The sequence below is a fragment of the Pseudomonas sp. MD330_10 genome, from assembly GCF_042610415.1.
Taxonomy (GTDB): Bacteria; Pseudomonadota; Gammaproteobacteria; order Pseudomonadales; family Pseudomonadaceae; genus Aquipseudomonas; species Aquipseudomonas rhodesiae.
Window position 1 is genome coordinate 1 of sequence record NZ_JBHGZU010000009.1, and the last position, 115343, is coordinate 115343.

Here is a 115343-nt window from a genome sequence, read left to right on the forward strand (position 1 = left end):
CTGACCCCCAACGGCAAGCTCGACCGCAAGGGCCTGCCGGCGCCGGACGCGAGCCTGATGCAGCAGACCTACGTGGCGCCCGAAACCGAGCTGGAACAACAGATCGCCGCGATCTGGGCCGAGGTGTTGCGCTTGCCCCAGGTGGGGGTGAACGACAACTTCTTTGAGCTGGGGGGCGACTCGATCATTTCGATCCAGGTGGTCAGCCGCGCGCGGCAGGCTGGTATTCGCTTCACGCCCAAGGATTTGTTCCAGCACCAGACCGTGCAAAGCCTCGCGGCGGTAGCTCGTCAAGGCGAGGGCGCGGTGGTGCTCGATCAGTCCGCCTTGACCGGCGAGCTGGCGCTGCTACCGATCCAACAGGCCTTTTTTGCCGATCAGATCCCTCAGCGTCATCACTGGAACCAGTCTGTGGTCCTGCGCCCGCACCAGCCGTTGCAGCCGACCATACTGGGGGCCGCCTTGCAGGCGTTGATCGTGCACCATGACGCCTTGCGCAGTGCGTTCGTCCACGGGGCGAGCGGTTGGAGCGCTGCCTATCGCGATGCCGCGCAGCATCAGGCCGAGCAAGTACTGTGGCACGTCCAGGTGAACGATACCGAGGCGTTGGCAGCGCTGGGCGAACAGGCCCATAGCAGTCTCGACCTGGGTACAGGCCCGCTGTTACGTGTGGTGCTGGCGGACCTGGCCGACGGCTCGCAACGCTTGCTGCTGGTGATTCATCACTTGGTGGTGGACGGTGTTTCGTGGCGCATCCTGCTGGAAGATTTGCAAACGGCTTACCGCCAGATTGCCCAGGACGGCCGCGCGGTACTGCCGACCAAAACCAGTTCGATTCGCGCCTGGGCTGAGCGGCTGCGCCGGTATGCCGGCAGTGCTGCGTTGCAACAGGAACTGGCCTGGTGGCAACAGCAGTTGCACGCCAGCCCGGACGGCCTGCCTGGAGCGAACCCACAGGCCAGCCTCAGTAACCGCCATGCCTTGAATGTAACGACCCACCTCGACCAACGCTGGACCCGACAGTTACTGCAGGAAGCCCCAAGCGCCTACCGCACCCAGATCAACGATCTGTTGCTGACGGCCCTGGCCCGGGTGATGGTGCGCTGGACGGGAACCCCGTCGATGCTGATCAGGCTGGAAGGCCATGGCCGCGAAGACGTGTTCGATGACATTGACCTGACGCGCACGGTCGGCTGGTTCACCAGCCTCTACCCGCTGCAACTGGTGCCGGCGCCGAGCCTGGCGGATTCGCTCAAAGGCATCAAGGAGCAACTGCGCGCAATTCCTGACAAGGGCCTGGGCTTCGGCGCGCTGCGCTACCTGGGCGATCATGCTGCGCAGCAAGCATTGAGCCAACTGCCACGTCCGCGCATCACCTTCAACTACCTGGGCCAGTTCGACGGCAGTTTCGACGACGCCGGCCAAGGCAGTCTGTTTGCACCGTCGGGCGATGCTGCCGGTGCCGATCAAAGCCTCGACGCGCCACTGGGCAACTGGTTGGAAATCAACGGCCAGGTGTACGGCGGCGAGCTGAGCTTGAGCTGGAGTTTCAGCCGCGAGATGTTCGACGAGGCCACCGTGCAACGCTTGGCGGATGATTATGCCGAGGAGCTCAAGGCGCTTATTGAGCACTGTTGCCTGCCGATCAATCGCGGCGTGACGCCGTCGGACTTTCCATTGGCCGGGCTGACTCAGGCGCAATTGGACACGTTGCCGCTGGTGTTGGCAGAGGTCGAGGACCTGTATCCGTTGTCACCGATGCAGCAGGGTCTGTTGTTCCAGTCCTTGTACAGTGAGGGCTCGGGGGACTACATCAATCAGATGCGCGTGGATGTGCGCGGTCTGGATGTGCCGCGTTTTGAGCGCGCCTGGCAAGCGGCGGTGGACCGCCACGAGGTGCTGCGCAGTGGCTTCCTCTGGCAGGCTGAGTTGAACCAGCCATTGCAGGTGGTCTACAAGCATTTGCACGTGACAGTGTTGGAGCACGATTGGCAGGGGCGTGAGGATCGCGCCGCCGCGCTTGATGGTCTGGCCGCTACGCAACGCGCCCAGGGCTTTGCCCTGGAACAGGCGCCATTGCTGAATCTGGTGCTGGTGCGTACCGGGCCGTCCAATCATCATTTGATCTACACCCATCATCACATCCTGATGGATGGCTGGAGCGGTTCGCAGCTGTTTGGCGAGGTGCTGCAACACTATGCCGGGGAGCCTTTGCGTCCGGCGCTCGGACGTTACCGTGATTACATCGGTTGGTTGCAGGGCCAGGACAAAGTCGCCAGCGAAGGATTCTGGAAAACCCAGCTGGCCGCGTTGCAAGAACCCACACGCCTGGCCCGTGGCGCGTCGACTGGCCTTGATGGGCTGCCGATGGCCAACGGTGAACACACACTTAACTTCGAACCGGCGCAGACCCAGCGCTTGAAAGCTTTTGCCCAGGGCCACAAAGTCACGCTCAACACGCTGGTGCAAAGCGCGTGGCTGCTGCTGTTGGCGCGCCAGACTGGCCAGGCGACTGTGGCCTTTGGCGCCACGGTGGCGGGGCGTCCGGCGCAATTGCAGGGAATCGAGCAGTTGGTCGGGTTGTTCATCAACACCCTGCCGGTGGTGGCTACCCCGGACCCGCAAATGTCGATCGGCCAATGGCTGCAGCAGATCCAGGCGCAAAATCTCAGGTTGCGCGAGCAGGAACATACCCCGTTGTTCGACGTACAACGCTGGGCTGGTTTAGGCGGCGAGGCGCTGTTCGACAGCATCCTGGTGTTCGAGAACTACCCGGTGTCCGAAGCCTTGGAGCAGGGCTCGCCTACGGGGCTGCAGTTTGGCCCAGTGCAGAACCTGGAACAGACCCACTATCCGCTGACGGTGCTGCTGGGCGTCGGGCAGACTCTGGGGCTGGAGTTCAATTACAGCCGGCAAGCCTTCAGCGACGCGGATATCCAACGCCTGGCTACGCACTTCAGCCATTTGCTGCTGGCATTGGCAAACCCGGTACATACACGTTTGGCCGACTTGCCGTCGGTGACTGCCGCTGAGCGTCACACCACGGTGTATGCCTGGAACGCCACCGCCCGCGACTACCCGCAAAATCAGTGGGTACATCACCTGATCGAAGCCCAGGCCGAGCGCCAGCCGCAGGCCACGGCCCTGGTGTTTGCCGAGCAACGTATCGACTACGCCGAGCTCAACCGCCGCGCCAACCGCCTGGCCCATCGCTTGATCGAGGCCGGTGTCGGCCCGGATGTGCGGGTGGGCCTGGCCGTGGAGCGCTCCTTCGACATGGTTATCGGCCTGCTTGCGGTGCTCAAAGCCGGCGGCGCCTATGTGCCGCTGGACCCCGACTACCCACGCGAACGCCTGGCCTACATGCTCGACGACAGCGGCGTGCAATTGTTGCTGACCCAGGCGCCGTTGCTCGGCCAGTTGCCGATTCCGCAAGGCTTGGAAACCCTGGTGCTGGGCGAGTCGAGTTACGAGCAATACAGCGAGCAAAACCCGGCTGTCGCGCTGGACGGCGAAAACCTTGCGTACGTGATCTACACCTCGGGCTCCACTGGCCAACCCAAAGGCGCGGGCAACCGTCATTCGGCCTTGCTCAACCGCCTGCAATGGATGCAGGAAGCCTATGGGTTAAGCGCGGCCGACAGCGTATTGCAAAAGACTCCGTTCAGTTTCGACGTGTCGGTGTGGGAGTTTTTCTGGCCGCTGATGACCGGCTCGCGCCTGGTGATTGCCGCCCCTGGCGATCACCGCGACCCAGCCAGATTGATCCAGGTGATCAACGCCGAACAGGTCACCACGCTGCACTTTGTACCGTCGATGTTGCAGGCGTTCTTGCAGGATGCGGCGGTGTCCAGTTGCCGGAGCCTGCAACGCATCGTGTGCAGCGGTGAGGCGTTGCCGGTGGATGCGCAGCAGCAGGTGTTCGCCAAGCTGCCGCACGCTGGGCTGTACAACCTGTATGGCCCGACCGAGGCCGCCATCGACGTGACCCACTGGACTTGCGTCGACGAAGGCCGCGACACCGTGCCGATTGGCCGTCCGATTGCCAATTTGGGCTGCTACCTGCTTGACGATAATTTCGAACCGGTGCCGGTCGGCGTGCTGGGCGAGCTGTACCTGGGCGGCGCGGGCCTGGCACGTGGTTATCACCGCCGTCCTGCATTGACCGCCGAACGCTTTATCGCCCACCCGTTCGTGCACGGCGAGCGCCTGTACCGCACCGGCGACCTGGCGCGCTACCGCGAAGACGGAGTGATCGAATACGCCGGGCGTATCGACCATCAGGTCAAGCTGCGCGGCCTGCGCATCGAGCTGGGCGAGATCGAAGCGCGGTTGCTGGAACACGAGCAGGTCCGCGAAGCGGCGGTGCTGGCGGTGGACGGCAAGTACTTGGTGGGTTACCTGGTGCTGCACCATGTCCACGGCGACTGGCGCGAGGTGCTCGGTGCGCACCTGGCCGAACACCTGCCGGATTACATGGTGCCGGCGCAGTGGGTACTGCTGGAGCAGATGCCGTTGAGTCCCAACGGCAAGTTGGATCGCAAGGCGCTGCCCAAGGCCGATGCGGGCCAGCCGTCCAGTGTTTATGAAGCGCCGCAAAGCGAGCTGGAGCAGCAGATTGCGGCGATCTGGGCGCAGGTGCTGGAAGTCGAGCGCGTGGGCCTTAATGACAACTTCTTTGAACTGGGCGGGCATTCCTTGCTGGTGATCAACATTATTTCGCGTATGCAGCTTGAACTGGGCCTGCGACCCTCACCGCAGGATATTTTCCAGCACCCGGATGTACGGCGCCTGGCGGCGCACCTTGAAGGGCGGGGCGGTGCGGTGACGCAAGACAAACTCAGCCGTCTCGATGCGCTGTTTGATGATATGGGGCCGTTTTGATGGACACTCAGGTTGCACAACGCATCGTCAAACGGTTTATCGGCTTGCCGCTGGAACAGCGCCGGGTCTACCTGCAAAAGATGCTCGCCGAGGATGTCTCGCCCGCCAACTTACCGATTCCAGTGACCCGCGATGAGGCGCCGCAGTTGCTGCTGTCCTACGCTCAGGAGCGGCAGTGGTTTATCTGGCAGTTGGAGCCCGACAGCGCCGCTTATCACCTGCCCACGGCGTTGCGTTTGCGCGGGCCATTGGACGTCGCGGCATTGCAGCGCAGCTTCGATAGCCTGGTTGCCCGCCACGAAACCCTGCGTACCTGCCTGCGTCAGGACGGCGAGCGTCGGGTGCAGGTGGTCGACTCACAGGCCACAGTGCGGATCCAATCCATGGAGATTGACCAGGCCCAGGTGACCGACCGGTTGGACGCGCTGATCGCCCAGCCCTTCGATTTGCAGAACGGTCCGTTGCTGCGCGTCGCCTTGATGCGTCTTGACGCGCAAGAGCATGTGCTGGTGTTGGTTCAGCACCATGTCGTGTCGGATGGGCACTCGATGCAGATCATGGTCGAGGAACTGGTGCAGTTATATGCCGCGTACGCCCAGGGGGATGAGGCGCAATTACCCGCCTTACCGATCCAGTATGCCGATTACGCCTTGTGGCAGCGGGCGTGGATGGAGGCCGGCGAACAGGATCGCCAACTGGATTACTGGCGCGGTCGCCTGGGGGGCGAGCAGCCGGTATTGGCGCTGCCTTTCGATCGTGCCCGCCCGCTGCTGCAAAGTCACCGTGGCGCGAGCCTGGACATTGCGTTGCCGGCGGGCCTTGTGGCTGCGCTGCGCGACCTGGCGCAGCGTGAAGGCGTGACGATGTTCATGCTGTTGCTGGCCTCGTTCCAAGTGCTGATGTATCGCTACAGCGGCCAGCCGGATATCCGCATCGGGGTGCCGACGGCCAACCGCAATCGTGTCGAAACCGAACGCTTGATCGGCTTTTTTGTGAACACCCAAGTGATTAGGGCGGATATCGACGGGCAGATGTCAGTGTCCACGTTATTGCAGCAAGTGCGGGCCCGTGCGCTGGAGGCTCAGGCGCATCAGGACCTGCCTTTCGAACAATTGGTGCTGGCCTTGCAGCCGGAGCGCAACCTCAGCCATAACCCCTTGTTCCAAGTGATGTTCAATCACCAGGCCGATACTCGCAAAGCCGGCAGCGCCCAGTCGCCGGGGCTGCTGCAGGTCGAAAGCCTGGAGTGGCAGAGCCGCACCGCGCAGTTCGACCTGAGTCTGGACACCCGCGAGTCCGCCGACGGTATCTGGGCCGCGCTGACCTACGCCACGGACCTGTTCGACGGGCCAACCGTGCAGCGCATGGCCATGCACTGGCAGCATCTATTGCAGGGCATGGCCCAAGATGCACGGCAACCGATTGGTGAATTGGAGATGCTCGACCGCGATGAGCGACACCGCATCGTCCACGGTTGGAACGCCACCGCCCAGGCTTACCCTCTGCACCGCTGCGTGCATCACCTGATCGAAACGCAGGTCGAGCGCACCCCCGAAGCGCCGGCGCTGTATTTTGCCGAGCAATCCTTGAGTTACGCCGAGCTTAATCGGCGTGCCAACCGTTTGGCACATCGCTTGATAGCGTTGGGAGTTGGCCCGGATGTGCTGGTGGGGCTGGCGGTAGAGCGCTGCGTCGAGATGGTGGTGGGACTGCTGGCCGTGCTCAAGGCCGGGGGCGCCTATGTGCCGCTGGACCCGGAGTACCCGCGCGAACGCCTGGCCTACATGCTGCACGACAGTGCGGTGAAGTTGCTGTTGACCCAGACGCAGGTGCTGCAAGCACTGCCGATACCCGCAGGTCTTGAGGTGCTGCTGCTGGATGAGGAAAGGCTCGATGGGCTCAGTGATGCCAATCCTAATGTCGCTTTGGACGGCGAGCACCTGGCCTATGTGATCTATACGTCCGGCTCTACCGGCAAACCCAAGGGGGCCGGCAACCGTCATGGCGCGCTGACCAATCGCTTGTGCTGGATGCAGGATACCTACTGCCTGGACGCCCGCGATGCGGTGTTGCAGAAGACGCCGTTCAGCTTCGACGTATCGGTGTGGGAGTTCTTCTGGCCATTGATGACCGGCGCACAGCTGGTGGTTGCCGCGCCAGGCGATCACCGCGATCCCGAGCGCTTGATCGGCCTGATCGATCGCCATCAGGTCACCACATTGCATTTTGTGCCGTCGATGCTGCAGGCGTTTGTACAAGACCCAGGCGTCATCCGCTGCCAGAGTCTGCGCCGCATCGTGTGCAGTGGCGAGGCGTTACCGGTGGATGTGCAGCAGCAGGTCTTCGCTAAACTGCCCTGGGCCGGGCTGTATAACCTGTATGGCCCGACCGAAGCGGCCATCGACGTGACCCACTGGACCTGTGTCGCCGAAGACTGCGACAGCGTGCCCATCGGCCGGCCGATAGCCAACCTGGCCACGTATGTGCTCGATGCGCAATTGATGCCGGTGCCGGCGGGCGTGTCGGGTGAGTTGTACCTGGGCGGCGTCGGACTGGCGCGCAGCTACCATCAACGACCGGCACTGACTGCCGAACGGTTTGTGCCGTGCCCGTTTCATGCCGGTGCGCGGCTGTACCGCAGTGGTGATCGGGTACGCCAGCGCTCTGACGGGGTGATTGAATACCTGGGGCGCCTGGATCACCAGGTCAAGCTGCGTGGCTTGCGCATCGAACTGGGCGAAATCGAGGCGCGTGTGCTGGAGCACCAATGGGTGCGTGCGGCGAGTGTGCAAGTCTTGGAAGGTAAGCACCTGGTGGCCTACGTGGTGCTGCACGACGCGGTCGAGGGCTGGCGCGATGCGCTCAGTGCGCATCTGGCGCGGCATCTGCCGGACTTCATGGTGCCTGGGCAATGGGTGGTGCTCGACCGCATGCCGTTAAGCCCCAATGGCAAGTTGGACCGCAAGGCCCTGCCCACGCCCGATGCCCCACAACAGGCCGCCTACTTGGCGCCGCAGAGCGTGCACGAGCAACAACTGGCGGCTATCTGGTCCGATCTCTTGGGCGTGCCACGGGTGGGCCTGCGCGATAATTTCTTCGAACTGGGCGGTCACTCCCTGCTGGTGTTGTTGCTCAAGGAGCGCATCCGTGCCGCAACCGGGGTCAGCGTATCGGTGGCCCAGTTGATGCTCAACCCCACGGTGCAGGGGCAAGTCGACAGCCTGCACGGCAGCACCCGCAGCGATTTGCTCGTGCCACTTAACAGCGGCGCGCCGGGCACGCCATTGTTTGTGTTCCACCCCAGTTACGGTTCGGTGCATTGCTACAAAGCGATTGCCCTGGCACTGCGTGACCAGCGACCGGTGATCGGGGTGATCTGCCGCGCGCTGGCGCAAGAGGGCGGCGAAGTCCCGTCCTGGACAAGCATGGTTGAGGATTACACCGCTCAACTGTTGGGGGCACAACCTCAGGGCGCTTTCCGTCTGGCAGGTTGGTCGCTGGGGGGGAATCTGGCGATGGAGGTGGCTTATCGTCTGGAACAGGCCGGTCGTGAAGTGGCTTGCGTGGGTTGGATCGATGCGCCGCCGCCGTACCGCGTCGCCGGGTTCTGGGATGCACAAACCGCCGCCGAAGAGCGCGTGGTGTCCGTCAGCGAGCAACGCGCCGAGATGCTCGGTGTGCTATTTCCGCACCATGCCGAACAGATCCACGCCGTGTGGCTGGGCAGCAGAGACGAGGGTGACGATACGCAGCGGTGGGCGAGGGTGGATAGCTGGGCGCAACGCACCTTGGGCACTGCCTACGAAAGCTTGCGGCATGAGTTGCTGGAGGGCAGTGAAGCGCAGGTGTCCTGGGAGGTGAAACGCTTGCTGGACCTCAGGTTGCAGGACGCCGACTATGCGCCGATCAAAGCCCCCATCGCTTGCTGGTGGGCATCGCGCAGCAAGGGCGGGCAGCATCGTGAGCTGATTGAGTCCAGTATGCGGGCCGTCATCGGCGCGGCGGGGATCACCCAGTCGACGCTGATCGACACGACTCACGACCGGATTGTCGATAACCCTCAGTTTGTCGGCAGTTTTGCATCAGTCATGGGCTAATGCCCCAGGCAAACAAAAGCCCCTGGCCACATAAATGGCCAGGGGCTTTTTTATTACGGCCGAGTTAGAAGCTCCAGCGCGTGGTCAGCATGACGTTGCGTGGGTCACCGTAGTACGAGGAGTTATAGAAGCCGATGTTGGTGTAGTACTTCTTATCGAACAGGTTGTTGACGTTGAGGGTGGCGGACACATTGTCGGTCACTTGGTAGCGTGCCATTACGTCCACCAGCCAGTACGGGTCCTGCGAGAATTTGTCGGTGGTCCTTTTCGGGCGGTTGTTCAGGTACTGCCAACCCTCACCCTGCCAGCGCGCGCCACCGCCCAGGGTGAGTTTGTCCCAGGGGCCGGTAAGCTTGTAGGTGGTGTAGAAGTTAACCTGATCTTCCGGTTCCCACGTGGACACCTTCGTACCGCTCTGGTCGCGAATGATCTTATGGGTGTATCCGGCCTGCAATTGCCAGCCAGGTGCAAGTTCGCCGGAGATTTCCGCTTCATAGCCTTTGGTCTTGGCGGTGATGCCCTTGTAGGGGTTGTCGACCAGGGACTTATCGGCGGTGCTGTCGAATTCCGCGCGGTTTTCCTCATGCACTTCGAAGTAAGCCAGGCTGGCGTTCAGGCGGCCCTCGTAGAACTCGCCCTTGAGACCGATCTCGTAGTTGGTGCCTTCATCCGGCTCCAGCATTTTGTTGCTCGCGTCCCGATACGCCGTTTGCGGCAGGTAGATCTCGGTGTAGCTGGCGTAGAGGGAGTAGTTGTCGTCCAGATCATAGGTCAGGCCGGCATAGGGAATGACTTTGCCGGTGTCCTTGGTATCGCTGGTACCCGTGACCTGATAGTTGGCGATACGCGTGCCGAGCAACAGGTGCAAGTCATCGGTCAGGCTGAAACGGCCGGTCATGTACACGCCGGATTGGCGGGTGGTTTCGTCGTTTTTGAAACCGACATCGCCCCAGTTCGGCTCAATGCTGTCGCCATTCCAGTTGTAGAAGTCAATGACGTTATTGGTGAATGTCGGACTGTAGTAGTCCTTGCCTACCCAATGGGACGACGAGATGGACGAGCCGATCACCAACTCGTGTTCGCGCCCGAGCATGCTGAATGGGCCGGTCAGGTACATATCACCGCTGTCGCTGATGGTTTCACCGGTGTACTTTTGGCCATAGACCGAAGACAGCCCGGTGGTCGGATTCGGTGAGGCCAGGGAGCCCAGTGGAGCGTTGTAGCCGTTGATCTGGTGGTTGTACTGCCCTTTGGCGACCCAGCCGTTGCTGAAGGTGTGCTCCAGCGTCGCGAACGCGGTGCGCGAGTATTGCTCCCACTTGCTCCATTTCGCGCCATTGTTGAAGGAGCGCGGCAAGGTGATCGGGTTGCCTGCCGAGTCATACACAGGACTGCTGCCGGACCAGCTGGAGCCTTTGGGGTCGTTGTCCTGGTAATCGGCGCCTACCGTGAGCAGGGTGTCTTCATCCAGGTCGACTTCAAGAATGCCGTAGAACACGCTGGTTTTACGCTGATAGTGATCCATGAACGAGTGCTCGTCCTGGTACGCAGCCACGGCGCGACCTCGCACGTTACCGGTCTCGGTCAAGGGGCCGCTGACGTCGATTTCCGAGCGGTATTTGTCCCACGATCCCGCGCCCAGCTCCACATGCCCCTGGAACTGCGCAGTAGGTTTTTTGCGCACCAGGTTGATGGTGCCGCCGGGGCCGCCAGCGCCGGTGAGCAGGCCGGTTGCGCCTTTGAGCACTTCGACCCGGTCGTAGATGGCCATGTCGGTCAGGGTCTGCCCGGCCGAGTAGGGCGCGTTGCGGGTCATTGGAATGCCATCGTACTGGAAGTTCTGGATGGCAAAACCGCGCGAATAATAGTTGGTGCGTTCACTGTCGTAAGTCGAGACGGTGATGCCCGGTGTATGGCGCATCACGTTGTCGATGCCGGTCAGCCCGAAGTCATCCATGGCTTGGCGGGTAACCACCGAGATCGATTGCGGCGTCTGTCGGGGGGTGAGGACCATGCGCGTGGCGGTTGCAATGGTGCCTGGGGTGTAGGAACCGGTGCCTTCGGTGACCGTACCCAACTGGTTCGCGTTGACCTGGGTCGCACCCAGCTCCAGGGTACTGGAGCTGCTGTTGGCGCTGATGGTTATGGCGTTGCCCTGCAAGCTGTAGTTTATCCCCGAACCTTTGAGCAGCGCGGCGATGGCCTGTTCCGGTGCGAGCTTACCCTTGACTGTGGCGCTGCTTTTGTTCTGGACGTCCGTCGGGCTGTACAACACTTGCATATTGGTCTGGCGACCAAATTCCTGCAGCGCCGTCCCCAACGGTTGTGCAGGAATATTGATCTCAAGCGCCTGGGCTTGAACATAACCGGCAAGAGGCAGCGACACCGCAAGCGCGAGCGCGCTGGGCTTGAGGTTGACATGCAGGGCCCTTCGCATGGATAGCGCTTTACTCAAGGGGCTCAGACCGAGTCGTGCAGACATGGGGCGTTCTCTTCTATGTTTTAGGTGGGCAGTTTGATTTTATTGAGGTTAGTTCTCATTAACAGTAGTGAGACGTTCCTACCTGCAGAAACCGGAAAAAAAATTCACGCCAGCTCCCGTTCATGCACCACCTGGCCCGCGCGCAGTCGCACCAACTGGTCGGCGATGTCGAAATAGCGGTCGTCATGGCTGATCACGACGATGGTTTTGCCCAGGCGTTTGAGGTCCGGCAGCAGCTCGGTATAGAAGATGCGACGGAAGGCCGGGTCCTGGTCGGCGGCCCATTCGTCGAACACCAGCACTGGGCGTTCTTCCAGCCATGCGTTGACCAGTGCCAGGCGCTTGCGTTGGCCGGTGGAGAGGTCGGTGGTACTGAACGCACCGTCTTTGATCGTGACCTTATGCGCGATTTCCAGGCGCTCCAGGTATTGGGCTGCGCTATCCAGCGAGGTTTTCCCTCCGCCCTGAACGAGATCATCGAACAGGTAATAGTCCGCGAACACCGTGGTGAACAGTTGGCGGTAATCGTCACGGCTCGTGGCGCTAACGGGTTGGCCATTGAGGTGGATTTCGCCGGATTGCGGGGTGTAAAGCCCCAGCAGCAATTTGATCAGCGTGGTCTTGCCGCAGCCGTTTTCGCCGACAATAAATACGATATCGCCTTGCTTGATGCTCAGGTCGATCGGGCCCAGATGGAACGGTTCGCTGCCGTCCACCGGCGGCGGGCTGTAGCTCACCCCACGCAGTTCCAGGCTGTGCACCACCGGTTTTGGCGCCTCGCTGTCTTCGAGCAGCAGATGGGGCTCAGGGGATGAGAACCGCTCGGACAGTTCAGCGATACGCGAGAACGCGATCTGCGCACGGCTGACGATCGGTAGTGCGGTCACTACGTGTTCCAGCGGGCCTTTCATGTACAGCAAAACCAGGACGAAACCGGTGATCACGGCCGGGTCAGGGCTGGGGTAATAGGCTTGGAACGCCAGCGCCAGACCGATGACCACGAAGAACAGCATCGAGCCGAACGTTTTGGCGACGATGAAGATGTTCACCGAGCGGATCTGGATATCACCGATGCGGTCGGCGGTCGCCTGGATGCGATGGGTATTCATCCGGTAGCGACGGGGGCGGTGGATGCGCAACTCCTTGGCGCCCGAAGCGATGGCGGTGTAATAACGCTGCAACTCGTCTTCCTGGTCACGGGCCGCTTCAAAACCCTGGATGCCCGCAGAACGCGCCGCGTACTGCACGGCGGTGCCGATCACAATCGCCACGACCATGATCAGGAACATGGGCACCGACAGGTACGCCAGGTAGCCCAGGCATCCGAGGGTCACCGTAGTAGCGATGGCCAGGGGCGTGAAAGAAAAGGAAAAATCGCTGATGGTATCGACGTCGTGAGTCAGCACTGGGATCAGCTTATGGGTGCGGTAGCGCTCGATTTGTTCGATAGGCGCCGACAGCACTTTCTCGCCCAACTCCTTGCGCAGCGCCGCAATAATGCGTTGACCGACAAAGTTGGTGCCGATATCCGACACGATCGAACTGACCAACGCCAGCACGCATAACGCAGCAAAAGTCAGGATCACCCCCTGGGTCATGCCTTGGGGCGAGTGCAGGGCGTTATTGATCGTCGCCAGCAGCAACGTGATGGCCAGGCCGCCGGCCATGCCCAGGGCCACGGAGACCGTGACGATGGTGCGAAAGGGCCTGAGCAATGCGAGCAGACCGTTGAAGGCGCCGCGCTTGGGGTCGGTCATAAGTACTTCCCGGAAAGTGAAAAGAGGGGGCTGGGCACACAGACCCTTACCCATGACAAACGAAGCATTGCCGTGACGATTTAGCCTGGTGCGCCTGGCGGTGAAGGCGGCGGATAAATTGCCCGGGAGCTGGTTCGTTCTTGTTGTGTAGGCGCACGCGTAGCCGCGCGGTGCGTGATCCCTTCAGCGAGAGCGAAACAATGACGAAGAAGAATCTGGTGTACGTGTGGTCCCTGAGAAACGCCGCCGCCGATAAGGCCGGGCAGCCGGTGGCCTACAAGGATCACCAGCGCTATATGAAGTCGGTGCTGGAGTTTCTGGTGGGGTCGCTCAACGACACGCCATTGGGCGAGGCTTATCACCTGGTAGGCGTGGTGTATGACGACGATGAGCAGAACCCTCGGGATCAGCAACTGGTGGCCGATTATGGCTTTGCCTACCAGCCGGGTCGCCAGTGGCTGTACCCGGCTGACCTGCGGGTGCAGGGCACGCTGGTCAACGATTTGCTGCTGAGCGTGCCGTCCACCTACCGCCGCCTGCCACGGGGCAGTGCCGAACACATCGCCGGCAAGCAGGACTTCGAGCGTCGTTTGCATGACACGCTGGTGGAATTGAAGGCGGATATCGTGGTGCTCGACGGCCTGTTGGTGATCCTCGATGAACTGGTACGGCCGGGTGCGCCGTTTGCCCGTCGGATCATGAACATTCACCCTGGGATCACTCGCATCGACTCGCCCTACGAGCGCCGTGGCGCCTACGCCACCTGGAACGCGCTGTACGGCGCCCGTGGCCAAGCGGTGGTGGATTGGACGACCAAGGCAACCCAGCCATGCGAGCCGCTGTACCGCACCGGCGCTTCGTTCCACTACGTGGACAATGGCATCGACTCCGGCGAAGTGTTCCATGACGTGCTCAACACCGACATCGCAGCGGACGACACCATCCTCGAACTGCGCTGGAACAACTTCAACAACAGCCTGTTCCCGGCCTTGCATGAAGGGCTGGAGCGCCTGGCCAAACAAAGCCAACCCTAAAAATCAGGCTTCTGTAGTGAGCGGGCTTGCCCCGCGCTGGGGCGCGAAGCGTCCCCAAACCCAGGCGCCTCGGTTTACCAGATAAATCACATTGGCTGGAGCGGGGCCGCTTCGCAGCCCAGCGCAGGACAAGCCTGCTCACCACAACGGGTCGGGGGATGCGCCGTTGTGGCTAAGCTTGCGAGTGTGTGGTTGTAGTGAGCGGGCTTGCCCCGCGCCGGGGCGCGAAGCGGCCCCAAAACCAGGCGCCTCGATTTACCAGATAAATCACATTGTCTGGAGCGGGGCCGCTTCGCAGCCCAGCGCAGGACAACCCTGCTCACTACAACGGATCGGGGGCATGTACCGTCGTGGCTAAGCTTGCGAGTGTGTGGTTGTGGTGAGCGGGCTTGCCCCGCGCCGGGGCGCAAAGCGGCCCCAAAACCAGGCGCCTCGGTTTACCAGATAAATCACATTGTCTGGAGCGGGGCCGCTTCGCAGCCCAGCGCAGGACAAGCCTGCTCACTACAACGGATCGGGGGCATGCGCCGTCGTGGCTAAGCTTGCGAGAGTGCGGTTGTGGTGAGCGGGCTTGCCCCGCGCTGGGGCGCGAAGCGGCCCCAAACCCAGGCACCTCGGTTTACCAGATAAACCATATTGTCTGGAGCGGGACCGCTTCGCAGCCCCGCGCGGGGCAAGCCCGCTCACCACCGCAAGTCCTTTCACCACAACCCAATCAGAGGTCGCGCACGACCCTGAACCCAATCCAATCCCCGCGTGTCTGCGGGTAGATATTGTTGCGGTTGCCCGAGCGTGAGAACACCGGTGCTTCGCCCCAGTCATTGCCACGGATCTGGTAAGACTCGCAGTTCGGTTCAACCCAGGCGCTGCCGTCGGTAGGTGCGCCGATGTAGTTGGGGTGTTCGCAATCGGCCACGCGTTCGTAGACATTGCCGTGCATGTCGTACAGGCCAAACGCATTCGGTGGGTAGCTGCCCACAGGCGAGGAATAGCTGTAGCCGTCCGCCGGGCCGTAGGTATTGGCGTGTTCGGCGATGCTGTAGTCCTTGCCCGCATCGAACGGGAAGGGGAATGGCCCGGTGGAGCCGGCGCGGGCGGCGTACTCGCGCTGGGCCTCGCTGACCATGTGGTACTGCTGGCCGGTCTTCTTCGACAGCCAGGCCACGTAGTTTTTTATATCGTCCATGTCCATGCACACCGCCGGCTGGCGTGGGCCCTGGGGATAGCGCGGCTTGCTGGCGATACATTCGCGGCCGGGGCGAGTGTCGCCGTCGGCGATCTTTACGCCGGTCTGGCGCACGTAGCTGTCCCATTCGCCGGCAGTGATCTGGAAGCGGCTCATGGCGAACGGCTTGGCAAAGGTCACTTCGTGCATCGGGCCTTCGTCCGGCTCGCGGCCGACTTCATCTGCCGGCGTGCCCATGGTGAAGGTGCCGGCGGGCAGCACCACCATTTCCGGGCAGTCCTTGCAGTCCTTGAACACTTTGCCGGCGGCTGGCGCGGCGGCGTGGGCCAGGCTCGGCAGGCTGGCACCGCACACGGCCGTCAGGGCCAGGGCGGTCAAAGGTTTGAATCGGGATGCGCGCATAGGGGGCCTCGGGTTCAAAAGGTGAAAATAGGCATCACGCCCGTGCGCTGAGCAGGGTCATGAAGCGTTGGATCTCTTCGCTGGAATTGAGCAGGCCAGGGGCGGTGCGGATCACTGGGCCGACGTCGCGGTCCACCGCATCGATCACCACGCGCTGGCGCACCATGTGCGCCGCCACGGCCTCGCAGTCCTGGCCCTTGACCCGGAAAAACGTAAAGCCGGCCGACAGCTCGCTACTCTGAGGCGTAACCAGTTCGATGCGCGGATGGGCCTGCAACTGTTCCTTGAGTTCACGGTTGAGCGCGTGGATGCGTGCCTGCACCGGCGCCTTGCCCAGTTGCAAGTGCAGCTTGAATGCCTCGTCCGCCGCCCAGCGATGTTCGAAGGCATGGAAGCCACCCGGGGTCATGATGGTGGCGAAGTCCTTGTCTTCGGAAAACGTCGGCACCATGGGCGTGACGTATTTGTTTTCGGGGTCGCGGGCGCAGACCAGACCGGTGCCGCGCGGGCCGAACATCCACTTATGGGTGCCGGCGATGAAAAAGTCGCAGTGCATGTCCGGGAAATCGAGGTTCTCTACGCCCAAACCGTGCACACCATCCACCACATACAGAATGCGATCACGTTCGTCGCGCTGGCGGTTGTGGTCGGCCACCAGCGTGCCGATTTCGCCAATGGGCAGCTTCACACCGCTGCCGGACTGCACCCAGGTCATGCCCAGCACCCGGGTGTTGGGGCGGATGGCGCGCTGGATATTGCCCAGCACTTCATCGACCGATACTCGGCTGGGGCTTTCGAACAGGCTGATCCGCCGCACCTGGGTGCCTTGTTGTCGCGCCCGAAAATCCAGCACGTTCTGGGTCGCGTAATGCTCGTGAACGGTGGTGAGAATCTCCTGGTCGGCGCGCACATGGAGGCCGCCGTAAATCATGGCCAAGCCTTCGGAGGTGCTGCCGGTGAGGGCAATCTGCGGCGGCGTGGCCTTGAGGTAACGCCCGGCCCATTCGCGCACCTGGCCTTCGCGCTTCCAGGTTTCCTGCAGGTCCCAGTCCATGGCCAGGCCGGGGTTGCGATCAATCTGCACGCGGTAGCGTTCAATGGCCTCGCGCACGGGCCTGGGGTGCGACGCCACCAGGAAGTTGGAAAAGTGCAGGTAGTCCGGGTCTTGGTTGAATAATTGCTTGAAACCCGCCCATGGGTTGTTCGTTGGTTCGGCGGCTGCGACCTGGGGTAGAAGGGCGGCGCCCAGAGGCAGGCTGGCGGCCAACACCCCAGCGTGCTTGAGAAATGTACGACGGTCGGTCATGGACTTACTTCATGGTTGATTAGCGTTGCGCCACAGGTTTGGCGGCGTGTTGAACCTGCTCCCACACGCGCAGGAAATTGCCGCCCCACAGCTTGGCGATATCCGCCTCGGAGTAGCCGCGCTGGATCAGTTCGGCGGTGACGTTGCGAATCTCGCCAACGTTGTTCCAGCCGTCGATACCGCCGCCGTCGTTGAAGTCCGACGACAGGCCCACATGGTCGATGCCGATCTTGCGCACGGTGTAATCGATGGCATCCCCCAGGTCCTTGAGGCTGGCCTTGGGTTCTTCGTCGAGGATGGCGTACAGCGCGCTGGCGTACTCGCCGAACTTCTGCTCCGGCCAGGCGGCGATGATCGCGTCGCCCGGCATCAGCGCCATGGCCAGGTTGGGCAGCGGCGGCAGGTCGAAGCGCGCGCGCAGTTGGTTGAGCTTGTCCTGGGTCGGTTGGCTGAGTGGGCGCAGGTAGGCCGAGAAGCCGACAATCTGCACCACGCCGCCACTCTGCTTGATCAGTTGCAGCTCTTTGTCGCTGAGGTTGCGCGGAATATCCACCGCCGCCCGCGGCGCCGAGTGCGACGCCACCATCGGCGTACGGCTCAGTTGCGCCACTTGCTCCAAGGCCTTGGTCGACATCTGCGAAACATCGATGATCACCCCCAGGTCATTGAGGCGCTGCACGGCTTGCTTGCCGATGTCCGAAAGCCCATCCAGCGCATCCACCGAATCATTGAAAAACGGCAGTGGGCGCGACGAGTCGGACCAGGCGTTATTGCCCACGTAGCTGAAACCGAACATGCGCATGCCGCGCGCGGCCCACAGGTCAAGCTGGTTCAGGTCGTTGCCCAAGGGGTAGGCGTTGAGCATGCTGATGAAAATCGCAAACTTGCCTTCCCCGTGCAGGCGCCGAAAGTCATCCGGGGTGTAGGCGATGGCGACCTGGTTGGGGAAGTCGCGCACCATGGCGCTGATGATCTTGTAGCGCACCTCCTGCTCGTGGCGCGCCGCTTCGATGAAGCCTTCGGTCGGCTTGTGCGGCGCATTGGGGCCGTTCCAGATTTCCGGCCAGCCGAAGATCGTCAGCGCCGCGCCGGACAAGCGTCCGCGCGCGGCCTTGACCAGGTCGAACTGGCCTTCACCGTCCTTGTCGGCCTCGTTGCCGGCGGTGCCGAAATCGATGGGCACGGTGATATGGCTGTCGAACGACAGCACGCGATCCTGCAGCTCATTGGCCTGCTTGATCACCGCCAGCGGGTAACCGGCATTGCCTTTGAACCAGTGATCCCAGACCAGCCAGCCAGCCCCGGCACCGATGGCCAGCGCCAGTGGCAAGCCGATAAACAGCGCCTTGTTCGAACGTGGTTTTGTCATTGCCATCTCAGTCAGTTGAGGCCATCGCTATCAGGGAAGAACGAGCCATGGGCGGCGAAATTTAGGCGCCGGCGGCGCACGGTAAATTTCCCCGGGCTGCGTACGTTCTAGCTCTGATAAAGGCGTTTCCTAAGGTAGACAATGACCCTCTCTCGACGTGGCTTCATCGCCGGCCTGGCGCTCACAGGTGCCGCGGTGCCGGCGGCTTTCTATGCCCATCGCGAGTTGACGCGCGAAGAAGCGTTGCCCATCACTCCCGGCGAAGCCACGGTGGACCTGGCCGACAGCGCCGGGCAGCACCTGGCCAACACCTTGCGTGGGGTGTGGAGCCTGCGCCTGGAAGGTCGCGATGCCGGCCTCAAGGGCCTGCCGTTGGAGGGCCTGCAATTGCTGCTGGACATCGCCCCCCGTGGCCGTGGCCTGCGCGGCTACCTGGACACCGCCGCCAATCTGCGTGCCGAGGGCGAGCCGCGCTACCGCGTGCTCGGCGATCTGGTAACGGGCGAGGGCGCTTTGCTCTACTGGCGCCTGATCGACCGCAACGCCACCGACGGCGTGCCGGCCTACGAATTCACAATGACCCTCGACGAAGTCTGGGCCGATTTCGCCAACGCCGGCAGCAGCACCCTCAGCGGGCAGATCCTCGACCTCGATCGCCCCCTGGCCATGACCGAGCGCGATAACCGTTTTATTGCCCACAAGCACAGTTTCCCCGAAGCCCGCCAACGCATTGGCCTGGACCCGACCCTGCTGGCCTGGTTGATCGCCCCCGAACATCGCCTGTTCCATCAGTTGTGGCACGCCACCCGCGATCAGTGGCACAAGCTCCCCGACGACAAGCGCGATGCCTTGCGCGGTATCGGTTGGCAGCCTGGCCCGCGCGGCCAGGAGCGCGACGCGCGCGGTGACCACAAGGACCGCAACGGCTCGGGTATCGACTTCTTTTTTATGCACCGACATATGCTCGGCAAGGCCCGCGCTATGCAGGACTTGCCTTCCTGGCCGCAATTCCCCGCACCGCAACCGCCCCTGGAACGCGATCGCCTGGGCTTTCTGCGCTATTTCGATAACCATGACGGCTTCGCTCTGCCGCCCACTTGGTCGGCCCCGGACGACAGCGATTACACCCAATGGGTCAGCGATATCAAGGCCGCCGAGACCTACCACAGCAACTTCCAAGTGTGGGAATCCCAGTACCGCGACCCGCGCTACCTGGCCAAACTGACCCTGGGGCAACTGGGTTCTGAAATGGAATTGGGCCTGCACGACTGGCTGCACATGCGCTGGGCCTCGGTGCCGCGCGACCCTTCCAACGGCGCCCCGGTGCCATTTGCCCGCGACCCGGCGGACTTCGCGCCACGCTGGTATACGGCCGAGAACGACTTCCTCGGCGACCCGTTTTCCTCCCACGTCAACCCGGTGTTCTGGCACTTCCACGGCTGGATCGACGACCGCGTCGAAGACTGGTTTCGCGCCCACGAGCGCTTCCACCCCGGCGAGGTCAGCCGCCTGGAGGTCAACGGCGTGCCTTGGTTCGCCCAGGGGCGCTGGGTCGAAGTGGGCGACCCGTGGCTCGGTCCGGACACCCATGGGTGCAGCACCACCCCAGGGCTGCAGATGGGCAAGTCGATGGAAATGGACCCGGAGACCATGAAACTCGCGCTGCGGATCACCTTTGGCGCCGATGAGCAGGCATTGCAGGGCTTGTTCAAACGCGTGCCGCAACGGCCCTGGTATGCGCGGCATTTGAAGGTCAAGACGCGGGAGCAGTAAGGGGATAACAGGGCAACATTGGTCACCCATTCTTCGCCGTAATTGGCTATTTCTCCCGCACGGGCCGGTGGCTAACCTAGCCACCACTTCCCACCGTTCTGGAGTTCCCCATGCAAAGCCGTATCGATTTCTACAACGCTTCCCCGGACGCCATGAAAGCCATGCTCGCCCTCGAAGCCGCCGTGGGTAAATTGTCCATCGAACTGCCGCTGCTCGAACTGATCCGCCTGCGCGTGTCGCAGATCAACGGCTGTGCATTCTGCCTCGATATGCACACCGCCGACGCCCGCAAGGGCGGTGAGACCGAACGGCGGCTGTACACGCTGTCGGCGTGGCGCGAGACGCCGTTTTTCACCCCACGCGAACGTGCCGCGCTGGCCTGGGCCGAAAGCCTGACCCTGATCAGCCAGACCCACGCGCCGGACGCTGACTACACGGCATTGGCTGCCGAATTCAGCGCCCAGGAACAGGTCGATCTGAGCCTGGCCATCGCCACCATCAACAGCTGGAACCGCCTCGCCGTGGGCTTTCGCAAGATGCCCAAGTAACGTCTTAGAAATTCACCGTGGCACTCAGGCGCGCCGTCAGCGGTGCGCCCTGGAACAGGTAGTCGTCGCCCAGGTATTCGCCCGCGTCGCGCCAATAGCGCTTGTCGAACAGGTTGTCGACGCTCAGGCGCAACACGGTTTCGTAACCGTCGACGTGGGTGGTGTAGCGGCTGCCGACGTTGACCACCGCGTAATCGCCCACCTCCACATTACCGCTGCGGTTGGCGTACTTCTTGGCGCTGTATTGCACGCCACCCAGCAGCGCCAGGCCATTGACCCACGGCAGCGCATAGTCGGCGTAGAGGCTGGCGCGCAGCTTGGGCACGTTGATCGCCTGGTGCCCTTCATAGGCTGCTGTACCGCTGCCGCTCACCCGTGCACGAATCGCCGCCACGCTGGTGGCGATCTGCAAACGCTCGGTGGCCCAGCCATTGGCCGACACTTCCAACCCGGTGTTTTTCTGCTCGCCCTGTTGCACATAGGTAAAGCTGCCGGCGCCGTCGGGCCTGGCGTACTGGTAGGCCTGGCGGGTCTGGAACAGCGCCGCCGCGAAGCTGATGCGGCGCCAATCGTATTTGATCCCGGCTTCGATCTGCCGCGAGGTGGTCGGTGCCAGGGTCTCACTGGCATTGGTCGCGAACCACGGCGCGGTGCCTCCCAGAGACAAGCCTTTGCTGTAGCTGGTGTAGAGCGACACGCTGTCCACCGGCTTATAGATCAACGCCGTCTGGGGCAGGAACACATACTGCTGCGTGTGGCGGGACGGGCTGCCGTTGCTGTCGAATGCCTGTTCATCGAGACGCACTTGACGCCCACCGAGCACCGTTTGCCACTGCTCGTTAAAACGGATGCGGTCGGTGACGAACAGGCCGTACTGGCGGCTGTCGAGGCTGCGGTGGCTGTCGTGGAGGGGCACGTCGGTGGGGGCGAAGGTCGCGGCGTCCTGGTGGATATTGCCGCTGCCGATCCGTTCGTTGACCGCTGTGCGCTGGTCGATTACCCGGCGGAACGCGCTGGTGCCGAGGGTCAATTCGTGGCCCAGGCCTGCGGTGTCGAACAGGCCGGTCATGGCGGCCTGCATTTCGTCGTCGCGCCGGGTGTCGTCGGGGCTGCGGTAGTCGTAGATGTCGTAGTCGCCTTCGGGGCTGAAGGTGTTGGCATTGCAGCTGCCGATGTAATAACAACCCCAGGCGAACGAGCTGTAGTCATCGATCACCACTTTGCTGCGCGCGGCGCTGAGCTGGCCGGTCCAATGATCGCTGAAGCGGTATTCGAACTTGCCGTTGAGGTTCAGCGAGTCGATGTCCACCGGTTTGGCGCCGCTCTGGTGCCCCAGCAGTTTTTTCGGTGAGGCGCCGTGGGGCACTTCGCTGCCGCCCAGCAGTTGGTAGCCCGGCACCGAGCGCTGTTGTTTGTTCTGGTATTCGGCGTCCAGTTGCAGCACGGCGTCGGGGCTGATGTTCCAGTCAAAAGCCAGGGACACAAAATCGCGCTGGCCATTGGCGTGTTCCACGTAGGAATGCAGGTCTTCGTGGGCGACGTTGGCGCGCAGGCCGAATTGCTGCTCGCTGCCGAACCAGCCGCCGACGTCGGTGGCCAGGTAGCCGCTGCCGCGATCGTCGGTGGAGACGGTCACCGAGCGCACGTCTTCCGGGCGCTTGGTCACATAGTTGATCACGCCGCTGGGCTCGGCAATGCCGCTCTGCACGCCCGACAGGCCCTTGAGCACTTCCACTTGCTGCTTGTTTTCCAGGGCGACGTTCTGCTCGCCGGTGATGGTGCGCCCGTTGATCTTGTAGCTGCTGGCCGCGTTCAGCGAAAAACCGCGCACTACGAAGTTTTCGTAGTAGCCGATGGGCGCATAGCTCTCGCCCACCGACGCATCGTTGCGCAGCACCTCGCTGAGCAGGCGCGCCTGCTGGTCCTTGAGCAGCGCGGCGTTGAACACGCTGACCGACGCGGGAGTGTCCAGCAGCGGCGCTTCATTGAAGCCGCCGACCGAGGCCGTCTCGGCGCGATAGCCGGACGTGTCCTGGCCCTGGACCTGCACCGCCGGCAGTTCGAGCTCGGCCGCCAGGCTATGGCCGATGCCGCCGCTGAGCAGCAGACCGAGGGCGACACGAGAAGAGGCGACAGGGCGGAAACGCAAAACCATGGGCAGGGCCTTAGAGCACGGGGCAGGGGGCGCATAAGCTAGGCATTACGGCTCGGTTTTACAAGTGAGACGTCCCGTCTCAGCTCACTCGCCGCAGCCTTATGGCCTCGACAGCCGCTTGGTGTAGCTGCGATAGACAAGGCTTCTCTCATTCGTGCAGGAGATCGTCATGGGTATCGCTGGAAAAGTTGCGCTGGTCACCGGCGCCGGGCAGGGCATCGGCCGGGCCATTGCCTTGCGCCTGGCTCAGGAGGGCGCCGATATCGCCCTGGTGGACATCAATGGCGCCAAACTCGCCGCCGTGGCCACCGAAATCACGGCCATCGGGCGCAAGGCGTCGGTGTTTATCGCCGATGTGTCCAAGCGCGAACAGGTGGTGGCGGCGGTGGAGCATGCGCACCAGACCCTGGGCGGCTTCGACATCATCGTCAATAACGCCGGGGTGGCGCAGATCGATGCACTGCTGGAGGTGACCCCGGAACAGGTCGAACGCACCTTGGGCATCAACGTGCAGGGCGTGTTGTGGGGCATCCAGGCCGCCGGCAAGAAATTCAAGGCGCTGGGGTGCAAGGGCAAGATCATCAACGCCTGCTCCATCGCCGGTCACGAAGGGTTTGCGCTGCTGGGCGTGTACTCGGCCACCAAGTTCGCCGTGCGTGCGCTGACCCAGGCGGCGGCCAAGGAACTGGCCAGCGCGGGGATCACCGTCAATGCCTACTGCCCGGGCGTCGTGGGCACCGATATGTGGGTGGAGATCGACAAGCGTATGGCCGAGATCACCGGGGCCGAGGTGGGCGCGACCTACAAGCAATACGTGGACGGCATCGCCCTGGGCCGCGCCGAAACCCCGGAGGATGTGGCGGGGCTGGTGGCGTTCCTGGCGGGGCCGGATGCGGACTACATGACGGGGCAGTCGCCCTTGATCGACGGTGGGCTGGTCTACCGCTGATCGCTCAACGCCTGCGCTGATGGTGGTTCAATTAGTATTTTTTTCGCTGACCCACCGCCATCGGGGGCAAGCCCCCTCCCACATTGACCTGCGACAGCGAGATCCCACTGTGGGAGGGGGCTTGCCCCCGATAGCTTTCGCTCAGGCAACAGGTGTGTCACTGACACGCCGCTATGAGCGTCCTCACTGTGTCAGGGAAGCCTTGCCGGGCATGTCGATACCCAGTTGGTTGACTCGGCGGTACAGGGTGGCTCGGGAAATGCCCAGCGCCTGGGCGGTCGGTGTTGGTTTCCAGCGATGCCGGATCAGTGCATCCAGTACCACTTGCCGTTCCGGGCTGGCGCTTTGTTCTGCCGGCGCCGCGACCTGTTCGCCGCGCACTTCCACCGGCAGGTCCGCCAATTGCAGGGTATCGCCGTCGCACACCGCGCAGGCGTACGCCAATACATGCCGCAGCTGGCGCACATTGCCCGGCCAGCCATAGCTCAACAGCACCTCAAGCGCCGCCTGGCTGATGCCCAGCGAGATCGCGCCGCCATGGGATTCCTGGGCCAGCAGACGGTGGATCAGGGCCAGTTTGTCGGTGCGATCGCGCAAGGGCGGCAGGCTCACACGGGCACAGCCGAGACGAAAGTACAGGTCTTCGCGAAAACGCCCCTCGCTCACCAGTGCCGCCAGGTCGCGGTGACTGGCGCAGATCACCTGGATATCCACCGTACGGGTTTTGGCCGCCCCCAGGGGCGCCACTTCCCCCTCGGCCATCACCCGCAGCAAGCGGGTCTGCAAGGCCAGCGGCATATCGCCGATCTCATCGAGAAACAACGTGCCGCCATCGGCCTGCACCAAAAGGCCTGGCATGCCCTTGCTGGAGGCGCCGGTAAACGCCCCGGCCACATAGCCGAACAGCTCGCTTTCAATCAGGTTTTCCGGAATCGCCGCGCAGTTCACCGCCACGAACGGGCCTTGGCGTCGCGCGCTGCGCTCATGCAGCTGGCGGGCGAAGACTTCCTTGCCGGCGCCGGTCTCGCCTTGCACCAGCACCGGCAGGTTGCGGTCCTTGACCCGCACGGCCAGGCGCAGATGCTCCTCCACCCGTGGGTCGAGCTGGGTGCTGGGGGCCGTGCGTGGGCGAGGGCGCTGGGGGGTGTTGACCCGCACATGCAGCGCGCCGGGTTCGCCTAGCCAGTTCAACTGCTGGGTGCGCTGGTCGGTCACCGCCCGCAAGGCATCCAGGTCGAACACCTCGCCGATATGCGCCGGCACCTGGCCGAAGCGCCGCCGCAACGCTTGGCGTGCCTTGCTGTTGAGGGCCAGCAGGCGCCCGTCCTGGTCCCAGGCCAGCAACAGGTCGGGCTGGCTGTCCACATAACCGGGGGTGCTGTGGGCTTGCAGCACCCAGTGCTGACGGGCGCTGTGCATGAAGAATGCATTCTCGATGGCCTGGGCGCTCTGGGCCACCATCTGGCGCACCAAGTGCTGACTGCGGCGGTCGTCCGGCGACTGGAGCGCCGAAGCATCCATCACCCCCAGCAGGTTGCCCTGGGGGTCGAAGATCGGCGCGGCGGAGCAGGTCAGGTCGATAAAGGCCGCGCGGAAGTGATCGCGTTTGTGCACGGTCACCGCTGCCTTGCTGGTCAATACCGTGGCTACGCCGCAGGTGCCTTCTTCGGCTTCCGACCAGCAGGTGCCCAGGTACAGGCCGGCTTTGCGGCAATCGTTGCGAATGCGGCTGTCGACGCGGTGGTCGAGGGTTTGGCCTTGGGCGTCGGTGAGCATCACGCAGTAGTCGGCATGGCGCACGCGGTGGTGCAGTTGCCCGACCTCCTCACTGGCGATGCGCATAAACAGCTCGGCGCGCTCGCGACATTCCTTGAGCAAGGGTTCGCTGAGGATGCGTGGCCCTTGCAGTGAGCCGGGGTCGAGGTGGTGTTGTTCCATGGAGCGGCGCCAGGAATCGAAAATCAGCGACGGCACCGGTGCCTGGGGCAGGCGATCGGCATTGCGGACCACGCGACTGACGCAGTCGACGTGCTCTCTGGAGTTCGCGGCGAGCATAAGGCCTCCGGTTCTCACGCGTTGTTGTTATGCCTGCCATTAAGCGCCTGCGCGCGCGGGCGGACAAGGCCGACCTGACCGACTGCCGGCGCTGAGACGCAGCGTCTCATTTGCCCTGAGACAGCGGCGGCGGGCTGCGCGGCAGCGTCTCATTCTGAGTGGGCAGACTACGCACGTTCAAGGTCACGGCAATGCTCTGGATCAAGGCTTTGCCAGGTTTTTGCCGGTTCTGGCACAGGCTGTGCTGAGTGGCCTGTAGCTGGCCGACGCCAGCCTTTCGTGTGTCGAGACAACCTGGAGAACAACAAGATGTCCACCCACCTGTCCACCGATCAATTGCTGCATGCCTACACCGTGATGCGCACCATCCGTGATTTCGAAGAGCGCCTGCATGTGGAATTCGCCACCGGCGAGATCCCCGGCTTCGTGCATTTGTATGCCGGCCAGGAAGCCAGCGCGGCCGGGGTCATGGCCCATCTCAACGATGACGACTGCATTGCTTCCAACCACCGTGGCCACGGCCATTGCATCGCCAAGGGCGTGGATGTGTTCGGCATGATGGCCGAGATCTACGGCAAAAAAACCGGCGTGTGCGGCGGCAAGGGCGGCTCCATGCACATCGCCGATCAGGAGAAAGGCATGCTCGGCGCCAATGGCATCGTCGGCGCCGGCGCACCGTTGGCTGCGGGGGCCGCGCTGGCCTCCAAGCTCAAGGGCAGCCAGGGCGTGGCCGTGGCGTTTTTTGGTGATGGCGGCTCCAACGAGGGCGCGGTGTTCGAAGCGATGAACCTTGCCTCGATCATGAAACTGCCCTGCCTGTTCGTTGCTGAAAACAACGGCTACGCCGAAGCCACCGGTTCCGGCTGGTCGGTAGCGTGCAAAGACATCGCCGAGCGCGCCGTGGGGTTCGGCATGCCGGGGGTGATCGTCGATGGCAATGATTTCTTCGCCGTTCATGCCGCACTGGGCGTTGCCGTCGAGCGCGCGCGCCGGGGCGAGGGACCGACCCTGGTGGAGGTCAAGTTGAGCCGTTTCTACGGCCACTTCGAAGGCGATGCCCAGACCTATCGCGGCCCGGATGAAGTGAAAAACCTGCGCGAGACCCAGGATTGCCTGGCGCTGTTCCGCCAGCGCTGCCAGGCCGAGGGCTGGCTGGACGCGGCGCAGTTCGAGCGCATCGATGGCGAAGTCGCGCAGTTGATCGAAGACGCCGTGCGCCTGGCCAAGTCCGATCCCAAGCCCCAGGCGGCCGATCTGCTCAGCGATGTCTACGTCGCCTACCGCTAATAACAACAAGACCCGGAGAGAATTTCATGGCTCGCAAAATCAGCTATCAGCAGGCAATCAACGAAGCCCTGGCCCAGGAAATGCGCCGCGACCAGAGCGTGTTTATCATCGGCCAGGACGTGTCCGGCGGCACCGGTTCGCCCGGCGAGCAGGACGCCTGGGGCGGCGTGCTCGGCGTCACGAAGGGCCTGTACCCAGAGTTTCCCGAGCGCGTGCTGGATGCGCCACTGTCCGAGGTCGGCTACGTGGGCATGGCCGTAGGCGCCGCCACCAGGGGCATGCGCCCGGTGTGCGAATTGATGTTCGTCGACTTTATCGGCTGCTGCCTCGATCAATTGCTCAACCAGGCGGCCAAGTTCCGCTATATGTTCGGCGGCAAGACCACCACGCCCCTGGTGATCCGCGCCATGTACGGCGCCGGCCTGCGCGCCGCCGCCCAGCATTCGCAGATGCTCACCTCGATGTGGACCCACATTCCCGGCCTGAAAGTGGTGTGCCCGGCCACCCCCTATGACGCCAAGGGCATGCTGATCCAGGCGATCCGCGATAACGACCCGGTGATCTTCCTCGAACACAAAATGCTCTACAGCCTGCAAGGCGAAGTACCCGAAGAGCTATATACCGTGCCATTCGGCGAGGCCAACTTTGTACGCGAAGGCCGCGACGTGACCCTGGTGACCTACGGGCGCATGGTGCATATCGCCCTGGAAGCCGCCGCCAACCTGGCGCGCCAAGGTATCGATTGCGAAGTGCTGGACCTGCGCACCACCAGCCCCCTGGACGAAGACAGCATCCTGGAAAGCGTGGAGAAAACCGGGCGCCTGGTGGTGATCGACGAGTCCAACCCGCGTTGCTCGATTGCCACCGACATCAGTGCCCTGGTGGCGCAGCGAGCCTTCGCTGCGCTGCGCGCGCCCATCGAAATGGTCACCGCGCCGCACACGCCGGTGCCGTTTTCCGATGCGCTGGAAGACCTGTACATCCCCGACGCCGCCAAGATCGAAGCCGCCGTGCTGAAAATCGCCGACAAGAGGAACGCCGCATGATTCATACCTTGACCATGCCCAAGTGGGGGCTGTCGATGACCGAAGGGCGTATCGATATCTGGCTCAAGCAACCCGGCGACCGAGTGGAGAAGGGCGAGGCCGTGTTGGATGTGGAGACCGACAAGATTTCCAGCAGTGTGGAAGCGCCGTTCAGCGGTGTGTTGCGTCGGGTCTTGGCGCTGAGCGATGAGACCTTGCCGGTGGGTGCCTTGCTCGGTGTGGTGGTGGAAGGCGAGGCCAGCGACGCCGAGATCGATGCGGTGATCGAAGGCTTCCAGGCCGGGTTCGTGTCCAATGCCGCCGAGGCCGAAACGGCCGGGCCGAGCGCGCAGAAAGTCGAGGTGGGCGGGCGCTTGCTGCGTTACCTGGACCTCGGCGAAGGCGGCACGCCGCTGGTGCTGGTGCATGGCTTTGGCGGCGACCTGAACAACTGGCTGTTCAACCAACCGGCCCTGGCCGCCGAGCGCCGGGTGATCGCTCTGGACCTGCCGGGGCATGGCGAGTCGGGCAAGAGCCTGCGCAGCGGCGAGGCGGCTGAATTAAGCGAGGCGGTGCTGGGCTTGCTCGACCATCTACAGCTGGACCGCGTGCATCTGGCCGGCCATTCCATGGGCGGGCTGGTGGCCCTGACCGTTGCCGAGCAGGCACCCGCGCGCGTGGTCTCGCTGACCCTGATCGCCAGCGCCGGCCTGGGTGCCGATATCAATGGCGATTATCTGCAAGGGTTTGCCGACGCTAACAATCGCAACGCCCTCAAGCCGCAACTGGTGCAACTCTTCAGCGACCCGGCGCTGGTGACGCGGCAGATGCTGGAGGACATGCTCAAGTTCAAACGATTGGAGGGCGTGGATCAGGCGCTGCGCCAGCTCAATGGGGCGCTGTTCGACGGCGGGCGGCAGAAGGTGGATGTGCGCCATGTTGTCGGTCGACAGCCGAGCCTGGTGATCTGGGGCAGCGACGACGCCATTATCCCGGCCAACCATGCCCAAGGCTTGGAGGCCCAGGTGGAAATCCTGCCGGGGCAGGGGCATATGGTGCAGTTGGAGGCGGCGGAGCAGGTTAACCAGTTGATGCTGGCGTTCCTCAAGCGCCATTGAACTGAAACCTGTGGGCCCTGACCCACTGCAATCGGGGGCAAGCCCCCTCCCACACAGTCAATGCTGTGGGAGGGGGCTTGCCCCCGATTGCGATGCGTCAGCCACACCCTTATCCGAGCATTCAGAATGGATGCAATGACGCGCCAGGCGTGGCAGTCTGGGCGACGTTTTCCATGACTTCTGGAGATTGACCGTGCCAACCGCATCCGCAGTAATTGAAATCCCTGTATCGGCCGATCAGGTCTGGCAATTGGTGGGCGGCTTCAACAGCCTGCCGGATTGGTTGCCGCTGATCGCCAAGAGCGAACCTGGCGAAGGTGGCCGCTTGCGCCATCTGACAACTGCCGACGGTGGCGTCATCGTCGAGCGTTTGCAGACCTTCGACAATGTGGCGCGCACTTACAGCTACACCATCGAGCAGTCGCCGTTTCCGGTGAGTGCGTACCTGGCGACTTTGCAGATCGAAGCCTTGACTGACACGTCGTCGAAGGTGACCTGGTCAGGGGTGTTCACCCCGTCGGCGGGCACCACGGACGAGGCGGTGGAGGAGCTGTTCGCCGGTGTCTACAAGGGTGGCGTTGAAGCGCTGCGCGCCAACTTCAAGGCCTGATTCGACTGGCAGGGTGGGGGAGGACGGCTCGCCCCCACCTCGGAGCTTACTGACTTATTCGGGCATCAGTTGCTGGCGACATTCCAGGATCAGCCGCGCGCCGCCACGGGCGCTGCTGCCCACTTCCAGCTTGAAGCCATGCAGGTTGATGATCGCCGCGACAATCGACAACCCCAGCCCGAACCCACCGGGCTGGTCGCTTTCCTCCACGCGATAAAAGCGCTGGAACACCGCCGCGCGTTCCGCCGCCGGGATGCCCGGCCCCGAATCGTGCACTTCGATGCGGGTGCTGCCCGCGTCGTTGAGCCCGCGCAAAATCACTTCGCCGCCCGGGGGGGTGAACTTGATCGAATTGCTCAACAAGTTCGCCACGGCTTCAAACAGCAGCGCGCGGTCGCCGGTGATCCACGGCAGGGACGCTGGGGCGTCCAGCACCAGTTGCAGTTCGCCTTCTTCGGCCAGCGGTAGATAGAAATCGTGCAATTCCCGCAGCAGCGGCAGCGGGTCCAGCACCAGGAAGCCTGAGCGGCGCTGGTGGTCTTCCAGCTCTGAAATACGCAACAGCCCGCGAAAACGCGCCATCAGGGTGTCGGTTTCGGCAATCGCGTCATCCAGCTTGACCGCGTAGCCCGAGTCTTGCTCGGCCTCCTGCCGGATGCGATAAAGCTGCGCGCGCAGGCGCGTCAGCGGCGTACGCAGGTCGTGGGCAATGTTGTCGCACACGCCCTTGACCTCGTTCATCAACTTCTCGATACGGTCGAGCATTGCGTTGACGATGGCCGCGAGCATGTCCAATTCGTCGCGTCGATTGGACAGCGGCAGGCGGTGGGTGAGGTCACCGGCGACGATGGCTTCGGCGCTGGCCTGGATGCCGCGAATGCGTCGCAGCGGGCGGCGGCGCAGCAAGTGCCAGCCGGCGGCACCGGGGATGATGGTCAGCGACAGCGCCCACAGCAATGCGTGCCAGATGATCCGCGTCACGCCGAACAGCGAACCGTTGGCGCGCACCAGCACCAGCCAGCGGCCGTCTGCGGTGTGGGTGGCCACGGCATCGCAGCTGTCCTTGGGCAATTTCGGGTCGTCGGAATCGACGCAATTGGCCAGGGCGTAGATCTTGCCGTCCAGGGGCAGGTCGGACGGAATCGCGCGGATCGGTCCATTCAGGGGGCGGAACTGCTCGTCGAACAGGCCATAGGCATCCACGCCTTTCATGTCGAAGGTCATGCTGGTGGTCAGCGCCTCCACCAGTTCCTCGCCGTCGAAGCGCTGGAACAGGTGCTGGCGCTGCAGCAGGGAATGGCGCGACAGGTCGCTCAGGTAACCCGATACTTCGTAATACAGCACCCCCATCAGGATGCAGCTCCAGGCCACGAACAGCGAGCTGTACAGCGCCAGCAGGCGGCTGCTGGATGAGCGCCAGCCCTTAGAGGGGTTCAGCAATGACATAACCGGAACCTCGTACCGTGCGGATCAGCGGCGTGAGGCCCGGTGGGTCGATTTTCTTGCGCAGGCGTCCGATGTGCACATCGATCAGGTTGGTGCCGGGGTCGAAGTGATAGCCCCAGACTTCCTCGAAGATCATCATCCGCGACAGGATCTGCCCAGTGTTGCGCATCAGGAATTCCAACAGTTTGTATTCGGTGGGCAGTAGGGTCAGCGGCTGATCGGCGCGACTGGCTTCGCGGCTGATCAGGTTCAACTCCAGGTCGGCCACGCGCAACGCGGTCTCGAATTCCTTGACCGTGCTTTTGCGGCGCAGCAGTACTTCGACGCGGGCGGCCATTTCATCGGAAGCGAACGGCTTGGTCAGGTAGTCATCGCCCCCGGCGCGCAGGCCGCGCACGCGTTCATCGACGTCGGAGAGGGCGCTGATCATCAGGATCGGCGTCGATACTCCAATGGTGCGCAGGGTGGTGACGATGGCCAGGCCATCCAGTTCCGGCAGCATACGGTCCAGGGTGATCAGGTCGTAATCACCACTCACGGCGCGGACCAGGCCTTCGCGGCCGTTGTCCACCCAATCAACCTCCAGTCCATGGCTACTCAGCTCGGCGACAATCTCGCGGGCCGTTACGGCGTCATCCTCGATGGTCAAAATGCGGGTCATAGGCATACCTGGCGAGCGATTCACACTAGAAGTGAGGCATTTTGCCAAGAATTGGCTGAATGCTTCCTAAATAAAACTTCATGTAGGTAAACCGAGCTCCCTCCGATGACGGAATGCAATACGCCCGCCCTTATTGAGCATTTCTTGCAAGTTGCATGGTCTTAGGAAGTTCAACTTATCTAACTTATTGAAAATGCTAAGTTTTTATTTTTAATGCGGCTGGCACGGGGCCTGCACTGTCCCTTTTGAGACTTGTAACACTATTTTTCCTGCCGGGAGCAAAACAACAATGATCACACCTTCAACCACGCTGCAAGAATCGAGCGCGCGCTCCGGGGTTTCCTGGGGGGCGATTTTTGCCGGCGCCGCTGCGGCGGCTGCACTCTCATTGATTCTGGTGTTGCTGGGCTTTGGCCTGGGCTTCTCGGCCGTTTCGCCGTGGGCCAATAGCGGCGTCAGCGCCAAGGGGTTGGGCATTTCCACAATTGTCTGGCTGGCGTTTACCCAGATCGTCGCGGCAGGGTTGGGCGGTTATATCGCCGGCCGTCTGCGGGTGAAGTGGGCCAATATGCATGGCGATGAGGTGTACTTTCGCGACACCGCCCATGGCTTCCTGGCCTGGGCCGTAGCCACGTTGATCACCGCGACCCTGGTGGTCAGTTCGGTCAGCAGTGTGGTCGGTGGCGGCGTGCAAGCCAGCGCCAGTGTGGCCTCGGGTGCGGTGCAAGCCGCCGGCAGCGCAGCGCAGGGCGTCAAGGGTGATGACTTCGGTTATTACGTCGACAGCCTGTTCCGCGATGACCGCCCAGCCGCCGTCAGTGATGACGCCGCCCATGCCGTTGTAGCGCGCATTTTTGCCCGCACCCTGAGCAATGACGGCCAACTCGCCGCCGAAGACCGTGCCTATCTGGCCCAGTTGATCAGCCAGCGCACCAACCTCAGCCAGGCCGACGCCGAAGCGCGTATCGACAAGGTTTACGGCGACGCCCGTAAAGCCGTCGAAGACGCCAAGCTCAAAGCCAAGCAAGCCGCTGACACCGCCGCCAAAGTCGCTGCCTGGACTGCACTGTGGATGTTCGTCGCGCTGCTGATCGGGGCCTTCTTCGCCAGCTTCGCCGCGACCTTCGGCGGCCGCCGTCGCGATGCCGTGGTGTATGTCGAAACCGAACATTACGTCCGTTAATTCAAGGAGAAAACAATGCGCTCATTACTGCTGTGGTTCCTCGGCGTGCCTATCCCGGTCATCATCCTGATCGCGATCTTCATGCACTAAACCCGAGTTCGGCTCGGAACCTCGTGGGAGGGCGCTTGCGCCCTCCCACTTTGTTTTGGGTGGAGCGTCATCCAGGTCGCCACCAGCAAAATACTGGCGACGCCTGTCATGATCAGCAAGGGCTGCGAGGTGCCGTCCGATAACCAACCGGTGATCCCACTGCTTATGGCGGTGAGGAACATCTGGATGAAGAAGAATAGTCCCGAGGCGGTGCCGGCAATCGCGCCATAGGGCTGCAACACCGACAGTTGGCACGCCGGAATCACCAATCCCACCGACACCATGATCACCACCATCGGCAGTACAATCGCCAGCCATTGCTGCGCCCATGCGCTTGTGGTGACGGCGAGCAGAACGCTGCCTGCCACGTTCAATGCGATGGCTGCGCTGATCAATCGGTCCGCTTCAAAGCGCAGCACCAGTCGACGAAACAGATTCGCCCCCAGCATATAGCCGCTGATCGTTGCCGCGAACACCAGCGCATAGGCCGTGGCGGATAAGCCAAAGCCCCGTTGCAGCAGCGCAGATGACTCACTGATAAAGGGAAAATACGTGCTGTACACGCAGCCGATGGCCAGCGCGTAACGCAGGAAATAGCGGTCGCGCAGCAACTGCCCATACAGACCCAGCAGATTGCCCGGTGGCGTAGCGGCTACGTGCGCCGGGCGGGTTTCCGGCAGGCGGCGATACACCGCCCCATACAACAGCGCACCGATCGCGCCCAACAGCAGAAACAAGCCACGCCACCCAAACCACGGCAGCAACAGGCTGCCCACTACCGGCGCGGCCATCGGCGACACCGCCATCGCCATGGAGATCAGCCCCAGCAGGCGTGCCTGTTCGCTGCGGTCGAAGTGATCGCGCACGATCACGCGGCCAATCACCGTGGTGCAGCAGCCGCCCAGCGCCTGAAACAACCGCGCGATTATCAGCACGACCAGACTGTCGGCCAAGGCGCAGGCCAAGGTGGCCAGCCCATACAGCGCCAGTCCCGCCAGTAACACCGGGCGACGGCCGAAGCGGTCAGTCAGCGGGCCGCTGACCAGCAGGGAAATGGCCGAACCGAGGGTGTACAGCGTGAGGGTCAATTGCAGCTGACTGTCGCTGGCCTGGAAGTAATCAGCCATGGCTGGCAGTGCTGGCAGGTGCATGTCCAGGGTGATGCGCGGCAGGCCGATCAATACGGTCAGCAGCACCAGCCAGGAACCCAGGGAAAGAGCACGTTGAGTCATGGGCAAGCTCGTGGGAGTAAGTGGAGCCAGAACTCTATCGGCTTTGTGGTTTAATCCTGTGGGCCACTTATGCCAAAAAAGAATGGACCACTATGAGCCGAGGTAAAGTTGCATCCGCCCTTGATCTGCCACGCCCCGACGCGCTGGACGCGGGCAAACAGCAGGGCGCGTACGAGGCATTGCGCGCAGCGATCCTTAACCGGCAATTGCCGGCGGGCAGTCGTTTGCCGTCCACGCGCAGCCTGGCCGAGCGGTGGCGGGTGTCCCGCGGCACGTTGGAAACTGCGTATGAACGTTTGCAGGAGGAAGGGTATGTGCAGCGCATCGCGGGGTCCGGCACGCGCGTGTGTGCGGTGATCCCCGAACACTTTATCGCGGCGCCGAGGCCACACCACATGCCGCGTCGCCCGGTACAGCCGGACCGCCCGTACGCGGGCGTGCAAAGTCATGTGCCTTTCGTCGCAAGGCGTCCGGATGCCGGCCTGTTCGACATGAAAGCCTGGGCCCGCTGCCTGTCTCGTGGGTTGTTGGCGGCGGGGCCAGGCGCGCTGGAGGCGTCCCATCCAGCGGGCGTGCCGGAGCTGCGTACCCAGATCGCCGACTACCTGCGCCGGCATCGCGGGCTGCACTGCGAGGCTGATGAAGTGATTGTCACCACCGGTATTCGACATGCCCTCGATTTGATTGCGCGCACACTGCTCAACCCTGGCGACACGGCGTGTGTCGAAGACCCTGGCTACCCACCGGCACGACGCTTGTTTGAGCTGGCCGGCGCTGGCGTACAGGCGGTGCCAGTCAGCGCTGATGGCCTCGACACCACCCAGCTCCCCGACGTTGCGCGCCTGGTCTACGTGACACCGGCCCACCAGGCGCCGCTGGGCATGACCCTGTCGGTATCACGCCGTCTGGCCTTGCTGGACTGGGCCGCACGTGCGCAGGCATGGGTGGTCGAGGACGATTACGACAGCGAATACAATTACCAGAGCGCGCCGCTGGCCGCACTCAAAGCCCTGGATTCCGGCGACCGGGTGATCTACTGCGGTAGCTTCAACAAAAATCTGTTCCCTGGCTTGCGGGTGGGCTTCATGGTAGTGCCCAAGGCGCTGCGCCGGCCGCTGCTACGCACCCTGCACCTCACCGGGCATTCGGTCGGCGCCAGTGATCAGTTGGGCTTGGTGGAGCTACTTGGCAGTGGGGCGTTTGTGCGTCATCTGCGGGCTTCACGCCAGGCTTATCTGGCCCGTCGCGATACGCTGCTCGAATGCCTCGGCGGCCACGGCAGCGTCAATGGCCAGCAGGCTGGGCTGCACTTTGTGTTGTGGCTGCCGACAGGAGCTGAAGAAGCGGACTTCTGTGCCCGGGCGGCATCTGTCGGACTCACGCTGCAACCGCTGGGCGCGTTCTGTCATGAGGCGAGGTTGCCGCCGGCGGTGATCATTGGCTACACCGCGCTGACCTTGGCGCAGATTCGCTATCACGGCCGAGCATTGGCGGCGTTGTGCCTATGAGCAGGGGCGGGCCGCGAGTTCAGTCTTCGAACCCGACCTGCTCGTGAATCTCGTCCACTTTCAATTCCAGGCGGTACGCCACCGCAATGAACAGCGCCTGGCACAGGCACAGCGTGGCGCTCAGTGAGCGGAATGCGAACGAAGAACCCTCGTTTACCAGCAGCACCGCGTTGGCCCGCTTGGCCAGGGGCGAGAGGTTGCTGTCGGTGATGATCAGGGTCTTGGCCTGGTGGTGCTGGGCGATACGCAGGCAGTGCTGGGTTTCTTTGCCGTAGGGCGTGAAGCTGATGGCGATCACCAGGTCATTGGCGCGCACACTGCGCATCTGCTCGCGGTAGCTGCCGCCCAGGCCGGAGATCAGGTGGATGCGCTTGTTGGTGTGCTGCAGGTTGTAGACCAGGTAGTCGGCCACCGCGAAGGAGCGGCGCACGCCAACCACGTAGATGTTGTCGGCATTGACCACCAGGTCCACGGCTTTTTCGAACATTGCGTCGTCCAGCTCCAGCCCCAGACGCTCGATGCCGGACAGGGTGGCATTCACGCACTCGCGCGCCAGGTCGCCGCCGCTGGCCTTCTGCGACTTGTTGGCGATCATGCTGCGGATGCGCTGCTGGTAATTCTGCACCGGGGTGGTCTTGTGGGTGTAAGCCTCGCGGAACAGCGCCTGCATCTCACTGAACCCGCTGAACCCGAAACGCTGGGAAAAACGCACGATGGCCGAGGGGTGCACTTCGCATTCGCGGGCAATGTCGCTGATACGGTCGACCATGATGCGGTCGCTTTGCTGGCTCATGTAGCTGGCGATGCGTTTGAGCTGGCGCGGCAGGCTTTCGTATTCGTCGGTAATCAGCTGCAACAGGCGTTCGGCATTGATCGGAGGGCTGGCGATGGTGTCTTCCAGGGTGGTCTCGGGATCGGTGCGGGACATGGGCAATCCTTCTGGCGTGTTCGTCTGTTGCGCTGATGGGTGGCGTCAGTCTACAGGGTAGGCGCAAAAAAATACCCCGACATCACGGCCGGTGTGGCGTGCTGAAACGATGCACGCCGGCTAGGGGGACCATTATGCCGGGTTATTGGAAAAAATATTCCACTAAAAATAAATATGGAATAAATATTGATTGGTGCCGCTGAACGTTCTAGTCTGCTCCACCAAGAGCGTTTGCCGTCGCCACGGCGGCACAACGCAGGCTGATAAAAATAACAGGAGCCAGCATGGGCCAGACTCGTTTTGCCAGTGGGCGTCAATTGGATCTGATTTGCCTCGGGCGCCTGGGCGTCGACCTCTATGCACAGCAAGTCGGTGCACGGCTTGAGGACGTGTCCAGTTTCGCCAAGTACCTCGGCGGTTCCTCCGCCAATATCGCTTTCGGCACCGCGCGGCTGGGGCTCAAGTCGGCGATGCTCAGCCGCGTGGGCGACGACCATATGGGGCGTTTCCTGGTGGAATCCCTGGCCCGCGAAGGGTGCGATGTCAGTGGCATCAAGGTCGACCCGGAACGCCTCACCGCCTTGGTGTTGCTGGGCCTCAAGGACCGCGAAACCTTCCCCCTGGTGTTCTACCGCGAAAACTGCGCCGACATGGCCCTGCGCGCTGAAGACATCAATGAAGCCTTTATCGCTTCCAGCAAGGCGCTGTTGATCACCGGCACGCATTTCTCCACCGACGGTGTGTACAAGGCCAGCATCCAGGCCCTGGATTACGCGGCCAAACATAACGTCAAACGTGTGCTCGATATCGACTACCGCCCGGTGCTGTGGGGGCTGGCGGGCAAGGCCGACGGCGAAACCCGCTTTGTTGCCGACCGCAATGTCAGCCAGCATGTGCAGAACATCCTGCCGCGCTTCGATCTGATCGTCGGCACCGAAGAAGAGTTTTTGATCGCGGGCGGTAGCGAGGATTTGCTCACGGCCTTGCGCACGGTGCGTGAGCTGACCCCGGCGACGCTGGTGGTCAAGCTCGGCCCGCAAGGGTGCACGGTGATCCATGGCGCGATCCCGGCGCGCTTGGAAGACGGTGCGATCTACCCCGGCGTGCGGGTGGAAGTGCTTAATGTATTGGGGGCCGGCGATGCCTTTATGTCGGGCTTTCTCAGCGGGTGGTTGAATGACGCCAGCGACGAGCGTTGCAGCCAGTTGGCCAATGCCTGCGGCGGGCTGGTTGTATCGCGCCATGCCTGCGCGCCGGCCATGCCCACGCCGGCGGAGTTGGATTACTTGTTCAGCAGCCCCGTGCCGATCACCCGGCCCGATCAGGACCAGACCCTGCAACGCCTGCACCGGGTGACGGTGCCGCGCAAACAGTGGAAGCAGCTGTTTATCTTCGCCTTCGACCATCGCTGGCAATTGGTGGACTTGGCCCAACGCGGTGGCCAGGACCCAGCGCGCATCAGCGACATCAAGCAGTTGTTTATCCAGGCCGTCGAACGGGTGGAGCGCAAGCTCGCCGAGCAGGGCGTGGAGGCCGATGTGGGCCTGCTCGCCGACCAGCGCTTCGGCCAGGACGCACTCAATGCGGCCAGCGGGCGCGGCTGGTGGATCGCGCGGCCGGTGGAAGTGCAGAACTCGCGGCCGCTGGCCTTCGAGCATGGCCGGTCCATTGGCAGCAACCTGATCGCCTGGCCCCAGGAGCAGATCATCAAGTGCCTGGTGCAGTTTCATCCCGACGATGAGCCCTTGCTGCGCCTGGAGCAGGAAGCGCAACTCAAGGCGGTGTACGACGCCTCCCTGGTCAGCGGCCATGAGCTGTTGCTGGAAGTCATCCCACCCAAGGATCACCCATCCACCTACCCGGATGTGCTCTACCGTAGCCTCAAGCGCCTGTACAACCTGGGTATCTACCCGGCGTGGTGGAAGATCGAGGCGCAGTCGGCCGAAGACTGGAAAAAACTCGATGAGCTGATCCAGGAGCGCGACCCGTACTGCCGTGGTGTGGTGCTGCTGGGCTTGAATGCCTCGGCGGACTGTTTGGCGACCGGGTTCCAGCAGGCCGGTCAGAGCACGACGTGCCGAGGGTTTGCGGTGGGCCGCACGATCTTTCAGGAACCCAGCCGTTTGTGGATGGCGGGGGAGATCGATGATGAGACCCTAATTCAGCAAGTGCAGGCGAACTTCGAACAACTGATCAACGCCTGGCGCAGCGCGCGAACCTGACCACAGCTTTGAATGTGCGCTGCAATTCCAATGTGGGAGGGCGCCAGCTCTCTCCCACAAAAAGCAGAACTCAGTGATACCTGAAAATAATAAAGGTGCAGCCATGCCCGCAATCCGAATTGGCATCAACCCGATCTCCTGGAGCAACGACGACCTCCCGGCCCTGGGCGGTGAAACGCCGCTAAGCACCGCGCTGAGCGAAGGCAAGGACATCGGCTACGAAGGTTTCGAACTCAACGGCAAGTTCCCCAAGGACGCCAAAGGCGTCGGCGATGTGCTGCGGCCCTATGACCTGGCGCTGGTGTCGGGGTGGTATTCCAGTCGCCTGGCCCGGCGTTCGGTGGCCGAGGAGATCGAAGCCATCGCCGGCCATGTCGAGCTGCTCAAGCAGAACGGCGCCCATGTGCTGGTGTACGGCGAGGTGGCGGATTCGATCCAGGGCTCGCGCATTCGCCTGATCGAACGCCCGCGTTTCCACAGCGAACAGGCCTGGCAGGACTACGCCGACAAACTCACCGAACTGGCGCGCTTCACCCTTTCCCAGGGCGTGCGCCTGGCGTACCACCACCATATGGGCGCTTACGTCGAGTCTCCTGAAGACATCGATCAACTGATGCAGCGCACCGGGCCGGAGGTCGGCCTGCTGTTCGATTCCGGCCATTGCTACATGGGCGGCGGCGAACCTATCGAAGTGCTGCGCAAACACATCGGGCGCATTTGCCATGTGCATTTCAAGGACGTGCGCAAGCCGGTGGTGCAGTTGGCGCGCAACCAGATGTGGAGCTTCCCCGACTGCATTGTCAACGGCACGTTCACCGTGCCCGGCGATGGCGATATCGACTTTGCCGAGCTGCTGGATGTGCTGCTGGCCGCTAAGTATCAAGGCTGGCTGGTGGTGGAGGCCGAGCAGGACCCGGCCGTGGCGCCCAGCTATATCTATGCGAAAAAGGGCTACGACACCTTGCGTGCGCTTCTCAACGAGAGGACTTGAGTGATGAGCTTGTTGGTCAAAAGCAGCAAACGCGGGCAAACCATGGTTGCCCTGGAAGCAGGGCGGCTGGAGTACGTGGGCTTCTCGGCCTACCGCCTGAGCCTGGGCGAAACCCTGCCGGTCAGCGCCGGTGATAAAGAGCTGTGCCTGGTGCTGCTCAGTGGCCGGGTGAATATTGAAGGCGAAGGCTTCAACTGGCAGAACCTCGGTGATCGCCAGTCGGTGTTCGAGGACAAGTCGCCGTTCGCCGCGTACCTTCCGCCGGGCACCGACGCCCAGGTCACGGCCTTGAGCGATGTGCAGATTGCCGTGTGCGCCGCTCCCGGCGCGCCGGGTTACGAACCACGCCTGATCCGTCCCGAGGACTGCAAGCGCAGCGTGCGCGGCAAAGGCGCCAACACCCGCTATGTGTGCGACATCCTGCCCGACAGCGCGCCGGCCCATTCGCTGCTGGTGGTGGAAGTGCGCACGCCGTCGGGGCATTCGTCGAGCTACCCGCCGCACAAACACGACACCGACGACCTGCCGCACCAGAGCTTTCTCGAAGAGACCTACTACCACCAGATCAACCCGCCCCAAGGCTTTGTGTTCCAGCGGGTGTACACCGACGACCGCAGCATCGACCAGGCCATGGCCGTGGAAAACAGCGACCTGGTGGTGGTGCCCAAGGGCTATCACCCGGTCAGCGTGCCGTACGGCTACGAGTCCTATTACCTGAACGTGATGGCCGGCCCCAAGCGTGCCTGGCATTTCCATAACGACCCGCAGCACAGTTGGCTGCTGGACCTTTGATCGAGCGGTTTGGACGGAGAACAATAACAATGTATTCGCCTTTACGTTTTGCCCTTAACCGCATGGTCGCTCCGCACCTGTCACTGGACGCGTTCATCCAGCTGGCGGCTTCGCTCAAGTGCGATGCCATTGAGATCCGTAACGATCTCGAAGGTCGCCAGATCGAATACGGCACCCCGGCCAGCCATGTACGTGAAGCGTGCGCGGCCCAGGGCATCACGGTGCTGTCGATCAACGCGCTGTACCCGTTCGATGTATGGAACGACGAACGTCGCGCCCAGGCCATCGCCATGGCCGACTATGCTCGTGAATGCGGCGCCCAGGGCCTGGTGATGTGCCCGTTCAACGAGCCCGGTGATACGCGCAACGAGGCCCAGCGTGCTGCCGGTTTGCGCACGGCTTTGAGCGAGTTGGCGCCGATCCTGCGCGAGTACGGCATCCTCGGCTTTATCGAGCCTCTGGGTTTTGAAGCGTGTGCAATGCGCCGCAAGCGCGTGGCGGTGGATGCGATCCAGGCCATCGGCGGCCTGGATGTGTTCCGTCTGGTGCATGACACCTTCCACCACTATTTGGCCGGCGAGCAGGAATTCTTCCCGCAATTGACCGGGCTGGTGCATATCTCCGGCGTGGAAGAGACCGACGCGCCACTCAACTCGATCCGCGACCGCCACCGCGTGCTGGTGGGCGAGGGCGACATCCTCGGCAATACCGCACAAATCGACACCCTGCTCAGCAGCGGCTACGGCGGTTACCTGTCGTTCGAACCGTTCGCCGCCAGCGTGCATGAAATGACGGATATCCAGCAGGCGCTAGGGGCAAGCATCGCCCATCTGCAGAAACGATAAGGGGCGCAACATGACCACCACCCGACTGACCATGGCCCAGGCCCTGGTGAAGTTTTTGGACAACCAGTACATCGAAGTCGATGGCGTGCAGAGCAAGTTCGTCGCCGGCGTGTTCACGATTTTCGGCCACGGCAATGTGCTCGGCCTGGGCCAGGCCCTGGAGCAGGACAGCGGTGACCTGGTGGTGCACCAGGGCCGTAACGAGCAGGGCATGGCCCACGCGGCCATCGGTTTTGCCAAACAGCACCTGCGGCGCAAAGTGTATGCATGCACTGCTTCGGTCGGGCCGGGTGCGGCGAACATGCTCACTGCGGCGGCCACCGCCACGGCCAACCGCATTCCGTTGTTGCTGTTGCCCGGCGATGTGTACGCCAGCCGCCAGCCCGACCCGGTGTTGCAACAGATCGAGCAGTTCCACGACCTGAGCATCAGCACCAACGATGCGTTTCGGTCCGTGAGCAAGTACTGGGACCGCATCAACCGTCCCGAACAACTGATGAGCGCCGCGATCCACGCCATGCGCGTGCTCACCGACCCGGCGGAAACCGGCGCCGTGACCCTGGCCTTGCCCCAGGATGTGCAGGCCGAAGCCTGGGACTATCCGGATTACTTCTTGCAAAAACGCGTGCACCGTATCGAGCGTCGCCCAGCCACCGCCGCGATGCTTGGCGATGCGCTGGCGGCCATCCGAGGCAAACGTAAACCGCTGATCATCTGCGGTGGCGGGGTCAAGTACTCCGGTGCGAATGCGGCGTTGCAAGCGTTCGCAGAGCGCTTCGAAATTCCCTTCGCCGAGACGCAAGCGGGCAAGAGCGCGGTGGTGTCCAGCCATCCGCTCAACGTCGGCGGCATCGGCGAAACCGGGTGCCTGGCGGCCAACCTGCTGGCGCCCGAGGCCGATCTGATCATTGGCGTCGGCACGCGCTACACCGACTTCACCACCTCGTCCAAATCCCTGTTCAAGCACCCGGATGTGACATTTCTCAACCTCAATATCAGCCCCGCCGATGCGTTGAAACTCGATGGCGTGCAGGTGCTGGCCGATGCGCAGGTAGCCCTTCAAGCATTGACCGATGCCCTCGGTGACTACCGCGCAGGTTGGGGCGAGCAGATTGCCGACGCCAAGGCGCAACTGGACGCCGAAGTCGACCGCGTGCATCAAGTGGAGTACCACGGCGATGACTTTGTGCCGGAAGTGGATGACCACCTGGACCGCGCAGTACTGCGGGAATTTATCGAGCTGACCGGCTCGTGCCTGACCCAGAGCCGGGTCCTGGGTGTGCTCAATGAGACGGTGGCCGACGATGCAATTATCGTCGCCGCCGCTGGCAGCCTGCCTGGCGATTTGCAGCGCGCCTGGCGGAGCAAGGGCGTCAACACCTACCACGTCGAATACGGCTACTCGTGCATGGGCTACGAGATCAACGCCGCCCTCGGCGTGAAGCTCGCCGAGCCGAGCAAGGAGGTCTATGCCCTGGTCGGCGACGGCTCCTACATGATGCTGCATTCCGAGCTGGCTACCTCGATTCAGGAGCGGCGCAAGATCAACGTGGTGCTGCTGGACAACATGGCCTTCGGTTGCATCAACAACCTGCAGATCGGCAACGGCATGGACAGCTTCGGCACCGAATTCCGCTACCGCAACCCCGAAACCGGCCAGCTCGACGGCGGCCTGGTGCCGGTGGACTTCGCCATGAGTGCGGCGGCCTATGGCTGCAAGACCTACAAAGTCAGCAGCGTGGAGCAATTACAGGCCGCGCTGGCCGATGCGCGCACGCAAACCGTCTCAACCCTGATCGACATTAAAGTGCTGCCCAAAACCATGGTTCACGGCTACCTGTCCTGGTGGCGGGTGGGGGTGGCGCAGGTCTCCACCAGCGAACGCACGAACGCGGCGGCGAAGAAACTCAACGAGCAACTGGCCAAGGCCCGGCAGTACTAATAACAAGAGGAGTGTGTGTATGTCTTTGAAGCTAGGTGTTATCGGGACCGGCGCCATCGGCCGCGACCATATCCGTCGTTGCAGCCAGACCTTGCTCAATAGCCAGGTGGTGGCGGTGACCGACATCAATCTGGACCAGGCCGCCAAGGTAGTTGCCGACTTGCAGCTGGCCGCCGAGGTGTACCCAGACGGCCATGCGCTGATCAACTCGGCCGAGGTTGAAGCGGTTCTGGTGACCTCCTGGGGGCCGAGTCACGAAGAATTCGTGCTCGCCGCGATTGCCGCCGGCAAGCCGGTGTTCTGCGAAAAGCCGCTGGCGGTGACCGCCGAAGGCTGCCGCAAGATCGTCGACGCCGAAGTGGCCCATGGTAAGCGCCTGGTGCAGGTGGGCTTTATGCGCCCGTACGACGAGGGCTATCGCGCCCTTAAAGCCGTGATCGACAGCGGCCAGATCGGCGAGCCCTTGATGCTGCACTGCGCACACCGCAACCCGAGGGTGGGCGAAAACTACAAGACCGACATGGCAATCACCGACACCCTGATCCACGAACTGGATGTGCTGCGCTGGCTGCTCGACGACGACTACGTGTCGGTGCAAGTGGTGTTCCCACGCAAGACCAGCAGGGCCTTGGCCCATCTGCGTGATCCGCAGATCGTGCTGCTGGAAACCGCCAAGGGCACGCGCATCGACGTGGAAGTGTTCGTGAACTGCCAATACGGCTACGACATCCAGTGCGAAGTGGTGGGAGAGAGCGGCATCGCCAAATTGCCGGAACCGTCCCAGGTGCAACTGCGTAGCGAGGCGAAGCTGTCCAACGCGATCCTGATGGATTGGAAGGACCGCTTTATCGGTGCCTATGACGTGGAGTTGCAAGCCTTTATTGATAGCGTACGCGCCGGCAAGGTGGGCGGGCCGTCGGCGTGGGACGGCTATGCGGCGGCGGTGGCGGCGGATGCGTGTATCGAGGCGCAGGGCAGTGGGCAGATCGTCAAGGTCAGCTTGCCGGAGCGCCCACGCTTCTACGGCTGACACTCGGTCAAGGTGGGGAGGGCTGGTTCCTTCCCCCTTTGGATTGGGTTTGCACTTCAATCAAGGAGTCAATCATGCGAATTGGACTAGTTGGCTATGGCCATGGAGGGCGCTTCTTTCATGCGCCGCTGATTGCAACCTTGCCCGGTGCCACGTTTGTCGGCGTGGTCACCCGTTCCCCCGAGCGGCGCCAGCAATTGAATGCCGACCACCCGGGTGTCCAGGCATTCAACAGCATCGGCCAGATCGTCGAAGCCGGTGTGGATGCCTTGGTGATTTCCACCACGCTTAAAGGTCGCCCGGCACTGGTGCTCGAAGCTATCGAACACGGCGTGACGGTAGTCAGCGACAAACCCTTTGCCGCCAACGCCGAGCAAGCCCAGGCGCTGATTACCGCGGCTGAACGCCAGGGGACGCTGCTCAGTGTTTATCAGAACCGCCGCTGGGACTCGGATTACCTGACCCTGCGCAAGCTTATCGATGCCGGCGCCTTGGGCACCATCAGCCGCTTTGAGTCGCGGGTGGAACGCTACAGCCCGCAGGCGGTGGGTAACGCCAGCGGTGGCGGTTGGCTGCGGGATTTAGGCAGCCACCTGGTGGACCAGGCGCTGCAACTGTTCGGCCCGGTGGACAGGGTATTCGCGCAATTGCACTACAGCGCCGAACATCCCCATGTCGACCACGGTTTTTTTGTGTCTCTGACCCATGCCAATGGGGTGATTTCCCACCTGTGGGGCAATGCCTTGCAAAACAGCCAGGCGCCGCGCTTTCGCGTCAGTGGTAGCGCCGGCTGTTACACCGTCGAGGGCCTGGACGGCCAGGAAGAAGCACTGATGGCCGGCAAATCGCCGAAAACCGAGGGCGAGCACTGGGGCGCCGAAGAACACCGACGCTGGGGCTGGTTCGAGCAGGGCCCGGAACGTGAACGCGTGCCGTCGGAGAAGGGCTGCTGGACCCAGTTCTATCGTCAGTTGCAAGCCGCCGTACAAGGCCAGGGAGCGCTGCCGGTCAACGCCTATGACGCGCTGGAAACCACCCGTATATTGGACGCCGCACGCCTGAGCGCCGAGCGCCAGCAGGTGGTTTCAACAAAAATAGAATAAAATTCTAAAACAAGTTGATATGGAAATTATTTTCCAATAAAGTCTTTTCCAGGTTGCAAAAAGTACGTCGCGGGCTCGATCCGCACGGCTCAACAAAAACAAGATCAAAAACAACCAGGTACCGTCAGATGAAAATCTTCAACGCTGTACTGCGAGTTTTACGCCCCATCTCCGCGCCGCGCGGTCTGCCCAGCACCCGCCCGTTCTACTTCTCCTTCCTTAATGTGCTGTGTGTCGAAAATAACGACGCGCTGGTGTGCTGCATTCCCGGCGCGCCAGTCGTGCGACTGCCCACCTCGCTCTGAACAACGCAACGTCCAACAAAACCAACAAGAAAGTGGAGACAGACCGTTCATGAAGACCCCGATCCGTTTTACCGCGCTGGCCTTGTCCATGCTGCTGGCCAGTGGGTTTGCCAGCGCCGCCGATATCAAAGTGGGCGTGAGCATGTCCGCATTCGATGACACCTTTCTGACCTACCTGCGTGAAGACATGGACAAGCAAGCCAAGTCGTACCCCAAGGGTGATGGCGTGCAGCTACAGTTCGAAGACGCCCGCGCCGATGTGGTCAAGCAACTGAGCCAGGTCGAGAACTTTATCAGCCAGAAAGTCGACGCCATCATCGTTAACCCAGTGGACACCGCATCGACCGCCAACATCATCAAGGCCGCCACCGCCGCGAAAATCCCACTGGTGTTCGTCAACCGCCGGCCAGATCAGAAGGACCTGCCCAAGGATGTCGTGGCCGTGACCTCCGACGACGTCGAAGCCGGCAAGCTGCAAATGCAGTACATCGCCGAAAAACTCGGCGGTAAGGGCAAGATCGTGATCCTGCTGGGTGACCTGGCGAACAACTCCACCACCAACCGCACCAAGGGCGTGAAAGAGGTGCTGGCCAAGTATCCGGACATCAAGATCGAGCAGGAACAAACTGGGATCTGGCTACGCGACAAGGGCATGACGCTGGTCAACGACTGGTTGACCCAGGGCCGCGAATTCGACGCGGTGCTGGCCAACAACGATGAGATGGCTATCGGTGCGTCCATGGCCTTGAAATCAGCCGGCAAGGAAAAGGGCAGTGTGTTGATCGCCGGTGTCGACGGCACACCGGACGGTTTGAACGCGATCGCCAAGGGGGACATGGCTGCGTCGGCATTCCAGGACGCCAAGGGCCAGGCCGTCGGCTCGGTGGAAGCGGCGCGCAAGATGGCAAAAAACGAGGCGACGGAGCAGAACGTGGTGATCCCGTTCAAGCTGATCACTCCGGACAACGTCAAAGACTTCAAGTAGCCCCGACCTCACAATAATAAGCCGGCAGGGCGGTCGTGCCCGCCCTGTCGATGGAGTACCTGTCTATGCTCGCTCAAGCCACAGCCTCGCAGCCTGCGGGTATCCAGCCCCGTGCGCTGGACGAACCCTACCTGCTGGAAATCCTCAACATCAGCAAAGGCTTCCCCGGTGTCGTGGCCCTGGACGATGTACAGCTGCGCGTGCGCCCCGGTTCCGTGCTGGCGCTGATGGGCGAGAACGGTGCGGGCAAATCGACGTTGATGAAGATCATCGCCGGCATCTACCAGCCCGACAGCGGCGAAATCCGCCTGCGAGGCGAGCCGATCGTATTTGACACCCCGCTGGCCGCGCAGAAGGCCGGGATTGCGATGATCCATCAGGAACTCAACCTGATGCCGCACATGAGCATCGCCGAGAACATCTGGATCGGCCGCGAGCAGCTCAATGGGCTGCGCATGGTCAACCACCGCGAAATGCACCGCTGCACCGCCGACTTGCTGGCGCGCTTGCGCATCAACCTGGACCCCGAGGAACAGGTGGGCAACCTGAGCATCGCCGAGCGGCAGATGGTCGAGATTGCCAAAGCGGTGTCCTACGACTCCGACATCCTGATCATGGACGAACCGACATCGGCCATCACCGAGAAGGAAGTGGCCCATCTGTTTTCGATCATTGCCGACCTCAAGTCCCAGGGCAAAGGCATCGTCTATATCACACACAAGATGGACGAAGTGTTCGCCATCGCCGATGAAGTGGCGGTGTTCCGCGACGGTCAGTACATCGGCCTGCAACGGGCCGACAGTATGGACAGCGACAGCCTGATTTCGATGATGGTGGGCCGCGAGCTGAGCCAGTTGTTCCCGGTGCGCGAAACGCCCATCGGCGAGCGCTTGCTGTCGGTGCGCAACCTGCGCCTGGACGGGGTGTTCAAGGATGTGTCGTTCGACCTGCACGCCGGGGAGATTCTCGGAATTGCCGGGCTGATGGGCTCGGGCCGCACCAACGTGGCCGAAACCTTGTTCGGTATCACCCCCGCCGACGGCGGCCAGATCACCCTCGACGGCGAGCCGGTGCGCATCACCGACCCGCATATGGCCATCGACAAAGGCTTTGCACTGCTGACCGAGGACCGCAAGCTCAGTGGCCTGTTCCCCTGTCTGTCGGTGCTGGAAAACATGGAAATGGCCGTATTGCACCACTATTCGGGCAACGGCTTTATCCAACAGAAAGCCCTGCGCGCACTGTGCGAAGACATGTGCAAGAAGCTGCGGGTGAAAACGCCGTCGCTGGAGCAGTGCATCGACACCTTGTCCGGCGGCAACCAGCAGAAGGCGCTACTGGCCCGCTGGCTGATGACCAACCCACGCCTGCTGATCCTCGACGAGCCGACCCGCGGCATCGACGTCGGCGCCAAGGCTGAGATCTATCGACTGATCTCGTTCCTCGCCAGCGAGGGCATGGCGGTGATCATGATTTCTTCGGAGTTGCCCGAGGTGCTGGGCATGAGCGATCGGGTGATGGTAATGCACGAAGGCGAACTGATGGGCACCCTGGACCGCAGCGAAGCGACCCAGGAAAAAGTCATGCATCTGGCCTCGGGTATGACCGCAGTCCACTGACGCACCGCCGCGCGGGCCGGCGGTTGGCCTGCGCTTCAGAATAAAAAAGGTGAATGGTTATGAACGCAATAACGGATAACAAGCCAGCCTCGGCGCCGGTCAAACATCGGCGTCGAATGCCCACCGAGCTGAGCATCTTCCTGGTGCTGATCGGCATCGGCCTGGTGTTTGAGGTGTTTGGCTGGATCGTGCGCGATCAGAGTTTCCTGATGAACTCCCAGCGCCTGGTACTGATGATCCTGCAAGTGTCGATCATTGGCTTGCTGGCCATCGGCGTGACCCAGGTGATCATTACCACGGGGATCGACTTGTCTTCGGGTTCGGTGCTGGCGCTGTCGGCGATGATCGCCGCCAGCCTGGCGCAGACGTCGGACTTCTCGCGGGCGGTGTTTCCCAGCCTGACCGACTTGCCGGTGTGGATTCCGGTCGCCATGGGCCTGGGAGTTGGGCTGCTGGCGGGAGCGATCAACGGCAGCATCATCGCCGTTACCGGGATCCCACCGTTTATCGCCACCCTGGGCATGATGGTCTCGGCCCGTGGCCTGGCCCGCTATTACACCGAAGGCCAGCCGGTGAGCATGCTGTCTGATTCCTACACCGCGATCGGCCACGGCGCGATGCCGGTGATCATCTTCCTGGTGGTGGCGGTGATCTTTCATATCGCCCTGCGTTACACCAAGTACGGCAAGTACACCTATGCCATCGGCGGCAATATGCAGGCGGCGCGAACGTCGGGGATCAACGTCAAGCGTCACCTGATCATCGTCTACAGCATCGCCGGTCTGTTGGCGGGGCTGGCCGGGGTGGTTGCCTCGGCGCGGGCCGCCACGGGTCAGGCCGGCATGGGCATGTCGTATGAGCTGGATGCGATTGCCGCCGCAGTGATCGGCGGGACCAGCCTGGCGGGCGGGGTAGGGCGCATCACCGGCACCGTGATCGGCGCGCTGATTCTGGGCGTGATGGCCAGCGGGTTTACCTTTGTAGGGGTGGATGCGTATATCCAAGACATCATCAAGGGCTTGATTATTGTGGTGGCGGTGGTGATCGACCAATATCGCAATAAGCGCAAGCTTAAACGCTGAGCTGTAAGGCACAAGGCACAAGGCACAAGCTGCAAGCTGCAAGTCCGACGAGCTCTACAGCTTGTCGCTTGCAGCTTGCGGCTTATAGCTGCTCTACGAACTTTCCTGCTATAAACGCACTCCGATGACCATTCGCCAAGCCCGTCCTGGTGTCTTTGGGGGTTATATCGGAAAAAATGCCTGTCTTTTCAGTTGCTGCGCCCTCAAGTCGGCCTTAGACTGCCGCCCCTCGTAAATTGAGTGCCGGGTGGCGCTTGGAATGGATGGCGCCCTTCCGAGACCTGCACAGGTCGGCCGGAACGCTCCCTTATTCGCCTTAATGCACGTATTTTTTATAGAGAAATCAATGACAAAGGAAAAGTTGCTGGCCATGCCGGCGGATGACTACATGAATGCCGAACAGCACGCTTTTTTCGAGAAGTTGCTGCAAGACATGAAAGTGGAACACCACGAGCGCATTGAACAGAACCGTATCGCCATTGAAAGCCTGGACACCCCGGCTGACCCGGCCGACGCTGCTTCCGTGGAAGAAGAGCGCACCTGGCTGGTCAACGCCATCGACCGCGACCAGCGCATGCTGCCGCAGCTTGAGCGTGCACTGGAACGCATCAAGGAAGATTCCTTTGGCTGGTGCGACGACAGCGGCGAGCCTATCGGCCTCAAGCGCCTGCTGATCAGCCCGACCACCAAGTACTGCATCGAAGCGCAAGAGCGTCACGAGCAGATCGACAAGCATCAGCGCCAAGCCTGATGCGGTGAAGCCGGGGAGCCGTCCGCATGGTTCCCCGCAGGAATACCCGCCACACCCCGTCTACTATTGATCTACTGCACGGCACCCCACTAAAGGCCCATGGATAATGGCCGGATAGTGGCGTTTAATGCCGTGACAATAAAGACAATCAGTGGGGGTGACGAAATGGCTGGGGACGGATCTCTGATGGGCGCAGCAGTGCCGCCACACGCGGTGGCGCGCCGGTTGCCCGGCTGGCTGACGCCGCTGTTGCAGAGCACTGCTCTGGTGCTGATATTGTTAGGCCTGGCATTCGCCCAGCTGCCGATCTACCTGTGTCTGCCCATCGCCCTGTTGGTGATCTGGCTGCCTCGCTTGCGCAGCCGCCCGGTCGGCCCTGCGCCGGTAGCCGTCGATGCGATTGGCGAACTGACCCGGGATCTGTCCTACACCACCAGCCATAACGCACTGTCCGCTGCCGGCGTGGCCTATTCGGTCAAGCAATTGGCCGCGCGCCTGCAGTCGCAATTGACGGCGGCCAAACAGATTGTCAGCAATGCCGAAGTCATGATCAGCACCGAACAGGTCACTTCCCAGCTCAGCCGCCAGGCCTTGGGGGCCGCCAGCCAGGCCCATCAGCGCAGTACCGAAGGCCGGGAAGTGCTGGTGCACTCCATCACCCGCATGCGTCAGCTCAGCCAGCGCGCCAATGCCAGCCGAGAGCTGATCGAAGCCTTGAGCCAGCGCAGCGAGGAAATCCAGCGGGTCACCCTGGTGATCCAGTCCATCGCCAGCCAGACCAACCTGTTGGCGCTCAATGCCGCCATCGAGGCGGCACGGGCCGGTGAGCATGGGCGCGGGTTTGCGGTGGTGGCCGACGAAGTGCGCGGGCTGGCCGGGCGTACCGCCACGGCCACCGATGAAGTCGGGGTGATGGTGGCGGATATCCAGCAGCGCACGGCTCAGGTCGTGGAGCAGATTCGCCAGTTATCGGCGGATTTGCACACCGGCGTCGAGCAGGTGGAGCACGCCGGCGAACAGTTGGAAAGCATTGCCAGCCTCGCCGCCGATGTGGAAGGCCAAGTCAATGAAATCGCCCAGGGCACCGACACCAACCAGGCGCAGCTCGACAGCCTGTTCCATGCGGTGGAACAGATGCGCTGCGATTTGAGCATCAGCGACGAGCAAACCCGGCAGTTGGCCGACGCCGCGATCCAGATGGAAGGGCAGGCCGAAACCATCAGCGAGCGTCTGGCGGCGGTGGGGCTGGACGACTATCACCAACGGATCTACGACCTGGCCCGCGAGGGCGCCAGCCGCATCGCTGCGCAATTCGAAGCGGATATACAGCAAAACCGCATCAGCCTGGATGACCTGTTCGACCGTACTTATACCCCGATTCCCAACACCAGCCCGAGCAAGTACCACACCCGCTTCGACAGTTACACCGACAAGGTGCTACCGGCGATCCAAGAGGCGCTATTGCCGCGTCACGAAGGCTTGGTATTTGCCATCGCCTGCACGCCACAGGGCTACGTGCCGACCCACAATAATGCGTTTTCCCAGCCGTTGACCGGCGATGCCAAAGTGGATGCGGTGCAGAACCGCACCAAACGTAAGTTCGACGACCGCACAGGCATTCGCTGCGGCAGTCATCAGCAGGCGGTGTTACTGCAGACCTACACCCGCGATACCGGCGAGCTGATGCATGATCTGTCGGTACCGATCATGGTCAACGGCCGGCATTGGGGCGGGTTGCGCCTGGGTTATAAACCGGAAAGCGCCAAGCGCTGAGGTCGGGCGTGGCGCTCGCGTTACGCCTTGGCGGGCTCATGCAACAGCGCGTTCAGGTCGTCCACCGCCGGCGCCCATTCGGCGTCGACGTGCAGTTGCTCTTTGAGAAAACTGGCCTGTTGCGCGCTCCAGAACGGGGCGTCGACCAATTTGACGTCGTCCGGCAGGCGGTGCTCGGCGGTGAACCGCTCAATACCTTCTTGGGATGAATCCAGGCCAAGTTGATCGAACAGGGTTTCCAGGGTAGGGGTGGTGGTGTCCATTGGTATCTCCATGCAAAGTGAGCAGCGTTATGCATGGGAGGGCCCTGACACGGCAGAGTTCGAATTTGTTCGTCAGCAGGTCAGTGCGCCGGCATCCACGGCCGTCTTGAGGGCCTGGGCCGACTCTTTGGCGGCGCTGGCAGCGGCCTCCACGGTCTTGAACCAACGGTCTTTTTCCACTTGGTGGGTGGTAGTAGTGGTCAGGGGCGGTTTGGCACGCATTACGATGACCGCTTGAAATTCACCGTCAACTTCCCTGGCTTCGCCACGGATAAAAAATTCGCCAATATCAAATTCCGTCACGTATCGCCTTCCCTTCGAGGTATTCAACTGCACTGATGAAACCTGACCCGCCGGCGGGGCAAACTTCAATGGACGGGTCAGTATGGCAGTTGTTGGAGGGCTGTGGCGCGGTAAAGTCAACCAGGTGACGAAACGATCCCATCGTGCAGACTGGCTTCCAGTTGTTTGGCCAGTTCACACGCCTTGATATGGTTGCTGCGGAAACCCCTGATTCGGCCACTGGTCACTTCCAGGATATGAAAGAAGTTCCTCCCGGCAGGTACCACTTGGTAAAGAACAGAATTGGAGTACCCTTCCAGGCCTGGCAAGCAGTAATATTGGCGCTCGTCTGGACATGATGAACGAGTGCCGGAAGACGTAGCCTGATAGTGACGTCGTTGCATGGTCAGCTCCTATCGATCTTGTGACTTACCGCAAACGGTTCGGGTGGTTTGAACCCTATCGCTGTTCTACCATTGTCGTCGCGGGTCGACACTCGGTTCCACGCCAAGTAATTTTTGTGTGAACTGTCGGAAACTACGTTTTTGATTGGGGTTATTCTCTGAAGCGGTGCGACCCGTATTCTCGGGTCGTTGAACCTGTGATTTCCTGTCAGTCCCGGTGACCTTGCATAAGGTCCATCGTGTGCGCCCGTACGAGGCGTGCAATACGGCAGGAAGTTTCTTCAGTTTTTTCAATAAGTGCATCAGGTGATCGTGCCGTATTGGCCGTTTTAGTGTGCTGCCTGTTTCTGCAGGCCGTACTTTTTTCGATGTGGGGGCTTTTCCTTGGCAGTCAGTAATCTGGATATGCACGCATTGTTCGTGCTGGGTGATTTGCGCGCAAAGTTGGTCAAACAGTTCCAATCCCGTTTTGTTTACATCACTGAGCAGACGCCGGAAGGCATCTACGTCGCCGAAATCGACACCGAAACGGCATTGGTGGTGGATGACAAACAGCGTCTTGAACTCAAAGTGGGCGACCATTTTCGCGCGGCGGTATTGCCCAGCCGCGAAGGCGGTAAGTTCGAATTGAAGTTCCGCGACATCAAGTTGACGGTATATGGCCTGGGTGATTACGCCTTTGTTTCTTCGGCCGAAGGCGAGGGCATCGTGTTCAAGGAAGGCCACAGTGTGATGCTGGTGTTCGCCGCCCATGAACAATTGCAGGAGGGTCTGACCAAAACCCTTAAAACCGTGACCGGCAAGGCCGCCAAGTGGCGCAAGGGCGAACTGGTCACCTTCAAGGCCAGCGAGTAAAGCGTCCACAGCACACGCGTGTGTCGTCTTCCGGAACCTCTACTACAGTTGAGTTGACTTAACTATTCAGAGGCTTCGCGCGTTCGCGGCAAAGCCATCCGCTATGGCTGCAGTACGCGAGGTAAGGCATGAAAGGTTTGAGAACCCTGTTGGTGGCGTCCCTGACGAGCCTGAGTCTATCGATGGCTTCGTTGCCCGCGGCGGCGCAAACGCCGGTGCATTTTGCCGACCTGAATTGGGAAAGCGGCAGCCTGATCACCGAAGTGCTGCGGTTTATCGTCGAGAAGGGCTATGACTTGCCCACCGACACGTTGCCCGGTACCACCATCACCCTGGAGACCGCCCTGGCCAAGAATGACATCCAGGTGATCGGCGAAGAGTGGGCCGGCCGCAGCCCCGTGTGGGTCAAGGCTGAGGCCGAAGGCAAAGTGGCCGGTCTGGGCGATACGGTCAAAGGCGCAACCGAGGGCTGGTGGGTGCCTGAATATGTGGTCAAGGGGGACCCCGCAAAGGGCATCAAACCGATGGCGCCGGACCTCAAGAGTGTAAAAGACCTGGCGCGCTACAAGGATGTATTCAAAGACCCGGAATCTCCCGACAAGGGGCGCTTTCTCAACAGCCCCATCGGCTGGACCTCGGAAGTGGTCAACCAGCAGAAGCTCAAAGCCTATGGCCTGGACGACAGCTACGTGAACTTCCGCAGCGGCTCGGGTGCGGCGCTGGATGCCGAAATCGCCTCCTCGATCCGGCGTGGCAAACCGGTGCTGTTTTACTACTGGTCGCCGACTCCTTTGATGGGGCGCTACAAACTGATCCAGCTCGAAGAGCCGCCATTCGATGCCGAGGCCTGGAAAACCCTGACCGACGCAGACAACCCCAATCCAAAGCCGACTCGTTCGCTGGCGTCCAAGTTGAGCATCGGGGTGTCTACGCCGTTTCAGAAGGCGCACCCACAGATCGCCGGGTTTTTCGAAAAAGTCGAGTTTCCCATTGAGCCGCTGAACAAAGCCTTGGCCACCATGAGTGAAAACCATACTCCGCCAAGGGAGGTGGCTCAGGCGTTTCTCAAGGCCCATCCCGAGGTCTGGAAGGCCTGGCTGACCGACGAGGTGGCGCAGAAGGTTGAGGCGAGCCTGAAGTAGCAGGCCGTTCGCTCCCCGACGAAATACCTGCAAAAAAACCTCGGACGACTATCCTTTCCCGGACCTTTTCAGGGAGAGCCCGTCATGAGTTTTGTGATCGCACGCTGGATCGTCGGCATATTCACCGGAATCAGTGTGATCCACCTGTACTGGGCTGCCGGCGGCAAGCTCGGCAGCCTGGCGGCCATCCCGCAGTTGCCCGGCGAATTTGCCAGCGGCCCGCGCCCAGCGTTCAAACCGTCGGCCCTGGGCACCTTTTTGGTGGCGATGGGGCTGGTGGGGATTGCGCTATTGGTCTGCCTGCGCGCCGGCCTGTATTTCCCTGCGGTATCCCACCATGCGTTGCAATGGGGTATCAGCGCCATCGCCGTGCTGATGTTCGCCAGGGCCATCGGCGACTCAGAACTGGTGGGTTTTTTCAAAAAAGTCGGAGGGTCGCGGTTTGCGCGTTGGGATACGTATTGCTATTCACCGTTGTGCCTGGCCCTGGGGGTAGGGTTGTTGGTAGTGGCTTGGGCCTGAGCCGCGCCTGGAAAGACCCGTGTGCTTGTTGGCAAGCAACTGTCAGCCAGCGCTGATTGATTCTCAAATAAAAACCCCTCGCATCCTTACCCGATTTTCCAAGCTGGCCGTCATGGTAGATAGAACCTCAATTACGCAGGATTTATCATGTCGCGTCTTGCTCGTCCCTTGCATCCGCTGGCTTTGTCGGTGGCGATGGCTTTTGCCGCTGTGCCGTTGTTGACCGTCCAGTCCTCCTTCGCCGAAGAAAGCAGCGCCCAGCGCGGCTTCCAGGTGCCGGCCGGTGATTTGAGCCAGGCGCTCAATAACCTGGCCGAGCAGGCGGGGCTGGTGCTGGCGTTCGATGCAGAGCTGACCCGAGGCAAGCGCAGCCCGGGCGTGAGCGGGCAGTACGATATCGATGGGGCGTTGAACCAATTGCTGGCCGGCACCGGTTTGCAGGCGCTGAAACTTTCCGGCGACCGTTATCGCTTGGAGGCGATCCCGGACAGCGGCGGGGCCATGCAACTGCAGGCCACCACCATCAACGCGGCTTACCAGCCCGAAAGCCCCACCGGTCCGGTGCCCGGTTATGTGGCCACGCGCAGCCTGTCGGCGACCAAGACCGATACCGCGCTGATCGAAACCCCGCAGTCGATCTCGGTGGTCACTAAAGACCAGATGCGTGCCCAGAACGCCGAAAGCCTCAATCAGATCCTGCGCTACAGCGCCGCCGTGGTGCCGGAAACCCGTGGCGCCACCGCGTCGCGCCTCGACCAGCTGACCATTCGCGGCTTCTCGCCCACCACTTACCTCGACGGCCTGCGCATGCCGTCCAGCCGCGATGCCTTGCCGCAGAAAGATGCGTTCGATTTGGAACGGGTCGAAGTGCTGCGTGGCCCCGCCTCGGTGCTATACGGCCAGGGTTCGCCCAGCGGTGTGATCAATATGGTTACCAAGCGGCCGCTGGATGTGCCGTTCCATGAAGTGGGCGTCGAATACGGCACCTTTGATAAAAAGCGCACCACCTTCGACCTCAGCGGCCCGCTTGACGATCAAGGGGTGTATTCCTACCGTGTCGCCGGTCTTTTCGACGATGCCGATGGCCAGGTCGAACACACCGAGACCCGTCGTCAGTCGTTGTCCAGCGCCTTTACCTGGCGCCCGGACGAGGACACATCGCTGACCTTGCTGGGGCACTTTCAGAAAGACCCCAAGGGCGCATCCTACGGCTCGGTACCGGCTTGGGGCTCGGTGCTGCACAGCCCCACCGGGCGCAAGATCGACGTGGACTACTACGACGGTGAAAAGAACTTCGAGAAAAGCGATCGTGAGTATTACTCCGTCGGCTACGCGTTCGAACACCATTTCAACGACGTGTGGACGCTGCGCCAGAATGCACGCTATCTGCGTGCCGAGGGCATCTATCGCAGCATCTACAACAGCTATCTGCAGGCCGATTACCGCACGTCTACTCGCTCGACCATTGCCACCGATGTGGACATGGATGCCTACAACCTCGACAACCAGGTGCAGGCCAAATTCGACACCGGGCCGTTGCAGCATACGCTGTTGATGGGCGCCGATTACCAGAACACCAGCACCGATACCAAGGCGGGTTATGGCTCGGGGCCTTCACTGGATATCTTCGATCCCGTATACGGCGCCCCGGTGACCACGCCGGCCTTCGCCACGGACGCCACTTCACGCAGCGAGCAAACCGGGGTTTACCTGCAAGAGCAGATGAAGTGGGACAACTGGGTGCTGCTGCTGGGCGGCCGGTATGACTGGGCCAGCACCGATGGCACTACCAAGACGCTGCGCACCGGTGCCAAGAGCAAGTCCTCCTTGGACAGTGAGGCGTTCACCGGGCGTGTAGGGCTGGTGTATCTGTTCGATAACGGCCTGGCGCCGTATGTGAGTTACGCGGAGTCGTTCAACCCGCAATCGGGGACCGGCTACGGCGGTTCGGTGTTCAAGCCGACCGAGGGCAAGCAATATGAACTGGGCATCAAGTATCAGCCGCCGGGCAGCAACAGTTTTATCACCGCGGCGATTTTCGACCTGCGCCAGAGCAACGTGCCGACCATGGACCCGGATCCGACCCACCTGTGTGGTAACGGTCGCTGCCAGATTCAGGATGGCGAACAGCAATCCCGCGGCTTTGAACTGGAGGGCAAGGCCAGCCTGAGCGATAACCTCGATATCACCGCTGCTTACGCTTACCTGGACAACCGCGCCTCCAAGTCAAACAGCACCGTGCGTTATGCGCCAATCAGCGATATTGGCGTCGGCCCGGCGGTCCTGGTGGAAGGCACCACCACCTACGGCGTGCCACGGCATACCGCTTCGGCATGGGCCGATTACACCTTCCGCGACGGCCACCTCAAAGGCTTCGGCGCGGGGGCGGGTGCCCGCTATGTCGGCTCTTCCTGGGGCGATACCGCCAACACGTTGAAAGTGCCCGGCTACACCTTGTTTGACGCTGCGGTGCATTACGACATCCCAAATATCGTCAACCTCAACGACAAGCTGCGCCTGGCATTGAACGCCACCAACCTGGCCAATAAAGAGTACGTCGCGTCGTGCTACTCGTATTCATGGTGCTGGTATGGCTCGCAGCGCACGGTACAGGCGAGTGCCACGTACCAGTGGTAAAGACGTGACGTGTGCCAAGCTCGCGCCCCACAGGGAAGTGGGCGGGCCGAGGAGCCTGCGATAAGGCATTTTAATGGCCCCTTTGTAACAAAATCCTCGCCAGAATCGCGTTTATTTTCAGGTGGTTAGGTGGGGATGCAAATGCGCAATGTTGGAATCATGCTGATCGCCTGCTCCCTGGCAGGCGGCGCGACGGCCGTGCAGGCACGTGAGTTGCGTGAGGGTGACAAGTACATGTGCAGTTGGGGCGCCGGCACCGCCGCCAGGGCCCAAGAGCTGAAACTGTCGGGTGTGTCGCTGTATGCCGCCCGTCAGAAAATCCAAACCCTTAAATTCAGCAAATCGTGGATGCGCATGATGGCCATGGGCATTACCGAGCAAACCTACGACAGCCGTTCGCGGCTCAAGCCTGAAGCCATTCGCCAGAGCTTTTATCAGGACTGCGTGCGTTACAAAGTGGCGCGTAAGTAAATACGCGCACCCGGATTACAAATCCACCACAAATCCAGTATGTCCGTTTGCATACAATTGCGTCGTGATTGCCACGAGAGCAGGGCGCAAACGGTCATGCAGCAGCCAGAACACTCCTCATCCAACAGCGTGCTCTACCTGGTCGCCGGCGTGGTCGGCGTGGCGCTGATGCTCGGCGCCTATTTCATGCAGATCAACGCCGAAGCGGACCGTCAGCGACAGAGCGCCGCCGAGCGTCTGACCCTGTGTCGGCAAGTGGCGCGGGTGGCTAGTGCGACGGCGTTCGGCGGGGCGGATGTGCGCGATACGTGCGAACAACTGAACGAAGAATCGAAGAAAGCGAGCGCGCCGTTATAAGTAATAACCCTTTTTTATAAGTGGACTAGTTGCACCAAAAGGTGGCACTTAATATCCGCTAAGACATAAAAAACATGTGGATATTGAAGCACTTACAGCGTTTTTAATCCGACGAAAGGACGTAAATAATGTTGTTACAGCTTTTTGCAATGGTTACCATAGCCGTGCGTTCACCTCCCACGGTTTATGCATTTTTAAATCCCAAGTTTCCATCAGCTACTTGGGATTTTTTTTGCCTGGGATTTGGCCGCAGGCCGGGTTCAATCGTCGGCAAACGCCGCACGCATGCGGCCATCATGCTTGGCCTGATACAGCAACTTGTCGACCTCCTCGACGAATTCCAGCGCTTCGCTACCCGCTGTGACCAGCCGCGTGCCGACACCCAGGCTCAACGTTAACAGGTGGGACACGGAGGAATGCGGATGTTCGATCTCCTGTTGGCAGATCAGGTGCAGGCAGCGTCGTGCCACTTGCCGGGCGGATGCAGCGTCGGTTTCCGGCAGCAACCACACGAACTCTTCGCCGCCGATCCGCGCGATAAAGTCCCTTGGCCGATTCGCGGCCAGTGCCAATGTGCGCGCTACTTGGCGTAGGCAGTCGTCGCCTTTGATGTGGCCGAAGTGGTCGTTGTACTGCTTGAAAAAATCGATATCCAAAATGATCAACGACAGCGGCAATTGGCTGCGCTGGGCGCTGGCCCATTCGCGTTCCAGCACGGTGTCGAACATGCGCCGGTTGGCGATGCCCGTCAGGCCATCCTGATAGGAGTATTCCTCAAGTTGCTTTTGCAGGCGGATCAAGTGCTCTTCGGTCTGCTTGCGCTCGCTGATATCGAACATAAAACCAATCAGTGCTTCGACTTCGCCGTCCTTGCGTATCACATGCACCACATCGCGAATCCACACGTAATCGCCATTCACCGTCAGGGCGCGGTAATCGGCCTCATGGTCGACGCCGGCACGGGACTGCGAGACGCAGAAGTTCACCACATACTCCCGGTCGTCCGGGTGCATGCGCTCGACCCAGTCGTCCACGCTGACCCAACTCTGCTGGCTCCAGCCCAGCACTGTTTCGATCTGCGGCCCGATGTAGCTGAAGGTCATGCTCTGCCACTCGATACGCCAAGGTATGGCTTTAGTGGACTCCAGCAGCGTTTTGTAGACATCACTGTCGGTTTGGCTCGAAGGAATATGGCTCATTACGGACTGCTCGAAATGATGGCTAAGTGCCAAGAGGCTCTTGTGATCCACGCCGGGAGTCAAGCGTTGCGCGAGGCAACGGACGGGAGGTCACGGGCGGTGCTGATCAGCGGTGGGCAGTGCGGAAGGAGAGATAGTGGTTTGGAACTGGATGTTTCGAAGGCGACACGAAGACGGTACTCGAAGATGCCCGGCACCCCGTCGGTCAGAGTAGGAAGGAAAAAAATATGAACAGTGTTTCCCCAGTGGCCGCCTCGGCATACGACCAGGTTCAATCCAACTCGTTGGATGCGATTACCGATTTTGGCGGTGAGCAGGTGGACAGCCTCCCGGAGCACATCCGGGTAAAACGTGACGATCAAGCGTCAAGCGATACCGCGTCTGCACCTCAGATTACCTATTGAGACCTGCTGCACGGCTCATCTGACTGCTGCGGTGGGAGCTTCAGCCGGCGCCCACCGCAGCGCCCGTTACTAGAGGCGCCGCAGAAAGGATTTGACGATATGACGCGTGGCATCCGTAGTGTCCAGCTGGTCCATGGCGGTATAGGCATGCCACTGGCAATCGACGATCTCGTTGCATGGCCGCGCGTCTTCAATGTTCACCACCGAGGCTTCGAACACATGGTGCACGGTGTCGCGGGCCTTGAGTTCCTGAAGGTACAGCAAGCCATCCACATTCAACCCGGTTTCTTCTTCCAGTTCGCGTTCGGCGGCGCCCACCGGGCGTTCGTCGCGTTCAACCTTGCCGCCGGGCAAGGCCCATTTTGATCGGGCTTTGCGCACGAAGAGGATATGCCCCTCGTGTTCGCAAATGACCGTTGCCCGGATTTTCATGGTCTGTGCCTCGTAAGAATCAACTGTCACAAAAGTGTAATGCAATTGTCATGCTAAGTGGTTATGGCGCGTGGCCGTGGGTATGTGGATACTGCCCGATTGATCAGAACGCACGAGGTAAACCATGACGACCGTACGCTGGGGCATGATCGGCTGTGGCAGTGTCACTGAAGTAAAGAGTGGACCCGCCTTTTACAAAGCGCCAGGTTCGGCCCTGGTCGCGGTGATGGGGCGCCGTGAGGAGGCCGTGCGCGATTATGCGGCACGTCATCAGATTGACCGCTTCTACACCGATGCCCAGGCGCTGATCAACGACCCCGACGTGGACGCCGTGTACATTGCCACACCCCCCGACAGCCACTTGGAATACAGCCTGATGGTGGCCGCCGCCGGCAAGCATTGCTGCGTCGAAAAACCCATGGCCCTGAATGCCGAGCAAAGCGCGCTGATGCAGCGCACCTTCGAGCGCGCCGGGCTGCACCTGTTTGTGTCCTACTACCGGCGTTCCCTGCCGCGTTTCCAGCAGGTGCGGCAGTGGCTACAGGAGGGGCGTATTGGTGAGCTGCGTCACCTCACCTGGACCCTATGCAAGCCACCGGGTGCCGAGGATGCCAGCGCCGCCAACTGGCGCACCGATCCGCTGATCGCCGGCGGTGGCTACTTTGCCGACCTGGCCAGCCATGGGTTTGATCTGTTTCAGTACCTGGCCGGGGATATCGTCGAAGTGTCCGGTTTTACCGCGCGTCAGGCCGGGCGCTATGCAGCGGAAGATGCTGTGACGGCCTGCTGGACTTTCGACTCGGGCGCGCTGGGCATGGGCTGCTGGAACTTTGTCGCGGATCGCAAGGAAGACCGGGTCGAACTGATCGGCAGTCGTGGGCGCATTGTGTTCTCGGTGTTCGAGGAGCAACCGCTGCGCCTGGAAGGCGAATTCAACGAAGTGCTAGACGTGCCGTGCCACGCGCATATCCAGTGGCACCATGTGCTGGCCATGAATGCCCATATTCGCGGCGAGGCCGAGCACCCTTCGTTGGCCATCGAGGCGCTGAAGACCGATCGAATCTTGGATAAGGTGTTGCAACGTAACCCCAATCACCCTGGCTGAACGCGGTACACCTGGTTTTTTTCAAGGAATCGGTAGATGAAATACTGGATGTTGATTTGGCTGGTGCTCTCCACGGGCGCATTGGCGGCACCGCGTGATCAAGGCACGCCGGGGCAGTTTGATTTTTATGTGCTGTCGTTGTGGTGGTCGCCGAAGTTTTGCCTGACCCACCCGGACAACGAACAGTGCTCGGGCAAGGGCTATGGTTTTGTGCTGCACGGGCTGTGGCCGCAATACGCACGGGGCGGTTGGCCGGCGTCGTGTGCGCCGCAGTCGCAACTGAGCCGTGAGGCGCTGGACAAGGGTGCCACGTTGTTTCCGACCCGTGCGCTGCTCAGGCACGAATGGGCCAAGCATGGCACCTGCAGCGGCCTGGAACCGTTGGCGTATCTGGACAAAACCGACGCGGCATTAGGGGCAGTGGTGATCCCCGAGCAATTGCAGCCCTTCAACACGCCGCCGACGCTGCAGGCCCGCGATATCGAGGCGCTGTTTCGCGAAAGCAATCCACGCATGGGTAATCACGGGCTGGCAGTGATTTGCAAAGGTAAGGTGCTGTCGGAGGTGCGCGTGTGCCTGACCAAGGACCTGGCCTTCGCCGGCTGCCCACGCAGTGTGAAAAGCCAATGTCGCGGGGGCGATATCCGCATTCCGGCGCAACGCTAGAATGTCTAGGGTTCACTGGCTGGAAGTGATACAGGCGCTAAACTTTCAAAGACTGCCTTCAGGCAAAAGGAACATCGCTTGGACACTGACTTTGAAAGTAAGACAACCTTTCAGGGACTGACCTTCAAGTTGTATCGCGCAGAGGGTAGCGCACTACTGGCATTCGACTTGGCGCCAGACCTCGCTACCCGTGATTTTGTCGGCTTCAGCATCGAAGTGCGTTACCCCGGTGCCGACCACTGGGGTGCACTGCACAATCGCCTGCATTTCGACTACCCACCCACGCCGGAGCGGCCGCGCAGCTTTGCTTCAACCGAGGCGCCGTTCCAGAAATTCCGCTGGATTCACGTGCCCAGCCAGATCCTGCCGGGTGTGTATCGGTACCGGGTCACCGCCTGCTACATGGGCGCCGACGGCGCGTTGCGCAAGGGCGTGGCGGTGGAAAACCAGATTTGCCTTGAGGCCCAGACGATCAGTGGTTTCCTGAATGTCGGGTTTACCCGCGGTTTCGCCTCGTCCCAAGCCTACGGTGATCGGTTCGACAATGAGACCCGCATCCTGCCGCCGGCAGGGGCCGCCCCCAGGGCGTCTCTGGATCTGGATATGGCGCCCTTCGAAGCCCATTACCAATGGCTGGGTTTCGAGGCGCGACGATTGATTTTGCAAGTTCTGGATCAGGTCGCCAACGACCCGCAGTTAACCCTCGATGCGCTGATCTACGAAAGCAAAGAACCCGACATCCTGCGCCGCCTGGAGCAACTCGGCCCGCGCCTGCGCGCGATCATTGACGACCACGGCGAGCAGGGCGCCGCCGACAGCTGTGAAAGCCTCAGCGCTGCGCGCCTCGCCAGCGCGGGGGCCCAGGTCAAGCGCCTGCATTTTTCCAGCCAGCAACACCATAAGGTGTTGATCGTAAGGCGTGACGGGCGGGCGATACGGGTGCTCGGCGGCTCCACCAACTTTGCGCTGCGTGGCTTGTATATCCAGTCCAATAACGTGTTGCTGTTCGACGATGAGCGCGTGGCCGGCAAGTTCTCCGAGGTATTCGAAGCTTACTGGGCCGCGCCCATGGCCTTTCGCAAGAACCCGCTGTCGCAACGCTGGTGGGTGGTGCGCGACCGGCCGGGCTCCAAGGTCTCGCTGTGTTTTGCGCCCCACGCCGACAGTGGCTTGTCCCTGGACGCGATTGCCGCCAGCATTGAGCAGGCCAGCAGTTCGGTACTGTACTCGGTGGTGTTTCTCAACCTGATCAGCGGCAATGTGCGCCATTCGCTGGATGAGTTGATGCAGCGCGCGCTGTTCTCCTACGGTGTTGCCCAGCGTAAGGGCCAGTTGGCTGTGCGTAAGCCGGATGGCTCAGTGGGCCTGCTGCCGTTCGCTTATCTGGCCAGCAATGCCCCGGCACCGTTCAAGGCCGAGTGGTCAGGCAATGCCGGGAACATGGTGCACAGCAAGTTCGTGGTCACGGATTTCAATGGCGTAAATCCCACGGTGTACACCGGTTCTTCCAACCTCGCCGAGGGAGGGGAGAAAAACAACGGCGACCACCTGATCCGCATCGAAGACCGCAGGATCGCCGTGGTGTACGCGGTTGAAGCGTTGCGCCTGTTCGACCATTTCCACTTCCGAGTCAATGCCAGTCAACCTGGCGCGCTGGATACCTTGCGCCTGGCCAAACCACCGGCACCCGGGGACAAACCCTGGTTCGATGCCTATTACCGCACCGGTCATGTGAAGATGCGGGACCGTGAGTTATTCGCGAAATAGCGCTTTAGGGGGGCATTTTATTCAATACCAGATGCCGTCGTCCCTTTACCGTGACGTTATCTTCACTGTCACAGGGATTCGTCATGAGCTTGATTCTTTCCATGGCCGCTTTCGCGCTGGCCACCTCCATCACCCCCGGCCCGGTCAATGTGGTGGCGCTCAGTTCGGGCGCGCGCTTCGGTTTTGCCGCCAGCCAGAAACATGTATTCGGCGCCGCCGTGGGCTTTACCGTGCTGTTGGTGCTGATTGGCCTGGGCCTGCATGAGGTGCTGCTGCGCTGGCCGATCCTGACTCAGCTGATTCAGTGGGGCGGGGTGGCCTTCCTGCTGTACATGGCTTGGAAACTGGCGGTGGATGATGGGCGCTTGGACGCCCAAGGCCGTGCTACCGCGCCATCGATGCTCTACGGCGCAATCATGCAATGGCTCAACCCCAAAGCCTGGCTGGCTTGTGTTGCGGGGATGGGGTTGTTTGTGGCGGACAACGCCAGGGCGCAGGTCTGGGTGTTTGCCGGCCTCTATCTGGTGATCTGCTACCTGTCGGTGGCGTGCTGGGCCTACGCTGGCACCTTTTTGCGCCGCTACCTGAGCAACCCCCAGGGCGTGCGGGTGTTTAACCGTTCAATGGCCGCGTTGCTGGTGGCCAGTGTGGGTTATTTGCTGATGGCTTGAGGCGGTCGCGGTATTGCCCCGGCGTGGCGGCGAAGTGCTGCTTGAACGCGCGCTGGAAATGCGCCTGGTCGGCAAACCCGGCGGCCAGGGCCACATCGGCGATCAGCTCGCCCTGGCGCAATTGGGCGCGGGCAAATTGAATGCGTTGGTTAACCAAAAAGGCATGGGGCGTCAGCCCGTAATACTGCTTGAACGCACGGATCAAGTAAGAAGGCGACAGCTCGGCCGCCTGGCAAATATCTTCGAGCTTCAACGCTTGAGTGCAGTGTTCCCGGATGTATTCGGCTGCCCGTTCCAGCTTGTGGTTCACCTCACGCACCGGCGTCGGCGACGGGTTCAGGCGTTGCTGCACGTCGCTGAAGTAACTCACCAGCGCGCTCTGCTTTTGCAGGTGTTCGGCCTGCTCATCCACGACGATGCGGTACAGCTCCAGCAAGCCACGGTACAGCAGTGGGTCGCGGGTATACGGTGTGTCGAATGGCCGGTAGCCCTGATCGGTGCTGAAACCCAACTGATATTGCAGCTCGGTGAGCCAGGGCGTGTCGATATACAGCATCTGGTAGGACCACTGCTCGTTGGCGATGGGGTTGCAGGCATGGACATCGCCGGGGTTCATCAACACCACGGTGCCAGCGCTGATTTCAAACGTGTCGGCACCGTAGTGGTAATAGCTGCGTCCGGTGGTGATCGCACCGATGGAAAAGTGCTCGTGGGCGTGCCGTGCATAAGTGACTTTGCGCCCGTCGGCGATGGTGCGCGCTTCGATAAACGCCAGCGCTGGGTCGCGCCAGAAAACAGGGGCGGTCGCGGTGGTCATGGGCAGGGCTCCTGGCGCAGATCGAGTGAGCAACTTTATATCAAAGCGCCGACTGTTCAAGCGTCAGTCCGCCTTGAGCGCCATTTCCAGCAAAAAGTCGGCCCACGGGTCGGTGCCGCTTGCGGCTTCAAGCAGCGTCAGTGGGCGCTTGGCTTTTTCGCGCAAGGCCAGGCCATCGTGCAATGGGTGCTCCAGGATAACGTCGGCCACTGCATGGCTGCGCGGTGAGTCCAGCGTGCGTGGCACGCGTCTGCCCAGGCTATCCAGTGGCGGCACTTCGGGCGCCTGGGGCAGGTTATTGCCGAGCGGGGTGAGGAGCAAATCAGTGGTCGCTGTCGACGACCCTGGGTCTTGTGGCCACGCACCCTGTGCATAGGCTGCCCAGTCGAAGTGGCTGGCGGTGTCGACGCCCTGCGGCAATTGCCGGGCATCGAGGTCGAGGCGAGGGCGTATAAGCAGTTGCCTGGGGAAGCATTCGTAGACATACGTGGTGCTGACATAGGTGACGGCCATCAGCACACCGAATCGTCCCACTTGGGCGGCGGCACTGCTTGAGGCGCTGGGGCGGCTGAGCTGGAAAAATCGCACCTGACCGTATTCCAGCGCCTCTCGGCGCGGCAGGGTCAGTTGCGACAACCCAAAACAGATGGACTCGCGATAAGCCGCCTTGAGCTGTTGCAACTTGTGATCGAAGGCTTGGAAAAATACCTGGCTGACCGACCCCAGCAAATGAAAGCGCTTGGCCATCTGTCGATATTTGACGGCTGGCTGGGACGAGTGCCAATGCTGGGAGGTGGCGTCCAGGTCGCCGGCCATATGCAGATCGGTGAACGAATATTTAGGGCCGGTATGGATACCTTCGAAGCGCTTGTCTTCAGAAAATGGCGAGTCAAGCGGCAGCCACATCAGGATGCGCGCCTCCAGCCAGCCGTTGTCGGGATACACGCGGCGCAGGTCGTTCAGGGCGGTCTGGCGCAGCCATACCACGGGTTCGGCGAACGCTTCCAGGGTGCTGCGCAGGCGTGTCCGCTGGGCATTGATCGCATCGACCGCGTTTTTCACGGACTGTGTGCCATAGCGCCGTTGAGGCGCCAGCACGCCGTTGACCACGGCCCACTCCAGCACCGCCGTGGTGGCCTGAGGGCTGTCAAGAAAGGTCTGCCAGCGATCTTCGGGTGGCAGGTACGCGAGGGCCATGATCTGCGCGTGGGTGAATTGACGGGACGAGCCCGGCAGGCTTTTTTCCAGGTACATAACGTACTGACAGAACAGCGTCCAGGTATGTGAGCCCAGGTAGGGCTCGTCTTCGGGGATGTCGCGCACCAGCAACTGCGGGCCTTTTTCACTGAGGATCAAGTGCGCCGCCAGGGCCGCCGTGGGTCTGTCCAACACGCCCATAGCGGTTTCGATGTCCCGGCGCACGAACGGTATGGACTCGCCCCAATAGAAGTCGCCGTGCCAGTCCAGCACCTGGATACCCGTGGGATGTGCCTCGAACCTTGGGTCCAGGCTCAGGATCAGCGCGGCCAGTATCAGCGCGTTGCGGCTGCCGCTTTCGCCCCGTTCGCTGGCGTGGCCGCCATGCCAGTGCAGGGTGTTGGACAGCACTTCGCCCAGTTGTTGGGCCAGGGGCGATGCGAGCAGGCACGGGATCAGGTAATCGGCTTCGGCTCTGACGTCAGCCACAGTCTTGCCGGTCAGGAGGGGCTGGCTCAGGTATTCGAACAGCGTGTCGGGCCGGCCCTGCATAAAGTCGAGGCTGAGCGCGACGAGCTGTTCACGCTCCTGCTGGGACAGGGTCCAGGCCGAAGGGCGCGCGTCGCGCGGCTTGAGTGCACGCCAATACGATCCCTGGCTTGACCGTTGTGGCAGGCTGACCTCCAGGCGTTGCAGCACCCGCCGAGCATCCGCCAGGCTTTGCGGCACACGAAAACCGTACAACCGCAACGCCTGCTGCACGCTCACCGTGTCGTTGGTGCGCAACTGGCCACCCGTTCGGGCGGCCAGCGGCCGCAATTGCGATACCCGCTCCAGCAGGTGGTCATGCTCGGCCACGGCATCGTTCAGGGACTTCCAGACGCCGTCCAAGTCGCGGGCCTCGATGTTGCCGGATTCGCTCAGCAGCACGTGGCTGGCGGGATCGATGCGCAGGCGGCTACGCAGGGCCAGAAAGGCCGGATCGTCGGTCACCAGGCGTAAGTGGCGGTAGGCACTCTTCACTGTGGCCCGGAGCGCGTCCGGGTCGCCACTGATCACCTGGTCCAGGCCGTCGGGCCCTTGTAACAGGCCGCTGCCGATCATTTGCGTCAGCACGGTACGCAGGCGGTGGCGGTCATTCATCATGCCCACATAATGGCGAAAGCGTCTGAGTGTTGCCGCGGTGCGCACAGCCTTGAGCACCACCGGTTGCGCGGGCGTCGGCCATTGGCGCAAGCGCTGGATCAACGCACCGATATGTGCGGGCCCTTGCACAGGTTCGAAGCCGTAGGCCGTCAGGGCGTCGGTGAGGTCGACGGAGTGATCGGGGTAGATGCGCACCCCCAGTTGCGAACCCAGCAGCACCAACCGTTCCCAATGTGGCGTCGGTGAGGGCAGCAGCGTGCGTTGTTCCTGGGCCGTATCGCGCTCGGTCACACAGATCAACTGGCGCGCGAAATCATAGTGGGCCTGGGCATCGACGAGGTGGTGCTCATCCAGGATCAAGTACAACAGCAGCGCGGCTTCCTTGACGCTTTTGGCCAGCGTCGAGTGGGAGGTCAGGTCGACGCGGGTGTGGCTGAGCTCGGAAGGTGTTCCGTCACATTGCTCCAGGGCAGTGGCCAATCGCTGAAAATCGAGCCGCTGTTGCGTCAGTTCCGCGTGGATGATCGATTTGCTGCGGCCGTTATCGTCAAACGCCGGGAAGGCTTGCAGCGCACGCAATTCCTCAATGATCGCCAGTGCCGCGAGGCGATTGGTTGGCATAGGGTAGCCATGGAACGCCAGTACGAGGTTCAGCGTCAGTGTGGTGATGCCGTCATTCGATTTGGTGCCGATGTATGGCATGCCCAGCGCGAGCGGGTCGAGCAGTTGGCTGATGAAAATGATGGGTTTGGCCAACGTCCACCATTTGGACGTGCCCGCCAGGGTAAACACCTTGGGCACGCCGTGTGCGGTGACGTGGAGGTTGCTGTCATGTACCCGCAGTGTGCTCAGCACCATGCCTTCTGTAGCGGCCCAGGCGATAAAGTCCTTGCTGTTGACGGCCTTGCTGAACGCCGCGCACCACTGACCCAGCAGGGATAGTTCGGGGATGGGTACCGGCGTGGTTGCGGCGGGCAAGGCTGCGTCTGTCGTGCCGGAGAGCAGGCTGATCAACCGCGCGATCAAGGCGGCGTCGCCGCTGGGGTGTGTCTGGGGCTCAAGCGGCGTGGCGCTGGAGGGACCGACGGTGACTGACATCGCAATGCCATCGTGCGGGTCGGCCCCGCTCAGGGCCAGGCTGGGGAAATCGTCCATGAAGAGGGCTCCGGGTAGCTAAACCCGGATCATCCCTCCGTTGGCGGTCGCTTCAGTAGCAGGGCTTTCCGCACCGGTTGTGGTGTGGTTCCGCCAGGGCAGTCAGGGAGGGCTATGCGTCGGGCAGTCGTCGGGCGCCGCCAGAAACGCGGCTTTGAGCAATTGCTGGGTATAGGCATGTTGTGGATCGGCAAAGATCGCCTGCGCATCACCTTGCTCCACCACTTGGCCCTGCTTGATCACCATCAATTGGTGACTCAGCGCCTTGACCACCGCCAGGTCGTGGCTGATGAACAGGTAGGTGAGGTTGTACTTGGCTTGCAGGTTGCGCAGCAGTTCCACCACCTGGCGCTGCACCGTGCGGTCGAGGGCCGAGGTGGGCTCGTCGAGCAGGATCAAGCGCGGCTTGAGCACCAACGCGCGGGCAATGGCGATGCGCTGGCGCTGGCCACCGGAGAATTCGTGGGGGTAGCGATGGCGCGAGTCGGGGTCCAGGCCGACTTCCTTGAGCGCCGCGATAATCGCCGCTTCCTGCTCGGCCGGGGTGCCCATCTTATGGATGCGCAATCCTTCGCCGACGATCTCGCTGACGCACATGCGTGGGCTCAGGCTGCCGAACGGGTCCTGGAACACTACCTGCATTTCCCGGCGCAGCGGGCGCACCTGCTGCTGGTTGAGGGCATCCATTTGCTGGCCTTCGAAACGAATGCCGCCGCGGCTGCCGATCAAGCGCAGAATCGCCAGGCCCAGGGTGGATTTGCCCGAGCCGCTTTCGCCGACGATGCCCAGGGTTTGGCCCTGGGGCAGGCTGAAGTGGATGCCGTCCACCGCTTTGACGTAATCGACGGTGCTGCGCAAAAAGCCCTTCTTGATGGGGAACCACACTTTGAGGTCATCCACCACCAGCAACGGCGGCCCGACGGCATTGGTCGCCGGCCCGCCGCTGGGCTCGGCGGCCAGCAGTTCCTGGGTATAGGGGTGCTGCGGGGCCTGGAACAGCGTCTGGCAATCGGCCTGCTCGACGATGCAACCTTGCTGCATCACGCACACGCGATGAGCGATGCGTCGCACCAGGTTCAGGTCGTGGCTGATCAGCAGCAAGGCCATGCCCAGGCGTGCCTGGAGTTCCTTGAGCAGTTCGAGGATTTTCAACTGCACGGTGACGTCCAGAGCGGTGGTGGGCTCGTCGGCGATCAGCAGTTCCGGCTCGTTGGCCAGGGCCATGGCGATCATCACGCGCTGCCGCTGGCCGCCGGACAATTCATGGGGCAGGGCCTTGAGGCGCTTGTGCGGTTCAGGGATGCCCACCAGCTCCAGCAGCTCCAGGGTGCGCTGAGTGGCGACCTTGCCGGTGAGGCCCTTGTGCAGGCCAAGGACTTCGTTGATCTGCTTTTCGATGCTGTGCAGTGGGTTCAGCGAGGTCATCGGCTCTTGGAAAATCATCGCGATGCGGTTACCGCGAATGTGCCGCAGGGGCTTTTCCTTGAGGGTCAACAGGTCCTGCCCCGCGTACTGGATGGTGCCGGACGGATGCCGCGCCAGCGGGTAGGGCAGCAGGCGCAGGATCGAGTGGGCGGTCACCGATTTGCCGGAACCGCTTTCGCCCACCAGCGCGAGGGTTTCGCCGCGCTTGATATCGAAGCTGACGTTGCTCACCACCCGGTGATGATGCTCGCCGGTCACAAACTCGACGCTGAGGTCGCGGATTTCGATCAGATTGTCCTGATTCATCTCATTTCCTCGGGTCGAAGGCATCGCGAGCGGACTCGCCGATAAACACCAGCAAACTCAACATGATCGCCAGCACGGCAAAGGCACTCATGCCCAGCCACGGCGCTTGCAGGTTGGATTTGCCCTGGGCCACCAGTTCGCCCAGGGACGGCGAGCCGGCGGGCAGGCCAAAGCCGAGGAAGTCCAGGGCGGTAAGGGTGCCGATGGCGCCGGTGAGAATGAACGGCATAAAGGTCATGGTCGAAACCATGGCATTGGGCAGGATGTGGCGGAACATGATTGCGCCGTTCTGCATACCCAAGGCCCGCGCCGCGCGCACGTATTCCAGGTTGCGCCCGCGCAGGAACTCGGCGCGCACCACATCCACCAGGCTCATCCACGAAAACAGCAGCATGATCCCCAGCAGCCACCAGAAGTTAGGCTGCACGAAACTGGCGAGAATGATCAGCAGGTACAGCACCGGCAACCCCGACCAGATCTCCAGAAAGCGTTGCCCGGCCAGATCGACCCAGCCGCCGTAGAAGCCCTGCAACGCGCCAGCGATCACGCCGATGATCGAACTGAGCACGGTCAGCGTCAGCGCGAACAGCACCGACACGCGAAAGCCGTAGATCACCCGCGCCAGCACATCGCGCCCCTGGTCGTCAGTGCCCAGCAGGTTGACGCTTGAGGGCGGAGCCGGCGCCGGCACCTTGAGGTCGTAATTGATGCTCTGGTAGCTGAACGGAATCGGCGCCCACAACGTCCAGGCGTCCTTGGCCTTGAGCAGTTCCTGGATATACGGGCTCTTGTAGTTGGCCTCCAGAGGGAACTCGCCGCCGAACGTGGTCTCCGGGTAACGCTTGAGCGCAGGGAAATACCAGTCGCCGTCGTAATGCACGGCCAAGGGCTTGTCGTTGGCGATCAGCTCGGCGCCCAGGCTGAGCACAAATAGAATCAAGAACAGCCACAGCGACCACCAGCCACGCTTGTTGGCCTTGAAGCGTTCGAACCGACGGCGATTGAGGGGGGACAGGTTCATCTCAATGCTCCCGGCTGGCAAAGTCGATACGCGGATCGACCAGGGTATAGGTGAGGTCGCCGATCAGCTTCACGATCAACCCCAGCAGGGTGAAGATAAACAGCGTGCCGAACACCACCGGATAATCGCGGTTGATGGCGGCTTCGAAGCTCATCAGGCCCAGGCCATCGAGGGAGAAAATCACTTCCACCAGCAACGAGCCGGTGAAGAAAATCCCGATAAACGCCGAGGGGAACCCAGCGATCACCAGCAGCATCGCGTTGCGGAATACGTGGCCGTAGAGCACGCGGTGATTGGTCAGCCCCTTGGCTTTGGCGGTGATCACATACTGCTTGTTGATCTCATCGAGGAAGCTGTTTTTGGTGAGCAGGGTCATGGTGGCGAAGTTGCCGATCACCAGCGCCGTGATCGGCAACGCCAGGTGCCAGAAATAATCGAGGATCTTGCCGCCCCAGCTCAGCTCGTCGAAGTTGTTGGACGTCAGCCCGCGCAACGGGAACCAGTCGAAATAGCTGCCGCCGGCGAACACCACGATCAGCAGGATCGCAAACAGAAACGCCGGGATCGCGTAGCCGACGATGATCGCCGAGCTGGTCCACACATCGAAATGGCTGCCGTGCCGCGTGGCTTTGGCGATCCCCAGCGGGATCGACACCAGGTACATGATCAGCGTGCTCCATAAACCGAGGGAGATGGACACCGGCAGTTTTTCCTTGATCAGGTCGATGACCTTGGCGTCGCGGAAAAAGCTGTCGCCGAAATCCAGGCGCGCGTAGTTCTTGACCATGATCCACAAGCGTTCCGGCGCCGATTTGTCGAAGCCGTACATCTTCTCGATTTCCTTGACCAGCGCCGGGTCCAGGCCCTGGGCGCCGCGGTAGCTGGAGCCGGCCACGGAGACTTCGGCACCGCCGCCGGCAATCCGGCTGGTGGCGCCTTCAAAGCCTTCGAGCTTGGCGATCATCTGCTCCACCGGGCCACCGGGAGCCGCCTGGATGATGACGAAGTTGATCAGCAGAATTCCGAACAGCGTCGGGATAATCAGCAACAGGCGGCGAACAATATAGGCCAGCATTCAATCGCCTCCGCTTGCCGAGTCGGCACTGGGGGTGGTGTTCTCGGGGGTTACCGGTTTGACCTCGGGTTTGGCCCACCAGGTGGCGGTGCCGACGTCGTAGCGCGGCGGTGTTTTTGGATGGCCGAGGTGGTCCCAGTACGCCACGCGGAAGGTTTTGATGTGCCAGTTGGGGATCACGTAGTAACCGAACTGCAGCACCCGATCCAGGGCCTTGGCCTGGGCCACCAGGCTTTTGCGCGAATCGGCGTCGATCAACGCTTCCACCAGTTGGTCGATGGCCGGGTCCTTGAGGCCCATGTAGTTACGGCTGCCAGGCTTGTCCGCGCTGGATGACTTCCAGAACTCGCGTTGTTCGTTCCCCGGCGAGGTCGATTGCGGGAAGCTGCCCACCAACATGTCGAAGTCTCGCGAGCGCAGGCGGTTGATGTATTGCGACACATCGACGCGACGAATCACCAGGTCGATACCGAGGTCCGCCAGGTTGCGTTTGAATGGCAACAGCACGCGCTCGAACTCGGTCTGGGCCAGCAGGAACTCAATGGTCACCGGTTTGCCTTGGGCGTCGACCATCTTGTCGTCGACGATGCGCCAACCGGCCTCTTGCAATAGCTGATAGGCCTCGCGTTGCTGTGCGCGGATCATGCCGCTGCCGTCGGTCTTGGCCGGTTCGAAGGCCTGGGTAAAGACTTCGGGAGGAATTTTGTCCCGCAACGGCTCAAGGATGGCCAGTTCATCCGGGCCCGGCAGGCCGGTGGCGGCCATTTCCGAGTTTTCAAAATAACTACGGGTGCGGGTGTAGGCGCCGTTGAACAGCTGTTTGTTGCTCCATTCAAAATCCAGCAGCAGGCTGATGGCCTTGCGCACCCGCACATCTTGGAACATCGGTCTGCGCGTATTGAACACAAAGCCCTGCATGCCGGTTGGGTTGCCGTTGGGGATCTCTTCCTTGATCAGCCGGCCCTGGGTGACCGCCGGAATGTTGTAAGCGTTGGCCCAGTTCTTGGCACTCATCTCTTGCCAATAGTCGAACTGCCCGGCCTTCAGCGCTTCCAGTGCCACCGTGTTGTCGCGGTAATAGTCGGTGACACGGTAATCGAAGTTGTAAAAGCCCTTGGCCACCGGCAGGTCCTTGGCCCAATAGTCCTTGACCCGCTCGTAGCGAATCATGCGTCCGGCCTTGACCTCGGCGACCTTGTACGGTCCGCTGCCCAGGGGTATTTCCAGGTTGCCCCGGGAAAAGTCGCGAGTTGCCCACCAGTGCTTGGGCAATACCGGCAGTTGGCCGAGGATCAGCGGTAATTCGCGGTTATTGGTCCGTTTGAACTTGAACAGCACCCGCAGCGGGTCTTCGGCCACCACGTCGTCGACATCGGCGTAGTAGGTGCGGTAGATCGGTGCGCCGTCCTTGATCAGGGTCTGGAAGGTAAACACCACGTCTTCGGCACGGATAGGGTGGCCATCATGGAAGCGCGCTTCGGGGCGCAGGTAGAAGCGTACCCAGCTGTTGTCCGGGGCTTTTTCGATCTTGCCGGCCACCAGGCCGTACTCGGTGATCGGTTCGTCCAGGCTTTGCATGGCCAGGGTGTCGTAGATCAGGCTGATATTGTCGGCGGGCACGCCCTTGCTGATGTACGGGTTGAGGCTGTCGAAGCCGCCCATGCTCGATTCGCGGAAAGTGCCGCCCTTGGGCGCATCCGGATTCACGTAATCGAAGTGTTTGAAATCGGCGGGGTATTTCGGCGGTTCGTTATACAGCGTCAACGCATGTTGTGGCGCGGCGTGGGCCGCGGTGCACAGCAACAGGCTGACGAGTGCAGTACGCAAATACATCATTGGGCTTTCTCCGAAGCTTTCAGCCACCACGCGCTCAGACCCAGGCTATAGGGCGGCGTGGTGACAAAGGCGAACCGGTTGCGGTAGGCCAGGCGATGATAGTTGAGGTACCAGTTGGGAATGCTGTAGTGCTGCCACAGCAGCACCCGGTCCAGGGCGCGCCCCGCGGCCAGTTGTTCTTCGCGGGTTTGGGCCGCCAGCAGCTGTTCCAGCAGATGGTCGACCACCGGGTTGGCGATGCCCGCGTAGTTCTTGCTGCCCTTGATCGCGGCTTGGCTGGAGTGGAAGTACTGCCATTGCTCCAGGCCCGGGCTGAGGGTCTGGTTGAGGGTGATCAGGATCATGTCGAAGTCAAACTGATCCAGGCGTTGCTTGTATTGCGCACGGTCGACGGTACGCAGGCGCGCATCGACGCCGATGCTGATCAGGTTCTCGACGTAGGGCTGCAGAATCCGCTCCAGGTTCGGGTTGACCAGCAGGATCTCGAAGCGCAGCGGCTGCCCGTCCTTGTTCAGCAGACGCTGCCCCGACAATGTCCACCCAGCTTCACCGAGCAGGGCCAGGGCATGGCGCAAGGTCTCGCGCGGGATACCGCGTCCGTCGGTTTGGGGCAGGCTGAAGGCTTGGGTGAACAGGTTAGGCGGCAGTTGATCGCGATAGGGCGACAGCATCAGCCATTCATGCCCGACCGGCAGGCCGGTCGCGGCGAACTCGCTGTTAGGGTAGTAACTCAAGGTGCGTTTATAGGCGTTGCTGAACAGCGTGCGGTTGGTCCACTCGAAGTCGAACATCAGGCCCAGGGCTTCGCGCACTTTGATCTGGCTGAAGGTCGGGCGCCGCGTGTTCATGAACAGGCCTTGGCTCTGGGTCGGGATCTGGTGGGCAATCTGTGCCTTGATCACCTCACCACGGTTGACTGCCGGGAAGTTGTATCCATTGGCCCAGTTTTTGGCCTGGTGTTCGATATAAATGTCGAACTCGCCGGCCTTGAAGGCTTCGAAGGCCACGTCGCTGTCGCGGTAGAACTCTACGTCGACCTTGTCGTAGTTGTAGAACCCCCGGTTGACCGGCAGATCCTTGCCCCAGTAGTCCTTGACCCGTTCGAACACCAGTTGCCGGCCCGGCGTGACCTTGCTGATACGGTACGGGCCACTGCCCAGCGGCGGCTCGAAGGTGGTGGCCTTGAAATCGCGATTTTTCCAATAGTGCTGGGGCAGCACCGGTAACTCCCCCAGGCGCAGGATCAGCAATGGATTACCGGCGCGCTTGAACACAAAGCGGATTCGATGGGGGTTGAGCACATCCACCCGCGCCACTTCCTGCAGATTGGTGCGGTATTGCGGGTGGCCTTCGGTCAGCAGGGTGCGATAGGAAAACGCCACATCGTCGGCGGTGATCGGCTTGCCGTCATGGAAGCGCGCTTGCGGACGCAGATTGAACACCACCCAACTGCGGTCCTCGCTGTATTCCACCGACTGCGCAATCAGGCCGTAGCTGGATGTGGGTTCATCGCCGGACGGCGCATATTCGCCAGTGCCGACCATCAGCGGCTCGTTCAGCTCATTGATGCCGTATTGCGAGAAGTTGGGCGTGGAAACCGGGCTTGAGCCCTTGAAAGTATAGGGGTTGAGAGTATCGAAGGTGCCAAACCCCATCACCCGCAAAGTGCCGCCTTTAGGCGCCGCAGGGTTTACCCAGTCGAAGTGGGTGAATTTGGCCGGGTACTTGAGCGTGCCGAACTGCGCATAACCGTGGCTTTCGGTAATCGTCGCGTTCGCAGCGAAGCTCAAGGCCAGACTTATTAGTAGAAGGAGGGGACGCTTCAAGTCAGAGATCCGATCCAGGCGGCTTGGGCTTTATGGTCGGTACAGTAACAGCTTGTTCCGGTTGGAAAAAGGCAGTCGCAAACACTGGAGAGCAATGTGGGAGGGGGCTTGCCCCCGATGACAGTGTGCCAGTCACCAGATTCACTGGCTGACACACCAATATCGGGGGCAAGCCCCCTCCCACATGGTTTCTGCGGCGTTCTTCAGGCGTTAGCGCGGCCCAGACACCACCAGCATTTGCCCTGGCTTCAGTGCCTGGCCGGTGCGCGGGTTCCAGCGCTTGAGATGCTGCATCTCGACGTTGAAGCGCTTGGCGACGATGTACAGCGAATCACCTTTCTTGACCTTGTACTGCACCGGTTTCTTGCTGTCGGCCTTGGCCACCACCTTGCGGGTGTCCTGCATCACCAGGGTCTGGCCGACTTTTAGGGCCTGGCCGTTGAGCTGGTTCCAGCGCTGCAGGTCGTGCACATCGACTTTATTGGCTTTGGCGATCAGCGTCAGGTTATCGCCACTGCGCACTTTATAGGTGCGGGTGCGGCCGGCCACCCGCGCGGTCTCGACTTCGTCGAATACCTGTTTTTTCGGACGCATCGCCAGCAATTCTTCAGGCTTCATCGTCGACAGGGTGCTGGTGAGCAGTTGCGCCTTGGAACTGGGCACCAGCAAATGCTGCGGCCCGTCCAGGGTGGTTCGTTGTTTCAACGCCGGGTTGAGCTGGAACAGCTCGTCTTCGTCGATTTCAGCCAGCGCGGCGACCCGGGACAGGTCCATGCTTTGCTTGACTTCCACCACTTCGAAGTACGGCGTGTTGGCAATCGGGTTCAGGTTGACGCCGTAGGCTTCGGGCGCCAGCACCACTTGGGACAGCGCCAGGAACTTGGGCACGTAGTCCTTGGTTTCCTGGGGCAGCGGCAGGTTCCAGTAATCGGTTGGCAGGCCGAGCTTTTCGTTGCGTTCGATGGCGCGGCTGACGGTGCCTTCGCCGGCGTTATACGCGGCAAGGGCCAGCAGCCAATCGCCGTTGAACATGTCGTGCAGACGGGTCAGGTAGTCCAAGGCGGCGGTGGTGGAGGCGGTGATGTCGCGACGGCCGTCGTAGGCGCGGGTTTGGCGCAGGTTGAAGTAGCGCCCGGTGGAGGGGATGAACTGCCACAGGCCGACCGCGTCACTGCGCGAATAGGCCATTGGGTTGTAGGCACTTTCGATCACTGGCAGCAGTGCCAGCTCCAGGGGCATGTTGCGTTCTTCAAGACGTTCGACAATGTAATGAATGTAGAGGCTGCCGCGCTCACCGGCGTTTTCGAGAAAGGAAGGGTTGCTCGCGAACCACAGACGCTGTTGCTCGATGCGCGGGTTGACGCCTACACCCTCCTGCAATTGGAAGCCTCGGCGCATGCGCTCCCAGACGTCCTGGGGTACTTCAGGGCTGGGCTTCTCGGAGAGCCAGATAGGTTTCTGTTTGATTTTGGCGGCAAGATTGGGTTTGGGTTGCACGGTGGATTGTGCGGCGAAATTCGTCGATTGGCAGCCCGCCAGTGTGGCGGACACGGCCACCGCCACAGCTTGAGCCAGGCGGGTCAATGCGTCTGAATGGTTGGATTTACGAATAGATGACGACATTGGCTGGAAGTAAGTTCCGGGCAAAAATGTCGGGCGATTCTAGAAAGCACTTAGGTTCCGGTCAACCATTCAGAAATTGCGTATCAGATTGCATCGACTTAGAACTTATCTTTCCATGCCCTCAAGCTGGCAAACACCTCGGCCCCAGAGCGGTTGTCGCGTCCGTTCCGTTCGTCCGCTTTTTGTTTAACGGATGTTTCAGCGGTGCGCAAAAAGGGGTTGGTACGCTTTTCCAGGGCCAGATTGGACGGCAGCGTCATTTCATTGCGAGACCGTAGCTGGCGCACATGCTCCACTCGTTCGGCAATATCGGTGTTGTCCGGCTCCACCGCCGCGGCAAACTTGAGGTTGCTTTGGGTGTACTCATGAGTGCAATACACCTGCGTGTCGTCGGGCAAGGCGGCCAGGCGTTGCAGCGAGGCGTGCATTTGCTCGGGGGTGCCTTCGAACAGACGCCCGCAACCGGCGGCAAACAGGGTATCGCCACAGAACAGCACGCCCTCATGGTAGTAGGCGATATGGCCGAGGGTATGGCCGGGTACGGCGTAGACGTCGAAATCCCAGCCGAGCATGCTGACGCGGTCGTTGTCGCGCAAAGCCACATCCCGCGCCGGGATGTTTTCATCGGCCGGGCCGTAGACGGTGGCCTCTGTTGCACTCTTCAAACGCTCGACACCGCCGACATGGTCGTGGTGGTGGTGAGTGATGAGGATATCGGTGAGGGACCAACCTGGATGCTGCTGCAACCAAGCCAGTACCGGCGCGGCATCGCCGGGGTCGACCACCGCGCAGCGCTGGGTGCCGGGGTCTTGTAACAACCAGATGTAGTTATCGGTGAAGGCGGGCAGGGCACTGATCTGTATCATTCTTCGATTCGCCAAGCTGAACACATTGGTGCATCTTAGAACGTCTAGGCAAGTTGGAGAATGCAATGACTGATAAAGCGTTCGCCCAGGCCGATCCTGAGTGGCTGGCTCTGATCAGCGCGGCCCGTGAATGGTTGTCCGGACCGGTCGGGCAATTTTTGCTGGATGAAGAGCGGCGCATGCTCGAAGACGAGTTGGGCCGGTTTTTCGGTGGTTATCTGGTGCATTACGGCCCCTCGGCCCAAACACCGCCCGCCGCGCCGCAGGTGCAGCGCAATGTGCGTCTTGGCGCGCCATTGCCGGGCGTGGAAATTGTCTGCGAGGAACAAGCCTGGCCGTTGAGCGAGCACGCCGCCGATGTGGTGGTGTTGCAGCATGGCCTGGATTTCTGCCTGTCACCCCATGGCTTGCTGCGCGAAGCGGCGAGCAGCGTCCGCCCTGGCGGGCATCTGCTGATTGTCGGCATCAACCCCTGGAGCAGTTGGGGCCTGCGCCATGTGTTCGCTCACGATGCCCTGCGCCAGGCGCGCTGCATCTCCCCCTCGCGGGTGGGGGACTGGCTCAACCTGCTGGGCTTCGCGCTGGAGAAACGCCGCTTCGGGTGCTATCGTCCGCCGCTTGCCTCGGCCAAGTGGCAGGCTCGCCTGGCGGGCTGGGAGCGCAGGGCGGGTGCCTGGCAGTTGTCGGGCGGCGGCTTCTATTTATTGGTGGCGCGCAAGATCGCGGTCGGGTTGCGACCGGTACGCCAGGCGCGACGCGAACCCCTAGGCAAGCTGGTGCCAATGCCGATGGCCAAGGTCAACCGCAAGCAAAGCCAATCGTAAAACTTCTTTTGATTTCAGACCGAGCAACCGATGACCGATAGCGTAGAACTCTTCACCGATGGCGCCTGCAAAGGCAATCCCGGCCCAGGCGGCTGGGGCGCCTTACTGGTTTGCAAGGGTGTCGAGAAGGAATTGTGGGGCGGCGAAGCCAACACCACCAACAACCGCATGGAACTGATGGGCGCCATTCGCGGCCTCGAAGAACTCAAGCGTCGCTGCAACGTGTTGCTGGTGACCGACTCGCAGTACGTGATGAAGGGCATCAACGAGTGGATGGTCAACTGGAAGAAGCGCGGTTGGAAAACCGCCGCTAAGGAGCCGGTAAAAAATGCCGACTTGTGGCAATTGCTCGATGAGCAATGCAATCGCCATGACATCACCTGGAAATGGGTGCGCGGGCACATCGGCCATCCCGGTAACGAACGCGCCGACCAACTGGCCAACCGGGGTGTCGATGAAGTGCGTGGCTACAAGCAGGGCTGATGCCGGTCGACATGTTAATATCGCGCGCTTTGAACCACCCCACACCGTTGAGAGCTGAACCCTGATGGCCATTCGATCTGTTGTACTCGATACCGAAACCACCGGCATGCCGGTGACCGACGGCCACCGGATCATTGAAATCGGCTGCGTCGAACTGATGGGGCGCCGCCTTACCGGTCGTCATTTTCACGTCTACCTGCAACCGGATCGCGACAGCGACGAAGGCGCGATTGCCGTTCACGGCATCACCGACGAATTCCTCAAAGGCAAACCGCGTTTTGCCGAGGTGGCCGATGAATTTTTCGAATTCATCAACGGCGCCCAGTTGATCATCCATAACGCGGCGTTCGACGTAGGCTTCATCAATAACGAGTTCGCCCTGATGGGGCAGACCGACCGCGCTGACATCTCCCAGCACTGTTCGATCCTCGACACCCTGATGATGGCCCGTGAACGGCATCCGGGGCAGCGCAACAGCCTGGATGCCCTGTGCAAACGCTATGGCGTCGACAACTCCGGCCGTGAACTCCACGGCGCCTTGCTCGACTCGGAAATCCTCGCCGACGTTTACCTGACCATGACCGGCGGGCAGACCAGCCTGTCCCTTGCCGGTAACGCGTCCGATGGCGCCGGCTCGGCCGAAGGTTCAGGCAACCGCCCTTCGGAGATTCGCCGCCTGCCAGCCGACCGCAAGCCCACCACTATCATTCGCGCCAGCGAGCAGGACCTGGCAGAGCACGCGGCACGCCTGGAAGCCATTGCCAAGTCGGCCGGGGCGCCGGCGTTGTGGACCCAACTGACCCAACAGTAATGCGCAAGGGGGCCTCGCTCCCTTCCATCGCTGGCCGTCAAAATCTTCATTCGCCACATCCGCTCCCAGCTTCTACCCTTGAGTGCATAGCCCTCAGGACTACAAGCTCTCATGTACAAAGACCTGAAATTCCCCGTCCTTATCGTGCACCGCGACATCAAGGCCGACACCGTTGCCGGTGACCGGGTAAGGGGGATTGCCCAGGAGTTGGAACAAGAGGGCTTCAGTATCTTCTCCGCCGTGGACTACGCCGAAGGTCGGCTGGTGGCGTCTACCCATCACGGGCTGGCGTGCATGCTGATCGCCGCCGAAGGTGCCGGTGAAAACACCCATCTGCTGCAAAACATGGTGGAGCTGATCCGTCTGGCCAGGTTGCGTGCGCCGAACTTGCCGATCTTCGCCTTGGGTGAGCAGGTCACTCTGGAGAACGCCCCGGCCGATGCCATGAGCGAACTCAACCAATTGCGTGGCATTCTCTATCTGTTCGAAGACACCGTGCCGTTCCTGGCCCGGCAAGTGGCCCGTGCGGCGCGCACCTACCTGGATGGCTTGTTGCCGCCGTTTTTCAAGGCGCTGGTGCAGCACACCGCCGACTCCAATTATTCCTGGCACACCCCCGGCCATGGCGGCGGCGTGGCCTATCGCAAAAGCCCGGTGGGGCAGGCGTTCCATCAATTTTTCGGGGAAAACACCCTGCGCTCGGACTTGTCGGTCTCGGTGCCCGAACTCGGGTCGTTACTGGACCACACCGGCCCTCTGGCCGATGCCGAGGCCCGTGCCGCGCGCAATTTCGGCGCCGACCATACCTTTTTCGTGATCAACGGCACCTCCACCGCCAACAAGATCGTCTGGCATTCCATGGTCGGTCGCGATGATCTGGTGCTGGTGGATCGCAATTGCCATAAATCGGTACTGCATTCGATCATCATGACCGGCGCCATTCCCCTGTACCTGTGCCCGGAGCGCAATGAGCTGGGGATCATCGGCCCCATCCCGCTCAGCGAGTTCAGCCCCGAGTCGATCCGCGCCAAGATCGATGCCAGCCCCTTGACCCGAGGTCGGCCACCCAAGGTGAAGTTGGCGGTGGTGACCAATTCCACTTACGACGGCCTGTGTTACAACGCCGAACTGATCAAGCAGCAACTGGGCAGCAGCGTCGAGGTGCTGCATTTCGATGAAGCCTGGTACGCCTATGCGGCGTTTCACGAGTTCTTCGCCGGACGTTACGGCATGGGCACCTCGCGCACCGTAGACAGCCCGCTGGTGTTCACCACCCATTCCACCCACAAGCTGCTGGCGGCCTTCAGCCAGGCGTCGATGATCCATGTGCAGGACGGCGGCGCGCGCCAGTTGGACCGCGATCGGTTCAACGAAGCGTTCATGATGCATATCTCCACCTCACCGCAATACAGCATCATCGCCTCGCTGGATGTCGCCTCGGCCATGATGGAAGGCCCGGCCGGCCGCTCGCTGTTGCAGGAGATGTTCGATGAGGCCCTGAGTTTTCGCCGCGCCCTGGCCAATCTGCGTCAGCATCTGCCGGCCGAGGATTGGTGGTTTTCCATCTGGCAACCGCCCTCGGTGGCCGGCATCGACCGTGTTGCCACGGCGGATTGGCTGTTGCATCCCGAAGATGACTGGCATGGCTTCGGCGACGTGGCCGAAGACTACGTATTGCTCGATCCGATCAAAGTCACCTTGGTCATGCCCGGTCTCACGGCCGGCGGTGCGTTGAGCGATTGCGGGATTCCCGCCGCAGTGGTCAGCAAATTCCTCTGGGAGCGTGGGCTGGTAGTGGAAAAGACCGGGCTGTATTCCTTCCTCGTGCTGTTTTCCATGGGCATCACCAAAGGCAAATGGAGTACCTTGCTCACCGAGTTGCTGGAGTTCAAACGCAACTACGACGCCAATGTCAGCCTGGCCAGTTGCCTGCCCTCGGTATTTGCCCAGGGGCCGGTGCGTTATCAGGGGCTGGGGTTGCGCGACCTCTGCAACCAATTGCACAGTTGCTACCGCAGCAACGCCACGGCCAAGCATCTCAAGCGCATGTACACGGTGTTGCCGGAGATCGCCATGAAACCAGCCGACGCCTACGACCAGTTGGTCCGGGGCGAAGTCGAGGCCGTTTCCATCGATGCCTTGCCAGGGCGCGTCGCAGCGGTGATGCTGGTGCCGTACCCGCCGGGCATCCCATTGATCATGCCGGGCGAACGCTTTACCGAGTCCACCCGGTCGATCATCGACTACCTGGCATTTGCCCGCACGTTCGATAGCAGTTTCCCTGGGTTTGTCGCGGATGTTCACGGGTTACAACACGAAGACGGCGGCAGTGGTCGTTGTTACACCGTCGATTGCATCAAAGGTTAAGGATGTCTATGCAAGCTGTAACGAACCCGAAGTATCCAGGGCTCAGTGTGCGGGTCGCCGATGCAGGCTTTGACGCTTATGTCTGGGGCAATGATTTCAGCTTCGAAGTCAGTGGCTATGGCGTGCCGCAGATGGGTAAGCGGGTCGATCAATGGCCGGTGGAGCGTATCCTGCCGTACCGCAAGTGCTATGGCATCGACCCGGAGGAGTTCGCCAGTTTCCGCAACGCCCCCGACAGCGCCATCTTTATGGCCTACCTGGATGACGAGCCGGTGGGGCACATCGTCGTCAGCACCAATTGGAACGGCTTTGCCCATGTCGACGAGCTGGCGGTGGCGCTGCAAGCACGCCGGCACGGGGTGGCCAAGGCGCTCCTGGATGTGGCGCAGTTCTGGAGCCGCAAGAAAAGCCTGCCGGGCATGGTGCTGGAAACCCAGAACAACAACCTCGGCGCGTGCCGCCTGTATGAGCGCTGCGGCTATGTGATGGGCGGGATCGACCACCTGCGCTATCGCGGCATCGACCCGCAGACCCGCGAAGTGGCGATTTTCTGGTATCGGCTGTTCAAAAGCGAAGTCGACAAGGCTTAGTCAGCCCAGAAGGGCTTGCGCCTTGTGCGTGACGATCTCCAGCAACGCATTCAAGGCCGGGGAGGGCGTGGCGTCCTTGAGCGTCAGCGCATACAGACTGACCATGATCGGCGGCGACACCGGGCAGGCATCCAGTCCGGCCTCCCGAGCGCCGTATGCGGTGAAGGGGTCGACGATCGCCAAGCCTTCACCCGCCTCTACCATGCTGCGCATCATCTGATAGGTCTGGACCCGCGTCTGCACCACGGGCAACGGGCGCAGGGCTTGCAGCTTGGCGTCCAGCAGACGACTGAGCGGGTCTTGCCCTTCAAGGCCAATCATTGACTGGCCGGCCAGTTCCTGCAGGGCGATGTACTTCTGCTTGGGCTTGAGCCAGCCATGGGGCGCGAGCAGTTGCAGCTTGCCTTGGGCCAGCACATTGCATTGGATCTGCGGGTGCTCGGGGTCGTGCAGGCTCAGGCCGACTTCGGCCTCGCGCAGCAACAGGCTTTTGACGATCTCCCGCGTCGGCTGGCTGGACAGATTGCACGGCGTGTCCTGAAAACGCCGGCGCAATGCGGCAATGCTTTGCGGCAGTAGTTGATTGGCCAGGGGCGGAGTGCACAGGGCGCGCAGGGTGGGTGCGTGATGGAGTTTGAGGCGGCTGGCCAGGCGTTGCACCGGCTCCAGGGCTTCGTAGAGCAAGGCGATGTCGGCTTGCAACTCCAGGGTTTCGCGCGTGGCCTGTAGGCGCCCGCGCACGCTGGCAAACAACATGAAGCCCAGTTGATGCTCGGCATCCTTGAGCGTTGCGTCCACATCGCCCACGGGGAGTTGCAACCACTCGGCGGCCGTGCCGAGGTGTCCGGTCTGCAAAATGGCCTGAATCACTTCGATATGACGTAAACGCATCGCCGGAGTCTATGTGCAGCGCCGTGGGGTTTCAATGGCGCGGGCCTCGATGCGCAAAAAAGACTGCGCGGGTCGCTCACACCTATGGCTTTCGGCCATGACCCCACTAGAATGGCGCGTCCGAACATCGATGACCAAAGCCGCCAACGGCACTTACAACAAAAACAGGTCGGGTCTCACATGCCAATCCCCTCGCGCTTTTTTGGGGTAACGGCCAAGCAACTCCTGGTGCTTCTGACCGTGGGGTGCACGGCTGCTTATCTCTTGAGTAATCACGACGAACCCTTGCCGGAGAGTCTGGCGCTGGAAACCTTTATCCGTTCCCAGGAGCAGGTGAGCGAGCAGGTGGGGGCGGTGCTGGGCATTGCCCTGGTGCGTCAGGTGCAGGCGTATCCGGCTTATGGCGCGCCGGGTTACACGCGATCACTGTATGCGGTCGAAGGGGAGCGAGGGCAATTGATGGTCACGCTCAAACAGGTCGAGGGTGAGGCTGATGCCGAAGTGACGGAGATCCGCCGACCGTGATCGCCCAGCCCAGTCAATGCCATCAATGGCCAGGACTGAGCAGGCAGAAACGGCGCGATCTTAAGAAGCGAGGGTGGTTTGCGACTCGCGGACCAGAATCGTCCCCGATTGAATCAGTTTGAATTCGTCGCCTTCCAGTTTTTCTACACGATCGCCAATGGCCAGCTTGTAGGTGGTGGTAGGCGCCGAGCCAGCCAGGTCGCCTTGGGCCGGGTTGGATTCCTGGAACTCATGCACCGAATACACGCGTCCTTCTGCATCTCTGGCATGGAACTGTCCGACAAGTACTGCTGCCATCTGTTTAGAACCTCTGGAGATAAACACTCGATTTACGTTTGTGTAGACCGTCAGCGAGCGGGGTAGTTTACCTATAAGAAAAAAATACTATTCGTAGGCTTTATCAGAAGCTTCCTACGCTGCGTGGCGCCATACAAACCTCTAGAAACACTGCAAAACCTGCTGGTGAACGCGCGGCGAAGACTCTATAACTACAAGCTCCTTTAGTCAGACGTCGGGAAACCTCAATGAGCAAGGTCTACACGATTGCCGTCCTGGTTGGCAGCTTGAGAAAAGACTCCATCAACCGCAAAGTCGCGTTGGCGTTGGCCGAACTGGCCCCTGCCAATCTGAAGTTGAACATCGTGGAAATCGGCGATCTGCCGCTCTACAACGAGGACATCGATGGTGCTTCACCGCCGGCAGCCTACAGCACTTTCCGTCAGCAGGTGAGTTCATCCGACGCGGTGCTGTTCGTGACCCCCGAATACAACCGCTCAGTGCCGGCGCCGTTGAAGAACGCGATTGACGTGGGTTCGCGCCCTTACGGTAAAAGCGCCTGGAGCGGCAAGCCAGGGGCGATTATCAGTGTGTCGCCGGGGGCGATTGGCGGGTTTGGCGCCAACCACCATTTGCGCCAGTCGTTGGTGTTCCTGGATGTGTGGTGCATGCAGCAGCCGGAAGCCTACCTGGGCGGCGCGGGCAGCGTGTTTGACGACAGCGGCAAGGTGTCGGAAAAGACCAAGCCATTCTTGCAGGCGTTTATCGATGCCTACGGCCAGTGGGTAGAAAAACAGCGGGGCTGAATTACGCGCCTGAGGGGTGTGGGGGATTGCTCCCACACGCCCCTACAGATACGGCTTATCGTAGCCAGTTGGTGCGCGCCAACTCGATCACCTCATCGCCACGCCCGCTCATCACCGCCTTGAGCATGTACAGGCTGAACCCTTTGGCCTGTTCCAGCTTGATGCTGGGCGGCATCACCAGTTCCTGGGTCGCGGTGACCACATCCACCAGCACCGGGCCATCATGGGCCAGGGCACGGCGCAACGCCGGCTCCAGGTCTTCGGATTGCTCCACGCGAATACCGAGAATGCCCATGGCATTGGACATGGCGGCAAAGTCCGGGTTTTTGAGATCGGTGCCGGCCTCCAGGTAACCGGCGGCCTTCATCTCCATGGCGACAAACCCCAGCGACGCGTTATCGAACACGATGACTTTGACCGGCAGCTTCAATTGCGCCAGTGAAATGAAATCCCCCATCAACATGGCAAAGCCACCGTCGCCGGACATTGAGATCACTTGGCGTCCAGGGAACGCTGCCTGTGCGCCGATGGCCTGGGGCATGGCATTGGCCATTGAGCCGTGGTTGAACGAGCCGATCAGGCGGCGCTTGCCGTTCATCTTCAGGTAACGCGCGGCCCACACGGTGGGCGAACCGACGTCAGCGGTGAAGATGGCATCGTCGTCCGCCAGTTCGCTGAGCAGGCGTGCGACGTACTGCGGATGAATCGGCCGATTGGCTTTGGACGGCTGCGCCAGATCGTCCAGACCCTGGCGGGCTTTTGCATAGTGCTTCAACGACGTGTCGAGAAAGCTGCGGTCGGTTTTGCGGGTCAGGTGCGGCAGCAGGGCGTCCAGGGTCTCGCTGACGTCGGCGGCGATGCCCAAGTCCAGGGTGGCGCGTCGGCCGAGGGCCTGGGGGTCGCGGTCGATCTGGATGATCGTAGCGTCAGTGGGGTAGAACTGGCGATAGGGGAAGTCGGTGCCGAGCATGATCAGCGTGTCGCAGTCGAGCATGGCGTGGTAGCCGGAGCTGAAGCCGATCAGGCCGGTCATGCCCACGTCGAACGGGTTGTCCCACTCCACATGCTCCTTGCCCCGCAACGCATGCACCACCGGCGCACCGAGGGTGTCGGCCAGGGCGACGACTTGGTCATGGGCGCCGGCGCAGCCACTGCCGCACAGCAGGGTGACTTTCTGGCTGCTTTGCAGGATCTCGACCAGGCGTTGCAGGTCCTGCTCCGCCGGCAAGGTGCGCGGCGCGTGCAGGGCGGGCCAGGGTTTGAGCTTGTCCTCGACTTCCAGCAGCGACACATCCCCCGGAATCACCACCACCGCCACGCCGCGATTGAGAATCGCCGAACGCATGGCGCGATGCAGCACCTGGGGCATCTGCTCAGGGTTGCTGACCAGCTCGATAAAGTGGCTGCATTCCTTGAACAGCTCTTGGGGATGGGTTTCCTGGAAGTAATTCAGGCCGATCTCGGACGATGGGATCTGCGCGGCAATCGCCAGCACCGGTACGTGGTTGCGATGGCAGTCGAACAGACCGTTAATCAAATGCAGGTTGCCCGGCCCGCAACTGCCGGCGCATACGGTCAGCTCCCCGGTGGCGGCCGCTTCGGCGCCCGCAGCGAACGCGGCCACTTCTTCGTGACGTACGTGCATCCACTCAATGCTGTCCATGCTGCGCAAGGCGTCGGTCAGCCCATTGAGGCTGTCACCGGTCAAACCCCAGATGCGCTTGATGCCCGCCTGTTCCAGGGTGGTCGCCAATTGCTGGGCCAGGTTGATTTTCGCCATGAAGAACTCCAATCGTCAGTGAGGTTAAAAGCTGCTGATCAATAGGGGACAGTTCGATCACGGCGAATGCTCCGCCTTTAATGTGAAGATTGCGTCATGCTTGCGCGGTACTGCCGAGTGCGCCGAGCGATAAACCACTGATCACGCACCAGCGCCAGGCACGGTGCAACCTTGGGCTTGGGCTGGTGGCCGCGGCTCAGGCGGCGCATCTGGTCGCGTACCACGGCCAGGGTGGCGAGGGCGGCAAGCGGCTTGCGCTGCCACTGGATCGGTTTGAGTTGCGGGTTGGGGTCGCGGCCTTCGCGCCAGTGCTTGAGCAGCTGCGGCTCCAGGGTCAGCGCGGTGGCGATGCCCGCCATGGCGATGCCGCTGTCCAGCACTTGCTGCACGATGGGCAGGCGACGAATGCCGCCGGTCACCATCAACGGCATGGTGGCGATGCTTGCCAGTTCCTTGGCAAATTCCAGGAAGTACGCTTCGCGCGCCAGGGTACGCCCATCCCGCGCTTCACCCTGCATGGCCGGCGCTTCATAGCTGCCGCCGGACAATTCGAGCAAGTCGATGGGCAAGGGGTTGAGCATCTCCACCACGGCGCGCGCATCCGCTGCATCGAAGCCGCCACGCTGGAAGTCCGCCGAGTTGAGCTTGACTGCCACGCAGAACGACGGGCTGACACTGGCGCGCACGGCGTGGATCACTTCCAGCAGCAGGCGTGCGCGGTTTTCCAGGGAGCCACCCCAGCGGTCGGTGCGGTGGTTGCTCAGAGGCGAGAGAAATTGGCTGATCAGGTAACCGTGTGCGCCGTGGATCTGCACGCCGCTGAACCCGGCTTTCTCAGCCAGGCGCGCGCTGGTGGCGAAGCGCTGGATCACATCCTGGATATCCTCCTCGGTCATGGCACGAGGGGTGGCGAACATCTTCGAGAAACTGCCCAAGTCCATCGCGATGGCCGACGGCGCCCGGGCTTGCTGGCCGAGGTTGGCCATGGTCTGGCGGCCCGGGTGGCTGAGTTGAACCCAGAAATGCACGCCCTTGGCCCGTGCCACATCGGCCCACTCGCGGAAGCTGTCCAGGTGTTCTTCGTTTTCCAGCGCGACGCCGCCAGGGCCGGTCATGGCGCGGCGATCAATCATCACGTTGCCGGTCAGCAACAGGCCCGGCTCGCCGTCCGCCCAGGCTTTGTACAGTTGCTTGAGCGCACGGGAGGGTGCTTGGTTGAGATCGGCCATGTTTTCTTCCATCGCGGCTTTGGCGATGCGGTTGGCGATGATTTGGCCGTTGGGCAGGTGCAAGGGTTCAAACGGTGACATGGGTTGACTCCTGAGCGGGGGAGGCCTCAGGCTAAGCTTAAAGTTAACTTTAATGTCAAGCAGGCATCGCAATGAATATCGGAGAACTGGCAAAACAGAGTGGATTAGCCGCGTCGCGCATTCGTTTTTACGAAGCCGAAGGACTGATCAGCCAAGTCGGGCGTCAGGCCAACGGCTATCGGCGCTATGCACCGGAAGCCTTACAGACCTTGCAGTTGATTCAGAGCGCGCAACAGGCCGGGTTTACCTTGCAGGAGCTCAAGGCGCTGATGCCGGCGCCGGGGGAACACAAGCGCGAGGAGTTGATCCAGGCGCTGGAACGCAAGGTGCAACAGATCGAAGAGATGCAGGCCCATTTGGCCCACAGCAAGACGCAGTTGTTGGGGGTGATCGAAGCGGTACGGGCGCAGCCGGAAGGCGTGCCGTGTTCGATGGGGCAGAAGCAGGTGCTGGCGTCGATCAACCTCAACCGATAAAAAAGCCCTGGCATGCCAGGGCTTTTTCATGTGCGCCAACTCAGCGGCGACGGAACAGCGGCAGCGGCTCGTCAGTGGCGGCCTGGTAGGTCACCGAGAAGTCCTTGAGGCTTTCCAGCGCTTCGTACGGGTCTTTGTCGGCGCGCAAGGCGAAGGCATCGAAGCCGCAACGGTGCAGGTAGAACAGCTGATCGCGCAGTACATCGCCAATCGCTCGCAGTTCGCCCTTGTAACCGTAGCGGTCACGCAGCAGGCGGGCGTTGGAGTAGTTGCGGCCATCGGTGAAGGCCGGGAAATTCAGGGCTATGACCTGGAAGTGTTGCACGTCCGCGCCGATCTCTTCGGCTTCTTCATCGGCGTCCAGCCACACGCCCAGGCCGCCGTCGCGAGCCTTGAGGGCGTGGCCGTGTTCGCGCCACAGCGCCAATGGCACGATCAGGTCGTCGCAGTTGGAAATGCCGTCGAAGCTCGCGTCCTTGGGCAGCAGGTGCCAGGTTTCGTCGACGACTTCGTTGTTCTTAATGATTCGCTGCATAGACGCGCTCCTTGAACAGGTCGATGCCGATACGCTGATAGGTGTCGATGAAACGCTCATCTTCGGTGCGCTGTTCGATGTATACGTCGATCAGTTTGCCGATCACGTCAGGCATGGCTTCCTGGGCGAAGGACGGGCCGAGGATCTTGCCCAGGCTCGCATCGCGGCTGGCGCTGCCACCCAGGGACACTTGGTAGAATTCTTCGCCTTTCTTGTCCACGCCCAGGATGCCGATATGGCCGACGTGGTGGTGACCACAGGCGTTCATACAGCCGGAGATGTTCAGGTCAAGCTCACCGATGTCGAACAGGTAGTCCAGGTCGTCGAAACGGCGCTGGATCGATTCGGCGATTGGGATCGACTTGGCGTTGGCCAGGGAGCAGAAATCCCCGCCCGGGCAGCAGATGATGTCAGTCAGCAGGCCGATGTTCGGCGTGGCGAAACCGCTCTCGCGTAGCTCGCCCCACAGGGTGAACAATTGGCTCTGCTCAACGTCCGCCAGGATGATGTTCTGCTCGTGGGAGGTGCGCAGTTGGCCGAAGCTGTAGCGCTCGGCCAGGTCGGCAACGGCGTCCAGCTGTTTGTCAGTGATGTCGCCTGGGGCCACGCCGGTTGGCTTGAGCGACAGGGTCACGGCCACATAGCCTGGCTTCTTGTGGGCCAGGGTGTTGCGGGTACGCCAGCGGGCGAAGCCAGGATGCTGCTGGTCGAGGGCGGCGAGTTCGGCGTCCTGATCGCTCAGGGCCTTGTACTCGGGGTCGACGAAATGTTTGGCGACGCGGTGCACTTCGGCGTCGGTCAAGGTGGTCTGGCCGCCGCGCAGGTGTTCCATCTCGGCGTCGACCTTTTGGGCGAACACCTCAGGGGTCAGCGCCTTGACCAGGATCTTGATCCGGGCCTTGTACTTGTTGTCGCGACGGCCGTAGCGGTTGTAGACGCGCAGGATGGCGTCCAGGTAGCTCAACAGGTCCCGCCACGGCAGGAACTCGTTGATAAACGCGCCGACGACCGGGGTACGGCCCAGTCCGCCACCCACCAGTACGCGGAAACCCAGCTCGCCAGCGGCGTTGTACACCGGCTCCAGGCCGATATCGTGAACTTCGATGGCGGCACGGTCCGAGGTCGAGCCATTGACGGCGATCTTGAACTTGCGCGGCAGGTAGGCGAATTCGGGGTGGAAGGTGGTCCACTGGCGAATGATTTCACACCAGGGGCGCGGGTCGATCAGCTCATCGGCGGCTACCCCGGCGAACTGGTCAGTAGTGACGTTGCGCAGGCAGTTACCGCTGGTCTGAATCGCGTGCATTTGCACGGTGGCCAGTTCCGCCAGGATGTCCGGCACATCTTCCAGGGCCGGCCAGTTGAACTGAACGTTCTGGCGGGTACTGATGTGGGCGTAGCCTTTGTCGTAGTCGCGGGCAATCTTGGCCATCATGCGGGTCTGGCGCGAGGTCAGTTGGCCGTAAGGCACGGCCACGCGGAGCATCGGCGCAAAGCGCTGAACATAAAGGCCATTTTGCAGGCGCAGAGGGCGGAACTCTTCTTCGCTCAGTTCACCTGCCAGATAGCGTCGGGTCTGATCACGGAACTGCTTGACGCGGTCCTCGATGATGCGCTGATCGTATTCGTCGTATACGTACATATAGGTCCTGTTCTCGGCAAATCTGCGCGCACGGCCGCGCACTCCCAACGGAGCCGGCGCACGATACCAGTTTGCGTTTATGCGCAAAAGTGATGTTTGAGTATATGCACATAACCAAAATGACTAATGAGACGGGTTATCACGATATCCATATTTGTCATGCGGGCAATCATCGACTTTACTGTCGTCGAGTCTTAGTGCAATCACCTATAAAACCGACAAGAGGCGATGCGATGAGCAATCCTACAAAAGCCCGTAAACCCGACAGCACCGTGGATGCCTGGGCCATTCTGTTCCTGATCATCCTGGTGGTGGGCACTGCGGTATTCTGGGTCAGCCACCAATAAACCCTGTTGATTGAGCCTCGATTGTCGGTCGCATCGCCTTTATCCTAGGCGGCTTATTTTCAAGGCTCAAATCACCATGTTGAAGGTTTTGCTGGCGTGTGCGTGCTTGCTGGGTTCGACGTATGCGGCGATGGCTCAAGCCACGTCCGTGGTGTTCCTCAACCCTGGCAAGTCTACGGAAACCTTCTGGGTAGATTACGCGCAATTCATGCAGGCCGCCGCCAAGGATCTGGGCCTGGAGTTGCGCGTGCGTTATGCCGAGCGCGAAATCCAGAACACCCTCGTGCAGGCCCGTGAGGCACTGCAAGGCGACAAGCGCCCGGATTATCTAGTGCTGGTCAACGAGCAGTACGTCGCCCCGCAGATCATGCGTATGGCCCAGGGCAGTGGGGTCAAGCTGCTGCTGGTGAATAACGCGCTGACCGCCAGTCAAGCACAATGGCTGGAGGCTCAGACCGATGTCGATGAGATCGGCACCCTGGTAGCCGAAGACGATACCGCCGGCTACTTGATGCTCATCGACTTGCTGCGCCAGCACGGCCCCGTCGCGCCGGGACATACCCTCGATCTGCTGGCCTTCTCCGGCGCCCAGCACACCCCGGCCGCACAGTTGCGCGAGCAAGGCTTGCACCGTGCGCTGGCCGAGCATCCCGAAGTACGTCTGCGTCAGTTGGTCTACGGCGAGTGGAGCCGCGAACGTGCCTTTGAGCAAGCTACGCAGTTGTTCAAGCGTTATCCGCGCACGGCCTTGGTGTGGTCGGCTAACGACGAGATGGCGTTGGGCGCCATGCGCGCCCTTCAGAACAGCGGACGAACACCAGGCAAGGATGTGCTGTTCAGCGCTGTCAATAGCTCACCGCAAATCCTTCGGGCGCGCCTGGACGGGCGACTGAGCACGCTGGTGGCCGGGCATTTCACCCTGGGTGGATGGGCGATGGTGCTGATCCATGACGATGCCAACGGCATCGACATACGCGCCCACGGCGGGCTTGAGCGCCAGAAAGCGCTGTTCCAGTTGATCGACGCGCAGCAGGCGCAACGCTTGCTGCGGCCTGTGCCTGCGGTGGATTTCCGTGCGCTGTCCGCCCAGGGCAAACCGGCGTCCTACCGTTACCCGTTCAGCCTGCAGTGGCTGCTGCGTTAAACACCGGCCAGGTGCAGCACCAGCTTGACGATACCGAACAGGGTCAACGCAAATACCACCGTGAACAGGATGCCCAGGACCACAAAGTGGCTGGGCTTGCCGTGGGTGAAGTCACGGGCGCGGTTCTTGCCGCTTTGTACGCCAAAAGCGGCGGCCACCACGCTGTGCAGCATTTGCCAGAAGGTCGGCGGTTTGTGCTCGTCCATAGGTCCCTCGACACTCAGTGTGTGAGGGACAGCATAGACAATCGGCCAAATTTGAAAGCACGCCAGGTTTAGCTGTCGTAGCCCAGGTTCGGCGCCAGCCAGCGTTCGGTCACGGTCAGATCCTGGCCCTTGCGTGCGGTATAGCTGGCGACTTGGTCTTTATCGATCTTGCCCACGGCAAAGTATTGCGCCTGGGGATGGGCGAAATACCAGCCGCTGACGGCCGCTGCCGGGAACATCGCATAGTGCTCGGTAAGGAACACACCGCTGCGCCCGGCGTGCATTTCGCGGGCTTCGGGGTCCAACAGTTGGAACAGTTGGGCTTTCTCGGTGTGGTCCGGGCACGCAGGGTAGCCGGGGGCAGGGCGGATGCCGCTGTACTGCTCTTTGATCAGCGCCTCGTTGTCCAGTTGTTCATCCTTGGCGTAACCCCAGTGCTCCTTGCGCACCTGCTGGTGCAGCCACTCGGCGCAGGCTTCGGCCAAGCGGTCGGCGAGGGCTTTGACCATGATCGAGTTGTAGTCGTCGCCGGCGTCCTGGTACGCCTTGGCCACTTCTTCGGCGCCGATGCCAGCGGTAGTAATAAAGCCACCGATGTAGTCGGTCACGCCGCTGTTCTTGGGGGCGACGAAGTCGGCCAGGGAGAAGTTCGGCTTGCCGTCGGTCTTGATGATCTGTTGGCGCAGGTGATGCAGCTTGGCGAGGGGCTGGCCATCGTCGCCGTAGACCTCCAGGTCATCCTCGTCGACTTGGTTGGCCGGCCAGAAACCGAGCACCGCACGGGCGCTGATGAGTTTTTCGTTGATCAACTTATCGAGCATGGCCTGGGCATCGGCGTACAGCGCGGTTGCCGCTTCGCCCACCACTTCATCGGTGAGGATGCGCGGGAATTTGCCCGCCAGGTCCCAGGAAATAAAGAACGGCGTCCAGTCGATGTATTCGGCCAGCACCCTCAGGTCGATATTGTCCAGGACCTTGGCGCCAGTGAAGGTCGGCGTCACTGGGGTGTAGTTGGCCCAGTCGAACTGCGGCTTCTTGGCGATGGCGGCCGCGTAGCTCAGGCGCTCGGTGCGCGCACTGCGGTTGGAGGTGCGTTCGCGCACTTCGATGTAGTCCTGGCGGGTCTTCTCGACAAAACCAGCCTTCAATTCCTTGGACAGCAGTTGCGTAGCCACGCCCACGGCGCGCGAGGCGTCGGTCACATAGATCACTGCATCGTTGCTGTACTTGGGTTCGATCTTCACCGCCGTGTGTGCCTTGGAGGTGGTGGCGCCGCCGATCATCAGCGGCAGGTGGAAGTCCTGGCGCTGCATTTCGCGCGCCACATGCACCATCTCGTCCAGGGACGGCGTGATCAGCCCCGACAGCCCGATGATGTCGCACTTCTGTTCCTTGGCCACTTGCAGGATTTTCTCCGCCGGCACCATCACACCCAGGTCGACGATGTCATAGCCGTTGCAACCCAATACCACACCGACAATGTTCTTGCCGATGTCGTGCACGTCGCCTTTGACGGTAGCCATCAGGATTTTGCCCTTGGCTTCTGGCTTATCGCCTTTTTCCAGCTCGATAAAGGGGATCAAGTGGGCCACGGCCTGTTTCATCACCCGGGCGGATTTCACCACCTGGGGCAGGAACATTTTGCCGGCGCCGAACAGGTCGCCGACGATGTTCATGCCGGACATCAGCGGGCCCTCGATCACTTCGATCGGGCGCGCGAACGACAGCCGCGATTCCTCGGTGTCTTCGACGATATGGGTGGTGATGCCCTTGACCAGCGCATGCTCCAGACGCTTGTTGACGTCCCAGCCGCGCCATTCTTCGGTCTCGGCTTCCTTGACGCTCCCGTCGCCCTTGTATTTGTCGGCAATGGCAAGGAGGGCGTCGGTGCCGTCCGGGGTGCGGTTAAGGACCACGTCTTCCACCGCGTCGCGCAGCTCGGCGGGGATCTGATCGTAGATCTCCAACTGGCCGGCGTTGACGATGCCCATGGTCAAGCCATTGCGGATCGCATGCAGCAGGAACACCGAGTGGATCGCCTCGCGCACCGGGTTGTTGCCGCGGAACGAGAACGACACGTTGGACACACCGCCGGAACTCAGCGCATACGGCAGCTCATCGCGGATGTAGGCGCAGGCGTTGATAAAGTCGACCGCGTAGTTGTTGTGTTCCTCGATACCGGTGGCGACCGCAAAGATGTTCGGGTCGAAGATGATGTCTTCCGGCGGGAAACCCACTTCATTGACCAGAATGTCGTAGGAGCGTTTGCAGATTTCTTTCTTGCGCGCTTCGGTGTCGGCCTGGCCGGCCTCGTCGAACGCCATCACCACCACCGCCGCGCCGTAGCGCTTGCACAGTTTGGCGTGGTGGATGAACTGCTCGACGCCTTCCTTCATGCTGATGGAGTTGACGATGCCCTTGCCCTGGATGCACTTGAGGCCGGCCTCGATCACTTCCCACTTGGAGGAGTCGATCATGATCGGGACGCGGGAAATGTCCGGCTCGCCGGCAATCAGATTGAGGAAGGTCACCATGGCCTTCTTCGAATCGAGCATGCCTTCGTCCATGTTGATGTCGATCACCTGGGCGCCGGCTTCCACCTGCTGCAGGGCGACTTCCAGGGCTTCGGTGTAGTTGTCCTCACGGATCAGCCGGGCGAACTTGGCAGAACCGGTGATGTTGGTGCGTTCGCCGACGTTGACGAACAGCGAGTTGCGATCGATGGTGAACGGCTCCAGCCCCGACAGGCGGCAGGCCTTGGGGATGTCCGGGATTACGCGCGGCGCATAACCGGCCACGGCCTTGGCGATGGCTTCGATATGGCCCGGCGTGGTGCCGCAGCAACCGCCGACGATATTGAGAAAGCCGCTCTGGGCGAATTCTTCGATGACCTTGGCGGTCTGCGCCGGCAACTCGTCGTACTCGCCGAATTCGTTGGGCAGGCCGGCGTTGGGGTGCGCGGACACATGGGTGTTGGCCTTGTTGGACAACTCTTCCAGGTACGGGCGCAGTTCGCTGGCCCCGAGGGCGCAGTTCAGGCCCACGGAAATCGGCTTGGCGTGGGCTACCGAGTTCCAGAACGCTTCGGTGGTCTGGCCCGACAGGGTCCGGCCGGAAGCGTCGGTGATGGTGCCGGAGATCATGATCGGCAGCTCAAGGCCCAGTTCCTCGAACACCCCTTGCACGGCGAAGATCGCGGCTTTGGCGTTGAGGGTGTCGAAGATGGTTTCGATCAGGATCAGGTCGGCGCCCCCTTCGATCAGGCCCTTGGTGGCCTCGGTGTAGTTCTCCACCAGTTCATCGAAGGTTACGTTGCGGTAGCCGGGGTTGTTCACGTCGGGCGACAGCGAGCACGTGCGGCTGGTCGGGCCCAGTACACCGGCGACGAAACGCGGCTTGTCCGGGTTCTCGGCGGTCTTGGCATCGGCAATCTTGCGCGCCAGGCGTGCGCCTTCGACGTTCAGCTCATAGGCCAGTTCTTCCATGCCGTAGTCGGCCATGGAAATCCGCGTGGCATTGAAGGTGTTGGTTTCGAGGATGTCGGCGCCGGCATCCAGATAAGCCTTTTCGATCCCGCCGATCACGTCGGGGCGGGTGATCACCAGCAGGTCGTTGTTGCCCTTGACGTCGCTGGGCCAGTCGGCAAAGCGTTTGCCACGGTAGTCGTGTTCTTCCAGTTTATAGCTCTGGATCATCGTGCCCATGCCGCCGTCGAGGATCAGGATACGTTCCTTGAGGGCGTGGTGAAGAGCTTGCAGACGAGCGCTACGATCGGACATGGGACTACTCTGGTCAGGCATTACGGAGGGCGTGGATCATAGCAAACCTGTGCGGATTTGGAGCATGCCTGGGTTTTGCATGAATATCGTTCATGTTGCCGCCAGGCATGGCCCGGTAGAATCACCGGCAATTTTTCAGCGTACCCCTTGAATCGGGACCGATCCATGTTACTTCGTTCACTCGTCTGCGCCGCATTGGCCTTGCTCGCCAGCACCGTCCACGCCCAGAGTCCCGTTCCGGCAATCTCCTACACCCGCGATATCCAACCGATTTTCACCGAGAAGTGCGTGGCCTGCCATGCGTGCTACGACTCCGCCTGCCAGTTGAACCTGGGCAGTGGCGAAGGTGCGGCGCGGGGCGCGAGCAAAGTACCGGTCTACGATGGCGAACGCAGCCAGGCAACTAAGCCGACCCGTTTGTTCTATGACGCCTTCGGCAAGGCCGCCTGGCAGCGCGAAGGGTTCAGTTCGGTGCTGGATGCCCAGGGCAGTCAGGCTGCCTTGATGGCGCGCATGCTGGAGCTGGGACATCGTCGTACGCCCTTGCAGCCTAATGGCAAGCTGCCCGACGACATTGTGCTGGGCCTCAATCGTGAAAACATGTGCCCCTTGCCGGGGGAGTTCGACGCCTATGCCGGCGCCCATCCCAATGAAGGCATGCCGCTGGCGGTCACCGGGCTGACCGACCAGCAATACCAGACACTGCAACGCTGGCTGGCCTCCGGGGCGCCCATCGACGAGCAAGGCGTGGCACCCAGTGCCCGCGAAGCGGCGCAGGTGCTGCAATGGGAAAATCTGCTCAACGCCCCCGGCGCCCGCGAAAGCCTGGTGGCGCGCTGGCTGTTCGAGCACCTGTTTATCGCCCATCTGTACTTCGAGGGCGGTGAGCCGGGGCATTTCTTTCAGTGGGTGCGCTCGCGCACGCCCAGCGGCCAACCGATTGACCTGATCAACACCCGTCGCCCCAACGACGACCCGGGCACGCGGATTTACTACCGTCTGTGGCCGATCCAGGGCGTGATCGTGCATAAAACCCACATCACCTATCCGCTCAGCGCGCAGAAAATGGCGCGGATCAAAGCTTTGTTCTATGGCAGCGACTGGCAGGTCAGCGCGTTACCGGGCTACGGCCCAGGGCGGCGTGCCAACCCGTTCGAGACCTTTGAGGCGATCCCGGCCCAGGCGCGCTATCAGTTCATGTTGGATAACGCCGAATACTTCGTGCGTACCTTTATTCGCGGGCCGGTGTGCCGTGGGCAGATCGCCACGGACGTGATCCGCGATAACTTCTGGGCTTTGTTCCAGGCCCCGGACCATGACCTGTACATCACCGATGCGCGCTATCGCGGCCAAGCCACACCGTTGCTGGCGATGCCGGGGCAGAACGATGACGTGGGCAGCGTGCTTAGCCTGTGGCTCAAATACCGCGACAAACGCAACCAGTACGAAGCCCTGCGCCGCGACAGCTACGCAGACCTGCCGGCGTCCAGTTGGTCGACCCTGTGGGCCGGTAATGATAATGCGCTGTTGAGCATCTTCCGTCACTTCGACAGCGCGTCGGTCAATAAGGGCCTGATCGGCGAGGTGCCGCAGACGATGTGGCTGTTCGATTACCCGTTGCTGGAGCGCACCTATTACCAGTTGGTGGTCAATTTCGATGTGTTCGGCAATGTCTCGCACCAGGCCCAGACTCGCCTGTATTTCGACCTGATCCGCAATGGCGCCGAGCAGAACTTCCTGCGCTTGATGCCGGCGGACTCTCGCGAGGACTACCTCGACGACTGGTACCAGAACAGCGGCAAGCTCAAGCTTTGGCTGGACTACGAAGCCATCGACGATGATAAGCCCACTGGCCTGCACCTGGATAAGAAGGACCCGAAACGCGATTTCGCCCAGCAGTTGCTCGCCCGCTACGGCGACTTGAACGTCAGCCCTGACCCGATCAATCGTTGTACCGGTGCGTACTGCTCGCGTGAGGGCATCGATCCGGTGCTGCAGGACGTCGACCAGGCCCTGAGCCGCCTTGCATCGCGCCCGGCGGCTGGGCTCAAAGTGATCAATCAATTGCCCGAAGCCACGATGCTGCGCGTGGAAACCCCAAGCGGCAAACGTGAGGTCTACAGCCTGTTGCGCAACCGTGCCCACAGTAACGTAGCGTTCCTGCTAGGGGAGGCGTACCGCTACCAGCCGGGGCTGGACACGCTGACGGTCTACCCTGGGGTGATGAGCAGCTACCCGAACTTTATGTTCAATATTCCCGCCGGAGACGTGCCGGAGTTCGTCTCCCGCATGGAGCAGGCCCAGGACGCCGAGAGCTTTGAGAAGATCGTCGATCGCTGGGGCGTGCGTCGCAGCCATCCGCAGTTCTGGGCGTATTTTCACGACCTGTCGCGCTACCTCCACGAGACCACTCCACTGGAAGAGGGCGTGCTGGACATGAATCGTTATCAAAACCTCTGACCTGCGTGACCGGCTTTTCCGACAAAAATACTGGGACTTTGTAACTCTGTAATGATTTGGCGTAAACTGCCGGCAAGCCTGTGAGGAGTTTCCATGACTGCCATAACCATTACCGACGCCGCCCACGATTACCTGGCCGACCTGCTGTCCAAGCAGAACACCCCAGGCATCGGCATCCGCGTCTTTATCACCCAGCCCGGCACCCAATACGCCGAGACGTGCATTGCCTACTGCAAGCCCGGTGAAGAGAAACCTGAAGACACTGCCCTGGGGCTGAAAAGCTTCACCGCATACATCGATAGCTTCAGCGAAGCGTTTCTCGACGACGCGGTGGTGGACTACGCCACCGACCGTATGGGCGGCCAGTTGACCATCAAGGCGCCGAACGCCAAGGTGCCGAACGTCAACGCCGACAGCCCGGTGAACGAGCGCATCAACTACTACTTGCAAACCGAGATCAACCCAGGACTGGCCAGCCACGGCGGTCAGGTGAGCCTGATCGACGTGGTCGAAGATGGCATCGCTGTGTTGAAGTTCGGCGGCGGCTGCCAAGGCTGCGGCCAGGCCGACGTAACCTTGAAGGAAGGCATCGAGCGCACCTTGCTGGAGCGTATACCGGAGCTCAAGGGTGTGCGTGACGTGACCGACCATACGCAGAAAGAAAACGCCTACTACTGAGTAAGGCGTTCGCTGCGAACAAAAAAACGGCGCCCCGTGAGCGCCGTTTTTTTTGATTTAAATTCAGTTGGTTGAGATATTTATCTCATAAATCAGATTAAGTGATGAAAAGGCTTGCCTAAGATTGTAGTGAGTCAGCGTGGCCTTCAACTACTGGAAGTCCCTATCGGGGGCAAGCCCCCTCCCACAGTAGACCGCGTTCACTGGACGCTGCGAGGTTGCTTCATGTGGGAGGGGGCTTGCCCCCGATAGCGCCGGATCAGCAACTAAGCCGCCAACTGATACGCCTCTATAAAAATAAACTAAATCAAAAGCTTATATCTAATTGATAAAGTTATTTATAAAGTTCGATAAAGGTGCGCATGCCCCGCCCGATACAACGAGGATTCACTGAAACCGTCACTGGCCAACACCCGACCCACTAAAATCAACGCCGTGCGCCGAAACCCTTTGGCGACGACTTTCTCGGCAATATCCCCCAGCGTCCCTGTCACCCAATCCTGATCCGGCCAGGTTGCGCGATGCACCACGGCGATCGGGCAATCCGCACCGTAGTGTGGAAGCAGTTCGGCGACGATCTTTTCCAGATGGTTGACCCCCAGGTGAATCGCCATGGTGGTGCCATGTCGAGCCAGGCTGGCGAAGTCTTCGCCGGCGGGCATGGGGGTCTTGTCGGCGTAGCGCGTCAGGATCACGCTCTGGGCGATGTCCGGCAGGGTCAGTTCGGTTTCCAGCAAGGCCGCGCAAGCGGCAACGGCGGTGACGCCGGGGATGATCTGGAATGGGATGCCCAACGCACGCAAGCAGCGAATCTGCTCGCCAATGGCGCCATACAGGCTCGGGTCGCCGGAGTGGACTCGCGCCACATCGAAGCCATTGGCGTGGGCGGTCTGGATCAACTCAATGATCTGCTCCAGGTGCAGCTCAGCGCTGTTGACCACCTGTGAGGCCTGATGACCCTCCAGCACCGCCGCGGGCACCAGTGACCCCGCGTAGATAATCACCGGGCAACTGCGGATCAACCGCTGGCCTTTGACAGTGATCAATTCCGGGTCGCCGGGGCCAGCGCCGATAAAGTAGACGGTCATGGAGCGTTCCTGTGAAAAAACGGACGAGCATGAAGATTGTTCATGATCGGGGAGGGCGATTATCGGGTTTTTAACCCGTGCAGGCCAATGCCACGGTGGCACGGGCGTTTTTGCGGCGGGTGATCAGCAGTCTGGCAGGGGCTGCGTCGAGCTGTTCGGCCGCTGCCAGCGCGGCGCTTTCGGCAATGCCGTAACAGCCGGTATGGGCAAAAGCCACGGCAGATTTGTGGCTCAGCCGACCTTCATATGCCGCCAAGTGCTGGGCGTTAAAGCAGCACAAGGGCAGGTCCAAGGCTGTGGCCAATGCCAGCAGCCCTGGTTCAGCGTGTTTCAGATCGATACTCGCCAGTGCAGTGAGCTGCCGGCGCTCGACGCCTGCTTCGGCCAATGCCTCATCCAGCAGCGCCAACAGGCTGTGAACCTCACAACCTCGCTGGCAGCCCAGACCGGCGACGAGGCTCATGCCGCGTAATGACTGTCGCGGTTACGCCGGAACAACCACGCGCTGATCAGGCCCAGGGCCAGCCAGAACGCCATGTTGGTCAGCTGCGAAGCGATTTTGAACTGCGCTTCCAGCGCCTCCGGCGCCAGCATTGAATGCACTGCCGGCTGTGGCGCACCAATCACATGGGGCACTACAAGGATGGCCACGCCCAGGACTTTGAGCAGCGCATTGCGACCGAACACCAGCAGGGCGATACCGGCCGCGGTGGACGCGGCAGTGCCGATCCACCAGGTCTGACGCAGCGCCAGGTCAGCTGCTGCGGTGCCCGGCAGTTCCGGCGGCAGGCCCAGGGTGGGTGCCAGCACGAAAGTCGCATAACCGGCCAAGCCCCACAGCAGGCCCTGAGCCGTGCGGGTCGGGGCGCGCAGGGTGTAGAGACCGGCCAGCATCAAGGCAAAACCGACGGCCACCACCAGGTTGCCGGCAGTAGTCGACAGCACGCGCTGCCAGCCATCTTCCGGCTCCCAGGCCTCTGCGTCGTGGGTGTGCGCGGCGGTGCCGGTGGCGTGTTCATGGGCTGCCGGTGCCTGCTCGAAGGTCTCGGCCTGCAAAATCAGCGGTGCCACCCAGAAGCTTTGCAGCAGGGTCAGCAGCAGGGCGGCCAGCAGGCCGGTGAATCCTGCGGTTTGCGCAATACGCTTAATCATCTCGGCAGGTCTCAGTGGCACGGGAACGCGGCGCTGTGGCGGGTATCGTGGGCGGCGTTATGCACCGCCTCGATGTGGGAAAAACCGGCGAAGTACACCAGGCACGCGCCGAGGATCGACGCACCGATGGCGGCGGTCAGGCGTTGGCTCAGGGTAGTGGTGCCGCTGGTGGCGGGCGAAGTGCTGCTGATGATCGACATGGCGCGTCCCTTTCAGGTGTCTGGGGTGGGGACGTGCGCATAAAAACCCCGCGAGCCGGACCCGCAGGGTTTGAACAGCGCCCGCCCACCGCGGGTTTGTTATCTGATTTTTTCGGGCCGGTCTCCGGGCTTGCGAGGGGGCTCTGCCAAGAACCCTTAAAGCGTCGCCTTCCCATGCTCAAGCACAGTGGCCGTGACGCTTCGCTCGCTTACCGTTGCGGGGGCAGCACCGGACTGACCATCGCAAGATGGCGCACCGGTTTCCCGTTTCACCCTGTGAAGGGCACCCGAAACAAGGCCTGTAGGAAAGCATGCAGAGCAGCGGTAGTCAAATTCACCATCCCCCTGTAGCCTTGCACCTTCGAGGTTCTTCGGCCCAGGTCGAAGCTAAGAAGGGAACGCGGTCCAAGCCGCGGCTGCCCCCGCAACTGTGAAGGGTTCAGTTGACTGCCACGCCACTGCCATCAGGCGGGAAGGCGCAGTCAGCGCCGGTCTTGCGACCCGAACGCCCCAAGCCAGGAGACCTGCCTCGTCACCGATTTTTTAATTCAACCGGGCGGGGTGATCCGGTGACGAAATCCGCTGCTGCGCGCCTGCGCAGGGCCTATCGTCCCGTATGCCCGCCCCCAAGGGCATCCGATGAAAACACTGGCCAAACTTCCCGTCACAATCGTTACCGGCTTCCTCGGCTCGGGCAAAACCACGTTGCTGCGCCATATGCTCGACAACGCTCAGGGCCGTCGCATTGCGGTGATCGTCAACGAGTTCGGTGAGTTGGGCATCGACGGCGAGATCCTCAAACAGTGCTCCATCGGCTGCACCGAGGAAGAAGCCAACGGCCGCGTGTATGAGCTGGCCAACGGCTGCCTGTGCTGCACCGTGCAGGAAGAGTTCTTTCCGGTGATGCGCGAATTGGTGGCGCGCCGTGGCGACCTCGACCATATCCTGATCGAAACCTCGGGCCTGGCCCTGCCAAAACCCTTGGTCCAAGCCTTCCAGTGGCCGGAAATCCGCAGCGCCTGCACGGTTGACGCGGTAATCACCGTGGTCGACAGCCCAGCCGTGGCCGCCGGCACTTTTGCTGCGTTCCCGGATCAGGTCGACGCCCAGCGCAAGCTCGACCCGAACCTGGACCACGAATCGCCGCTGCACGAACTATTTGCCGACCAACTGGCCAGCGCCGACCTGGTGATCCTCAACAAGTGCGACCTGATCAGCCCCGATGACCTGGCCCGTGTGCGCCTGGAAGTCGCCGAAGAACTGCCGCCGGCGGTGAAGATCGTCGAAGCCAGCAGCGGTCGCTTGCCCCTGGAGGTGCTGATCGGCCTGGGCGCAGGCTCTGAGGAACACATCGACGCGCGTCACAGCCATCACGACCACCACCACGAAGGTGAAGACGATCACGACCACGACGCGTTCGACTCCATCTCCATCGATCTGCCACAGGCAGATGAAGCGCTGCTGCTCGACGCCCTGACGCAATTGGTGGTGCAGCACGGCATCCTGCGCGTCAAAGGTTTTGCCGCTATCCCCAACAAACCGATGCGCCTGCTGATTCAGGGCGTGGGCACCCGTTTCGACAAACACTTCGACCGCGCCTGGACGGCCGACGAGCCGCGCACCACGCGCCTGGTGCTGATCGGTCAGGACCTGGACGCCGCCGGCCTCGAAGCGCAACTGCGCGCCGCGCTCAGCGTTTAACCCATGCACCTGCTCAGGACTCAGCCCGGCGGTTTTGTCGCGGACGACAATATCGCCGACCTTGGCCAGACGCCCGCCGAACTGGTGGTCCTGTGCAGCGGCGATTCCAGCTTGGCGCTACTGGCCGAAGCAGCCCGGCAACTGCCCGACGACTATCCCAGCCTGCGCCTGGCCAACCCCATGCAGGTGCAGAACCATGCCTCGGTGGACCTGTACGTCGACGAGGTGCTGCGCCACGCGAAAGTCATTCTGATTTCGCTGCACGGCGGTATCGGTTACTGGCGCTATGGCGTCGAGCGCCTGGTGGAGCTGGCCGAGCGTGGGGTGACGTTGATTCTGGTGCCGGGGGATGATCGCCCGGACCCGGAACTCAGCGGCCTGAGCACGGTTGACCCCGAACAGCGCGACCGCCTGTGGCAGTTCCTGCGCCAGGGCGGGTTGGGCAATGCGCTGGGTTTCTATCGCTGCCTGGCCAGCGCTCACCTGGGCCGTGACTATGCCTGGGCCGAGCCGCACACCTTGCCGCGCACGGCGATTTATCACCCGCGCCACGCCAACCCGCGCTTGAGCGATTGGCAGGCGGATTGGCGCGCCGAGTGGCCGGTGGCGGCGGTGCTGTTCTATCGCTCCCATCTGCAGGCGGCCAATACCTGCTTTATCGATGTGTTCTGCCAGCGTCTGCAGGCGGCGGGGCTTAACCCGTTGCCGATGGCGGTGGCGAGTTTGAAAGAGCCTGGCTGCCTGACGGTGGTCGAGGATCTGCTGGACGAGGTCGGCGCGGCGGTCATTCTCAACACCACCGGCTTTGCTCAATCCAGCCCGGAGGCGCCGCATTTGCGCCCGTTTCGGCGCAATATCCCGGTGATCCAGGCGATCTGCGCCCAGGACAACCAGCCCGGCTGGGAGGCCAGCGAACAGGGCCTGGGGCCCCGTGACCTGGCCATGCACATTGCCTTGCCGGAGCTGGACGGGCGCATCATCAGCCGGCCGATCAGCTTCAAGGATTTGGCCTGGCATAGCGAGCGCAGTCAGTCCGACGTGGTGTGCTATCGCGCCGCGCCCGAACGCATGGATTTCGTCGCCGAACTGGCGCGGCGCTGGGTCGAGCTGGCGCGAGTGCCGAATGGGGAAAAACGCATCGCCCTGGTGCTGGCCAACTACCCGACCCGTGATGGTCGCATCGGCAACGGCGTCGGCCTGGACACTCCGGCGGCGGCGCTGAATATCCTGCGCGCGCTGCAAACCGAGGGCTATCCGCTGCCGGATCGACTGCCCGACAGCGGCACTGCGTTGATCCATGAACTGCTCGGTGGCGTGACCAACGACCTCGACAGCCTGGACCTGCGCCCTTGCCACCAGAGCCTGGGCCTGGACGAGTACGAGGCGTTGTTCTTGCGCTTGCCCGAAGCCAACCGTCAGGCCGTGTTGCAGCGTTGGGGCGCGCCGCAGCAAGACCCGATGTGCCGCGATGGCCGCCTGATGATCGCCGGCTTGCGCCTGGGCCTGACCTTTGTCGGTATCCAGCCGGCGCGCGGCTATCAGGTGGACGCCAGCGCGGTGTACCACGACCCGGACCTGGTGCCGCCCCATGGCTACCTGGCGTTCTACTTCTGGTTGCGCCATACCTATGGCGCCCATGGCGTGATCCACGTCGGCAAGCACGGCAACCTGGAATGGCTGCCGGGCAAGGGCGTGGGCCTCTCGGAGCACTGCTGGCCGGATGCATTGCTGGGGCCGCTGCCGAACATCTATCCGTTTATCGTCAACGACCCGGGCGAGGGCGCCCAGGCCAAACGTCGTACCCAGGCGGTGATCATCGATCACCTGATGCCACCGCTGACCCGCGCCGAAACCTACGGTCCGCTGCGCGACCTGGAGCTGCTGGCGGACGAGTATTACGAAGCGCAACTGCTCGACCCACGCCGCGCCCGCGAGTTGCAGAAAGACATTCTCAAACTGGTGCGCGAAACCCGCATCGACCAGGAATTGCAGCTGGACGGCGATGCCGATGCCGCGATTTGGCTACCGCGCCTGGACACCTACCTGTGCGACCTCAAGGAATCTCAGATTCGCGACGGCCTGCACATCTTCGGCGAATCGCCCCAGGGCCGTTTGCGCATCGACACATTGCTGGCCTTGCTGCGCATTCCGCGCGGCGACGGGCGTGGCGCGCAATCGAGCCTGCTGCGCGTGTTGGCCAAGGCCTTCGCGCTGGGCTTCGACCCGCTGGACTGCGCCCTGGCCGAACCCTGGACCGGGCGGCGCCCCGAGGTGTTGCAAGGCATTGATAGTCAGCCTTGGCGCACCGCTGGCGATACCCGCGAGCGCCTGGAGCTGTATGCGGCGCAGTTGATTGAGCAAGCCTTGAACGGTCCGCTGGCGGTATTGCAGGCACCGGGCTGGGAAGAGGTGAGTGCAGTGATCGACAACCTGCGCAGTGTCGTCGCGCCGCGCCTGGACGCCTGCGGCCCGGCGGAAATGCGCGGCTTGCTGGATGCGCTGAGCGGTCGCTTCGTGCCGGCGGGGCCCAGCGGTGCGCCGAGTCGCGGGCGCCTGGACGTGCTGCCCACCGGGCGCAATTTCTTCAGCGTGGATGTGCGCAACCTGCCCACCACCACGGCCTGGCGTATCGGCTTCCAGTCGGCCAACCTGATTCTGGAGCGGCACCTGCAAGATCATGGCGATCACCTGCGTCAGCTCGGCCTGTCGGTATGGGGCACCGCCACGATGCGTACCGGCGGCGACGATATCGCGCAGGCCATGGCGCTCATGGGCGTGCGCCCGGTCTGGGCCACCGGCAGCCAGCGGGTGGACGACTTCGAGATCCTGCCGATCAGCCTGCTGGATCGCCCGCGCGTCGATGTGACCTTGCGCGTGTCGGGGTTCTTCCGTGATGCCTTCGCCAACCTGATCCGCCTGTTCGACGCAGCGGTGCAGGCGGTGGCGGCACTGGATGAACCGGACGATATGAACCCGCTGGCCGCCAAGGTGCGCAGCGAGCGCGAGGCATTGCGTCAATCCGGGCTGGACGACGACGCGGCAGCCAAGCAGGCCGGTTGGCGCATCTTCGGTGCCAAGCCGGGGGCCTATGGCGCGGGGGTGCAGGGCGCGATTGATGGGCGTTTTTGGCAAAGCCGTGCGGACCTCGCCGAGGTCTACCTGAACTGGGGTGGCTACGCCTATGGCGGGTCCGACGAGGGCACCGCCGCCCGCGAGCAGTTTGCCCAGCGCCTGAGCCAGGTGCAGGCGGTGGTGCAGAACCAGGACAATCGCGAACACGACCTGCTTGATTCCAATGACTATTACCAGTTCCAGGGCGGCATGCTCGCCGCTGTGGAAACCCTGAGCGGCGACAAGGCCGCCAGCTACCACGGTGACCACAGCCAGCCGGACCTGCCGAAGATTCGCACCTTGAAGGAAGAGCTGAACCGGGTGATCCGCGCCCGCGCCGCCAACCCCAAGTGGATCGAAGGGGTGAAGCGTCATGGCTATAAAGGCGCGTTCGAGATGGCGGCCACCGTGGACAATCTGTTCGCCTTCGACGCCACCACGGCGCTGATTGACGATCATCAATATGCCTTGCTTGCCGATGCCTACCTGCTCGACCCTGACACCCGGGCGTTCGTGCAACAACACAACCCCGACGCATTGCGCGACATGACCGAGCGCATGCTCGAAGCCCAGCAGCGCGGCCTCTGGCAGGCGCCAGGTGCTTACCGTGACGCCTTGGAAAACCTGTTGCTGGATATAGAAGAAGACAGTCAATGACCGATATTCCCCATTTCCCGCTGTCCGCCGTGGTCGGCGCCGATGACCTGAAACTGGCGCTGTGTCTGGCGGCTATCGATCCCAAGATCGGCGGCGTGCTGATCGAAGGTCCGCGCGGCATGGCCAAGTCCACCCTGGCCCGTGGCCTGGCCGATCTGTTGGCCAGCGGTCAATTCGTGACGTTGCCGCTGGGGGCCACCGAAGAACGCTTGGTGGGCACTCTGGATCTGGACGCCGCGCTGGGCGAGGGGCGTGCGCAGTTTTCCCCGGGCGTGCTGGCCAAGGCCGATGGCGGTGTGCTGTATGTGGATGAAGTGAATTTGCTGCCCGATCATCTGGTGGATCTGCTGCTGGACGTGGCCGCCAGTGGCACCAACCTGATCGAGCGCGACGGCATTTCCCACCGCCATTCGGCGCGCTTTGTACTGGTTGGCACCATGAACCCGGAGGAGGGCGAGTTGCGCCCTCAACTGCTGGACCGCTTCGGCTTCAATGTGGCGTTAAGCGGGCAGACCTTGCCGGCCGAGCGCGGGCAGATCCTCCGGCGCCGCCTGGATTTCGACAGCGATCCCGCCGCCTTTTGCACCGAGTGGGCTGAACAGCAGGCAGCGTTGCGCGAGCGCTGCACTCAGGCGCGGGCGCGGTTGGACAGTATCGAGCTGGATGATCAGGCCCTGGCGCAGATTACCGAGCGCTGCTTTGCCGCCGGTGTCGATGGTTTGCGTGCTGACCTGGTCTGGCTGCGCGGCGCTCGGGCCCATGCGGCGTGGCGGGGCGCGGATGAGATTGCCGAGGAAGACATCGAAGCCGTCGCGGAACTTGCCTTGCGCCATCGTCGCCAGGAACCATCTCCACCGGCCAGCCCGCCCAGCCAGGCACAGTCGCCGAAACCTTCGGACGGCTCGCCCGCTCAAGGCCAATGGGGCGATATGCCCGCGCCGGCCCTGCCCACCGGCACTCGCCGAGACGTGCCCACCTGGCCAAAAAAGCCCTAGGCATCCGCCCCCGACCTGACGCGGGGACGGATGCCCGCCCCAAGGTCGGGCGACTGGACAACGGCAGGCAAGGCAAGGCGCGCAGTGCCCGGCAGGGTTCGATCAACTGGCCCGGTACTTTGCTCGGCGGCCGGCCGCATTCACGTGAAGACCTGTGCTACCACCTGCGCAGCCGCGCGGCCCACGAGTTGTGGCTGGTGATCGTCGATGCGTCGGCGTCCACCCGGCGGCATCGTGCATTAACCGACGCAAAGGGGTTGCTCGCCCAGCTCTTTGACGACGCCTACCGGCAACGCGCACGCATGGCCTTGTTGACCGCCAGCGGCCAGGCGCCGAAGTGGCAGGTTCAAGGGTTGAAAGCTGCCAGAAGCCTGACCGGCTGGCTGGATCAGCTGGGTGCGGGCGGTGGCACGCCGTTGCTGGCGGCACTGACCGAGGCGCAGCATTGGATGGTGGCGCGACGCAAGCGGTATCCGGCTGAGCAGCAGCGTGTGTTGGTGATTACGGATGGGCGGCTCAAGGACATCGGCGGGTTGCCGTTATTGGCGTGTGCGGGGTTGCTGGTGGATATCGAGCGCGGGCCGATCAGGCTGGGGCGGGCCCAGGAGTTGGCGGCTGGGTTGCAGTTGGATTACCGGCATATCGATGAGGTGTAGTGGCGGTACCACCGCCATCGGGGGCGAGCCCCCTCCCACATTTGATCGAGTACACCCTTTGGAATGCGGTCAGTGTGGGAGGGGGCTTGCCCCCGATGACGCACTCACATACACCACACCCGCCATCAACCAGCCCCCGGCACATTCGGCCAAAGATCGGCCACCAGAAACAAGCGCTCGGCTTCCTCCCAATCCCCGCCGTTCTGCACCATGCGCACGAGCAACTGCGCAGGCGCCAGCGGATCAAGGTCGGCCAGCCACGCCCGCAGCTGTTCCTCACTCCACACTTCATCCGCCGGGTAATGCGCCGGCGCCAGCCAGGCATGGCGGGGCAGGGGTTGCCAGCGTCCGGGCGCGCTGACCGCGACAAAATCCCGCCAATCGCGCTGATGCAACCAACGCCCGCGCAGGTGCTGAGGGTGCGCGCCCGTCGGTGGTTCGGCCAGGCCGGGCCAGGGGTAGAGCAAATACCCGCCCAGCCACAAGTGCGCGTCGAACTGCTGAATATCCAGCGCCGCCAAAGCTTCGCGGCTCTCGGCCCGTGCTGAAATCGGCAGTTGATGCTGGGCCAGATGCGCCAGTTTACGGTCGAGGCGGTCGTGACAGCCGGGGCCCAGCCATTGCGCGGTGTCCTGGCCGTTGCCGTGCTGCGGGCCGAGATAGAGCTTGATCGCCAATTCCAGGTGATGCACGCCGTCGCGGTCGCGCAGCAGCATGTCCAGCTCACCGAGGGTATGCCCGGCGCGGCGGATCGGCAGGTTGGCGGCCAGCAATTCCACGCCCGGCGCATGCTGCACGGCAAATTGCCACAAGCGCTCGTAGTACAGCCCCAAGCGCCGCGTGCGCGACAGGCTCAACCAGTGCTGCAAGGCCCGGCTGTCCTGGTCGAGACTGCGCAGCCAGTGGGCGAGCCGATCCGGCGCTTGCACCCAGTCACTGCCGGCCAGCGGGTGACGCTGCGGCCAGGGCGCGCGGGCTAGCATCGGCGGGGCGAGGATCACCCACGCCAAGTCGCGCACCTCCGGGTGGCGCAGTTGGCGGGGCAGGTTGAGTAGATCGGGGAACACAGTCATGGTCCGAGCATAGCCGTTTAACCGCGCAGAAGGGGGCTGAGAACCGTTGTCATCAAGGCTTCGCGGCGACAAAGGATTTTGCCTGGCGCGGCCTTTCGCCCATAATCGGGGTTTTTCGCCACACCCCAATCCCGCAGGAGCCCCATGGAGCAATTTCGCAATATCGGCATTATCGGTCGCCTGGGCAGTACCCAGGTGCTGGACACCGTCCGCCGGCTTAAGAAGTTTCTGCTCGAGCGCCACCTGCATGTGATCCTCGAAGACACCATCGCCGAAATCCTGCCGGGCCACGGCCTACAGACCTCATCGCGCAAGATGCTCGGCGAAGTATGTGACATGGTGATTGTGGTCGGCGGCGACGGTAGCCTGCTGGGCGCAGCCCGGGCGCTGGCGCGGCATAACGTGCCGGTGCTGGGGATCAACCGGGGCAGTCTGGGGTTTCTCACCGATATCCGCCCCGATGAGCTGGAAGTCGAAGTGGCCAAGGTGCTCGACGGCCAATACCTGGTGGAAAACCGTTTCCTGCTGCAAGCCGAAGTGCGTCGCCATGGCGAAGCCATCGGTCAGGGTGATGCGCTCAACGATGTGGTGCTGCACCCTGGCAAGTCCACCCGCATGATCGAATTCGAGTTGTATATCGACGGCCAGTTCGTGTGCAGCCAGAAAGCCGACGGCCTGATCGTCGCCACGCCCACCGGCTCCACCGCGTATGCGCTGTCCGCCGGCGGCCCGATCATGCACCCCAAGCTCGATGCCATTGTGATCGTGCCGATGTATCCCCATATGTTGTCCAGCCGACCGATTGTGGTCGATGGCAACAGTGAGCTGAAAATCGTGGTGTCCAAAGACATGCAGATCTACCCGCAAGTCTCCTGCGACGGGCAGAACCATTTCACCTGCGCCCCCGGTGACACCATCACCGTGAGCAAAAAGGCACAGAAGTTGCGCTTGATCCACCCGCTGGATCACAACTACTACGAAGTGTGCCGCACCAAGTTGGGCTGGGGCAGCCGCTTGGGGGGTGGAGGCGACTGATGCTCGATCCCGCGCGTAGCTACGACCTGATTGGAGACGTGCACGGATGCGCACAAACCCTTGAGCACTTGCTCGACCAGATGGGTTATCACAAACAGGCCGGCACCTGGCGCCATCCGTCGCGCATGGCGGTGTTCCTCGGCGATATCATCGACCGTGGCCCACGCATCCGCGAAGCGCTGCATATCGTCCACGACATGGCCGAAGCCGGCCAGGCGCTGTGCATCATGGGCAATCACGAGTTCAATGCCCTGGGCTGGGCCACGCCGGCGCCGCCGGGCAGTGGCAAGCAGTACGTGCGCGAGCACACCCCACGGCATGAGCGCTTGATCCACGAAACCCTGACCCAGTTCGAGCAGCATCCGGCCGACTGGCACGACTTCCTCGGCTGGTTCTACGACATGCCGCTGTTTGTCGATGCCGGGCGTTTCCGCGTGGTGCATGCGTGCTGGGACGACAGCTTTATCCAGCCGCTGCGCGCCACATTCCCGGATGGTTGCATCGACCCGCACTTCCTGCAGGCCGCCGCCGTGCCTGGCAGTTTTGCCTGCAATGCCTTTGACCGCCTGTTGCGCGGCACCGATATGCGCCTGCCCGACGGCCTGACGCTGACCGGCGGCGACGGCCTGACGCGCTCGTTCTTCCGCACCAAGTTCTGGGAAGACGACCCCAAGACCTACGGCGACATCGTGTTCCAACCCGATGCGCTGCCCGAGCCGGTGGCGCGCACGCCGTTATCGCCCCATGAAAAGAACTCCCTGCTGCGCTATGGCGCCGACGAGCCGTTGCTGTTCGTCGGCCACTACTGGCGCAGTGGCAAACCGGCGCCGATTCGCCCCAACTTGGCCTGTCTGGATTACAGCGCGGTGCTGTATGGCAAGTTGGTGGCCTATCGATTGGACCAGGAAACTCGCTTGGACCCGCATAAGTTCGTGTGGGTCGATGTCGAGCGGCCGGAGGTGATCCTATGAGTACCGTGGCCGTATTACGCTTGCCGCTGAGCGTCGACCTGGGTGGTTTCGTCAAATTGCTGCAACGCATGCAAGTGCCCCATCGCGTCAGCGAAGAGGCCGGTGAGCAAGTGTTGTGGGTGCCGGAAAGCATCAGCGATGACGTACGTGTGTTGTATCAACGCTTCCCGGCCGGCGATCCAGACCAGCAGTTGGACATTCCCGAACAGGCTCCCGTGACCCGTCCCGGTTTCCTCCAGCAAGTGCGGCATAGCCCAGTGACCGCATTGGTGCTGCTGGCGAGCTTGGTGGTGGGCGCGTTGACCCTGCTGGGCGACAACCTGCAGGCCATGAGCTGGCTGAGCTTTCTGCCGTTCCGAGTACTGGGCGACTACATTCAGTTCACCCCTTTGGCCGACAGCCTGGCGTCGGGGCAGTGGTGGCGGTTGGTCACGCCGATGCTGTTGCACTTCGGCATTCTGCACCTGGCCATGAATGGCATGTGGTACTGGGAACTGGGCCGGCGCATCGACGCGCGCCAGGGCAGTATCAACCTGCTTGGCCTGACTCTGCTGTTCAGCCTGGTTTCCAACTACGCGCAATACGCCTACGGCGGCCCGGGCCTGTTTGGCGGGTTGTCCGGCGTGTTGTATGGCCTGCTCGGGCATTGCTGGATCTATCAACTGTTGTCGCCCAACCCGGCCTATCGCCTGCCCCGTGGGGTGCTGGCGATGATGCTGGTGTGGCTGGTGCTGTGCCTGTCGGGGTTGGTCTCGATGATCGGCTTCGGCGAAATCGCC

At 61.9% G+C, this 115343-nt stretch carries 89 protein-coding genes, 1 pseudogene and 2 riboswitches (1 of these 92 running past the window's edge); of the genes and pseudogenes, 53 read left to right on the forward strand and 37 right to left on the reverse strand.

What is annotated here, in order from left to right:
* A pseudogene (locus ACFZPT_RS15855) lies at nt 1-8981 on the forward strand (amino acid adenylation domain-containing protein); the annotation flags it as partial.
* A gap of 64 nt (nt 8982-9045) precedes the next feature.
* On the opposite strand, the gene ACFZPT_RS15860 reads toward ACFZPT_RS15855, so the two are convergent.
* Both ACFZPT_RS15860 and ACFZPT_RS15865 read right to left on the reverse strand, forming a co-directional pair.
* Complete coding sequence (locus ACFZPT_RS15860) at nt 9046-11463, reverse strand: TonB-dependent siderophore receptor (RefSeq protein ID WP_034113104.1); 2418 nt, start codon at nt 11461-11463, stop codon at nt 9046-9048.
* A 104-nt stretch (nt 11464-11567) separates the two neighbouring features.
* Entirely contained in the window at nt 11568-13220 is a 1653-nt protein-coding gene (locus ACFZPT_RS15865; protein WP_034096974.1) for a cyclic peptide export ABC transporter, read from the reverse strand.
* 200 nt (nt 13221-13420) lie between these two features.
* Here ACFZPT_RS15865 and ACFZPT_RS15870 point away from each other — a divergent pair, with 200 nt between their 5' ends.
* A complete protein-coding gene (locus tag ACFZPT_RS15870) occupies nt 13421-14254 on the forward strand; it encodes a N(5)-hydroxyornithine transformylase PvdF (RefSeq protein WP_034096975.1) in 834 nt (277 codons plus the stop codon).
* A 715-nt stretch (nt 14255-14969) separates the two neighbouring features.
* On the opposite strand, the gene ACFZPT_RS15875 is transcribed toward ACFZPT_RS15870, so the two are convergent.
* The 3 genes from ACFZPT_RS15875 to pvdM are packed head-to-tail and all read right to left on the reverse strand — an operon-like array spanning nt 14970 to nt 18517.
* Nucleotides 14970-15842: a formylglycine-generating enzyme family protein gene (locus ACFZPT_RS15875; protein WP_034113106.1), complete on the reverse strand. Its 873-nt coding sequence runs from the start codon at nt 15840-15842 to the stop codon at nt 14970-14972.
* 34 nt (nt 15843-15876) lie between these two features.
* A complete protein-coding gene (locus ACFZPT_RS15880) occupies nt 15877-17148 on the reverse strand; it encodes an aminotransferase class V-fold PLP-dependent enzyme (RefSeq protein WP_034096978.1) in 1272 nt (423 codons plus the stop codon).
* 19 nt (nt 17149-17167) lie between these two features.
* Entirely contained in the window at nt 17168-18517 is a 1350-nt protein-coding gene (gene pvdM, locus ACFZPT_RS15885) for a pyoverdine-tailoring dipeptidase-like protein PvdM (protein WP_034096979.1), read from the reverse strand.
* Nucleotides 18518-18658: 141 nt separating this feature from the next.
* On the opposite strand from pvdM, the gene ACFZPT_RS15890 reads away from it, so the two are divergent.
* On the forward strand, nt 18659-20290 hold the full coding sequence (locus tag ACFZPT_RS15890; RefSeq protein ID WP_034113107.1) for a hypothetical protein: 1632 nt from the start codon (nt 18659-18661) through the stop codon (nt 20288-20290).
* A 110-nt stretch (nt 20291-20400) separates the two neighbouring features.
* Complete coding sequence (locus tag ACFZPT_RS15895; protein ID WP_034096981.1) at nt 20401-20838, forward strand: carboxymuconolactone decarboxylase family protein; 438 nt, start codon at nt 20401-20403, stop codon at nt 20836-20838.
* 4 nt (nt 20839-20842) lie between these two features.
* Here ACFZPT_RS15895 and ACFZPT_RS15900 read toward each other — a convergent pair whose 3' ends face one another.
* Nucleotides 20843-22993 (reverse strand): TonB-dependent siderophore receptor, encoded by a 2151-nt coding sequence (locus tag ACFZPT_RS15900; protein WP_379555458.1) that lies wholly within the window; start codon nt 22991-22993, stop codon nt 20843-20845.
* A gap of 169 nt (nt 22994-23162) precedes the next feature.
* Between ACFZPT_RS15900 and ACFZPT_RS15905 the strand changes: the two genes are divergently transcribed.
* Nucleotides 23163-23942, forward strand: a complete 780-nt coding sequence (locus tag ACFZPT_RS15905) for an acetoin reductase (protein ID WP_034113110.1) — start codon at nt 23163-23165, stop codon at nt 23940-23942.
* Nucleotides 23943-24125: 183 nt separating this feature from the next.
* On the opposite strand, the gene ACFZPT_RS15910 is transcribed toward ACFZPT_RS15905, so the two are convergent.
* Nucleotides 24126-25997, reverse strand: coding sequence for a sigma-54-dependent Fis family transcriptional regulator (locus tag ACFZPT_RS15910; protein ID WP_034113111.1), 1872 nt, complete (start codon nt 25995-25997; stop codon nt 24126-24128).
* A gap of 309 nt (nt 25998-26306) precedes the next feature.
* Between ACFZPT_RS15910 and ACFZPT_RS15915 the strand changes: the two genes are divergently transcribed.
* The 4 genes from ACFZPT_RS15915 to ACFZPT_RS15930 all read left to right on the forward strand — a co-directional run bounded on the left by ACFZPT_RS15915 (nt 26307) and on the right by ACFZPT_RS15930 (nt 30037).
* The gene (locus ACFZPT_RS15915; RefSeq protein ID WP_034113112.1) at nt 26307-27284 is read left to right on the forward strand and encodes a thiamine pyrophosphate-dependent dehydrogenase E1 component subunit alpha; all 978 of its coding nucleotides are present in this window, start codon (nt 26307-26309) and stop codon (nt 27282-27284) included.
* A 26-nt stretch (nt 27285-27310) separates the two neighbouring features.
* The gene (locus ACFZPT_RS15920) at nt 27311-28330 is read left to right on the forward strand and encodes an alpha-ketoacid dehydrogenase subunit beta (RefSeq protein WP_034096986.1); all 1020 of its coding nucleotides are present in this window, start codon (nt 27311-27313) and stop codon (nt 28328-28330) included.
* The gene (locus ACFZPT_RS15925) at nt 28327-29427 is read left to right on the forward strand and encodes an acetoin dehydrogenase dihydrolipoyllysine-residue acetyltransferase subunit (RefSeq protein ID WP_034113114.1); all 1101 of its coding nucleotides are present in this window, start codon (nt 28327-28329) and stop codon (nt 29425-29427) included. Before ACFZPT_RS15920 ends, ACFZPT_RS15925 begins: the two co-directional genes overlap by 4 nt.
* A gap of 193 nt (nt 29428-29620) precedes the next feature.
* Nucleotides 29621-30037: an SRPBCC family protein gene (locus ACFZPT_RS15930; RefSeq protein ID WP_034096988.1), complete on the forward strand. Its 417-nt coding sequence runs from the start codon at nt 29621-29623 to the stop codon at nt 30035-30037.
* A gap of 54 nt (nt 30038-30091) precedes the next feature.
* Here the strand turns inward: ACFZPT_RS15930 and ACFZPT_RS15935 are convergent, their stop codons facing one another.
* A complete protein-coding gene (locus ACFZPT_RS15935) occupies nt 30092-31483 on the reverse strand; it encodes a HAMP domain-containing sensor histidine kinase (RefSeq protein ID WP_034096989.1) in 1392 nt (463 codons plus the stop codon).
* On the reverse strand, nt 31461-32144 hold the full coding sequence (locus ACFZPT_RS15940; RefSeq protein WP_034096990.1) for a response regulator transcription factor: 684 nt from the start codon (nt 32142-32144) through the stop codon (nt 31461-31463). Before ACFZPT_RS15940 ends, ACFZPT_RS15935 begins: the two co-directional genes overlap by 23 nt.
* Nucleotides 32145-32433: 289 nt before the next feature.
* On the opposite strand from ACFZPT_RS15940, the gene ACFZPT_RS15945 reads away from it, so the two are divergent.
* A complete protein-coding gene (locus ACFZPT_RS15945) occupies nt 32434-33327 on the forward strand; it encodes a hypothetical protein (RefSeq protein ID WP_034096991.1) in 894 nt (297 codons plus the stop codon).
* Nucleotides 33328-33413: 86 nt separating this feature from the next.
* Here the strand turns inward: ACFZPT_RS15945 and ACFZPT_RS15950 are convergent, their stop codons facing one another.
* The gene (locus ACFZPT_RS15950; RefSeq protein ID WP_034113115.1) at nt 33414-34649 is read right to left on the reverse strand and encodes a multidrug effflux MFS transporter; all 1236 of its coding nucleotides are present in this window, start codon (nt 34647-34649) and stop codon (nt 33414-33416) included.
* Between the two features lie 92 nt (nt 34650-34741).
* Here ACFZPT_RS15950 and ACFZPT_RS15955 point away from each other — a divergent pair, with 92 nt between their 5' ends.
* Entirely contained in the window at nt 34742-36157 is a 1416-nt protein-coding gene (locus ACFZPT_RS15955) for a PLP-dependent aminotransferase family protein (RefSeq protein ID WP_379555459.1), read from the forward strand.
* A 19-nt stretch (nt 36158-36176) separates the two neighbouring features.
* Here ACFZPT_RS15955 and ACFZPT_RS15960 read toward each other — a convergent pair whose 3' ends face one another.
* Nucleotides 36177-37085, reverse strand: coding sequence for a MurR/RpiR family transcriptional regulator (locus ACFZPT_RS15960; RefSeq protein ID WP_034096994.1), 909 nt, complete (start codon nt 37083-37085; stop codon nt 36177-36179).
* 284 nt (nt 37086-37369) lie between these two features.
* On the opposite strand from ACFZPT_RS15960, the gene iolC reads away from it, so the two are divergent.
* From iolC to ACFZPT_RS16025, 13 genes are all read left to right on the forward strand, one after another.
* Entirely contained in the window at nt 37370-39307 is a 1938-nt protein-coding gene (iolC, locus tag ACFZPT_RS15965; RefSeq protein ID WP_034113119.1) for a 5-dehydro-2-deoxygluconokinase, read from the forward strand.
* Between the two features lie 103 nt (nt 39308-39410).
* Entirely contained in the window at nt 39411-40298 is an 888-nt protein-coding gene (gene iolE / locus ACFZPT_RS15970; protein ID WP_034113121.1) for a myo-inosose-2 dehydratase, read from the forward strand.
* Nucleotides 40299-40301: 3 nt separating this feature from the next.
* Nucleotides 40302-41090 carry a 5-deoxy-glucuronate isomerase gene (iolB, locus tag ACFZPT_RS15975; protein ID WP_034096997.1) on the forward strand — a complete coding sequence of 263 codons (789 nt, stop codon included), beginning with the start codon at nt 40302-40304 and terminating at the stop codon, nt 41088-41090.
* Nucleotides 41091-41119: 29 nt separating this feature from the next.
* On the forward strand, nt 41120-41935 hold the full coding sequence (locus ACFZPT_RS15980; protein WP_034096998.1) for a TIM barrel protein: 816 nt from the start codon (nt 41120-41122) through the stop codon (nt 41933-41935).
* Nucleotides 41936-41945: 10 nt separating this feature from the next.
* Nucleotides 41946-43877, forward strand: coding sequence for a 3D-(3,5/4)-trihydroxycyclohexane-1,2-dione acylhydrolase (decyclizing) (gene iolD, locus ACFZPT_RS15985; RefSeq protein WP_379555461.1), 1932 nt, complete (start codon nt 41946-41948; stop codon nt 43875-43877).
* Nucleotides 43878-43896: 19 nt separating this feature from the next.
* Nucleotides 43897-44907, forward strand: coding sequence for a Gfo/Idh/MocA family protein (locus tag ACFZPT_RS15990; protein ID WP_034113125.1), 1011 nt, complete (start codon nt 43897-43899; stop codon nt 44905-44907).
* Between the two features lie 74 nt (nt 44908-44981).
* Entirely contained in the window at nt 44982-46010 is a 1029-nt protein-coding gene (locus tag ACFZPT_RS15995) for a Gfo/Idh/MocA family oxidoreductase (protein ID WP_047881901.1), read from the forward strand.
* 128 nt (nt 46011-46138) lie between these two features.
* On the forward strand, nt 46139-46315 hold the full coding sequence (locus tag ACFZPT_RS16000) for a hypothetical protein (RefSeq protein ID WP_167389885.1): 177 nt from the start codon (nt 46139-46141) through the stop codon (nt 46313-46315).
* Between the two features lie 49 nt (nt 46316-46364).
* Complete coding sequence (locus tag ACFZPT_RS16005) at nt 46365-47300, forward strand: sugar ABC transporter substrate-binding protein (protein WP_034097002.1); 936 nt, start codon at nt 46365-46367, stop codon at nt 47298-47300.
* A 65-nt stretch (nt 47301-47365) separates the two neighbouring features.
* A complete protein-coding gene (locus tag ACFZPT_RS16010; protein WP_034113130.1) occupies nt 47366-48919 on the forward strand; it encodes a sugar ABC transporter ATP-binding protein in 1554 nt (517 codons plus the stop codon).
* A 59-nt stretch (nt 48920-48978) separates the two neighbouring features.
* Nucleotides 48979-50001 carry an ABC transporter permease gene (locus ACFZPT_RS16015; RefSeq protein ID WP_034097004.1) on the forward strand — a complete coding sequence of 341 codons (1023 nt, stop codon included), beginning with the start codon at nt 48979-48981 and terminating at the stop codon, nt 49999-50001.
* A gap of 346 nt (nt 50002-50347) precedes the next feature.
* Nucleotides 50348-50752, forward strand: a complete 405-nt coding sequence (locus tag ACFZPT_RS16020; protein ID WP_003191666.1) for a TraR/DksA C4-type zinc finger protein — start codon at nt 50348-50350, stop codon at nt 50750-50752.
* 546 nt (nt 50753-51298) lie between these two features.
* Complete coding sequence (locus ACFZPT_RS16025) at nt 51299-52525, forward strand: methyl-accepting chemotaxis protein (RefSeq protein ID WP_376753342.1); 1227 nt, start codon at nt 51299-51301, stop codon at nt 52523-52525.
* Nucleotides 52526-52545: 20 nt separating this feature from the next.
* Here the strand turns inward: ACFZPT_RS16025 and ACFZPT_RS16030 are convergent, their stop codons facing one another.
* Together ACFZPT_RS16030 and ACFZPT_RS16035 are read right to left on the reverse strand one after the other, a co-directional pair.
* Nucleotides 52546-52788, reverse strand: a complete 243-nt coding sequence (locus ACFZPT_RS16030) for a DUF2789 domain-containing protein (RefSeq protein WP_034113134.1) — start codon at nt 52786-52788, stop codon at nt 52546-52548.
* Between the two features lie 72 nt (nt 52789-52860).
* The gene (locus ACFZPT_RS16035; RefSeq protein ID WP_034097007.1) at nt 52861-53091 is read right to left on the reverse strand and encodes a hypothetical protein; all 231 of its coding nucleotides are present in this window, start codon (nt 53089-53091) and stop codon (nt 52861-52863) included.
* Between the two features lie 788 nt (nt 53092-53879).
* Here ACFZPT_RS16035 and ACFZPT_RS16040 point away from each other — a divergent pair.
* The 6 genes from ACFZPT_RS16040 (at nt 53880) to ACFZPT_RS16065 (ending at nt 59458) form a co-directional block, all read left to right on the forward strand.
* The gene (locus ACFZPT_RS16040) at nt 53880-54329 is read left to right on the forward strand and encodes a hypothetical protein (RefSeq protein ID WP_034113139.1); all 450 of its coding nucleotides are present in this window, start codon (nt 53880-53882) and stop codon (nt 54327-54329) included.
* Nucleotides 54330-54457: 128 nt separating this feature from the next.
* On the forward strand, nt 54458-55471 hold the full coding sequence (locus ACFZPT_RS16045; protein WP_034113141.1) for an ABC transporter substrate-binding protein: 1014 nt from the start codon (nt 54458-54460) through the stop codon (nt 55469-55471).
* 84 nt (nt 55472-55555) lie between these two features.
* The gene (locus tag ACFZPT_RS16050) at nt 55556-55993 is read left to right on the forward strand and encodes a DUF3995 domain-containing protein (RefSeq protein ID WP_034097010.1); all 438 of its coding nucleotides are present in this window, start codon (nt 55556-55558) and stop codon (nt 55991-55993) included.
* Nucleotides 55994-56140: 147 nt separating this feature from the next.
* Entirely contained in the window at nt 56141-58630 is a 2490-nt protein-coding gene (locus tag ACFZPT_RS16055; RefSeq protein ID WP_379555462.1) for a TonB-dependent siderophore receptor, read from the forward strand.
* A gap of 141 nt (nt 58631-58771) precedes the next feature.
* Entirely contained in the window at nt 58772-59101 is a 330-nt protein-coding gene (locus ACFZPT_RS16060) for a hypothetical protein (protein WP_034097359.1), read from the forward strand.
* A gap of 96 nt (nt 59102-59197) precedes the next feature.
* A complete protein-coding gene (locus ACFZPT_RS16065; RefSeq protein WP_034097012.1) occupies nt 59198-59458 on the forward strand; it encodes a hypothetical protein in 261 nt (86 codons plus the stop codon).
* Nucleotides 59459-59718: 260 nt separating this feature from the next.
* On the opposite strand, the gene ACFZPT_RS16070 is transcribed toward ACFZPT_RS16065, so the two are convergent.
* Complete coding sequence (locus tag ACFZPT_RS16070; RefSeq protein ID WP_034097013.1) at nt 59719-60657, reverse strand: sensor domain-containing diguanylate cyclase; 939 nt, start codon at nt 60655-60657, stop codon at nt 59719-59721.
* A gap of 227 nt (nt 60658-60884) precedes the next feature.
* Here ACFZPT_RS16070 and ACFZPT_RS16075 point away from each other — a divergent pair, with 227 nt between their 5' ends.
* Nucleotides 60885-61061 carry a hypothetical protein gene (locus tag ACFZPT_RS16075; RefSeq protein WP_158231154.1) on the forward strand — a complete coding sequence of 59 codons (177 nt, stop codon included), beginning with the start codon at nt 60885-60887 and terminating at the stop codon, nt 61059-61061.
* Between the two features lie 69 nt (nt 61062-61130).
* Here ACFZPT_RS16075 and ACFZPT_RS16080 read toward each other — a convergent pair whose 3' ends face one another.
* Nucleotides 61131-61493: an NUDIX hydrolase gene (locus ACFZPT_RS16080; RefSeq protein WP_034097015.1), complete on the reverse strand. Its 363-nt coding sequence runs from the start codon at nt 61491-61493 to the stop codon at nt 61131-61133.
* Between the two features lie 124 nt (nt 61494-61617).
* Here ACFZPT_RS16080 and ACFZPT_RS16085 point away from each other — a divergent pair, with 124 nt between their 5' ends.
* The 4 genes from ACFZPT_RS16085 to ACFZPT_RS16100 all read left to right on the forward strand — a co-directional run bounded on the left by ACFZPT_RS16085 (nt 61618) and on the right by ACFZPT_RS16100 (nt 65702).
* Entirely contained in the window at nt 61618-62598 is a 981-nt protein-coding gene (locus ACFZPT_RS16085) for a Gfo/Idh/MocA family protein (RefSeq protein ID WP_034113145.1), read from the forward strand.
* A 36-nt stretch (nt 62599-62634) separates the two neighbouring features.
* Nucleotides 62635-63264: a ribonuclease T2 gene (locus ACFZPT_RS16090; RefSeq protein WP_034113147.1), complete on the forward strand. Its 630-nt coding sequence runs from the start codon at nt 62635-62637 to the stop codon at nt 63262-63264.
* A 78-nt stretch (nt 63265-63342) separates the two neighbouring features.
* Nucleotides 63343-65031: a phospholipase D-like domain-containing protein gene (locus tag ACFZPT_RS16095; protein ID WP_034097018.1), complete on the forward strand. Its 1689-nt coding sequence runs from the start codon at nt 63343-63345 to the stop codon at nt 65029-65031.
* An 83-nt stretch (nt 65032-65114) separates the two neighbouring features.
* Entirely contained in the window at nt 65115-65702 is a 588-nt protein-coding gene (locus ACFZPT_RS16100; protein WP_034097019.1) for a LysE family translocator, read from the forward strand.
* Here ACFZPT_RS16100 and ACFZPT_RS16105 read toward each other — a convergent pair.
* From ACFZPT_RS16105 to gloB, 9 genes are all read right to left on the reverse strand, one after another.
* Nucleotides 65644-66519, reverse strand: coding sequence for an AraC family transcriptional regulator (locus tag ACFZPT_RS16105; RefSeq protein WP_034097020.1), 876 nt, complete (start codon nt 66517-66519; stop codon nt 65644-65646). The genes ACFZPT_RS16100 and ACFZPT_RS16105 overlap by 59 nt on opposite strands.
* 63 nt (nt 66520-66582) lie before the next feature.
* Nucleotides 66583-70017, reverse strand: a complete 3435-nt coding sequence (locus ACFZPT_RS16110) for a hypothetical protein (protein WP_034113151.1) — start codon at nt 70015-70017, stop codon at nt 66583-66585.
* A 102-nt stretch (nt 70018-70119) separates the two neighbouring features.
* Complete coding sequence (locus tag ACFZPT_RS16115; RefSeq protein WP_034113153.1) at nt 70120-71748, reverse strand: ABC transporter ATP-binding protein; 1629 nt, start codon at nt 71746-71748, stop codon at nt 70120-70122.
* A gap of 1 nt (nt 71749) precedes the next feature.
* Nucleotides 71750-72769: an ABC transporter permease gene (locus tag ACFZPT_RS16120; RefSeq protein WP_034097023.1), complete on the reverse strand. Its 1020-nt coding sequence runs from the start codon at nt 72767-72769 to the stop codon at nt 71750-71752.
* A gap of 1 nt (nt 72770) precedes the next feature.
* A complete protein-coding gene (locus ACFZPT_RS16125) occupies nt 72771-73844 on the reverse strand; it encodes a microcin C ABC transporter permease YejB (RefSeq protein WP_034097024.1) in 1074 nt (357 codons plus the stop codon).
* Entirely contained in the window at nt 73845-75680 is a 1836-nt protein-coding gene (locus tag ACFZPT_RS16130) for an extracellular solute-binding protein (RefSeq protein ID WP_379555464.1), read from the reverse strand. It lies immediately after the preceding gene.
* On the reverse strand, nt 75677-77506 hold the full coding sequence (locus ACFZPT_RS16135) for an extracellular solute-binding protein (RefSeq protein WP_034097026.1): 1830 nt from the start codon (nt 77504-77506) through the stop codon (nt 75677-75679). The genes ACFZPT_RS16130 and ACFZPT_RS16135 overlap by 4 nt, the downstream gene beginning before the upstream one ends.
* 210 nt (nt 77507-77716) lie before the next feature.
* Entirely contained in the window at nt 77717-79129 is a 1413-nt protein-coding gene (locus ACFZPT_RS16140) for a lytic transglycosylase domain-containing protein (protein WP_034097027.1), read from the reverse strand.
* Between the two features lie 98 nt (nt 79130-79227).
* Nucleotides 79228-79995 (reverse strand): hydroxyacylglutathione hydrolase, encoded by a 768-nt coding sequence (gene gloB, locus ACFZPT_RS16145; protein WP_034113157.1) that lies wholly within the window; start codon nt 79993-79995, stop codon nt 79228-79230.
* Nucleotides 79996-80060: 65 nt separating this feature from the next.
* On the opposite strand from gloB, the gene ACFZPT_RS16150 reads away from it, so the two are divergent.
* The 5 genes from ACFZPT_RS16150 (at nt 80061) to ACFZPT_RS16170 (ending at nt 85070) form a co-directional block, all read left to right on the forward strand.
* Nucleotides 80061-80819 (forward strand): methyltransferase domain-containing protein, encoded by a 759-nt coding sequence (locus ACFZPT_RS16150; protein WP_034097029.1) that lies wholly within the window; start codon nt 80061-80063, stop codon nt 80817-80819.
* A 30-nt stretch (nt 80820-80849) separates the two neighbouring features.
* Nucleotides 80850-81302, forward strand: a complete 453-nt coding sequence (gene rnhA / locus ACFZPT_RS16155) for a ribonuclease HI (RefSeq protein WP_034097030.1) — start codon at nt 80850-80852, stop codon at nt 81300-81302.
* Nucleotides 81303-81372: 70 nt separating this feature from the next.
* On the forward strand, nt 81373-82113 hold the full coding sequence (gene dnaQ / locus ACFZPT_RS16160) for a DNA polymerase III subunit epsilon (RefSeq protein WP_167389906.1): 741 nt from the start codon (nt 81373-81375) through the stop codon (nt 82111-82113).
* 111 nt (nt 82114-82224) lie between these two features.
* The gene (locus ACFZPT_RS16165; protein WP_034097032.1) at nt 82225-84480 is read left to right on the forward strand and encodes an arginine/lysine/ornithine decarboxylase; all 2256 of its coding nucleotides are present in this window, start codon (nt 82225-82227) and stop codon (nt 84478-84480) included.
* A gap of 8 nt (nt 84481-84488) precedes the next feature.
* Entirely contained in the window at nt 84489-85070 is a 582-nt protein-coding gene (locus ACFZPT_RS16170) for a GNAT family N-acetyltransferase (RefSeq protein WP_034113161.1), read from the forward strand.
* Here ACFZPT_RS16170 and ACFZPT_RS16175 read toward each other — a convergent pair whose 3' ends face one another.
* Complete coding sequence (locus ACFZPT_RS16175; RefSeq protein ID WP_034113162.1) at nt 85071-85961, reverse strand: LysR substrate-binding domain-containing protein; 891 nt, start codon at nt 85959-85961, stop codon at nt 85071-85073.
* 180 nt (nt 85962-86141) lie between these two features.
* Between ACFZPT_RS16175 and ACFZPT_RS16180 the strand changes: the two genes are divergently transcribed.
* Complete coding sequence (locus ACFZPT_RS16180; protein WP_034097361.1) at nt 86142-86486, forward strand: hypothetical protein; 345 nt, start codon at nt 86142-86144, stop codon at nt 86484-86486.
* A gap of 60 nt (nt 86487-86546) precedes the next feature.
* Here ACFZPT_RS16180 and ACFZPT_RS16185 read toward each other — a convergent pair whose 3' ends face one another.
* Complete coding sequence (locus ACFZPT_RS16185) at nt 86547-86783, reverse strand: hypothetical protein (protein WP_016979714.1); 237 nt, start codon at nt 86781-86783, stop codon at nt 86547-86549.
* A gap of 227 nt (nt 86784-87010) precedes the next feature.
* On the opposite strand from ACFZPT_RS16185, the gene ACFZPT_RS16190 reads away from it, so the two are divergent.
* A complete protein-coding gene (locus ACFZPT_RS16190; protein WP_034097035.1) occupies nt 87011-87568 on the forward strand; it encodes an NADPH-dependent FMN reductase in 558 nt (185 codons plus the stop codon).
* 55 nt (nt 87569-87623) lie between these two features.
* On the opposite strand, the gene poxB is transcribed toward ACFZPT_RS16190, so the two are convergent.
* Nucleotides 87624-89348: a ubiquinone-dependent pyruvate dehydrogenase gene (gene poxB / locus ACFZPT_RS16195; RefSeq protein WP_034113166.1), complete on the reverse strand. Its 1725-nt coding sequence runs from the start codon at nt 89346-89348 to the stop codon at nt 87624-87626.
* A gap of 77 nt (nt 89349-89425) precedes the next feature.
* On the reverse strand, nt 89426-90658 hold the full coding sequence (locus tag ACFZPT_RS16200; RefSeq protein ID WP_034113167.1) for an NADH:flavin oxidoreductase/NADH oxidase family protein: 1233 nt from the start codon (nt 90656-90658) through the stop codon (nt 89426-89428).
* 71 nt (nt 90659-90729) lie between these two features.
* On the opposite strand from ACFZPT_RS16200, the gene ACFZPT_RS16205 reads away from it, so the two are divergent.
* Nucleotides 90730-91134 (forward strand): MerR family transcriptional regulator, encoded by a 405-nt coding sequence (locus tag ACFZPT_RS16205; protein ID WP_034113169.1) that lies wholly within the window; start codon nt 90730-90732, stop codon nt 91132-91134.
* A gap of 40 nt (nt 91135-91174) precedes the next feature.
* Here the strand turns inward: ACFZPT_RS16205 and ACFZPT_RS16210 are convergent, their stop codons facing one another.
* Both ACFZPT_RS16210 and ACFZPT_RS16215 read right to left on the reverse strand, forming a co-directional pair.
* Nucleotides 91175-91669, reverse strand: a complete 495-nt coding sequence (locus ACFZPT_RS16210; protein WP_034097039.1) for a DUF934 domain-containing protein — start codon at nt 91667-91669, stop codon at nt 91175-91177.
* Complete coding sequence (locus tag ACFZPT_RS16215; RefSeq protein ID WP_034113171.1) at nt 91653-93311, reverse strand: nitrite/sulfite reductase; 1659 nt, start codon at nt 93309-93311, stop codon at nt 91653-91655. The genes ACFZPT_RS16210 and ACFZPT_RS16215 overlap by 17 nt, the downstream gene beginning before the upstream one ends.
* A 423-nt stretch (nt 93312-93734) precedes the next feature.
* Here ACFZPT_RS16215 and ACFZPT_RS16220 point away from each other — a divergent pair, with 423 nt between their 5' ends.
* The gene (locus ACFZPT_RS16220) at nt 93735-94802 is read left to right on the forward strand and encodes an ABC transporter substrate-binding protein (RefSeq protein ID WP_034113173.1); all 1068 of its coding nucleotides are present in this window, start codon (nt 93735-93737) and stop codon (nt 94800-94802) included.
* On the opposite strand, the gene ACFZPT_RS16225 is transcribed toward ACFZPT_RS16220, so the two are convergent.
* Entirely contained in the window at nt 94799-95008 is a 210-nt protein-coding gene (locus ACFZPT_RS16225; RefSeq protein WP_034097042.1) for a DUF2970 domain-containing protein, read from the reverse strand. The two genes, ACFZPT_RS16220 and ACFZPT_RS16225, sit on opposite strands and share 4 nt — an antisense overlap.
* Before the next feature lie 68 nt (nt 95009-95076).
* Complete coding sequence (metH, locus tag ACFZPT_RS16230) at nt 95077-98787, reverse strand: methionine synthase (RefSeq protein ID WP_034113175.1); 3711 nt, start codon at nt 98785-98787, stop codon at nt 95077-95079.
* A gap of 165 nt (nt 98788-98952) precedes the next feature.
* Here metH and ACFZPT_RS16235 point away from each other — a divergent pair, with 165 nt between their 5' ends.
* Nucleotides 98953-101247, forward strand: coding sequence for a fatty acid cis/trans isomerase (locus tag ACFZPT_RS16235; RefSeq protein ID WP_034113177.1), 2295 nt, complete (start codon nt 98953-98955; stop codon nt 101245-101247).
* Between the two features lie 93 nt (nt 101248-101340).
* The gene (nfuA, locus tag ACFZPT_RS16240) at nt 101341-101925 is read left to right on the forward strand and encodes a Fe-S biogenesis protein NfuA (protein ID WP_034097045.1); all 585 of its coding nucleotides are present in this window, start codon (nt 101341-101343) and stop codon (nt 101923-101925) included.
* Between the two features lie 338 nt (nt 101926-102263).
* Here the strand turns inward: nfuA and cobM are convergent, their stop codons facing one another.
* From cobM to ACFZPT_RS16260, 4 genes are all read right to left on the reverse strand, one after another.
* On the reverse strand, nt 102264-103013 hold the full coding sequence (cobM, locus tag ACFZPT_RS16245) for a precorrin-4 C(11)-methyltransferase (protein ID WP_034113179.1): 750 nt from the start codon (nt 103011-103013) through the stop codon (nt 102264-102266).
* A 70-nt stretch (nt 103014-103083) separates the two neighbouring features.
* Nucleotides 103084-103476, reverse strand: a complete 393-nt coding sequence (locus ACFZPT_RS16250) for a cobalamin biosynthesis protein (protein WP_034097047.1) — start codon at nt 103474-103476, stop codon at nt 103084-103086.
* Nucleotides 103473-104165, reverse strand: a complete 693-nt coding sequence (locus ACFZPT_RS16255; protein WP_034097048.1) for a CbtA family protein — start codon at nt 104163-104165, stop codon at nt 103473-103475. The genes ACFZPT_RS16250 and ACFZPT_RS16255 overlap by 4 nt, the downstream gene beginning before the upstream one ends.
* An 11-nt stretch (nt 104166-104176) precedes the next feature.
* Entirely contained in the window at nt 104177-104365 is a 189-nt protein-coding gene (locus ACFZPT_RS16260) for a CbtB domain-containing protein (RefSeq protein ID WP_034097049.1), read from the reverse strand.
* Nucleotides 104366-104462: 97 nt separating this feature from the next.
* Nucleotides 104463-104671, reverse strand: a riboswitch (cobalamin riboswitch).
* A 41-nt stretch (nt 104672-104712) separates the two neighbouring features.
* A riboswitch (cobalamin riboswitch) is annotated at nt 104713-104912 on the forward strand.
* A gap of 92 nt (nt 104913-105004) precedes the next feature.
* On the opposite strand from ACFZPT_RS16260, the gene cobW reads away from it, so the two are divergent.
* Genes cobW through ACFZPT_RS16280 form a run of 4 tightly spaced genes read left to right on the forward strand, consistent with a single transcriptional unit; the run spans nt 105005 to nt 111485 of the window.
* Nucleotides 105005-106066 (forward strand): cobalamin biosynthesis protein CobW, encoded by a 1062-nt coding sequence (cobW, locus tag ACFZPT_RS16265; RefSeq protein ID WP_034097050.1) that lies wholly within the window; start codon nt 105005-105007, stop codon nt 106064-106066.
* Between the two features lie 3 nt (nt 106067-106069).
* Nucleotides 106070-109834, forward strand: a complete 3765-nt coding sequence (cobN, locus tag ACFZPT_RS16270) for a cobaltochelatase subunit CobN (RefSeq protein WP_034113181.1) — start codon at nt 106070-106072, stop codon at nt 109832-109834.
* The gene (locus ACFZPT_RS16275) at nt 109831-110829 is read left to right on the forward strand and encodes an ATP-binding protein (protein ID WP_034113183.1); all 999 of its coding nucleotides are present in this window, start codon (nt 109831-109833) and stop codon (nt 110827-110829) included. Before cobN ends, ACFZPT_RS16275 begins: the two co-directional genes overlap by 4 nt.
* 53 nt (nt 110830-110882) lie before the next feature.
* Nucleotides 110883-111485, forward strand: coding sequence for a VWA domain-containing protein (locus ACFZPT_RS16280; RefSeq protein WP_034097363.1), 603 nt, complete (start codon nt 110883-110885; stop codon nt 111483-111485).
* 125 nt (nt 111486-111610) lie between these two features.
* Here the strand turns inward: ACFZPT_RS16280 and ACFZPT_RS16285 are convergent, their stop codons facing one another.
* On the reverse strand, nt 111611-112558 hold the full coding sequence (locus ACFZPT_RS16285) for a DUF1853 family protein (protein WP_034113184.1): 948 nt from the start codon (nt 112556-112558) through the stop codon (nt 111611-111613).
* A 144-nt stretch (nt 112559-112702) separates the two neighbouring features.
* Here ACFZPT_RS16285 and ACFZPT_RS16290 point away from each other — a divergent pair, with 144 nt between their 5' ends.
* The 3 genes in view from ACFZPT_RS16290 to ACFZPT_RS16300 are tightly spaced (each overlapping or abutting the next) and all read left to right on the forward strand, a layout consistent with a single transcriptional unit that may run on beyond the window.
* Nucleotides 112703-113593, forward strand: a complete 891-nt coding sequence (locus ACFZPT_RS16290; RefSeq protein ID WP_034097054.1) for an NAD(+) kinase — start codon at nt 112703-112705, stop codon at nt 113591-113593.
* Nucleotides 113590-114564: a metallophosphoesterase gene (locus tag ACFZPT_RS16295; RefSeq protein WP_177449842.1), complete on the forward strand. Its 975-nt coding sequence runs from the start codon at nt 113590-113592 to the stop codon at nt 114562-114564. Before ACFZPT_RS16290 ends, ACFZPT_RS16295 begins: the two co-directional genes overlap by 4 nt.
* Nucleotides 114561-115343, forward strand: the 5' portion of a protein-coding gene (locus ACFZPT_RS16300; RefSeq protein WP_379555466.1) for a rhomboid family intramembrane serine protease. 90 nt of this gene lie beyond the right edge of the window; 783 of the gene's 873 nt are visible here — the first part of the coding sequence; its start codon is at nt 114561-114563; its stop codon lies beyond the right edge, outside the window. Before ACFZPT_RS16295 ends, ACFZPT_RS16300 begins: the two co-directional genes overlap by 4 nt.

Bases quoted from the DNA above. Each gene is read 5' to 3' on its own strand.
- ACFZPT_RS15995 (WP_047881901.1), top strand. From the start codon at position 44,982: ATGCGAATTGGACTAGTTGGCTATGGCCATGGAGGGCGCTTCTTTCAT.
- ACFZPT_RS16105 (WP_034097020.1), bottom strand. From the start codon at position 66,519: ATGACCACCGCGACCGCCCCTGTTTTCTGGCGCGACCCAGCGCTGGCG.
- ACFZPT_RS15865 (WP_034096974.1), bottom strand. From the start codon at position 13,220: ATGACCGACCCCAAGCGCGGCGCCTTCAACGGTCTGCTCGCATTGCTC.
- ACFZPT_RS16200 (WP_034113167.1), bottom strand. From the start codon at position 90,658: ATGTCACCGTTTGAACCCTTGCACCTGCCCAACGGCCAAATCATCGCC.
- ACFZPT_RS16170 (WP_034113161.1), top strand. From the start codon at position 84,489: ATGCAAGCTGTAACGAACCCGAAGTATCCAGGGCTCAGTGTGCGGGTC.
- ACFZPT_RS16275 (WP_034113183.1), top strand. From the start codon at position 109,831: ATGACCGATATTCCCCATTTCCCGCTGTCCGCCGTGGTCGGCGCCGAT.
- cobW (WP_034097050.1), top strand. From the start codon at position 105,005: ATGAAAACACTGGCCAAACTTCCCGTCACAATCGTTACCGGCTTCCTC.
- ACFZPT_RS15920 (WP_034096986.1), top strand. From the start codon at position 27,311: ATGGCTCGCAAAATCAGCTATCAGCAGGCAATCAACGAAGCCCTGGCC.
- nfuA (WP_034097045.1), top strand. From the start codon at position 101,341: ATGACTGCCATAACCATTACCGACGCCGCCCACGATTACCTGGCCGAC.
- ACFZPT_RS16255 (WP_034097048.1), bottom strand. From the start codon at position 104,165: ATGATTAAGCGTATTGCGCAAACCGCAGGATTCACCGGCCTGCTGGCC.
- ACFZPT_RS16285 (WP_034113184.1), bottom strand. From the start codon at position 112,558: ATGACTGTGTTCCCCGATCTACTCAACCTGCCCCGCCAACTGCGCCAC.
- ACFZPT_RS16190 (WP_034097035.1), top strand. From the start codon at position 87,011: ATGAGCAAGGTCTACACGATTGCCGTCCTGGTTGGCAGCTTGAGAAAA.
- ACFZPT_RS16085 (WP_034113145.1), top strand. From the start codon at position 61,618: ATGACGACCGTACGCTGGGGCATGATCGGCTGTGGCAGTGTCACTGAA.
- ACFZPT_RS16225 (WP_034097042.1), bottom strand. From the start codon at position 95,008: ATGGACGAGCACAAACCGCCGACCTTCTGGCAAATGCTGCACAGCGTG.
- ACFZPT_RS15950 (WP_034113115.1), bottom strand. From the start codon at position 34,649: ATGACTCAACGTGCTCTTTCCCTGGGTTCCTGGCTGGTGCTGCTGACC.
- gloB (WP_034113157.1), bottom strand. From the start codon at position 79,995: ATGATACAGATCAGTGCCCTGCCCGCCTTCACCGATAACTACATCTGG.
- ACFZPT_RS16025 (WP_376753342.1), top strand. From the start codon at position 51,299: ATGATCAGCACCGAACAGGTCACTTCCCAGCTCAGCCGCCAGGCCTTG.
- ACFZPT_RS16165 (WP_034097032.1), top strand. From the start codon at position 82,225: ATGTACAAAGACCTGAAATTCCCCGTCCTTATCGTGCACCGCGACATC.
- ACFZPT_RS16175 (WP_034113162.1), bottom strand. From the start codon at position 85,961: ATGCGTTTACGTCATATCGAAGTGATTCAGGCCATTTTGCAGACCGGA.
- ACFZPT_RS16055 (WP_379555462.1), top strand. From the start codon at position 56,141: ATGTCGCGTCTTGCTCGTCCCTTGCATCCGCTGGCTTTGTCGGTGGCG.
- ACFZPT_RS16060 (WP_034097359.1), top strand. From the start codon at position 58,772: ATGCGCAATGTTGGAATCATGCTGATCGCCTGCTCCCTGGCAGGCGGC.
- ACFZPT_RS16030 (WP_034113134.1), bottom strand. From the start codon at position 52,788: ATGGACACCACCACCCCTACCCTGGAAACCCTGTTCGATCAACTTGGC.
- ACFZPT_RS15880 (WP_034096978.1), bottom strand. From the start codon at position 17,148: ATGACCGACCGTCGTACATTTCTCAAGCACGCTGGGGTGTTGGCCGCC.
- ACFZPT_RS16010 (WP_034113130.1), top strand. From the start codon at position 47,366: ATGCTCGCTCAAGCCACAGCCTCGCAGCCTGCGGGTATCCAGCCCCGT.
- ACFZPT_RS15870 (WP_034096975.1), top strand. From the start codon at position 13,421: ATGACGAAGAAGAATCTGGTGTACGTGTGGTCCCTGAGAAACGCCGCC.
- iolC (WP_034113119.1), top strand. From the start codon at position 37,370: ATGGGCCAGACTCGTTTTGCCAGTGGGCGTCAATTGGATCTGATTTGC.
- iolB (WP_034096997.1), top strand. From the start codon at position 40,302: ATGAGCTTGTTGGTCAAAAGCAGCAAACGCGGGCAAACCATGGTTGCC.
- cobM (WP_034113179.1), bottom strand. From the start codon at position 103,013: ATGACCGTCTACTTTATCGGCGCTGGCCCCGGCGACCCGGAATTGATC.
- rnhA (WP_034097030.1), top strand. From the start codon at position 80,850: ATGACCGATAGCGTAGAACTCTTCACCGATGGCGCCTGCAAAGGCAAT.
- ACFZPT_RS16180 (WP_034097361.1), top strand. From the start codon at position 86,142: ATGCCAATCCCCTCGCGCTTTTTTGGGGTAACGGCCAAGCAACTCCTG.
- iolD (WP_379555461.1), top strand. From the start codon at position 41,946: ATGACCACCACCCGACTGACCATGGCCCAGGCCCTGGTGAAGTTTTTG.
- ACFZPT_RS16235 (WP_034113177.1), top strand. From the start codon at position 98,953: ATGTTACTTCGTTCACTCGTCTGCGCCGCATTGGCCTTGCTCGCCAGC.
- ACFZPT_RS16120 (WP_034097023.1), bottom strand. From the start codon at position 72,769: ATGAACCTGTCCCCCCTCAATCGCCGTCGGTTCGAACGCTTCAAGGCC.
- ACFZPT_RS15915 (WP_034113112.1), top strand. From the start codon at position 26,307: ATGTCCACCCACCTGTCCACCGATCAATTGCTGCATGCCTACACCGTG.
- ACFZPT_RS16290 (WP_034097054.1), top strand. From the start codon at position 112,703: ATGGAGCAATTTCGCAATATCGGCATTATCGGTCGCCTGGGCAGTACC.
- ACFZPT_RS15935 (WP_034096989.1), bottom strand. From the start codon at position 31,483: ATGTCATTGCTGAACCCCTCTAAGGGCTGGCGCTCATCCAGCAGCCGC.
- ACFZPT_RS16000 (WP_167389885.1), top strand. From the start codon at position 46,139: ATGAAAATCTTCAACGCTGTACTGCGAGTTTTACGCCCCATCTCCGCG.
- ACFZPT_RS16080 (WP_034097015.1), bottom strand. From the start codon at position 61,493: ATGAAAATCCGGGCAACGGTCATTTGCGAACACGAGGGGCATATCCTC.
- ACFZPT_RS15955 (WP_379555459.1), top strand. From the start codon at position 34,742: ATGAGCCGAGGTAAAGTTGCATCCGCCCTTGATCTGCCACGCCCCGAC.
- ACFZPT_RS15860 (WP_034113104.1), bottom strand. From the start codon at position 11,463: ATGTCTGCACGACTCGGTCTGAGCCCCTTGAGTAAAGCGCTATCCATG.
- metH (WP_034113175.1), bottom strand. From the start codon at position 98,787: ATGTCCGATCGTAGCGCTCGTCTGCAAGCTCTTCACCACGCCCTCAAG.
- ACFZPT_RS16100 (WP_034097019.1), top strand. From the start codon at position 65,115: ATGAGCTTGATTCTTTCCATGGCCGCTTTCGCGCTGGCCACCTCCATC.
- ACFZPT_RS16090 (WP_034113147.1), top strand. From the start codon at position 62,635: ATGAAATACTGGATGTTGATTTGGCTGGTGCTCTCCACGGGCGCATTG.
- ACFZPT_RS15940 (WP_034096990.1), bottom strand. From the start codon at position 32,144: ATGACCCGCATTTTGACCATCGAGGATGACGCCGTAACGGCCCGCGAG.
- ACFZPT_RS16045 (WP_034113141.1), top strand. From the start codon at position 54,458: ATGAAAGGTTTGAGAACCCTGTTGGTGGCGTCCCTGACGAGCCTGAGT.
- ACFZPT_RS16205 (WP_034113169.1), top strand. From the start codon at position 90,730: ATGAATATCGGAGAACTGGCAAAACAGAGTGGATTAGCCGCGTCGCGC.
- ACFZPT_RS16130 (WP_379555464.1), bottom strand. From the start codon at position 75,680: ATGATGTATTTGCGTACTGCACTCGTCAGCCTGTTGCTGTGCACCGCG.
- ACFZPT_RS15900 (WP_379555458.1), bottom strand. From the start codon at position 22,993: ATGGTTTTGCGTTTCCGCCCTGTCGCCTCTTCTCGTGTCGCCCTCGGT.
- ACFZPT_RS16260 (WP_034097049.1), bottom strand. From the start codon at position 104,365: ATGTCGATCATCAGCAGCACTTCGCCCGCCACCAGCGGCACCACTACC.
- iolE (WP_034113121.1), top strand. From the start codon at position 39,411: ATGCCCGCAATCCGAATTGGCATCAACCCGATCTCCTGGAGCAACGAC.
- ACFZPT_RS16210 (WP_034097039.1), bottom strand. From the start codon at position 91,669: ATGCAGCGAATCATTAAGAACAACGAAGTCGTCGACGAAACCTGGCAC.
- ACFZPT_RS15895 (WP_034096981.1), top strand. From the start codon at position 20,401: ATGCAAAGCCGTATCGATTTCTACAACGCTTCCCCGGACGCCATGAAA.
- ACFZPT_RS16020 (WP_003191666.1), top strand. From the start codon at position 50,348: ATGACAAAGGAAAAGTTGCTGGCCATGCCGGCGGATGACTACATGAAT.
- ACFZPT_RS16220 (WP_034113173.1), top strand. From the start codon at position 93,735: ATGTTGAAGGTTTTGCTGGCGTGTGCGTGCTTGCTGGGTTCGACGTAT.
- cobN (WP_034113181.1), top strand. From the start codon at position 106,070: ATGCACCTGCTCAGGACTCAGCCCGGCGGTTTTGTCGCGGACGACAAT.
- poxB (WP_034113166.1), bottom strand. From the start codon at position 89,348: ATGGCGAAAATCAACCTGGCCCAGCAATTGGCGACCACCCTGGAACAG.
- ACFZPT_RS16115 (WP_034113153.1), bottom strand. From the start codon at position 71,748: ATGAATCAGGACAATCTGATCGAAATCCGCGACCTCAGCGTCGAGTTT.
- ACFZPT_RS16075 (WP_158231154.1), top strand. From the start codon at position 60,885: ATGAACAGTGTTTCCCCAGTGGCCGCCTCGGCATACGACCAGGTTCAA.
- ACFZPT_RS16150 (WP_034097029.1), top strand. From the start codon at position 80,061: ATGACTGATAAAGCGTTCGCCCAGGCCGATCCTGAGTGGCTGGCTCTG.
- ACFZPT_RS16065 (WP_034097012.1), top strand. From the start codon at position 59,198: ATGCAGCAGCCAGAACACTCCTCATCCAACAGCGTGCTCTACCTGGTC.
- ACFZPT_RS16050 (WP_034097010.1), top strand. From the start codon at position 55,556: ATGAGTTTTGTGATCGCACGCTGGATCGTCGGCATATTCACCGGAATC.
- ACFZPT_RS16125 (WP_034097024.1), bottom strand. From the start codon at position 73,844: ATGCTGGCCTATATTGTTCGCCGCCTGTTGCTGATTATCCCGACGCTG.
- ACFZPT_RS15925 (WP_034113114.1), top strand. From the start codon at position 28,327: ATGATTCATACCTTGACCATGCCCAAGTGGGGGCTGTCGATGACCGAA.
- ACFZPT_RS16185 (WP_016979714.1), bottom strand. From the start codon at position 86,783: ATGGCAGCAGTACTTGTCGGACAGTTCCATGCCAGAGATGCAGAAGGA.
- ACFZPT_RS15905 (WP_034113110.1), top strand. From the start codon at position 23,163: ATGGGTATCGCTGGAAAAGTTGCGCTGGTCACCGGCGCCGGGCAGGGC.
- ACFZPT_RS16215 (WP_034113171.1), bottom strand. From the start codon at position 93,311: ATGTACGTATACGACGAATACGATCAGCGCATCATCGAGGACCGCGTC.
- ACFZPT_RS15875 (WP_034113106.1), bottom strand. From the start codon at position 15,842: ATGCGCGCATCCCGATTCAAACCTTTGACCGCCCTGGCCCTGACGGCC.
- ACFZPT_RS15945 (WP_034096991.1), top strand. From the start codon at position 32,434: ATGATCACACCTTCAACCACGCTGCAAGAATCGAGCGCGCGCTCCGGG.
- ACFZPT_RS16015 (WP_034097004.1), top strand. From the start codon at position 48,979: ATGAACGCAATAACGGATAACAAGCCAGCCTCGGCGCCGGTCAAACAT.
- ACFZPT_RS16250 (WP_034097047.1), bottom strand. From the start codon at position 103,476: ATGAGCCTCGTCGCCGGTCTGGGCTGCCAGCGAGGTTGTGAGGTTCAC.
- ACFZPT_RS16110 (WP_034113151.1), bottom strand. From the start codon at position 70,017: ATGGACGATTTCCCCAGCCTGGCCCTGAGCGGGGCCGACCCGCACGAT.
- ACFZPT_RS16005 (WP_034097002.1), top strand. From the start codon at position 46,365: ATGAAGACCCCGATCCGTTTTACCGCGCTGGCCTTGTCCATGCTGCTG.
- ACFZPT_RS15990 (WP_034113125.1), top strand. From the start codon at position 43,897: ATGTCTTTGAAGCTAGGTGTTATCGGGACCGGCGCCATCGGCCGCGAC.
- ACFZPT_RS15960 (WP_034096994.1), bottom strand. From the start codon at position 37,085: ATGTCCCGCACCGATCCCGAGACCACCCTGGAAGACACCATCGCCAGC.
- ACFZPT_RS16070 (WP_034097013.1), bottom strand. From the start codon at position 60,657: ATGAGCCATATTCCTTCGAGCCAAACCGACAGTGATGTCTACAAAACG.
- ACFZPT_RS15980 (WP_034096998.1), top strand. From the start codon at position 41,120: ATGTATTCGCCTTTACGTTTTGCCCTTAACCGCATGGTCGCTCCGCAC.
- ACFZPT_RS16140 (WP_034097027.1), bottom strand. From the start codon at position 79,129: ATGTCGTCATCTATTCGTAAATCCAACCATTCAGACGCATTGACCCGC.
- ACFZPT_RS15890 (WP_034113107.1), top strand. From the start codon at position 18,659: ATGACCCTCTCTCGACGTGGCTTCATCGCCGGCCTGGCGCTCACAGGT.
- ACFZPT_RS16040 (WP_034113139.1), top strand. From the start codon at position 53,880: ATGCACGCATTGTTCGTGCTGGGTGATTTGCGCGCAAAGTTGGTCAAA.
- pvdM (WP_034096979.1), bottom strand. From the start codon at position 18,517: ATGACAAAACCACGTTCGAACAAGGCGCTGTTTATCGGCTTGCCACTG.
- ACFZPT_RS15910 (WP_034113111.1), bottom strand. From the start codon at position 25,997: ATGCTCGCCGCGAACTCCAGAGAGCACGTCGACTGCGTCAGTCGCGTG.